We start from the raw sequence: 115,343 nt of genomic DNA, 5'->3' as shown, positions 1-115,343 counted from the left end.
AAATCTGTTGATATATCTGCCATGATTTTATTATGTTAAATGTTGAATTTTAAATGTTAAATGGCTTATTGTAAAGACGTTTGACTTGTTTTTACAATTTTGGTTATAATGTTGATGATGTGCTCAATCTGTATTAAATAAGTTGAATAATCTAAGGAAACCAGTTTACTTTTATCTAATAGCCGCAACCAGTATTTTGTTTCCCTGGCCTCTTTTGAAGCTATTGACATTTTTGCGATAAAATCTTTCTTAGTTTGAGCAGCATTGGCTTCTTCTACATTCGCTCCGATACTAGTGGCACTTCGAAGTAATTGTTTAGAAATCACAAACTCTTTTTGGTCTAATAAAGTTTTATACAGCCCGATAATGGCAATAGAAAAATCAAAAGTTAAGGTTACTATTTTGTTCTCTGTTTTCATTCAACATTTAACATTTAGCATTCAACATAAATTTAGTTATTAAAGGTTGGTTTTAATTCGGATTCGATAATATAATCCGGACTGATGATGCATTTCAAAATCGCTGCAGCGCCGTCTTTTCCGGCCTGAACTGCATCGACTACTTCTCGTCCGCCGTTGACACAATCGCCACCGGCAAAAACGCCGGCTGATTTTGTAGCAGATTTTCCGCTTACCGTAATTTTACCATTATTGTTTTCGATGTTATTATCATTAACCAACGATTGGAAAGGCATTTGCCCGGCCGCTTTGATGACCATATCAACCTCCAACGTAAATGTTTCTCCCGAAACAACCGGACTTCTTCTGCCACTAGCATCGGGTTCTCCCAGTTTCATTACATCACAAACCAATTGGGACACTTTCCCGTTATCGCCTTTGATTTCTTTAGGCGATGCTAACCAGATTACTTTACAGCCGTCGAGTTTGGCGATATCCAGTTCTTTTTCAGTACAAGGCATTTCAGCTTGTGTTCTTCGGTATACCAAAGTCACATCAGAAGCGCCCAATCTTTTGGCTTGCGTTGCGGCATCAATAGCAGTCATTCCCATTCCGATTACGGCTACTTTATCGCCTACAGCTATTTTGGAATAGTCATTATCTCTTAATTCGTAAATGAATTTTATCGCATCTTCCACGCCTTCTAGATGTTCGCCTTCAATATCTAATTGGCGCGCCAATCCAACTCCGAAAGCCATATAAACGGCATCGTAGTTTTGTTGTAGTTGTTCCAAAGTAACGTCTTTGCCAAATTCTTGATTGTATTTGATGTCGATTCCACCAATTGAAGTAATATAATTTACCTCATCTTCACAGAATTCCGGCGTTACTTTATAAGCGGCAATGCCATAAGTCATTAAACCACCGCCTTTGCTTTCCTTTTCATAAATGGTCACGTCAATTCCTTCACGGCTCAAGGTATGTGCACAACTCAATCCCGCAGGACCGGCGCCTACTATCGCTACTTTTTTGCCTTTGGAAGGTTTTCTTTCGAAAAGTTGCCAATTGTTTTCCATCGCTTTTTCGGTTGAATAGCGTTGGAGTTTGGCAATATTGATAGGCGTTTCGTGCATCAAATTATAGACACAAGCACCTTCACATAATTTTTCTACCGGACAGACTTTGCTGCAACCGGCGCCCATGATATTGGAAGAAAAAATGGTGTGTGCCGAACCTTTAATATTATCTGTTGTGATTTGTCTGATGAATTTGGGCACGTTGATGGACGTTGGACACGACTTCATACAAGGCGGATCGTAACAAAACAAACAACGGTTGGCTTCCACCACCGCTGCATCTCTGGTTTCAAATGGCGGATGAATATCAGAGAAATTCTCTTGATATTCGGCTGGGGTTAATCGGTTATTTTTTATGCTCATATTTTTTTCTATGTTAAATTTTGAATTTTGAATGTTAAATGCCTTTCATTCAAAATTTAGCATTTAACATTCAACATAATTACTTTCTAAGGTGCTGTGATTTCTCCATAGGTTTCGGGTCTTCGGTCTCGGTAGAATTGCCATTTACTTCTGATTTGTTCTATTAAATCCAAATCAAATTCGGCCACCAAAAGCTCATCTTTGTCTTCGGAAGCGCAGGCAAAAATTTCACCCAATGGATTTACGAAATAAGACGTTCCGTAAAAGCGTCCGAGATTCCAAGGTTTTTCTATTCCGACACGATTGATACAGCCCATAAAATAGCCATTGGCCACCGCATGCGCTGGCTGTTCGAGTTTCCATAAGTTTTGAGATTGCCCAACGGTTGTGGCGGATGGATTGTATACGATTTCGGCACCGTTTAATCCAAGGCATCTTGCGCCATCGGGAAAATGTCTATCATAGCAAATGTAAACGCCGACTTTAGCATACTTCGTTTGGAAAACAGGATAGCCTAAATTACCCGGTTTGAAGAAGAATTTCTCCCAAAAACCACCCGTTTGCGGAATGTGATTTTTGCGGTATTTACCCAAATAAGTGCCATCAGCATCAATGACTGCAGCGGTGTTGTACAAAACGCCTGCTTGGTCTTTTTCATAGACCGGAACAATGATAACCATGTCGTATTTTTTGGCGTAAACCTGCATTCTTTCAGTCGTCGGACCGGGAACACTTTCTGCCGAAGCGTACCAAGCGCTGTCTTGTCCGGGACAGAAATAAGGCGTGTTAAAAATCTCCTGAAAACACAAAATCTGAACACCTTGTCTTCCGGCTTCTTCTATATAAGGAATGTGCTTTTGCAGCATCGCTTCCATGATTTCGGGAATCGTGCCTTCGCCTTCGGTTTTGGCTAAACTCAATTGGATTAAGCCTGATTTAATAATTCGCGCCATACTTTTTATGTTAAATGCTGAATGTTGAATGTTGAATGACTTCATTTAGCATTCAACATTTAAAATTCAACATAATTTATATCTTCCCGTCTACTTTATTTCTTTTCACAAATTGGCCATAGCCTTTTTTCACTTTACATTCGTTATTGTCAATTACCACTTTACCACGAAGCAAAACCGTTTTTACTTTTCCTGTCAATTCCCAACCTTCATAACCGCTGTAATCTACATTCATGTGATGGGTTTTGGCGGAAAGCGTGTGTTTTTCATTGGCATCAAATAGTACAATATCGGCATCGCTTCCAATGGCAATCGTTCCTTTTTTGGGAAACATACCAAAGATTTTTGCCGCGTTTGTTGAAGCAACTTCGACATATTTATTTAAAGTGATTCTGCCTTTGTTTACACCTTCGCTGAAAAGCAATTCCATACGGTTTTCAATCGCCGGATGGCCATTTGGAATTTTGGAGAAATCATCCTTTCCCATTAGTTTTTGTTCCCACATAAACGGACAATGGTCGGTGGCTACTACATTGACCAATCCTTGATTCAAACCTGCCCATAAAGTTTCTTGGTCTTTCTTTTCGCGCAATGGCGGTGACATCACCCATTTGGCTCCTTCAAAATTTTGTTCGTACAAACTCGCATCTAAAATCAAGTATTGAATACAAGTTTCTACGAATACGTGTTGGTTTCTACGAGTGGCGAATCGAACGGCGTTCAACGCGCCTTCACAAGTTAAGTGAACAATATAACCGGGACAACCGGTATAATCCGCCATATCGGCAAAGCGACTGCTGGCTTCGGCTTCGGTGACTTCGGGTTGGGATAAATAATGGTATAGTGGTGCTAATTTGCCTTCCGATTTGTATTTGGCAATCAAAAAATCAATCATATCGCCATTGGTGGCGTGAACGTTTATTAAGCCGCCGTGTTTTTTCACTTCTTGCATTAAGCCAACCATTTGGCGGTCATCTATCATCAAGGCGCCTTTGTAGGCCATAAAAGTTTTGAAAGACGTAATGCCTTCGACTTCTATAAAATGCTGAATTTCTTTTTTGGTTTCATCATTGAAATCGGTCACCGCCATGTGGAAACTGTAATCGCCCACGGCATTGTTGTCGCTTCTGCCTTTCCATTCTTGTAAGGCTGATTGTAAACTTTTGCCTTGCGTTTGCAGAATGAAATCAATCACAGTAGTCGTTCCGCCATACAAAGCAGCGCGTGTTCCGGTTTCATAATTGTCACTGGAATACGTTCCCATAAACGGCATATCCAAATGCACATGAGGATCGATTCCGCCCGGCATTACTAGCTTTCCTGAGGCATCGATTACTTCGTCGGCAGTCACATTTAAGTTTTTGCCGATAGCCGAAATCGTTTCGCCTTCTATAAAAATATCCGCTAGGTAATCATCGGTAGCGGTTATGATTCTTCCGTTTTTGATTAAAACACTCATAATCTTATTATGTTAAATGTTAAATGTTAAATGTTGAATTAGACTCATTTAAAATTCAACATTTAACATTCAACATAATTTTATTTTTTCTTCATTAAAATATAATATACTAGTCCACTGATTCCAAAGCCTACAAACCATGCGTAATGGTACAAACTTGAAATCCATTCCGGAAAAACGGTGTTGTCTACTACTTTGATGGTTAAGAAAAAGCCCGGAACATTAGGGAGAATTCCGAGGAGTAACGCCCAAATTGCTTTGGTGTTGAACCCATTGGAAAAGCTGTAAATACCCTTTTTATTGTATAAATCATCCACGACTAAAGTCTGTTTTCGGATGAAATAATAATCGACTATCATGATGCCGCCGACCGGTCCGAGTAAACTGGAATAGCCGACTAACCACGTAAAAATATAACCCGTTGGGTCGGCAATTAATTTCCATGGAAAAATCATTATGCCTATAATTCCTGTGATATAACCGCCTTTTCTGAAGTCGATTTTACTGGGAGATAAATTGGCAAAATCGTTGGCCGGACTTACAATATTCGCCGCAATATTCGTCGCCAATGTGGAAATCGCAACCGCAATCATCGCAATGCTTACTAAAAGTTTACTATCAAATTTTCCAGCCAAGATTACCGGATCCCAAATCGTAGTACCGAAAACAATCGTCGTTGCTGAAGTCACTACAACTCCAACGAAGGCAAATAGCGTCATTGAAGTTGGTAAACCGTAAATTTGTCCTTTGATTTGGGCTTTTTGTGAAGTGGCGTAACGTGTAAAATCAGGGATATTTAAGGATAACGTTGCCCAAAAACCTACCATTCCAGTTAAGGCCGGAAAGAAGAAATGAAAGAAATCGACCGAATTGGTGAATTTGGATTTAGTTTCTAAAATCGGTCCCAAACCATTAGCTGCGCTAATCGCCCAAAACAATAAAGCTAAAGCGGCAACCGGTAAAAAGAGGGCTTTGAATACCAACAATTTTCGGATGCTGTCAACTCCTAAATAGACCACATACATATTGAGTAACCAAAACAGCAAAAAACAAATGGCCGGTCCGGTTTGCAAACCCCATGAATCAGGGAAAACTTGCGGTAAAGTTTCTATGCCAGGTAGCCACAAACGCATCATTTGGTAAATGGCAAATCCGCCAATCCAGGTTTGGATGCCGAACCAACCGCAAGCGACTATCGCTCTGAGTAGCGCCGGAATATTGGCGCCCATCGTTCCGAAACTCGCTCTGGCAAAGACCGGAAATGGGATTCCGTATTTGGCTCCGGCATGTCCGTTTAAAATCATAGGAATTAAGACAATTGTGTTTCCCAGGAAAATCGTCAATATGGCTTGCCACCAATTCATACCGCCTTCAATCAGTGAACTCGAGAGCATATAGGTCGGAATGCAAAGACTCATGCTAATCCATAAGGCAGCATAATTCCAGGTGGTCCAGGTTCGCTTTTCGGCAGCAACCGGCGCCAAGTCTTCACTATACAAAGACGAGTTTGTATGATTTAGGTTTTCGGACATTTAAAAGGTTTTTGAACACAGATTACATAAATTTTCACAGATTTTTTTTAATCCTTGTAATCTATTTAATCAGTGACTATTTAAGAATTTCAGTTCTATTGATTGTTAATTTTTATATTAAAGCAGCGTCAGATATTTTCAAAGCTTCACCGATAATCGCCAATCCTTCATCGATTTGTGCTTCCGTGACGCATAACGGCGGTGCTATAAAAATGTAGCCCCAACGCACAAAGGTGTACAGCCCTAATTCGCGAACTTTGGCCGCAATTTGATTCGTTACTTTTAAATCATCGCCGGCTGCGTTGTATGGTGCAATTAATTCGCCTGTGCTTTTGTTTTTTAAGATATCTAAACAACCTAATAATCCGGTGTTTCGGAACGTTCCCATACTTGGATGTTCCGCTCTCATCGCTTCGATTCTGGATTCTAGATATGCGCCCATTTTTCGGGTGTTTTCGATTAATCGGTCACTTTCGTAGATGTTGATTACGGCTAAAGCCGCCGCCAAGGCAACCGGATGACCATTATAAGTCAAGCCAATCATCATCGGTGTTGTTTCAAATTTGGCAGCAATTTTATCGGAAACCATCAAACAGCCTAATGGCAAATAAGACGCGGTTAAGCCTTTGGCCATACAAACCATATCGGGAATGATATCGTGGTTTTCGAAACCGAACCATTTTCCGGTGCGCCCGAAACCACTCATTACCTCATCAGCTACGAATAGGATGCCGTATTTTTCGCATAGTGCTTTTACGCCTTTTAAATAGCCTTTCGGATAATGCAAACAACCTGAGGAACCGCTTTCGCCTTCAAAAATGAACGCAGCGATATTGGTTTTACCTTCTAAATGAATGACTCTTTCTACGTATTCTAAACTTAGATTCAACTTGGTTGTTTCATCTAAATCTTTCATCCCGAAGAAATAATACGGATCATCTAAATGCACCGCATTGGGCATTTGTTGGGAATCATTCGCTAATTTTCTTGGGTCACCGCCAACGGTCATGCCACCAATAGAACCACCATGAAATGCACGGTATCTTCCGATAATTTTGTGTCTTCCGGTGTACAATCTTGCTAATTTGATAGCGTTGTCAATGGATGACGTTCCGCATAAAGTATAGAACGCTTTGTTTAAATCGCCCGGACAGATTTCGGCCAACTTGCGAGATAACTTCGCTCTTATTTCGGTAGTGCAACTTGGCGTTACAAAACTCACTTTTTGCATTTGTTCTACCACGGCATCCGTAACTCTTTGGTCACCGTGACCGATATTGACCGACATCAAGCCCGAAGAAAAATCGATAATTCTGTTGCCGTCGTAGTCGTATAAATAAACACCTTCGGCTCTTTCTATCGCTATCGGATTGACACTTCCTTGTGCCGACCAAGAGAATAAACTGAACTCTTTGCTGTCGCTTATGATTTGTTCTTTGGTTAAGGTTTGTTCTTTTGTAAACATCTTTATTTTTTATTTTGACCCGAGCGCTAGCGAACAGATCGTTAGATAATGTTAAATGTTGAATGTTGAATGGGTTTCTCTTTTACACAAAAACCCTAGCCCCGATTGCAATGGAAATCCTTTTTGGGATTAATCAATCCTAAAAAGATTGTAATGTAAAGCGGGATTAGCTCCTAAATAATTCAACATTTAACATTCAACATTTAACATAATTTAGTATTAGCTCATCCAGTTCACACCGGCTTCTGCATTCCATTTGATTGTACTTTTTTTCAATTTGGTCCAAAACTCGATGGAGCTTTTTCCGGTGATGTCGCCTACGCCGAATTTACTTTCGTTCCAACCGCCAAAACTGAATGGTTCTCTTGGCACCGGAACGCCAACATTTACGCCAATCATACCGGCGCTGGCTTTGTCGATGATGTAACGCGCCATGCCACCGTTTTGGGTAAATACACTCGCGGCATTTCCGTATGGATTTTTGTTTTCGATGGCTAAAGCTTCGTCAACCGTATTGGTTCGGATGATAGAAATTACCGGTCCGAAAATTTCTTCTGTGGCGACACTCATTTCGGGTGTTACGAAATCGATTACTGTTGGCCCAACATAAGTGCCGTTTTCTTTTCCGGCGACTTTGGTGTTTCGGCCGTCGACTAATATTTTGGCGCCGTCTTTTTCGGCTTGGTTGATATAGCTTTCTATTCGGTCTTGCGATTCTTTATTGATAACCGCTCCAAGGTTTTGACCCGGAATAATTTTGCGCGCTTCGTCACATATTTTAGCTACAATCGCATCTACATTGCCCACGCCTATCATAGCCGAAGCCGCCATACAACGTTGGCCCGCACAGCCCGACATGGAAGCCGCTACGTTTTGCGCCGTCATATCCGGAATGGCATCGGGTAAGACCATTAAGTGGTTTTTGGCACCGCCTAAGGCCAAGCATCTTTTTAAATTATTGGTGGCTCTTTGGTACACAATCTTGGCGACTTTGGTAGAACCTACAAACGAAACCGCTTCAATTTTCGGATGGTCACAAATGGCATTTACAATGTCAACATCGCCATGAACTACGTTGAAAACGCCATCGGGAAGACCGGCTTCTTTTAGCAATTCGGCCAAACGACCACAACTTAACGGCACTTTTTCGGAAGGTTTGATAATCATACAATTGCCTAACGCAATGGCATTCGGAATCGTCCAATTGGGAACCATCGACGGAAAGTTGAACGGAACTATTGAAGCCACAACACCCAGCGGCACGTGCTCTGTTCTACATTCAACGCCTTTGCTGACTTCTAACAATTCGCCTGTGATTAATTGAGGTAAAGACGTGGCGAATTCCGTAAGTTCGATACATTTTTCTATTTCGGCTACAGATTCGCCATAGGTTTTTCCGTTTTCTTCACTACACAATTCAGCCAATTCTTTTAGGTGTTTTTCCAATAAAGTCTTGTACCTGAAAAATACTTGCACGCGTTCCTTAATTGGGGTTTTGCTCCACGCAGGAAATGCGGCTTGAGCGGCTTTCACGGCATCGTCTAAATCTTTTGCACTCGACAAAGGGACTGTAGATAAAAAACTCCCATCTAAGGGAGAAATAACGTTTAAAGTTTGTGTGGTTGTTGAAGGGACGAACCGCCCATTGATGTAATTCTGAATTGCTGAATATTTCATTTAAATTATTATTATTTTACAAATATTTTAATAAAAGTAATAACAATTTCATAATAAACAAATTTTAGCTATGAATTATTATCATTTCGTAATTTTTAAACAAAATCCTTAAGTATTAACAAGGGTAACCGTTATAAAACTATCGAACTGTAACAAATTCAGTAGATTATGTACTATCAAAACGATAAGTTGTTTTTCTTTTTCCTTAAACATCTTGCTTTGGAATCAATCTTTAAAAATTGAACAATTGTTAATGGAGCGTACCAAAAAATAATTTCATTGACTACTAACCAAACACGGTAATGAAGAATGTAAAACTTATAACGCTATGGGCTTATTATAAAAATTCGGTGAGCCTATTGTTCTCAAAAGAAAGGTTGACGACTGTCGATAGTATTAATAAAATACAAAGAATAAAAAATATAACCATAGTCATATAAAATCCTCTTTTTACCTTTGTATCTTTGCACCGTGAAAAACATAGTAATCATAGTCGCACTAGTCATGCTCCTCAAACCAATACTTCCGGTGGCTGACTATATTATTAATTATGATTATATTTCCAAAGTGCTTTGTGAGAACAAAGCCAAACCGGAGTTGAAGTGTAACGGAAAGTGTCAATTAATGAAAGAATTGGCGAAAGCTGCCGAAGAAGAAAAACCAATATCACCTAACAAAAAAATACAAATTCAGGAAACAGAAGTTCTGTTTTTCCAAGAAATTCAAACCCTATTTTACTCACAATCTTATTTTCAGTATAAAAATGCTGTTGACGACCTCTATTCCAATCTTTATTTTCACTTAAAGAGTGGTTCTGTCTTTCATCCACCCACTGTAATTTCATAATTGTTTATTTTTTGGTTCCTTTTTTAGGCAACCTCGAGCCTATGCGCTCAATCATTATCTCTGAAGCAGCAATTGCTTCAGGCTAACTTTATATATCAATTAATTAAAAACAAAAATGAAATTACTAGTAAGAAACTTAGTAGCGGCTTTTGCTATGGTATTAACCTTTACCGCTTGTTCAAACGATGACAATAATGCCCCAACAGGTCAAGGAAGCTTAAAATTAGAATTTGACAACGTATATAAAACCGCTAATCTGGCTTTCAACACCACTTATACCAATACCAATGGTGAGGTTATAAAAGTGTCCAAAGCCAAATATATTGTAAGCAATATTGTCCTAACCAAAGCTGACGGCTCTACTTATACCGTTCCAAAAAGCGAAAGTTACTTTATTATTGACGAAGCCTCAGCTGCATCAACATTGCTTACGCTTCCTAATATTCCTGCGGCTAACTATACTAAAGTTTCCTTCGGAATTGGCGTTGACCAAGAACAGTTTTTATTAGGTGCCGATGGACAAGGTAACTTCTTAGCAACAGCTCAAGCCGCCGGAATGATGTGGTCTTGGAGTGCCGGATATAAATTTGTTGCTTTTGAAGGTTCATTTACCTCTTCTTCCGTAACTACCGAAACAACTTTTATGCTTCACACCGGAAAAACAGGCACTGATTACAACTACGCGACTGTTACGCTTGACTTACCGGAAAATGCTTTGGTAAGAACCAACATCACGCCACAAGTGCACATCATGGCCGACTTGGCACAACTGATTGATGGCACCAACAAAATCAACTTTACCGAAGGTGCTATGGTAATGGGTGGGACAAAATTAGCCTTGGTTACCGCAAATATTGCCAATATGTTTGAAATACACCACGTACACAACGACTAAAAAACAAACAGCAGTCAACTCAATGGTTGACTGCTGTTTTTAAATTCTTAAAAAATGAAAACACATCATTTGTGGCTTTTCCTTGTACTCTTATTTTGGAGTTGTTCAAACGAGGAAAGTGCCGAATACCAAAGCATACCATTAGCGTTTAATGTCCCTTCTAATTTTCCCCCAGTAGCCTATAATTTTGCCAACAATCCTCTTACCGAAAAAGGATTTGAATTAGGCAAAAAGTTATTCTACGACGGACGACTGGCGTCTGACGGAGTCGTTTCTTGCGGATTTTGCCACATTCAAGAAGATGCTTTTACACACCACGGACACACCTTTAGCCATGGCGTAGGCAATGGCATAGGAACACGCAATACGCCGCCAATCCAAAACTTGGCCTATCAAACTACTTTCATGTGGGATGGCGCCACGGATCATCTCGACCTTCAAGCCATTATTCCGCTTACAAGTGAAATTGAAATGAATGGCAATTTAAACAACATCATTACCATGATGAAAGGCGATGCCCAGTACCGAAAATTATTCCGACAAGCATTTGATGATGGCGAAATCAATTCAGAGAATATGCTTAAAGCCTTAGGCCAATTCATGGTCATGGTCACTTCCTCTGATTCCCGTTTTGACAAGTACCGCCGCAATGAACCGGGCGGAACTTTAACCCCCGAAGAATTACAAGGATATTCGCTGTTCAATCAAAAATGCGCTTCTTGTCATGCTACCGATATTTTTACAGACAATACTTTCCGAAACAATGGTTTGCCGGTCAACCCTTCTATCAATGACATTGGTCGCTATCGCGTAACCGAATTACCGCAAGACTTGCACAAATTCAAAGTACCAAGCTTAAGAAATATTGAAAAAACAGCGCCTTACATGCATGATGGTCGCTTTTACACCCTTGATGCAGTATTGAATCACTATGCCGGCGGTGTCATCTACTCGTCAACACTCGATCCTTTGTTGCAAAACAACAACACTTTGGGAATTCCATTGACTGAAAGCGAAAAAACAAAAATCATTGCTTTCCTAAAAACCTTAACTGATACACAGTACTTAACAAATCCAAAATTTGCCGAATTTTAATCCAAATGAAAAAATACTTTTTACTATTATTACTGACCTCCCAATGCCTTTTTGCCGCCCATAAAGACACCCTGCGATTACCTCCCGTTTTTAAAGCCGTACCGCTTTGGGAATCTGTGGCCGATGACTGCGATGCTTGCGGTTGCTCAGCCAGTGGTGGTAGCATGGGATTGGCTTCTATGCTCAACAACAACTTTGTAGGCATTCGTTACTTTTACCAAAGCTACCAAAGCAATGATGGCCTGTACAGTAACTCTCCTTGGTATGACGAAACCTTCAATACCCTTCAAGTTTGGAGCAGAATCCCAATCACCAAAAAAATCCAAATCTCTGCCCTATTACCTTATCACTTTCACCACCGAGAAACAGCTTCGGGCAAACAAAACATTTCCGGCATAGGCGATGTTACTCTCTTAGGGTTATATGAAATCCATCAAACCACTAATGACTCTGCACGATTCCACCATAAAATACAATTGGGTGCCGGACTCAAAATGCCTTTAGGCAAATTTGACGAAGCCAATAACGGTAGTGTCAATCCAAGTTACCAATTGGGAACCGGCAGTTGGGATTATATGCTTACCGCAGACTACGTCATTAAAAAAAATCGTTTCGGGCTCAACACTATGGTCAACTATAACCTAAAAACCGAAAACCGAAAAAACTACCGCTTCGGGAACCAAACCAATTATGCGGCTACTTTTTTCTACTTTCACGAAACTTCAACATTCAGTATTGTCCCTCAACTGGGCATAGCGGGCGAAATTTATGAAAGCAATTACCAGCACAGCCAAAAAGTAAGAAACACCGCCGGTAATATCTTGATGAGTAAAATCGGATTTGAAATCGGAAAAAATAAATTCTCTTTGGGAGCCAATGCTATGCTACCGATTCACCAAAACCTAAATGCCGGAAGAGTTGAAGCCAAATACCGTTGGAGCATTAATTTAAACTATGCCTTGTAATAAAGTGTAACAAAATCTAAATAGTACCAACTAATTTTAGCTAACTTAGCTTAAACAAACTAATTCCATTTTAATGAAAAACACATCACTTCTGCTGTTGACAGCCATTCTTTTGGCTTCCTGCAATCAAAAAGAACTCACTTCGGGAATTACCAAAAAAAATATGGATACGCTGGTCAAACCCGGTGATAACTTTGCCGCTTATGTCAACGGCGCTTGGATGAAAACCGCCAAGATTCCGGCCGACAAAGCCTCTTATGGAGCTTTTGACATGTTGGTTGACCAATCCCAAAAAGACGTCAAAGCCATCATCGAAGAAGCCGCTAAAGGTACTAATGCCGAAGGTTCCGACGAACAAAAAATTGGGGACTACTATGCTTCGTTTATGGACAGAAAAGCCCGTGATGCGAAGGGTGTAGCGCCTATCCAACCCGAATTAAAAGCCATCGACGCCATTGCCTCATACGATGACTTGGCCGCCTATTTCGGAAAAGCCAATCGCATTGGAGTAGCCATTCCGTTCAATGTTTCGGTATATACCGATTTCAAAGATCCTACGAAATACACTTTAATCACTTGGCAAGGCGGTTTAGGATTACCGGAAAGAGAATACTATTTGTCTACCGATGCTAAGATGACCGACGTTCGTCAAAAATATGTAGCCCACATCGAAAAGATGTTCCAATTAACCAATATGCCCAATGCTGCAGAAAGTGCCGCAAAAATCATGGCGTTGGAAACTACTTTGGCCACCCAACACATGAAAAAAGAAGACACCCGCGATATTGTAAAACTGTACAATGCTGTGGCGGTAAAAGACTTAAAAACCTTAATGCCCGATTTCAACTGGACGGCCATGCTCAAAAGCGCCGGTGTTGACCAAGAAAAGAAACTAGTCGTGACGCAATTGGACTATACCAAAAGTCTGAACAACATCATCAAAAACACGCCTCTCGACACTTGGAAAACCTATTTAAAATGGGGCGTAATCAACGGTTCCGCCAGTGATTTAACCACTGCTTTAGACAACCAAAACTTTGAATTTTACAGCAAAACCCTTTATGGCGTAGAAAAACCTCAGGAAGATTGGAAACGCGCTGTCGAAACGGTTAACGGTGGTTTAGGAGAATTGGTAGGGAAAGTCTATGTCAAAAAACACTTCTCTCCCGAAGCCAAAAAACGCATGGTGACTATGGTGGAAAACCTATTAAAAGCCTATGCAGAAAGCATCAAAACCTTAGATTGGATGAGTGAAGCCACCAAGAAAGAAGCCTTGAAAAAGGTAGATAACTTTATGATTAAAATTGGGTATCCTGATACTTGGAGAGATTACTCAGCCTTAAAAATTGACAAAAACGATTTCTACGGCAACGGTTTACGTGCTGCCGAATTTGAATACAACCGCAACTTAGCCAAACTGGGCAAACCGGTAGATCGTGCCGAATGGGGTATGAACCCACAAACAGTAAACGCCTACTACAATCCGTCATTAAACGAAATTGTATTCCCGGCTGCCATTTTAAAACCGCCTTTCTTTGATTTAAATGCCGATGATGCGGTAAACTATGGCGGAATCGGAGCCGTTATCGGTCACGAAATCGGACACGGATTTGACGACCAAGGAAGTGCCTTTGATGGCAAAGGGGTAATGAAAAACTGGTGGACACCGGCAGACTTAGCCGCATTCAAAAAGAAAACCGCTGCTTTGGTTGACCAATACAGCAGCTTCAAAGCCTTCCCTGATTTGAATGTAAACGGTGCTTTTACTTTAGGTGAAAACATAGGCGACTTAGGCGGATTGAGCATTGCCATCAAAGCTTACAAAGCCACCCTAAACGGCAAAGAAGCACCCGTAATGGATGGCTTCACCGGTATGCAACGCGTATTCTTAGGTTGGGGACAAGTATGGTTAGAAAAAACCCGCGATGAAGCCCTACGCAGTCAAATTGCCTCCGACCCACACTCACCGGCACTCTTCAGAGTAAACGGAACCGTGCGCAACATCCCGGAGTTTTACGAAGCGTTTAATATTAAACCAACGGATTCGTTGTATTTAGCGCCTGAAAAGCGTGTGAAGATTTGGTAGAAGAAATCATTTTATAATAGAAACCCTGACGGAGACGTTGGGGTTTTTTAGTGCAAGTTGGTTTGCCTGCATTTTTAAAAACACAATATGTTCAATTAAATTGCTATTTTAGCAAATAGAATTATACTTCGGAACATTGAAAATATAAATAAAATGGATAAAGTCCAGAGAGACCAAATTATAGAAAATGCCAAGAACTTTTTCAGAACTGAAATAGTGCAAAACCATATAGAAGGTGCATGTAAAAGAGCAAGCAAACTATCCGAATACAATGTAAATCCATTTCTTTTTAAGTACCTAGCTAATTTTCTAACTGGAAATGATGATGCTGAGAGTATTGCTCGTGCCTTAGTTTTGCCTCGTATTTTAGGTTCCTCAATAAATACTTCCTTTGGTATGAAAATCCAAAGTTTAGTAAGTTCACTTTTCCAAGGGCTTGGTTCTACTACACCAGGGATAGACATAGAGTTTTTTGATGCTATTGATGGTAGAAAAAAATACTGCCAATTAAAAGCAGGACCAAACACCATCAATTATGACGATGTAAAAACAATTGTAGACCATTTTAAAGGAATAAGAAACCTTGCCAGAACTAACAATCTAAATGTTGGAATCGATGATATGGTTGTCGGAGTAATCTATGGTGAAGAATCGGAATTAAGTTCTCATTACAAGAAAATTGGAGAGCAATATCCTGTAATCATTGGAAAAGATTTTTGGCATCGCTTAACAGGTGACGAAAATTTTTACTTTGAATTGATTGATGCTATGGGTGATGTAGCTTTAGAAGTAGATGCAAGTCACGTTGTCGAAAAAACAATTCAAGCATTAGCTGTAGAAATTCAAGCTAAATACAAATAACCTTACGGCTATTTCTCCTGATAATATTGATTCAAAAACTTCACTACAGAATAGCCAACTTCCTTTCCTAAATTAACCGGAACGGCATTGCCAATTTGCTTGTATTGCTGAGCAACTGACCCCGAAAACTTCCAATCATCTGGAAAAGTTTGAATACGAGCATATTCTCTAACGGTAAAAGGCCTAGTTTCTTCAGGATGGCAACGTTCTGTTTGTTTTTGAGCCGGACTACAAGTTAAAGTCAAACAAGGTTCATCCCAACCGATTCTTCTTGCTATACCTGTTTTTCCACCACCTAAATAAAAACTTCCTCCCATAAAAGATTTTTGAATTTCTAATGGTAAATCCCTCCAATATCCTTTTGGCGGAACCAAGTCCAATACTTCAATTTTACTTTTAGGATATTTCGAACCTTCTGATTTAGGAACATCACATTCAAATAAATCTCCTTTTTTTAGTGCATCACTCAAATTATAAATTTGTTTGTATGGTTTTGGATATTCATAACTTACATCTATATCTTTTCGAATACCAACCAAAATCAATCGCTCTCTTTTTTGAGGAACATTATAATGAATAGCTTTTAATACCTGAACAGGTACTACTCTATAACCTATTTCATCCAAAATAGAAATCATGCCTTCTAGGGTTTTACCATTATCATGACTCAACAAACCTCTTACATTTTCGCCTATACATATCGGTGGATTAACTTCTTTTACGACTCTAGCAAATTCATAAAAGAGAGTTCCTCTTGCGTCAGCTAAACCTAACTTTTTCCCAGCATAACTAAATGCTTGGCATGGAAATCCTCCAGTTACAACATCAATTTTATCTTTGTATTCAGTAAAACTAAATTGCTTTACATCTCCTTCAAGAACTTCCCAATTAGGTCTGTTATTTCTCAAGGTTTGACATGCCCACTTATCAATATCATTCAAAACAACACATTTTAAACCTGCTTTTTCCATTCCAACAGCTAAGCCTCCCGCTCCCGCAAAAAGCTCAATGACTTTGTAATCATTAAAAGGTTCAACAAAATTAGACACGGTCTCTTTTACATTTACATCTAAAAGTCCTCCAAATAAGGTGTCCAAATCGTCCTTTCTATATAAACGATAATTACTCATCGGCTCCCTTACAGCAGGAAGTTTACCATCATTATCCCATCTTCTGAGTGTTTCTTTACTTTTACCTATATACTCTGAAGCCTCTGATAAAGTCATTAATTCATTCATAACCACGTTATATAACATTATACAATGGTTACAAATCTAAATTAAAAAATTGAAAAATAAAAATAAATGTATCTATCCTATCTTATAAAATTCTTTTTAATTACCTCAAAAAAGAAAATCTTTGCTCACAAAAAATACACAAACCCAACCTCATCTTCTCTTCAACCACCCCCGCATCACTCATCCTCACCACATTCGTCACTTCTAAAAGAAATCCTTCAACAAGCTCAGGATGACAATCGTTATATCAATTGAGTTTTGTTGCTCATCGAAATTATCAAATCCGCAATTTAAAATCTGTTACAATTTATCACCCTGAGCCTGTTGAAGGGCTAGTTCTAATTTTACCTCACTCTATAACAAATCATCTGTTATCCAAAAAATAATTTCTTTAACTTTACCCAACTAACCCAACCCACATGAAAACAAAATACACCCTCATAATCCTTACAGCCATAGCCTTACTACCGCTTTGCGCTTTCTCCCAAATCACCATTACCAACACTGCCGAAGTAGCCAAAATCAAACAAGGCACAACCTTCTTCGCCATGAAAGATCCGGCTTCCCCGGCAGCAGCAGCTTATGTGGCGGCCATCAAAAAAGCCTGGACACTATCCAAAGTAGAGTGCATCAAATACACCGACGTAGAGAAAAACATTGCACCCAACAACAGCTTTGTAACTATCGGCGCCAATATGACTACATCTAACAGCACCTTGGCTTCCACCGAAACCCGCATTTACTTAGAACTGTGGACGACCAACGGCAAATACACCTACGACCCCAAGAAAAGAAGACACTTCAACCAAGCCGATAAAATTGTGGTAGCCACCATAGAACTCTTCGCCGACTTCTACGCCCAAAACAACCCAAGCGCCCTATACAAAATGGATTATGATGCCGCTGGTCACTTCAAAAACTGGGGCACAGGTGTTCTAACCAATTACCTCCAACAATTAACTTCGCTACTAAACAACGGAACAGAAACGCTAGCCAAAACCGAAATAGCCAACAAGGAAGAACTCCTCAAAATGAGCACCGCCACACTCTTCATCCCCAACTATGTGATGATCAAGTTCCCTAAAAACTCAGACGACGAAAGCAAAAGATACCCCGATAAAGAAATTTTCGATGGGATTACCCAAGCCTATAAACTATTACCCCTGGCCGAACTCAACGACAAAATCACCAACAGCACCACGCCGTTTTACTATTTGTTGTTCATCAAAACACCTACTGAGAAATTCGTCACGGTAACCAACTCCCTTAGCGGAGAAATCATTTACTCAAGTTACACCGGTTCACCCACCAATTTCAAATCAAGTGATTTAAAAGAGATACAAAAAGCATCTCTGAAAAGGTAAGAACCGTCATAATATACTTTTCACAAAAACAAAGTCTCTATTTTACAATTCCATAAAAACAATTCTATTTCATTAGATTTTATATAAAAATCAATCATAACCCCTATTTTTAATAGTGTTGATTTCGATATATAATGATTGTTTTTTATTTTTACCCTAAATTTTAAAGGGTATAGTAAAGATGAAAATAGAAAAGCGCTGGATTTTTTCCTTTCTGACGGTTACTGCAGTAGCCTTAACCGGTTTATTTTGGCCCGAAAAGCTAGCCGATAACAACAGTGCTTTCAATGCCGTTGACACCATCAACTACGCCGATGTGGCTTGGTTGCTTACCGCTTCTTGTTTGGTTTTATTAATGACCCCAGGCTTGTCGTTCTTCTATGGCGGTATGGTGGGCAAAAAAAATGTCATCTCTACTATGCTCAAAAGCTTCATCTGTTTGGGTGTCGTGAGCTTGCTTTGGGTTACCGTTGGCTTCTCCCTATCCTTTGGCGCTCCGATTGGCCCAACCATCAATGGCGTGCACTATGGCATCATTGGCAACCCGTTTGACTTTGCTTTCTTTAGCTATGTCGAAATGCACCCGCACAAAACCATGGCTTCTTCGATACCTTTCATTTTATTTGCTTTGTTCCAAATGAAATTCGCTGTCATAACACCGGCCATCATTACCGGTGCCCTCGCGGAACGCATCCGTTTCATCTCCTTTTTGCTCTTTATTTGTTTGTTCACTGTTTGTATCTACGCGCCTTTATGCCACATGATTTGGCACCCCAACGGTCTCTTGGGAAGCTATTTCGGGGTAAAGGATTTCGCTGGTGGAACGGTCGTTCACATGAGTGCAGGTTTCGCGGCTTTGGCTGGTGTTTTGGTTTTAGGTAAAAGAAAAAATAGCGAGCACATCCCAACGAATATTCCGTTTGTACTACTAGGCACCGGAATGCTCTGGTTCGGTTGGTTTGGGTTTAATGCCGGTTCGGCTTTGGCCGCCAATGCTACTGCGGCTATGGCTTTTGCTACGACCACCATTTGCTCAGCCTCGGCCATGCTAAGCTGGGTATTCTTTGACCGAATGAACGGCAGAAAAGTATCTGCCCTAGGCGCTTGTATAGGCGCTGTGGTTGGATTGGTAGTAATCACACCTTCAGCCGGTTATGTCACGATTCCACAAAGTATTTTCTTCGGTTTCATAGGCGCCATAGTCTCCAACAAAATGGTCTATTGGAAAAAACTAAAACAAATTGATGATACTTTAGACGTATTCGCCTGTCACGGCGTAGGCGGAATCATGGGGATGATTTTAACAGCCATTTTTGCCAAAGGAGAAAACGCAAGCTTACTATACGGTGGCTGGAGTGTTTTCGGACATCACATGATGGCTTTGGTTTTGGTTTCTATCTTCACTTTTGGCGGTGCCTATGCGTTGTTCAAGCTAACCAATATCATGATCCCAATCCGAGTTTCCGAAGAATCCGAAAACATGGGATTAGATTTGTCACAACACGGGGAGAAGTTTTAAGGGTCATAACCACAGATCAATAAAGGTTGCGAGTTGCAGATTAACATTAAGAAGTTAAGTAAAATTAAGGGCTTCATTAAGACTTAATAATACTTAATGCAAAATCTTAACTCCTTAATGGTAAAAAATGTCGGGTTTGAAGCGATAAAAACTCCCTACTTCCTCATTCCTCCAACAACAAATTCGCCAACGCATTATCGCGATCATAAATATCTTTGTGGAAATTCACTAACCCATCGTCATCCACCCAAGCGGTGAAGTAGCCAATATAAACCGGAATCTTATGCTTTAGGGTATACCATTTTTCTTTACCGCCGTTCATGGCAACCTCTATTTTTTCAGGCGTCCAATTCGGATCGTCTTGCAAAATCAAGTTGGCCAATTCTTTGGGCTTTTGCACTCGAATACAACCATGACTAAAAGCCCTTTTCTCCTGACTGAACAAGTTCTTAGAAGGCGTATCGTGTAAATAAATATTATTAGAATTCGGGAACAAAAACTTCACTAAACCCAATGAATTGTTCGGTCCGGGTTTCTGACGAATCATTTCGCCTTTCCACTCCATATTATGTTTGGCCAAATAGTTAGGATTCTTTTTAATCGCCGGAAGAATTTCCTTGTTCTTAATGCTGGTTGGTACATTCCAATACGGACTAAAAACAATATAACTCATCATGCCACTGAAAATAACGGTTTCATTCAAGGCTGTTCCCACCACTACATTTGAAATCAATGCTGCTTTTCCTTCTTTAAAATACGTCAGGCGATAGGACGGAATGTTAACCACTATGAGTTCTTTAGACTTAGTCAAATCGGTAGAAATCCAACGACAGCGCTCCATATTAACCATGATGGTTTTGATTCGGTCACTTATAGACACATTCATTTCGGCTATGTGTTTGGGTAAAATAATTTTATCTTCCGAAAACCCGTTGCGCTTTTTGTACTTCATAATGGCTTGTTCCAAAGATTCATCGTAAACAGCACTTTTAGAATCGGTTTCAATATCTGAAGTCAAAAATAATCGGCTCCTGATTTGCAACACTAAATCAGAACTGTCACCAGGCTTTAATTGCTTGAAATCTTCGGGAGTTACAATGGCTGTCCAACCGCCATTCTTTTCAATGGTGCGGTATTTTTGTAATACACTTTTCAGCTTATAGTATTGCCCAATCATTTGCTCTTTGTTGTCAATGAGTTTCGGATCAACCAACAAAGAATCTAAATATTGAACATAAGACTGTTTTTTTCGGGGCAAATACCAACCTAACTCTTCTACTTTAGTTTCATCTATTCCTTGAAGCACTTTGTTGGTATAATAGAAATAGTAATTGGTCAGAAATAATTCGACATCCACATTAGGTTTCGCAGCCGTTTTTTGGAACAAACCATCCAGAATATCTTTGTAGGGAACTTTCGCCTGAACACCTTCTTCAAACAAGTTATTCATTTTGTTGTAAATGACTTCGGCGGTTTCTTTGCGCCCTTTTTTGTCATACCAAATAAAGTTGTATTGGTTTTTTTGATAGAGCTCAACGGCTTGCTTTTTATACAAGACCAACTTAGGGTATTTGGCATAAAAAACCGCTACTTGAGTGCTGTCAAAAGTCAAGGAAACATTTTCCGGTTGAAACTTGCTTTCTGTTAGTAATGTTTTCTGCTCTTTCTTGGCGCAATACCATCCGGTTAAAGAAAACCCGAGTACTAAAACAACCAGTACAACGCCAATCCATTGTTGTTCTTTCATAACCAACCGTATATTCATCCTATAAAATTACAAAAAGTAATCGGCTAAATAAACACTAAATCGTATATTTACTTTTGATTACAACTGTCTAAAAAACAAGATAATGAAAAATATACTACTGCTTCTGGTCTTCACTTTCAGTCTTTCTTTGGCAAAAGCGCAAGAGAAAGAGCAAATTAATACCGTTTTAGATGCCTGGCACAAAGCCGCCGCTGAAGCCAATTTCAACAACTATTTTGATGCCATGGCCGAAGAATCTATCTTCATTGGCACAGACGCTACCGAGAATTGGAACAAAACCGATTTTAAAGCGTTTGCCAAACCTTATTTCGACAAAGGAAAAGCCTGGAACTTCACCGCTTTAGAACGCAATATTTACTTTAGTGACGATAAAAAAACTGCTTGGTTTGACGAGTTATTGAATACCCAAATGAAAATCTGTCGTGGCTCAGGCGTAATGGTTTTGATTAACGGCCAGTGGAAAATTAAACATTATGTCCTTTCCATGACCATCCCTAATGACAACATAGAAGAGGTCTTAAAGGTAAAAGCTCCTATTGAAGACAAACTCATTACTACACTAAAAGAAAAAAAATAATTTTTCTAACTTCTTCAAATCCATAGTCTTTCTTTTCTCGTAAATGAGAATAAGAACCCCAAATTATATGACTATGGACATCAACAAAAAAATCAATGCTTTGTTCGGCACTATAGTTTTTATAGTGCTGTTTACACTGATTTTATTGGCTTATTACATAGCCCTGTTTGCTCCCGTATTAAAAAACAGCTTGTAGTATTCAAGCTAAAAAGACAACAACACCCTACACTAAATATCAGGTTAGTTTTGTTTTTGTTTTGAGAAAAGCGCTGCTGGTTTAAGTAGCGCTTTTTTGATTTTTTTTGATTTAGTAAAACCAAAATCTAAATCCCCTCGTACATGAGGGAAACAAAAAACAAATAGAATATGAAAATTAACAAAACCGTAAAGAGAATAGCATTAAGTCTACTCGGAGTAGTAGTGTTGCTTTTCGGCATCTTGGTTTATCATATTGCCAATGCCAGACCAGTAGAAAATGCCACGATTCAAATCAGTCGCATTGATTTTGACCAACCTTTTGATTCCCTGAGTACTGTTGCCATTAAAGAAAAGCTTCACAGTATCAAAGGTGTTAAAAGCGACATTATCGTTAAAAGAAATGTGGTAGTTTATTTTCACGACAACTCCATTGCCGACTCCAAAAAAGTCTATGATGAATTAATGTCTAAAGGCAATTACAAAGCCGAACGTTTTATCCTTCCGCCGAGTTTAGCCGCCAAACAAGTTTGTCCGGTGATGGAAAAGGACAGCTATAAGTACAAGTTCAGTAAGTTTATTCAAGGAATTTTTAATTAATCTTCAAATTATATCATTATGAAAAAGTTTTCAAAATTAGCACTAAGTGCTTTAGTCTTCGGAGCGATAGTATTCACTTCTTGCAGTGACGATGATTCATCTCCACCGGCAACACCTTCCATCTACGAGAGATTAGGAGGAACAACGATGGTTGCCGATCCTGACAATCCGGGACAAATGATTGAACAAGGTCGTTTAAGTTACCGTAAAGTAGTCAACACCACAGTAGGTTTAATTGTTGCCGATGTGCAAGCCGGAGCTTCAGGCAATTTAGGCGCACACTTTGCTCCTGTTTTAACTGAAGTTGGCGCAGGTAACACTACCAACTTAGCCATTTTGGTGGACAACCTTACCGACTTCTTCTCATTCAACACCGGAGGAACCAATGCGGTAAATACCTATTCAGGTTTGGATATGGTAACGGCGCACAACCCGGCTTTGAACCCAAGAATGGGCACCACTTCAACCAATGCTAATTACACAAAATTTGTTGGCTATGTTGGAGCAGCAGCCAATCAAAACGGTGTAGCATCTAATACACAATTGTATACCGACATCGTTGCAGTATTGGAATCTTTAAGAGATCCAATAGTGCAATAATAACTCACTTTATTATTGTATAAAACGCTACCTTTTGGGTAGCGTTTTGCTTTATCGGGAATGCTTACTTAAGATTCTCTAACATCTCGACTGTCATCGAAGCCAAGTCGAATTTATGCTTCCAATGCCAATCTTTTTGCGCTGCAGTATCATCAATAGAAGCCGGCCAACTGTCAGCAATCTTCTGACGGAAATCAGGTTGATACGAAATGGTAAAATCAGGAATATGGTTTTTGATTTCCGCTGCGATTTCTTTTGGCGTAAAACTCACTCCGGCTAAATTATACGAAGAGCGAATCTTAATGCTTTCACTCGGGGCTTGCATAATTTCTACCGTCGCCCGAATCGCGTCATCCATATACATCATAGGCAACGCGGTATCTTCTGAAAGGAAGCATTCATATTTACCTTCTTTCAAAGCTTTGTGGTAAATATCAACGGCATAATCCGTAGTACCGCCACCAGGTTCGGTTGACCAACTGATTAAACCCGGATAACGAATACTTCGCACATCAACACCGTAAATGTTATGGTAATATTCACACCATCTTTCACCGGTTTGTTTGCTGATTCCGTAAACGGTTGTCGGCTCCATAATGGTATATTGTGGCGTGTTTATTCTTGGTGTTGTAGGCCCGAAAACCGCTATACTTGAGGGCCAAAATATCTTTTGGATTTTTTTGGCTTTCGCCAAATTTAAAACGTGGAAGAGCGAATTCATATTCAAATCCCAAGCAAAAGCCGGATTTTTTTCAGCCGTCGCCGAAAGCAAAGCGGCCATCAAATAGACATCGGTGATTTGGTATTGTTCGATTAAATGTTCAATCTGATTGTAATCTAAAGCATTCACAACTTCAAAGATGCCTTCGTTGACAATATCAATATTCAATTTTCGAATGTCGGAAGCGATAACATTGTCAACGCCGTAAATGTTTCTTAGTTTTTTGGTCAGCTCGGTTCCAATTTGTCCGCAAGCACCAATAATTAGGATTTTAGTACTCATTTAGTGTGTTTTATTCCGCTACGCTACATACAGTTCGTCTGCGACTCGGGTGTTTTGTCCGGCAAAGATAACGTTTTCGTAACTTTTAATCGGACAAAATCTTTTCCAAAAAATTACAATGCCTTTAACTACTTCATACTGAACTTTCCTTTTACCTTTGTACCTTTGCCACTTAAAACATTTTTGATGAAAATTTATTTTTCAGGCCTGTTATTGATGTTGCTTTGCTTGGTCTCTTGTCAAGAAGACCCAAAAATCCGCCTATGGGAACAAGAAAAAGAAGCCAAGAAACAAGAAGTCATTTTCAACAACATTAACAAAGGTTGGAATTTCAACACCCAACTTGCTAATGAAACCGCTCGGTCGCTAACCACAAATTGGAACGAATGGCGTGTGTTTTTAAATGAATTGGGACAAAAACCCAAAAGCAGTATTGGCGCTTTTAAAGCTAAAGCCAAAGCACTTTCCAAAAAAGCAGCTGATTTAAATAACAATATTCCGCCAATGTTTTCTGTTCCCGAAATTAAAAGCAGAATTGCCACCATCAATACCAAAATTAACTCTATCAATCTTTTCATCAATCTACAACAGATTCCGGACACTAAAATTGTGAAATTGGTACAAGAAATTAATATCGAAGTCGCTTCATTACAGTTCCAGCTCGATGAAATTACCCGCAAGAGTAACATCAAAATCGAAGATGGTGAAAATGATATGTTGCGCATGTTAGACACGAGCAGAGCGATTCCTTCAACGCCCGATCCAAATTTAAAACCACGTCAATAAGATTTGAGCCAAAACTCTTTATATAAAAGTTATTTTCATTCAGCTAAGGTCAAACAAATAGCGGACTGTTTAGAAACTCCTTTGGCTAAAGTGCAGTTAAAAGGACTTTTGGGCTCGTCGTTGTCGTTTGTATTTCAAGCTGTTTTTAAGAAAAGTGAGAAACCTTTCTTATTAATTCTAAACGAAAAAGAAGAAGCGGCTTATTACTTAAACGATTTGGAACAAATGATTGGTGCCAATGATGTACTGTTTTACCCAAGTTCGTATCGTCGTCCGTACCAAATAGAAGAAACTGATAATGCCAATGTATTATTGCGTTCCGAAGTCTTAAACCGAATCAATTCCCGTAAAAAACCGGCCGTAATTGTCACTTATCCCGAAGCGCTTTTTGAAAAAGTAGTTACCCGAAAAGAACTCGACAAAAACACTTTAAAAGTTGCGGTTGGTGACAATGTTTCCATCGATTTTATCAACGAAGTGTTATTCGAATACGAATTCAAAAGAGTAGATTTTATCACTGAACCGGGCGAGTTTTCTGTTCGTGGCGGAATTCTGGATGTGTTTTCTTTTTCCAATGACAATCCATATCGTATTGAGTTTTTTGGCAATGAAGTTGATAGTATCCGAACCTTTGATGTGGCCACCCAATTGTCGGTAGAAAAGCAAACCAAGATTACCATCATCCCAAATCTTGAAAACAAATTCATCAAGGAAAACCGCGAAAGTTTCCTCGATTACATCAGCGATAAAACCGTGTTATGCATTGAAAACACCGAGTTTCTGACTTCGCAACTCGACAAACTTTTCGGTAAAGCCATCGAAACTTTTGACAAATTGTCTAAAGACGTCAAACACGCTTCGCCCGAACATTTATTCTTAAACCAAGAAGGATTTTTGCGCAAAGCCTTAGATTTTTCCATCATAGAATTATCGAACAAACCGTTGTTCAAAACGGCTAAAACTTTTGAATTTCACATACAACCTCAACCTTCGTTTAACAAGCAATTTGATTTGTTATTGAACAATTTGAGCGATAATCATTTTAACGGTTATACTAATTATTTGTACTGTGCCAATGAAGGTCAGGCGAATCGTTTTCATGATATTTTTGAAAGTTTAGATGAAGAAAATCATGAGAATATCCGCAAGCAATACCATACGATAGTTTCGTCTTTGTACCAAGGTTTCATCGATGAAGAAAACCAAATTGCCTGTTATACCGACCATCAAATTTTTGAGCGCTACCACAAATTCAGTATTAAAAACGGTTATTCTAAAAAGCAAACGCTGACTTTAAAAGAACTGAATTCGCTTTCTGTTGGCGATTATGTAACGCATATTGATCATGGTATTGGGAAATTTGGCGGACTGCAAAAAATACAAGTCGAAGGCAAAACGCAAGAAGCCATCAAACTGGTTTATGCCGATAATGATATTGTTTACGTCAGCATCCATTCGCTGCATAAAATCTCGAAATACAACGGTAAAGACGGAACACCACCGAAGATTTACAAACTCGGTTCCAACGCCTGGAAAGTTTTAAAACAAAAAACCAAAGCCCGTGTCAAACACATTGCCTTTAACTTAATTCAATTATACGCCAAGCGAAGATTGGAAAAAGGCTTCCAATTTGCACCCGATAGTTATTTGCAAAAAGAATTAGAAAGCTCGTTTATTTACGAAGATACGCCCGACCAAATTACGGCCACGCAAGACGTTAAAGCCGATATGGAAAAAGACCGTCCGATGGACCGATTGGTTTGTGGCGATGTAGGTTTTGGGAAAACGGAAGTTGCCATTCGTGCCGCTTTCAAAGCAGTGGACAATAGTAAGCAAGTGGCTGTTTTGGTACCAACAACCATTTTAGCCTACCAACATTACCGTACTTTCTCAGAGCGTTTGAAAGACATGCCGGTGAAAGTCGGTTATTTAAATCGATTCCGAACTGCTAAGCAAAAAGCCCAAACTTTAGAAGAATTGGCTTCCGGCAAATTAGATATCATCATTGGTACACACCAATTGGTCAACAAAAATGTACAGTTTAAAGATTTAGGATTGTTGATTGTAGACGAAGAACAAAAGTTTGGCGTTAACGTAAAAGACAAACTCAAAACTATCGCTGCGAATGTCGATACCTTGACTTTGACAGCAACTCCGATTCCGAGAACGCTACAATTTTCGTTGATGGCCGCTCGAGATTTATCCGTAATTACAACGCCACCGCCGAATCGTTATCCTATCGAATCGCAAGTGGTTGGGTTTAATGAAGAGTTGATACGCGATGCGATTTCGTATGAAATTCAAAGAAATGGTCAAGTGTTTTTTATCAACAACCGAATCGAGAATATCAAAGAAATTGCCGGTATGATTCAGCGACTAGTTCCCGATGCACGCGTTGGCATTGGTCACGGTCAAATGGAAGGCACGAAGTTAGAAGAATTGATGCTTGGCTTTATGAATGGTGATTTTGATGTTTTGGTTGCCACAACTATTATCGAAAGTGGTTTGGATGTCCCGAATGCCAATACGATTTTCATCAATAATGCGAATAATTTCGGCTTGTCTGATTTGCACCAAATGCGTGGTCGCGTAGGACGAAGCAATAAAAAAGCGTTTTGTTATTTTATTTGTCCGCCGTATTCGGCCATGACCGAAGATGCACGAAAAAGGATCCAGGCGTTGGAACAATTCAGCGAATTAGGAAGTGGTTTTAACATTGCGATGAAGGATTTAGAGATTCGCGGTGCCGGAGATTTATTGGGTGGAGAACAAAGTGGTTTTATCAACGAAATTGGTTTTGAAACCTACCAAAAAATCATGAACGAAGCCATTGAAGAGTTAAAAGAAAACGAATTCAAAGAATTATACAGCGAAGAAAACGAAGACGAAAACAAGGAATATGTAAAAGATTTACAAATTGACACCGACTTTGAATTACTCTTCCCTGACGAATACATCAACAACATTTCGGAGCGATTGAATTTGTATAATGAATTGGGCACTATTAAAAATGAAGAAGGATTAATTGCCTACGAAAATAAACTGATTGACCGTTTTGGACCGTTGCCCAAAGAAGCCAAAGCATTGTTAAACAGCATCCGCATCAAATGGATTGCCACGCATGTAGGTATCGAAAGAATCGTCATGAAACAAGGCAAACTGATTGGTTATTTTGTCTCCGACCAACAATCGGCTTATTACAATTCGAAGCAATTCCGACACATGTTACAGTTTGTACAGCAACATGGTAATATTTGTAAAATGAAAGAGAAAGAAACCAAAAACGGTTTGCGATTGTTGCTCACTTTTGAAAACGTAAAATCAATTTCCCGAGCTTTAGAGTTTATGGAATTGATGAAAAAATAATTATTCCGTTTAATTCAAAACACTACAGAAAATAAGAAAATAGGTTTTGAACCATTTAAGCCATAAAAGGAAATAGAAGTAAAAAAGGCGTTCACTAATCTGAACGCCTTCTTCTTATATAAAACTTAGATGACTTTATATGGTTCAATCTAAAACTACATTTTCAAAATTTTGAAATTGGCTTCAACTCCATTGATTTTCAACTTGAAGAAATACGTTCCGTTGGCAAACGATGACATATCTACATTCGTAGTCATTTCATTCATTTTTTGATTGAATAACAATTGGCCTTGGACATTGTAAACCAATACTTCCGAGATTGGATCTTTTGAATTTATAGTTACTTTTCCGTTGGTTGGATTAGGATAATAGCTGTAATCGATAAAATCTGCTTCTACTTCTCCCAGAGTTCCGGTACAAGTAATGGTAGCATTCCAACCCGAAGCTACTACACCTTGGTCAGCATAAAATTTAAAGGTCAATGAACCATCAGCTGCTGTCGAATTAAATGGATTTGGAAGTGCAGTACCCGTTAAACCGCCTAATGTTAAATCGGGATAGGTGTCATCTGGTCCATTGTAGATATACAAAAAGTCCCAGTTATTTTCTACATTAAAACTATTGAAAGTAACCCTTAATTTCAATCCCGAATTAGACGGAACCATGGTTCTGGTCCAAGACTCATTGTTTGTATAATTTGATGAAACGCCTCCTGAATCTGTAAACAAAGTATTATTACAATAATCTGTTGCATGGGTAGCAAATATTTGATCTCTGCTTGCCGGAGTAACATCCGTACACAATGGTCTGACTCTGATTCTGTAATAAGTATTAACATTTAAACCGGAAACACTGTAACTATTGGTTTGTACTGTATTCCAAACCGCTGTTGCTGTTGCAGGGGTAACGGAAATTTGCCATGTTGTATTAGACCCGATATCTGTCCAAGTAATGAAAGCTGAATCAGTCGTAACATTGGTTACTGTTATAGCTGTAACGGTGTTGATACAAGTATTGATACAATCTACACTCAAACACGATTTACTGTCTATATTATTGACTAATAATTCGGCCGGTTGTGGTCCGAATCCGTTGTTAAAACTAATCCCAACTCCTGAAATTAAGTGACAATAACTCATGATAGTTCCTTTTTCTTCAGGTACCGGAATTGGCCCTTGAGGACAAGTTCCTTCTGTATATCCTGCTTGTTGTCCACAACCGTCAATCGCAGTATTGTTGCCATTCCATGAACATCGGTGCGTGTGAGGTGATCCAAGTGAATGTCCAAACTCATGGGTAATTACTTGAACCGTCCAAGAATAAGTAGGAACCGTTGAATAAGCAAAATTCACATCAGAATAAGCATAATTATTTTGTGTACACAAAGTATTCAAATAAGCAACACCTCCTAACGATCCTGCATCAATACCTACTAAATGTCCAACATCTCCATCAAAGATTGTTCTTGTGTCGCGAAATGCAGTTAAATATGTACTCGAGGAATTTCCGATTCCGTTATAAGGATCTAACTGAGTCCAAATAAAAATAGATTTTAGTCCGGTAGAAATTCCATCAAATTCAAATAAGGTTTGAACGTTATTGGAAACAGAAGTCATCCAATTGGTGGTAGTAGTAACATTACTACCGTTACTTAAGTACAAATTATTATCAACTTCATAATAAAAGGCAACACATTTCTCAGTATTAACATCTCTATTGGCCTCATTGTTAGCAATTTCAGTCAATTCTTCCTCTTTAGCACCACAGGCAAATTGATTCAAAACCTTCATTTTAGCATCGGAGTAAACAATATAATCGGTTTGGTTATTGGGTTTGTCTAATTTCCCAACAACTAAATTCCCAAATTCGGAACTCGAGATGATTCCGTTAAACTCTCCGTTAAAAAAATTAAAAGCCGAAACAGAATTCGCATTTCCTTTTATAATTCCGCGGTAATGAACTCCTTTTTCATAGGGAATGTTTTTACCCTTATCAGTGTCTACATGAAACCCTTCAACGAATGGATTGGATTGGTATAACAAAACTGAAATGATTTGGTTTTGATATGGAATTTCTAGTTCGATAGCACCATATCTATTGCTTACCACTTCATTGACTTTGGTCAAATTTAAAGTTACTAACGTAGCATCATCAACCACTTTATTCACTTCCGGATTGATGGTATTTTGAGTTGGCAACAAAACCGAAATTGCTTTAAAATCAGCGTTTGATTTTTGCAAATTGGTTACTTTTTCCGCTACTTTATTTTGTGCCATCGTTGAAATAGAAAGCAAAAAAGCAGCAAAGAGTAAAACATTTTTCATAGCTTATTGGGTATAGTTTTTTGTAAAGTTATTGAAATTCAATTCAAAACTATTTTTTATTATAAATTTTAGTATTTGTTTATTGATATTCACTCATCAAATAAATAACCAAAAATAAATTAATGTAATCTAAAAATGATAAAAAGCATCTTCAATGTGTTCTATTTTGTATTGGCTGTTTTCTTTAAAAATGGCGATAATATCAAACCGAACTTCAACATCCAAATCATTTGACGTCACATATTCATTTACGGCTTTGACTAACAATTGGATTTTCTTGGGTTTAACAAAATCTTGTGGCAACCCAAAGTCGGTTGTGGAACGCGTTTTTACCTCAACAATCGCCAGCGTATTTTCTTTTTGAGCAATAATGTCAATCTCGGCTTTTTGAAAAGTCCAATTGGTTTCCAAAATGGAATAGCCTTTCTGTTGCAGAAAATCTACTGCTAATTCTTCACCAAATTTGCCCAGTTCGTTGTGTTCAGCCATATTGATTCTACCTTCCTGTATTGCGACTAACCATTAAGAAGTTAAGTTTTTACATTAAGAAAAATTAAGTCTTAATGAAACCCTTAATTTTCTTAACTTCTTAATGTTTAAGATCATTCAAAAACTACTTTACTGGTCTCAGCCGTAACTTCCATCGAAATTTGTCTGCCAAAAATCAACGCTCTATTATCTCTGATATGTCCGGCCGGAAAGTTATAAATGATAGGGATATTTAATCCTTTTACCGTGTCTTCAATAATTTCCAAAGCATTTCTTCCCCATGGGATGTCGTTGTCTTTCATGTCGGTCATGCCACCAACAATGATTCCTTTCAAACTACTCAAACAGCCGTTTCGTTTTAAATTCATCATCATGCGGTCGATGTGGTATAGATATTCGTCTAAATCTTCTATAAAAAGAATTTTATCATTACATTCAATCGCAGATTCAGAACCTAACAAACTATATAAAATAGATAGGTTTCCGCCAACCAATTCGCCTTTGGCTTTGCCCAAATGATTCAAAGCATCACAATCTAAAGTGTATTGTAGTTTCTCGCCGAATAATGCGGTGCAAAGTGAATTTTTCGCGTCATCTGTGGCTCTTGCCACACTCACCGGCATAATCGCATGTAAAGATTCGATGCCCATTCGGTTTAAATGACTGTGCAAAACGGTTACATCGCTAAAACCAATAATCCATTTTGGGTTTTGTTTGAACTTCGTAAAATCTAATTGGTCAATGATTTTTACCGTTCCATATCCACCACGAACGCACCAAATCGCTTTGATATTCGGATTATCCATTTGTTCTTGAAAATCAGCGGTTCGTTGTTCGGTTGTTCCGGCCAATTGGTAATAATCTAAACCAATGGTGTTGCCGATTTTAACTTTCAAACCCCAACCTTCAAGTAGGTCAATCGTCGGTTTTAAATTATCATCAATATTTTTTCTAGCGGTGGAAACGATGGCAATCGTGTCGCCTTTTTGAAGATATGGTGGTGTAATCATCTTTTTTTGGGAATAAGAAGAAAATGTAAATAGTGAAACTAAGATTAAAAGGATTCGCATGAATCAAAAATGATTGTAAATTGGCTGTACCAAAAGTAAACAAATCCGAAAATTAATTCGAGATTTCGTAGCTAAAAAGTTATTTTTGCAGTCTATTTCAAAGAATATGTTAGAAAATCCAAAAAGATATACTATTACCGCGGCTTTGCCTTATACTAACGGACCAATTCACATCGGTCATTTGGCCGGAGTTTATGTGCCATCAGACATTTATGCGCGCTATTTAAGATTACAAGGAAAAGACGTGGCTTTCATTTGCGGAAGCGACGAGCACGGTGTGGCCATTTCGATGAAAGCCAAAAAAGAAGGTATTACACCGCAACAGGTAATTGACAAATACGATGGTATCATCAGAAAGTCTTTTATTGATTTCGGAATTTCTTTTGATAATTATTCGAGAACATCGGCTAAAATTCACCATGATACTGCTTCTGAATTTTTTAGAAAATTATACGACAACGGCGACTTCATCGAAGAAGTAACCGAGCAATTATACGATGCCAAAGCAGATCAGTTTTTAGCCGACCGTTTCGTAACCGGAACTTGTCCAAAATGTGAAAACCCTGAAGCTTACGGCGACCAATGCGAGCGTTGTGGCTCGACTTTAAATGCGACTGATTTAATCAATCCAAAGTCAACCATCACCGGAGAAACGCCGATTTTAAAATCAACCAAACACTGGTTTTTGCCTTTAGATCGTTATGATGATTTCTTAAAAGAATGGATATTAGTTGGACATAAAAACGACTGGAAAACCAACGTATTGGGTCAGGTAAAATCATGGTTAGACGACGGTTTAAAACCTCGTGCCGTAACGCGTGATTTGGATTGGGGAATCGATGTTCCGGTTGAAGGCGCGGAAGGCAAAAAATTATACGTTTGGTTTGACGCTCCAATTGGCTATATTTCTGCGACCAAAGAATGGGCGGCTCGCGAAGGCAAAAATTGGGAAGATTATTGGAAAAAAGACGACACTAAACTCGTTCATTTCATCGGGAAAGACAATATCGTTTTCCATTGCATCATTTTCCCGGCGATGTTAAAAGCGGAAGGCAGTTTCATTTTACCGGATAATGTTCCGGCGAATGAATTCCTGAATTTGGAAGGCAATAAATTATCGACTTCAAAAAACTGGGCGGTTTGGTTGCATGAATATTTAATCGATTTCCCGGAAAAGCAAGACGTATTGCGTTACGCTTTAACGGCAAACGCACCTGAAACCAAAGACAACGACTTCACTTGGAAAGATTTTCAAGCAAGAAATAACAATGAATTGGCGGCTATTTTTGGGAATTTTATCAATCGTGTAGTGGTTTTAACCAATAAATATTACAACGGCATAGTTCCATCACCAAATGAATTTAGTGAAGTTGACGAACAAACTTTAGCCGAATTAAAAGCGTATCCTGCGGTAATTTCGAGTTCCATTGAGCGTTACCGTTTCAGAGAAGCGCAAGGCGAATTGATGAATGTTGCGCGATTGGGAAATAAATATTTAGCCGACGAAGAACCTTGGAAAATGGTGAAAACCAATCCGGAACGCGTGCAAACCCAAATGTATGTGGCGTTACAAATTGCAGCTGCTTTACAAGTTTTAGCAGAACCTTTTTTACCATTTACGTCAAGTAAATTATCAAGAATTTTAAAATTGGAAAACTTGAGTTGGAATTCGGTTGCAGAAACTTCAGAATTAATTCAGGCCGGTCACCAAATTGGCGAAGCCGAAATACTTTTTGCCCAAATTGAAGACGCCGAAATCCAAAAACAAATAGACAAACTCGAAGCCACCAAAAAAGCGAATGTTATGGAAAACCAAGTTACCGAACCACAAAAACCAACGTCAACCTTTGAAGATTTTGCCAAATTGGATTTGCGCGTGGGAACGATTTTAGAAGCGGAAAAAATGCCGAAAGCCAATAAACTTTTAGTTTTAAAAGTTGATACCGGAATTGACGTTCGTACCATAGTTTCCGGAATTGCAGAACATTTTTCACCGGAAGAAGTCGTTGGAAAACGTGTAACGGTTTTAGTGAATTTGGCACCAAGAGCTTTGCGCGGTGTGGAAAGCCAGGGCATGATTTTGATGACCAATAACGCTGAAGGCAAACTGGTTTTTGTCAATCCTGATGGTGATGGTGTGGACAATGGCGCTTTGATTAGTTAGAAAAATAAAACCGCTAATTCGCAAATTTCATTTTTGATTGTAAAATTTAATTTGCGAATCTGCGGTAAAATAAAATTATATGAACCTAAAAGTAATTGCCTTCGATGCTGACGACACTTTGTTTGTCAACGAACCGTATTTTCAAGAAACAGAAGAAAAATTCTGTGCTTTGATGAGCGATTATTTGTCGCATCAAGGTTTGTCACAAGAATTGTTTAAAACCGAAATTGCCAATTTGGAATTATACGGTTACGGCATTAAAGGCTATATCCTTTCGATGATTGAAGCCGCGATGAAAATTTCAAACAACACCATTTCCATCGAAACCATTGAAAAGATTACGGAATACGGCAAAGAATTGCTTCAAAAACCTATCGAATTATTGGATGGTGTTGAAGAAACTTTGGCGGCTTTGAACGGTAAATACAAATTAGTTGTCGCAACAAAAGGCGATTTATTAGACCAAAGAAGAAAATTACACAATTCCGGATTAGGACATTATTTTCACCATATCGAAGTGATGTCGGATAAAAAAGAAAAAGATTATGAAGATTTGTTAAAGCGTTTGGAAATCAAAGCTGAGGAGTTTTTTATGATTGGCAATTCTTTGAAATCAGATGTTTTACCGGTATTGAATATCGGCGGTTATGCGGTTCATATTCCGTTTCATACGACTTGGGAACATGAAAAAATCAGCCATAAAGTAGAACATCCTAACTTTTCTACTTTCGAAAAAATTACTGAAGTTTTGCCTATTTTATTGAAATAAAATCACCGCAGATTCGCAGATTATTATATTTAAAACTGTCGATCTTTAGGATTGATAACCTTCAGCCATGAAGCACAAATTAAATCTCGAGACTTGGAACCGAAAGGAACATTTCTTGTTTTTCAAGCAAATGGAAGAACCATTTTTTGGCGTTACAACCAGAATTGATTGTACCAAAGCTTATGCAAAAGCCAAAGAATTAGGCGTCTCTTTTTTTACTTATTATTTGCACAAAACATTAATCGCCGTCAATGCTTTGGAAAATTTTCGTTACCGAATTATTGATAATGAAGTATATATTTTTGACCGAATTGATGCTTCGGCTACGATTTTGAGAGAAGACAAAACTTTTGGTTTTTCCTTAATGGAATATGACGAAAACTTAAATGTATTTGCCGAAATCACCAAAAAAGAAATTGAACGAGTTCAAAACACAACCGGATTAATCACTCGAGACTTCGAAATAAATTTGATTCACTTTTCAGCTTTACCTTGGATTGACTTTACTTCTTATTCACATGCAAGAAGTTTTACTTGGCCCGATAGCTGTCCGAAAATTTCATTTGGCAAAATGGTTTCAGCATACGGTAAAAAAACCATGGCGATTTCTGTTCACGTTCATCATGGTTTGGCAGACGGCTATCATGTTGGTCAATTTTTAACTTTACTGCAAGAGTTGTTAAACGAATAATTTTCTAACTTTACCAAAAAAAGAAATATCATGTTACAAACCAATATCGAAAAGGCACTTAACAATCAGATTCGCATTGAAGCGGAATCATCACAAATTTATTTATCAATGGCTTGTTGGGCTGAAGTTCAAGGACTAGAAGGTGTTGCCCAATTTATGTATGCCCAATCTGATGAAGAACGCCAACACATGTTGAAGTTGGTTAAATATGTAAACGAAAGAGGTTCGCATGCCAACATCACCGAATTAAAAGCACCAAAAACAAAATTTGGAACATTTAAAGAAATGTTTGAAGAATTGTACCAACACGAATTGTTTGTTTCTAACTCTATCAACGAATTGGTTCATATTACTTTGGGTGAAAAAGATTATGCTACCCACAATTTCTTGCAATGGTATGTGGCTGAACAAATAGAAGAAGAAGCACAAGCTAAAACTATTTTAGACAAAATCAACTTGATTGGAGAAGATCGCGGTGGTTTGTATTTATTTGACCGTGACATTCAACAATTGGTGGTAACCAGTTCTGTTTCTTTAGATGCAAAACCTTAAATTGTTTTAAAACGTACTTATGATTAAATGATGTAAGGTGAGCAAGAAAGAGAAAAATAAGTCCAAAGACAAGGAAAAAAAGCATAAAAAACTACTCCTTAAAACACACAAAATTGCTGAAAATTGCAAGTCTGACTGTTGTGAAAAATATAAGAAATCAGAGGATAAAAGATGCAAAAGGTGTCCGATGTTTGATTTACTTAAAAAACTGAATAAAATAAAAAGCCTTCAACATTGAGGGCTTTTTTATTTAGTCAAAGTAAGTCCAATTGGAACCATCGCTGATTACAATTACGCTTCTTTTACTATTTTCATACATATAGATTTGTGTGCTTCCGGTGGTAGATCCTTTTGGAAACAACATACCGGCGGAAGAGGTCAACATTGCAGTCACGGTATTATTAATATTCCTAATAATGTAAACTCTGCCTGGATAAGTAACAGCACTTGGCAATCTGAACTCCTGATCCGTTGCTTGTGGATTAATAGAAATATAAACACCATCACTAATATCCGTTGCCACACCACTTCCCACAAGTGTAATTGTTTTAACCGATAAATTGCCATTAATATCTAAAGTACTTAATGGTGTTGTAGTGTTAATTCCAACTTGTGCCCAACCAAAATTGACTGTAAATACAGCTGTTAGTAAAATCAATATTAACTTTAATTTATTCATTTTGGGTTTGGTTTGACAGATTAACCAAAATAAATGTAATTAAATTATCTATTGATTGTTATAGTCTTATTTTAAAATCATCACCGAAAACGTTTTCGTGTTGACAACTTTCTCTATTTTGAGTTAATTTTTTACGAAATATAAAATAAAAAGACCCAGGTTTTACTTGTCTTTCCAATCATATTAAAGTTACTTTTATAACGCGTTCAATACTGCTAAAATAGCATCTCCGTATTTTTCTGTTCTGGCTTTGCCAAATCCTGAAACCCGTTCTAATTCTTCTAAAGTTCTCGGATTGGATTGAGCAACTGCAATTAAATGCGAGTTATGGCAAATTCGAAAAGAAGACCAATCAAGCTTTTGAGCTAAATCATTTCTCCATACTCTCAAAGCATTGAAAATCTTAGTTTGTTCATGTGACAATTCATCTTCAGTAGTTTTATTTTCCGATTTGCTTTTCCCCAAGACCTTTGGAGAATAGAAAACTACAGCCGACCAATAATCTACTTTTCCGGTCGTTACAAAATTTGTTGAAGTTAACTTTACTTCAACACTATCCAAAAAGGCGTTCATCTTAGTTTGGTCTTCTTGACAAAACTCTTTTGCTAAACGAATATTAAACACTTTAATGTTCATCTTTGTTAATTTTTGTTGAAACTACTACCTAATAAAATTCCCCATTCTGATTTACAAAATGAGGAATTCTTAGGAACGCATTTTATTTACCTAACAACAAAATGTCATTTGCAACCACTTCGGTTATATAACGTTTGGTTCCGTCTTTATCATCATAACTTCTGTGGGTTAGTTTTCCGTCAATGGCAATTTCTTTGCCTTTAGTCACATACTTTTCAATAATCTCAGCCGTTTTACCCCAAGCGGTTACTCGGTGCCATTCGGTGTTTTCTACTTTTTCACCTTTATCATTAGTGTAATAATCATTGGTAGCGATAGTAATGTTGGCTACTTTTTTTCCTCCGTCAAAGGTTTTTACTTCCGGCTCTTGTCCTACGTGACCGATCAACTGAACTCTGTTTCTAATTGCATTCATGGCGTTTAAAAATTTAAATGTTAATGTTAAAATTATTTTTTCCTGTTGACTGTTGTTTCAAATCAACGAGGCAAAGTTGTGACGGTTTAGAAAAAATAGTCGGTTTCTTACCGTTTACTTTCGGTTGTAATTATTTGTAACCGTTTGTAAACGGAAATAATTTTGCCTACCTTTATAAAAATTAGGAATTTATGCAAACGGAAATAAACAAAGTTGAGCTACGGAATTTACGCATCGAAGATTACAAAGAATTAAAAAAATCAATGATGGAAGCCTACAGCGAACTAGAAAACGCTTATTGGAAAGAACATCATATTGAAAAACTTTTGACCATTTTTCCCGAAGGACAGCTAGTGATTTTAGTAGATGGCAAAGTGGTAGGTTCTGCACTTTCACTTATTGTAAATGAAGATACTGCAAACAGAAACCACAACTACTCCGACATTACAGGAAATTATACTTTCTCTACCCATGATCCTTTAGGCGATGTATTATATGGAATCGATGTTTTCATTCATCCTAAATACAGAGGTTTACGCCTAGGACGACGTTTATATGACACCCGAAAAGAATTGTGCGAACAATTGAACCTAAAAGCCATTGTTTTTGCCGGTAGAATTCCGAATTATACTAAATATTCTGAAGAAATTTCCCCAAAAATTTACATCGATAAAGTACGCCAAAAAGAAATTTATGACCCCGTACTTTCCTTTCAGTTGAGTAATGATTTCCACGTAATCAAAATCATGCGAAATTATCTCGCCGGAGACAAAAGCTCCAAAGAATTTGCAGTTTTACTCGAATGGAACAATATCTATTATGACAAAAGCCCAAAACTAATCAACACCCGAAAAAGCGTAATTCGCATCGGTTTAGTACAATGGCAAATGCGCCCTTTAGCTAATTTGGAAGCCCTTTTTGAACAATCGGAGTTTTTTATTGACGTTGTTTCGGGCTACGGAAGTGACTTTGCGCTTTTCCCCGAACTTTTCATCGCGCCTTTGATGGCCGATTTCAATCATTTATCCGAAGCAGATGCTATTAGAGAAATAGCCAATTACAGTGAACCGATTCGCAAAAGATTTCAAGAATTCGCCATTTCCTACAACATCAACATCATCACCGGAAGTATGCCTTATTTGGAAGATGGCGTTCTATACAACGTTGGCTTTTTATGCAAAAGAGACGGAACTTATGAAATGTACACCAAAATTCACATCACGCCAAATGAAGTGCAGTATTGGGGAATGAAAGGCGGCTCAGAAATCAAAACCTTTGACACCGATTGTGGAAAAATTGGCATCATGATTTGTTACGATGTCGAGTTTCCTGAATTATCCCGATTAATGTCAGACCAAGGCATGGAGATTTTATTTGTTCCATTCCTTACCGACACACAAAATGGCTATACCCGCGTAAAACTATGCGCACAAGCCAGAGCCATTGAAAACGAATGTTATGTAGCCATTGCCGGTTGTGTTGGAAATTTACCCAAAGTAAACAACATGGACATCCAATATGCACAAACCGCAGTCTTCACACCTTCTGATTTTGCGTTTCCTAGCAATGGAATAAAAGCGGAAGCAACACCAAATACCGAAATGACCTTAATTGTAGATGTCGATTTAGATTTACTGAAAAAACTACACGAACACGGAAGTGTCAGAATCTTAAAAGACAGAAGACACGATTTGTACCAGATTAAAAAATTGAAATAATGTTTCATTAAAAAGGATTCGTATGCATAAAAACTGTTTAGAATGTGGCGAAAAAATTGTAGGTCGGGAGGACAAAAAGTTCTGTAGCGATGGCTGTCGCAATGCCTACAACAACAAAATCAACAAGGATAGTACTAACTACATGCGAAACATCAACAACAAGTTGCGCAAAAATTACCGCATTCTTTCAGAATTGAATGTGGAAGGTAAATCGAAAACAACGAAAACCAAACTGTTGAGTAAAGGGTTTGATTTTGATTATATGACCAATATATTGAGTACGAAAACCGGAAACACTTATCATTTCGTGTATGACCAAGGGTATATGCTTTTAGACAATGATTTTTATGTGTTGGTTAAAAAAGATATTTAGTAAATTTACCCAGTACAAAATGAGAAATTATAGCTTGAATTGTAATTCTTGTTCTGAACAATCAACTAGCCAAGAATGAAAAACAACCAACCATCACTCTTAAGCTTTCTTTTTTTAGCAGCTGTTATTTCAGGCGTTTTTTACTTTATGATGCCTCAAAGCTACGACCAAACGGAAGCGCCACTTTCCGAATTTTCTACCACAAGAGCTTTGCAAACAGTCAAGGCGATGGCTGCAAAACCACATTATGTTGGCTCCAAAAATCATGAAGTAGTTGCCCAATATCTTCAGAAAGAATTGCAGAATTTAGGGTTAGAAACTTCGTTGCAAGAAGGTTTTACCATGACTGAAAAAGGCACTTTAGTGAAGTCGAAAAATATTTTGGCCAAAATTAAAGGGACTGCCAATACCAAATCATTATTATTACTTTCTCATTACGACAGTGCGCCACATTCGGTTTCCCATGGCGCCAGCGATGATGCTTCCGGAGTAGCAACAATTATCGAAAGTGTTCGTGCTTTTTTACACAATAAAACACCCCACAAAAATGACATCATCATTCTCTTTAGTGATGCTGAAGAATTAGGATTAAATGGCGCTGCGCTTTTTGTGACGCAACACCAATGGGCTTCAGCAGTTGGTTTAGTGTTGAATTTTGAAGCACGTGGTTCGTCAGGACCAAGTTATATGTTGATGGAAACCAATGAAGGCAATGCCAAAATGGTCGAAGCTTTCAGCGAGGGAAAAGTACAATATCCAGTGTCGAATTCTTTGATGTACAGCATATACAAAATGTTGCCAAATGATACTGACCTGACCGTTTTCAGAGATGAAGGAAAAATTCAAGGATTCAACTTTGCTTTTATTGACGGCCATTATGACTATCATACTTCACAAGACAAATTTGAACATTTAGACCCAAAAACCCTGGCCCATCAAGGCACTTATTTGTTTCCACTTTTGAAACATTTTGCCAATGCTGATTTAAAAAACCTAAATTCTACTGATGATAAAGTTTATTTCAATGTTCCATTTGGGTTTTTGAGTTATCCTTTTGGTTGGATTTTACCGATGGTTATTATCGGATTCGGATTGGTTTTATTGTTCCTATTTATCGGAATGGGCAAACATGTTTTACGCATGGATGAAGTTATTAAAGGTTTTATTCCACTTTTGGCTTCCTTAATTACTGCTGGTTTGTTGACTTATATCGGTTGGAAATTATTGCTCAATTTTTATCCCGAATACCAAGACATTCTTCACGGATTTACTTATAATGGTCACGATTATATTTATGCTTTTGTGAGTTTGACGTTGGCGATTTGCTTTTTATACTACCAAAACAACGGCAAACGCCATCCGGAAATGAACCAAATGATAGCGCCATTATTTATTTGGTTGCTCATCAATATCGGCATCGCTTTGCAATTACCCGGAGCCGGATTTTTAATTATACCGGTGCTTTCGAGCGCCTTAATGTTAGGCATTTTTGTGTTGACGCAAAAGTCTAATTGGTTTATCAATTGTTTATTGGCGATTCCGACATTAATCATCATAGTACCATTTATCCAAATGTTTCCAATAGGTTTGGGATTGAAAATCCTTTTTGGTAGCGCGATTTTGACTGTTTTAGCTTTTAGTTTGTTGTTGCCTATTTTTGGTTCGTTTTCCCGAAAGGGCATTTGGTCATTAGTCTTCTTTTTATTGTCGATTGGCTTATTTATCAAAGCACATCAAGGTTCAGGTTATACTTATGGTAAAGCCAAACCAAACAGCTTGGTTTATATTTTAGATGCTGACACCAAGAAAGCACATTGGGCTACTTATGATGTTAATTTAGACGTATGGACAAAAGGCTATTTAGGCGACAATCCAAAAAGTGGCGAGGCTTTAAATACCAATAAATTGTACAGCAAATATGGTTCGCAATATACTTTTATGGCGACTGCGCCAATTAAAAATATAGCCAAGCCAACGATCGAATTCTTGCGCGATACCTTACAAGGCAACCAACGTTTGTACCGAATCAGAATCACGCCAAACCGAAAAGTAAATCGCTATGATGTCTTTAACGCCAACAATATTCAAATTAATAATCTGAAAGCCAACGGTGTAAAATCGATAAATTTCTCTAGTAATATTTCAAGTAAAACCAATGGTAAATTATTGACTTATTATGTAGTGGATAACATTCCGTTAGAATTAGAATTTTCTATAGCGTCCAATCAAAAACTGGATTTGAATTTGGTGGAAAGTTCCTTTGATTTGATGACTAATCCATTGTTTTCCATGGCCAAAAGAAAAGATTGGATGATACCAACGCCTTTTGTTTTAAATGACGCTGTAATTGTTCGTCAAAAAGTAAAACCTTCTCTTGTTTTGGTGGATAATCCGAAACCTTATCCGATTGGAAGAACAGCGCAAAGAGATAGTTTAACGGTTGCTGTTGATAGTTTGAAATAAATTTATGAGGTATAAAATAACATATGGCCATTATAACACTACAATCTAAGATATACGAATTGCGAGGACAAAAAATAATGCTTGATTTTGATCTTGCCGAATTATATGAAATCGAAACTAGAGTGCTAAATCAAGCCGTTAAAAGAAATTACAAAAGATTTCCCATAGATTTTATGTTTCAATTGACAGAAAATGAATGGTTAAATATCTCATCACAAATTGTGACGACATCATCATCTAAACGTCCTAAAAAAGCAATTCCATATGCTTTTACTGAACAAGGTGTAGCAATGTTAAGCGGTATTCTCAACTCAGATGTTGCTATAAATGTAAATATAGCTATAATGCGGACTTTTGTTTTAATTAGAAAACACGCTATTGAACACAAAGACTTTAACGATAAACTAAATATTTTAGAAACAAAATACGATAAGAAATTCGGTGATATTTATGAAGCTTTAAACTATTTGCTTCAAAAAGAAGAAACAGATAAAACGCAAAAAGACAGAAAGCAAATTGGCTTCAAAAAACAATGAAAAACATCAGCATTTTAGGTTGCGGTTGGTTGGGTTTGCCTTTAGCAAAATCTTTATTGGCAAAAGGGTTTTCGGTGAAAGGTTCAACGACTGCTGCCGGAAAAATTTCGATATTGAAAAATGCCGGAATTGACCCTTTTCAAATTGCTTTATCGGAAGACGAAATTAGTGGAGACATTGATTCCTTTCTGTCCAATTCTGAAATCTTAATTATTGATATTCCACCCAAATTAAGAGGAAATTCTACTGAAAATTTTGTAGCCAAAATAAAAACATTGATTCCTTTCATAGAAAAATCATCGGTTGAAAAAGTACTTTTCGTGAGTTCAACATCGGTTTATGCAGATGATAATTCCATCATCACTGAAGAATCGAAACGACAACCTGATACCGAAAGCGGAAAGCAATTATTGGAAGCTGAAAATCTTTTGCAAAACAATTCCAGCTTCAAAACCACCATTATTCGTTTTGGCGGATTGATTGGTGAAGACAGACATCCGATACGCTTTTTAGCCGGAAGACAAAACCTTGAAAATCCTGATGCGCCCATTAATTTAATTCATCAGGTGGATTGTATCGGCATTATCGAAAAAGTGATTGATAAAGATTTTTTTGGTGAAACTTTTAATGCCGTTGCGCCTTTTCATCCAACAAGAAAAGACTATTATACGCAAAAATCAATAGAATTCAACTTGCCTTTACCGGAGTTTGACAACCATAAAATTGCTGTCGGAAAAACAATTTCTTCCCAAAAAATAAAGACCTTTTTAACTTATACTTTTCAAAAACCAGAATTATAAAAATTCATAAAAAAAACCTCAAGCTTAAACTTGAGGTTTTTTAATCTTTTTTTGATTACCAAATTTTTACACGTTTATCCGGCTCAATATACATGCCGTCTCCCGGTTTAATGTTGAAGGCTTGGTAGAAAGTTTCCAAGTTCAACAACGGTACATAAGCACGATACATTCCAGGCGAATGTGGATCTGTTTTTACTTGATTTTTTATCGCCTCGTCACGCATTTTGCTTCTCCAAATGGTTGCCCAAGAAATAAACAAACGTTGTTCCGGAGTATAACCATCTATCAATCCCGGATTGCCGTTTTCTTTTAAATACAATTGTAAACCATCGTAAGCCGCATTGATTCCGCCTAGGTCACCGATGTTTTCCCCTAACGTAAATTTCCCATCCACTTTGATTCCCGGTAGCGGTTCTAAAGCCGAATATTGATCTGCTAAAGCATTTCCTAAGGCTGTAAATTGTTTCAAGTCTTCGTCTGTCCACCAATTGACTAAATTCCCGTCAGCATTATATCTTGAGCCTGAATCGTCAAATCCGTGTGAAATTTCGTGACCGATAACAGCTCCAATTCCACCATAATTTACCGCTTCGTCTGCTTTGTAATCATAGAATGGCGGTTGTAATATAGCGGCAGGAAACACAATTTCATTATTCGAAGGATTAAAATAAGCATTTACCGTTTGTGGCGACATTCCCCATTCGGTTTTGTCTACAGGTTTGCCCAATTTATCGATATTTCTTTTGAAATTCCAGTTGGAAATACTCATGGCATTGTCAAAATAATTGCCGCCTTCTGCTGCACTTTTGATGGTCAATGCCGAATAATCTTTCCATTTGTCGGGATAGCCAATTTTGACCGTCATTTTATTCAACTTTTCGATAGCGCTCAATTTGGTTTGCGGCGACATCCAAGTTAAATTATTAATTCTGATTTCGTAAGCTCTAATAACATTTCGAATCATTTTCTCCGCTTTGATTTTGGCCTCAACCGGAAACATTTTCTCTACATATAATTTACCCAAAGCTTCACCCGTTGCGCCATTAATTACTTGAAGCGCTCTCTCATTCAATGGTCTTTGCTTTACTGCGCCACTTAATGTTTTGCTGTAAAAATCCCAATTGGCTTTTTCAATAGTGGTTGATAACTTACTTGCAGCATCGTTTAACAACGTCCAACGCATGTAAGCTTTCCAATCCTCGACTTTATTTTCGGCAAAAACACCTTGCAACGCTTCCATATATCTGGGTTGCGATACAATTACTGAATCTACTTTTGGCAATCCGATTCCGGTGATATAACCATCCCAATTGATGGCTGGCGTTAATTTTTGCAAATCGGCCACTGTCATTGGATTGTAAGTTTTTCTTCGGTCTCTTCTTTCAACTCGGTCTAATCTTGGTTTAGACATGGTAATTTCTAAGGCTAGTATTTTCTCTGCATTTTTCTTAGCCACTTCCGGTTTGTCACCAATAAATTGTAACATTCTTGTTACGTGAGTTACATATTTTGCTCTTTTCTCTTTTGAATCGGCATCTTCTGAAACATAGTAATCTCTGTCAGGCAATCCCAAAGATCCCGGGCCGACATTCACCACATTTCGGTTACTGTTTTTAGCATCGGTTCCTACGCCAACACCAAAAAATCCAATGCCGCCTTTTGAAGCCATTTCAATCATTAACTTTTGCAAGTCGGCTACATTTTTTACAGCATTGATTTTATCTAAATAAGGTTTCAAAGGTTTTATCCCGGCTTTGTTACGAGCCACAGTATCCATAATGGATCGATAAAGATTGATGGCTTTCCCTTGGTCTGTATCAGATTTATAAGCCGGATTTTTTGAAGCTTCCTCCAAAATGGCCAAAGCATCGATATCGGTTTTTTGACGCAATTCATCAAAACTGCCCCAACGAACTCTGTCTGCCGGAATCTCGGTGTTTTTTACCCAAGTTCCGTTAACAAAGTTGAAGAAATCATCATTGGGTCTGACTGATTTATCCATCAAAGACAAATCAATTCCGGGCTTTTTCTCTTGCGCATTGATTGGCAAAACGCCCGCCAATAAAACCACAGTTAACAGGGTTTTTGTTATGGTATTCTTTTTCATAAAGATTGAAATTTTGTTAGTTTATACAAATTTATCGATTATCATTCTAGAAATACATTTTTAACAAAATTATAAGGGTTGATTAGTCCCAAAAACAAGAATCGTTGGCTTAGCTTTTGTATTTTTGCTAAAAAAAAAGAATGCTTGATTTTATTAAAAAATACCGAATCTTTATTGGCACTTTCGTCATCTTTTCCATCATAACCGTTTCGCTTTTTTACAATGTTTTAAAACCAAGCAAATCGCTCCCGATATACAATCCGGCGGATGTCAATCCGGAATTGGTGGACAGCACGGTTCAGTATGTGGAGAAATACCACAAAATAGCTGACTTTTCTTTTACCAATCAAAACGGCAAAACCATCACCCAAAAAGATTATGAAGGCAAAATATACGTCGCCGATTTTTTCTTTACCACATGCGGTTCGATTTGTCCTGTAATGAGTAAAAACATGGTGGATGTGCAAAAGGCATTTTTGAATAACCCAAAAGTAATGCTGTTGTCACACAGCGTAACGCCAGAAATTGACAGTGTTCCGGTTTTGAAAAAATATGCGGTAAAACATGGTGTTGTTGATGCTAAATGGAACTTAGTTACTGGTGATAAAAAAGATATTTACACCATGGCGCGAAAATCTTATTTAGCAGTGAAATTAGGCAAGCCCGATGAACTTTACGATATGGTTCATACCGAAAATTTTGTCCTTGTAGATACTGAAAGACGTGTTCGCGGTTTTTATGACGGCACTAAAAAAGAAGATATTAAAAAATTAATCGAAGATATAAACTGGTTATTGGAAGACGATAAAAATTAGTTAATACCGATTGTTATTTCATAATAGCCCAATGAAATTGAACTAATGAAATATACATCGGCATTCTGCAAAAAATGATATTGGAATGCATAAACTGACAATTATCACTTAGTATTCTTTTTTTATCGCTACTTTTGTAATCTTAATTCAATCTAAATAAGCATTGAAAACCACCGTTGATTTATTAAAAATTGGAGACAAAGCTGTAATCACTTATGTTGATTTGGATAAAATTCCGCTAAAACTTTTAGAAATGGGATGTTTACCGGATAATGACATCGAGATTATTCAAATAGCACCGTTTGGCGATCCTATTTATATCAATGTAAACAACGGTTCTCATTTGGCCATAAGAAAAGAAACGGCTCATGATATTGAAGTCGAAATCCGTGACAATTAATCAAAAATGAGCATCCAGCACCTCAACGTAGCGCTTATTGGAAACCCAAATACCGGAAAAACTTCGGTGTTCAATCAACTCACCGGATTGAACCAACAGGTGGGGAATTATCCCGGAATTACTGTTGAAAAAAAACTCGGTTTTTGCAAATTACCCAACAACGTCAAAGCCAATATCCTTGATTTACCCGGCACTTATAGTTTGAATGCCAGTTCAATTGATGAAAATGTGGTCATCGAATTATTACTCAACAAAAACGATAAACTTTTCCCTGATGTTGCTGTTGTGGTTACCGATGTTGAAAATCTTAAAAGAAACCTTTTACTTTTCACCCAAATAAAAGACTTAGAAATTCCAACTATTTTGGTCATCAACATGACTGACCGAATGAAGGCAAAAGGGATTACGCTAGACATTCCTTATTTAGAAGAAAAGTTAAAAACTAGAATCGTCTTGGTCAGCACCCGTAAAGGCGTTGGTATTGATGAGCTGAAAAACACTATCGTTGACTATAAAAATATTTCGGCCGAACCTTGTCTGAACGCATCAAGCATTGATGTGGAATATTTCGACAAACTTCGACAAGCGTTTCCTGATCAATTGTTATACAAACTTTGGTTAGTGATTACCCAAGATGTCAATTTCTTGAATTTGGAACGAAAAGAAATCCAAAGTTCCTTTGCCAAATCGCACTCCGAATTAAAGCGTTTACAACAAAAAGAAACCATCAAACGTTACCAATTTATCAATGAAACGTTGAAAATAGGTCAAAAGATTGATCCTGAAAACGCTACTGATTTTCGGTCTAAATTGGATAAAGTTTTAACGCATAAAATCTTTGGTTACGTTATTTTCTTTGGGATTTTATTGCTGATTTTCCAATCGATTTTTGATTGGTCGAGTATTCCGATGGAATTTATTGACAGCACTTTTGCCAATTTGGCGAGTTATGCCAAAAACAATCTTCCTTCGGGCGAATTTACCAATTTAATCAGCGAAGGCATTATTCCCGGAATTGGCGGTATCGTGATTTTTATCCCGCAAATTGCTTTCTTATTTCTATTCATTTCGGTACTCGAAGAAAGTGGTTATATGAGTCGCGTAGTTTTTCTTATGGATAAAATCATGCGCCGCTACGGCTTGTCTGGTAAAAGCGTTGTGCCTTTAATTTCAGGAACCGCTTGTGCCATTCCGGCGATTATGAGTGCTAGAAATATTGAAAATTGGAAAGAACGATTGATTACGATTTTAGTCACACCATTCATCACTTGTTCGGCGCGTTTACCGGTTTATGCGATTTTGATTGCTTTAATTATTCCCGAAAAAAGATTATTCGGTATTTTTAGTTTGCAAGGCGCAACCTTGATGGTATTGTATCTTTTAGGTTTTGGAATGGCGATTTTCTCGGCTTATCTTTTGAACAAGATTTTAAAACTGAAAACCAAATCCTATTTCGTGGTAGAAATGCCAAGTTACAAATTACCGTTGTTTAAAAACGTGGCGATTAACGTAATTGAAAAAACGAAAGCCTTTGTTTTTGGTGCCGGAAAAATCATTTTAGCCTTGTCGATTATCCTCTGGTTTTTGGGTTCTCACGGACCGAAAAAAGGATTTGACAATGCCGAAAGTTTGGTGATTAAAAAAGTTAAACAAAAAAACAGATTGGACGATTTAGACTATCTAAATGACCAAATTAGTTCACATAAACTCGAGAATTCCTATATCGGGATTATGGGAAAATCGATAGAACCGGTTATTAAACCTTTGGGTTATGACTGGAAAATCGGGATTGCCGTGGTGAGTTCGTTTGCCGCGCGTGAAGTTTTCGTTGGAACCTTAGCCACAATTTACAGTGTTGGAAGTCATGGTGATGAAGAATCTACTATCAAAAACCGTATGAATGCTGAAGTCCATCCCGACGGTAGAAAAGTTTTCAATTTTGCTACTGGCGTTTCGCTCTTGCTTTTTTATGCTTTCGCGATGCAATGTATCAGTACGTTGGCCATTGTAAAAAAAGAGACCAACAGTTGGAAATGGCCAATCATTCAACTGGTGTTTATGAGTGGATTTGCTTATCTAACCGCGCTGATTGCGTATCAATTTTTGAAATAAGATGAATATCCAAGAAATATTAGTTTATGTTGCCTTGGGAATTGCCATTGGCTTTTTGGCCCAAAAATTCATTGGTAAAAAAAAGAACAAAAAAGGTTGTAGTAAAGATGATTGTGGTTGCCATTAACCCAAAGCAACATCCAAAGTCATCATGACAATAAATCCGCCAATTAATCCTAAAGTAGCAATATCAGTATTCTTATCTTGTTGCGTTTCCGGAATTACTTCTTCTACTACTACAAATATCATCGCACCAGCTGCAAAAGCTAAAGCATATGGCAATAATGGCGTGAAAAAAGTTACGGCAACTGCGCCTAAAACTCCAGCAATAGGTTCTACAATCGCTGAAGATTGACCGTACATAAAACTCTTCCAACGGCTCATGCCCATACGGCGTAACGGCATGGAAACCGCAATTCCTTCCGGAAAATTTTGAATTCCGATTCCAATGGCTAAAGTTACGGCTCCGGCAATTGAGGCTTCCGGAATTCCGGCAGCGACTCCGCCAAAAAGAACACCAACCGCCAAACCTTCTGGAATATTGTGCATTGTGATGGCTAAAACTAATAAAGTTGTTCGTTGCCAAGGCGATTTTACTCCTTCAGTTTCTTGAAAATTAATATGTAAATGCGGTAGAATTTTATCTAAACCAAAAATGAACAACGCACCCAATAAAAATCCAATTGCAGCCGGCATTACTTTCACAAAACCTTCGCCTTTACTCATTTCTATTGCAGGTGATAACAAGCTCCAAAAACTGGCCGCAATCATCACGCCACCGGTAAAACCGAGCATTCCATCAAGCACTACACGGTTCATATTCTTAAAAAAGAATACAAACGAAGCGCCCAATGCAGTTAAAAACCAAGTAAACATGGTCGCATAAAAAGCCGCCAAAATAGGGTCAATACTTTCAAAATAGTCGATTACTGATTGGTACATAATTATTGAACGTATAAATTATTGGCAATTTTATTAGAAATTATTTTCTCTTGCGCATTGATTTCCACCGTCAAAGTATCATCGAAACTTTCTTTTTCTATCACTTTAAAAACAGAACCCAAAGCTATTTTTTGTTTGTCTAAATATTTTAAAAACTCAGAAGACGAATCTTTAACGCCAATGCAATAATATTCACGGTTCAATTCGGCTTCCGAAAGCAATAGTTTGTTCACTTTTTGAATCACACCTTTCTCATTCGGAATCGGGTCACCATGTGGATCAAAAGCCGGAAAGCCTAAGAAAGCATCTAGTTTATTGATTAGTGCTACTGATTTGATATGTTCTAATTCTTCGGCAATTTCATGCACTTCGTCCCAGTTGAATGCTAATTTTTCGACCAAAAAAACTTCCCACAAACGGTGTTTTCTCACAATCATTTTGGCTGAAAGCAACCCATTTTCGGTCAAATTAACGCCTTGGTATTTTTGATATGATACCAAATCCTTTTCAGAAAGTTTCTTCAACATATCGGTCACCGAAGACGCTTTGGTTTCTAACATTCCGGCGATGGCATTAGTATTTACGCCTTTGGGAGAAACCAACGATAGGTGATAAATAACCTTAATGTAGTTTTCTTCGGATGTGGTCATGCTTGTTTTTTTACAAATATATTTTATTTTTTTAATATAACTAAAAATTAATTTTTAGTTTTGTCTAAATTTTTATTTTGCTTAATGAAAAATGTTTTTTTAATACCGATTTTGTTCATTTTTACTTGTTTGTCAGCTCAAGTAAACGATACGATTCCCATAAACTCAAAATCAGAATCTTTAGATGAAATTGTAATCTCGGGAACTTTAAAACCGGTATCGCGATTAGAAACTCCGGTTCCGGTAGAAATTTATACGAGCGCTTTTTTGAAAAAAAACCCAACTTCCAATATTTTTGAAGCGTTGCAAAATGTCAATGGCGTTCGACCACAATTGAATTGCAACATTTGCAATACCGGAGACATTCACATCAATGGTTTGGAAGGCCCATATACAATGGTAACTATTGACGGAATGCCAATCGTAAGTGCGCTTTCTACCGTTTATGGCTTATCCGGAATTCCGAATTCTTTGATTGACAGAATTGAAATTATCAAAGGTCCGGCTTCGAGTTTGTACGGCAGTGAAGCCGTTGGCGGATTAATCAACATCATCACCAAAAAAACCAAAAATGCACCCTTGTTTTCCGCTGATGTTTTTTCTACTTCTTGGTTGGAGAATAACATCGATTTAGGCTTTAAAGCCAATGTTGGACAAAAGGCAGAATCGTTATTAGGGCTGAATTATTACAATTACAACAGTCCAATAGACAACAATAATGATAATTTTACCGATGTGACGCTTCAGGAAAGAATCTCCATTTTTAACAAATGGAATTTTATCCGAAAAAGTCAAAAAGAATTCAATATCGCCGGAAGATTTTTTTACGAAGACCGTTGGGGCGGCGAAATGCAATGGAACAAAAGTTTTCGAGGTGGAAATCAAGTTTATGGCGAAAGCATTTATACCACAAGATTTGAATTGCTCGGTAAGTATCAATTGCCTACAAAAGAAGACATGTTTTTATCATTTTCGGCTACATCGCATGATCAGAATTCGGTTTACGGAACGACTTTGTATTTAGCACAGCAAAAAATTGCTTTCGGGCAATACCTTTGGGACAAAAAACTGGAAAACCACAATTTGCTCTTCGGCGCTGCTTTTCGTCACCAATATTACAATGACAATACAACGGCAACAATTACTGCTGAAAAAACCAATATTTACAGCACGTTTGTTCAAGATGAAATCAAATTAGCCGAAACACAACATCTACTATTAGGCGTAAGATATGATTACAACAACAATCACGGCCACATTTTCACACCCCGAATTGCCTACAAATGGAATCCGACTAAGAATGATGTTTTCAGAATTAACGCCGGAACAGGATTCAGAATTGTCAATTTATTTACCGAAGAACACGCCGCTTTAACCGGTTCAAGAGATGTAATCATCACAGAAAACTTAGAGTCCGAAAAATCATATAATATTAATTTCAATTACTTGAAGAAAATCAGGTTTGACGATGCTACTTTCTTGGGCTTTGAATTTTCGACTTGGTATACTTATTTTACCAATCAAATCATTCCGGATTATGACACCAATCCGAACCAAATTATTTATCAAAATCTCAATGGTTATTCCGAATCTGTTGGTTTGAGCGGTAATATTGATTTGGTTACACCTTATGGGATTAAAGCAATTGTTGGATTTACTTTTTTAGACCCAAAAAACGTGAAAGACGGCATCAAAACACAGCCGGTTTTAACAGAAAAATTTAGCATGAATTGGGCGATAACCTACGACATTCCGAATTGGTTTTTGTCTATTGACTACACCGGAAACCTTTATGGCACGATGCGATTGCCACTTCTAGGACCGCTTGATCCGAGAGCCGAATACTCAAAACCATGGAGTTTGCAAAACATCCAATTTACTTATAAGAAGTTCCAAAACTTTGAATTTTACGCCGGAATCAAAAACCTTCTGAATTGGACGCCCAACAAAGGAAATCCGTTTTTAATTGCCCGAGCGGAAGATCCTTTTGATGAAAATGTAACTTATGATACCAACGGAAACGTGATGGCAACACCTTCAAATCCCTATGCATTAACCTTTGATCCGAGTTATGTTTATGCGCCCAATCAAGGCATCAGAGGATTTCTTGGACTGAGATATACTTTGTATTAATTAACATTTAATAAACAGTTTTGTCTGCAATCTCCGTTTATTTTTGCGGCATGATACCAATAATCATTCGGGCTAAAATAACAAGAACGCTATGTTTTTTCATGGCTGCTTATATCCTCAACATTAGTGTTGATGCGCCCGATGTTGTATCCTATAAAGCTGAAGATTTGTCTTTTAACGACCAAGAAAGTATCGTGGAGATTGTAATTGAAAAGATTTTGAATTACGACAACTTAATCCAAGAGATGGACGATAATGACAATAATGAACAATCTTCGACTAAAAAAAATTTCCACCTCGATTTCTTTGTTTTAAACAATGTAACTGTGGAAACTTCTAAAGAAAAAACGAGCTTTGCCAAATCGTTTTCCTTTTGGACAACCCAAAAAGCAAAACTACCTTGTTACAAAAAATCCTCACCTCCGCCGGAAGTTTAATTTAACATTCAAGCAACTTACTCTTTTTTAATTAAAATAAAGAGCAAATTCCTATTGTTAATTTTAAATTCCTTCAAATGAAAAACACACTTTTTATGGTAGGCTTATTGACCTGCTTTATTACGCATTCCCAAAATACAGAACAAAAAAACAATCTTTTAGACAGCCTTTACATTCATGAAGTCGAGGAGAGAAAAGAACCGGCAAAAATCCTGCATGCTGAACCATTGTATATCGATTTAATCCGAGATTTAGGGGCTCGAAAAGGAGAAAAAGAATGGAATCTCGGCTTCGGAATTACAGACAACAAAAGCTATGATATATACAACGCCTTAGTTGAATATGAATGGGCGCCCATCGACCGATTGGGTTTTGAAGTAGAACTTCCATTTTCCTTTTATTATCCGATTGAGCAAAACACTTTGGCACCACAAAGTAAACTCAACAGTGTCAAATTGGCTACTCAATATACCTTTTTAGTTTCAGAGAAAGCCAAAACTTCACTCGCTGTAGGTTACATTCACGAATTCGAAATGAATGAATTTAACAACTATAAAAACAGCCCTCTTTTTACAGGAAACGTCTACAATCCATTTTTTGTTGCAGCCAAACGATGGGGACAAAATTTCCACACGTTGTTATACACCGGTCCGCTTTTCGAACATCATTTCAAAGACAATACAACGAATACGCTTTGGCAAATCAATTCAAACTTTCATTATATGATTGATGGAACGCGGAATTTCATAGGAATCGAATTCAACAAACAAATGGATCAAAGCGATTTCGATATGATTATTCGACCACAAATGAGAGTTGGTATCGCCGAGAATTTACTGATTGGTATAGTAACCGGAATCCCAATCAAAAGAGAGAATGAGCGATTCAGTACTTTCTTAAGATTAATTTACGAACCTAAGCACAAATAAAACAAGTATATTTGTGGGTCAAAACTCAGCGATGCAGCATTTTCAATACATCTTTACCGGCGCAGGATTATCCGCTTTAATGACGGTGTATGAAATGGTTCTTTCCGGAAAATTCAAAGACAAATCCATCTTGTTGATTGACGAAAACTCCAAAAAAACGAACGATCGCACTTGGTGTTTTTGGGACGATAAAGGTTTATTCGATGATTTGGCTTCCGCCAAATGGAACTCAGCTTGGTTCAAAAACGAATCCTTTGAAAGACAACTAAACTTAAATCCGTACCAATACAAAATGGTCAACGGCTTGGATTTTTACCAACGCGTTTTCGACTTGATTGCCAAAGCAAAAAACATCACTTTCCTTAACCAGAAAGTACTCGATTTTCAAGAACTGGGAAATCATTGTGTCGTGAAAACAGCCGAAGAAAGTTTTACTTGTAACCAAATTTTCAACTCGATTTTCAACACGGAATTAGTTAAAAATCAAACTAAATATCCTTTTTTACACCAGCATTTTATCGGTTGGTTTATCAAAAGTAAGGAACCAGTTTTTACTGCCGATTGTGCTACTTTCATGGATTTTTCAGTCGAGCAAAAAGGCAATACGCGATTCATGTATGTGTTGCCGACTTCCGAAACCGAAGCTTTATTGGAATATACTTTGTTCTCCAAAAACTTATTGCCAATGGAAGAATACGAATCGGAAATTCAAAACTACATTCAGAAGTTAGGCATCACCGAATACGAATTAATCGAAAAAGAACAAGGCAATATCCCGATGACCTGTTATCCTTTTTGGAAAAATAATTCAAAAAATATTCTAAACATTGGTTCTGCCGGCGGTTGGACGAAAGCCAGTACGGGTTATACTTTTAAAAATACTGTCAAAAAATCGAAAGCTTTAGTGTCATTTTTGTCTAAAGAAAACGACTTAACAAAGTTTCACAAAACCGATAAATTTTGGTTCTACGATTTACTGCTTTTGGATATTTTAGACCAAAAAAACCAGTTGGGCTCAACTATTTTTTCAGCCATGTTTCAAAAGGGAAATCCCGCCGTTATCTTTAAGTTTTTAGACGAAGAAACTTCCTTTGCCGAAGATTTACAAGTCATTTGGCGTTGCCCGAAAATGCTATTCATTAAAGCACTGTTTAGTAGAATCCTACGCTAAGAAATGTTCTGAACAAATGTTAAACTTTATAAAAAATAACATTTCACAAGAAAGTTATGGCTAGTTTTGCTCCATCAAAATAAAAACATGAACACGATTATTGCTCAATTCCATCATCATCATTCTTGCAACCAGGCGAGTTAATGATGTATTGTAGCTAATCCAAAAACATAATTAAAAACCCGTCTGAGTATATCAAGACGGGTTTTTTGTATTTATACACTTCGCGATATACTCAGATTTTATTCTCAATTAAAAATGAGTACTTTAAAAATTGCGATTCAAAAAAGTGGCCGACTAAGCGAAAAGTCACTACAATTGCTCGAAGAATGTGGCATCAAAATTTCCAATGGCGAACGAAAACTCAAAGCCGTTGCCCAAAATTTTCCCGTTGAAATCTTGTTTCTGCGCGATGATGATATTCCGCAATACGTAGAACAAGGTGTTGCTGACATTGGAATCTTAGGCGAAAACGAAGTCTGGGAAAAAGGCAAAGCCGTAAAAGTGATTCAACAATTAGGTTTCGCCGGTTGCCGCATGTCTTTGGCTATTCCGAAAGACGAAAACTATACCGATTTAAGTTATTTCCAAGACAAACGAATCGCCACCAGTTATCCTAAAATCTTAATCGATTTTTTCAATCGAAACAACATCCAAGTCTATATCGAAGAAATCAGCGGAAGCGTCGAAATAGCCACTAGTATAGGTTTAGCCGATGCTGTATTCGACATTGTCAGCACCGGAAGCACGTTGTTGATGAATGGTTTAAAAGAAGTCGAAACCGTGGTTAAAAGCGAAGCCGTACTCATTGCCAATCCAAATCTGACAGAAGAAACCCAAGCCATTCTTAATAAATTATTATTCCGAATCCAATCGGTTCAAGAAGGAAAACAAAACAAATACATCTTATTAAATGCACCGAATTCCGCCATCGACAATATTTGTTCGTTGCTTCCCGGAATGAAATCACCGACCATTTTGCCCTTGGTTAACAAAGACTGGAGCAGTTTGCATTCGGTGATTCGTGAAGACGATTATTGGGAAATCATAGAGCAACTCAAAAATCTCGGTGCCGAAGGCATTCTCATTATTCCGATAGAAAAAATGATTCGCTAATTCAATTAAAAAAATGAAAACATATATAAATCCAACTCCAGAACAATGGCAAGATTTGGCCCAACGCCAAACGGTTTCCTCGGCCGATTTGAACGAAACTGTAAAATCGATTTTTAACGACATTCAAAAAAATGGTGATGTCGCAGTAGCAAAATACACTTCTATTTTCGATGGTGTTTCTATTGAAAATTTTACGGCATCAACAACGGAAATCGAAAAAGCTGTGGCTGAAATTGACATTAATTTAAAAAGTGCGATTCAAATTGCCGCCGAAAACATCAAACGCTTTCACCAATCGCAAAAAGAAATCCCAACCAAAATCGAAACCACTTCGGGCGTATTTTGTTGGAGAGAAAGTCGCGCAATCGATACTATTGGTATTTACATTCCGGGCGGAACGGCACCGCTTTTTTCCACGGTGTTGATGTTGGCCATTCCGGCGAAAATTGCAGGTTGTAAAAATATCATCCTATGTTCGCCACCCGATAAAAACGGCAATATCAATCCGGCCATTTTGTATGCGGCGCAATTAACCGGTGTGACGCAAATTTATAAAGTCGGTGGTATCCAAGCGATTGCTGCCATGACCTTTGGAACCAATGAAATTCCGAAAGTGGATAAGCTTTTCGGACCCGGAAATCAATATGTAACTGCAGCCAAACAATATGCGCAACAATTAGGTTTAGCCATCGATTTGCCGGCCGGACCAAGTGAATTATTAGTCATTGCAGATGACACTTGCGATGCTGAATTCGTTGCTTCCGATTTGCTTTCCCAAGCCGAACACGGTGGCGATAGCCAAGTAATTTTGGTGACGAATTCCGAAGAAATTGTGGCGAAAGTTGCTACAGCTATCGAAAAACAAAAAGCAATTTTGCCACGACAATCCGTAGTCGAAAAAGCGTTGGAAAACAGTCGCGCCATCGTTTTTGACACGATTCAACAAGGCATAGCTTTCAGTAATTTTTACGCCCCCGAACATTTGATTTTAGCCATTGAAGAGGCTGAAAACAGAATCAGTTTCATTGAAAATGCCGGTTCAGTTTTTATTGGAAATTACAGCTGTGAAAGCGCCGGAGATTACGCCAGCGGAACCAATCACACCTTACCAACCAACGGTTATGCCAAGAATTACAGCGGCGTTTCGTTAGACAGTTTTGTCAAGAAAATCACGTTTCAAAAATTGACTTCAAATGGCATACAAAACCTTGGTCCAAACATTGAAATCATGGCTGCCGCTGAACAATTAGACGCCCACAAAAACGCAGTTTCCATTCGATTAAAAAAATTACAAAATGGATAATATCACCAATCTCATTCGAAAAAACATACTTTCACTCAAGCCTTATTCAAGTGCGAGAGACGAATATAAAAGCAACCAAGGCATTTTTTTAGATGCCAACGAAAATCCGTTCGGCAATTTAAACCGCTATCCTGATCCGCACCAATGGCGCTTGAAACAAATCTTAAGCAGTCAGAAGAAAGTTGGGATTGAAAACATCCTAATCGGCAACGGCAGCGACGAAATTATCGATTTAGTCCAACGCGTTTTTTGCGAACCTAATGAAGATAAAATCATCATTTGTCCACCAACTTATGGCATGTATGAAGTGTATGCGAATATCAATAATGTTGACCTCATTTCGATTCCGTTAACCGAAAATTTTCAGTTGAACACCGAAGCGATTTTGGCACAGAAAGCGAAAATCTTATACCTGTGTTCGCCCAACAATCCGACTGGAAATTCATTAGAAAATCTGGAATACATTATTGAAAACTTTAACGGAATTGTTTTTTTGGATGAAGCGTACATCGACTTTAGCGAACAACCTTCTTTGGTTTCCAAAATCAAGCAATATTCTAACTTAATCGTTTCGCAAACCTTCAGTAAAGCAAGAGGTTTGGCAGCGGTTCGCGTTGGCATTGCTTATGCTAATGAAACTATTATTTCGGTAATGAATAAAGTGAAACCGCCTTACAATGTCAGTCAGTTAAACCAAGAAGCTGCTGTAAAATCGCTCGCAGACGAAGCTAATTTTAAAGCGAATGTTGACTTGATAAAAGTCGAACGGGAATTGCTTAAAAAATCACTCTTAGCCTTAGATTTTGTAATCAAAATTTATCCTTCAGAAGCCAATTTTTTATTGGTTGAAATGGAAAATGCCATTGCGGTTTACAATAGTTTAATCGAGCAACAAATCATCACGCGAAATAGAAGTTCAGTAGTTCAAAACACAATCCGAATTACCATTGGAACACCTAGAGAAAATCAACAATTGCTATATGCTTTACAACTAATAACCGTATGAAAAAAGTATTATTTATAGACCGAGACGGCACGTTAATCTTGGAACCGCCGATTGATTTTCAAGTCGATTCTTTGGAAAAACTCGAGTTTTATCCGAAGGTATTTCAATACTTGTCGCGCATCGCCAAAGAACTCGATTATGAATTAGTGATGGTCACCAACCAAGACGGCATGGGAACCGATTCATTTCCGGAAAACACCTTTTGGCCGGCTCACAATAAAATGCTGAAAGCCTTTGAAAACGAAGGCATCCGATTTGCCGATGTGATTATCGATGTTTCGTTTCCGGAGCAAAATTTACCCACCCGAAAACCCGGAACGGCTTTGTTACAACAATACGTCAAAGGCAATTTCGACTTAAAAAACTCTTTTGTCATAGGCGATAGAATCACTGATGTCCAATTGGCCCAAAACTTAGGTAGTCAGGCGATTTTTATTTCGGCTGAAGCCAATGAAGGAGCGGTTTTATCGACTACTTCTTGGGAAACGATTTACCAATTTTTGAAAGCAGAACCTCGAACAGCACAAATTATTCGAACTACAAAAGAAACCGAAATCACCGTTCAAATCAATTTAGATGGTAACGGGAAAAGTAATATCAACACCGGTTTAGGTTTTTTTGACCACATGCTCGACCAAATTGCCAAACACGGCAATATCGACTTAAACATTGCTGTCAAAGGCGATTTGTATGTCGATGAACACCACACGATTGAAGATGTTGGGATTGCTTTGGGTGACGTTTTTTCCCAAGCTTTAGGTTCCAAAAAAGGCATCAATCGTTATGGTTTTTTGTTACCAATGGATGATTGTTTGGCACAAGTGGCTTTAGATTTTGGTGGCCGTTCTTGGTTGGTTTGGGATGCTAAATTTACCCGAGAAAAGATTGGCGAAATGCCTACCGAAATGTTCTCGCACTTTTTCAAATCGTTTTGCGATGGCGCCAAATGCAATCTGAACATCAAAGCCGAGGGCGACAACGAGCACCACAAAATCGAATCCATCTTCAAAGCCTTTGCCAAAGCCATAAAAATGGCGGTTCAAAAAGACGGAACTAATAACATCCCAAGCACCAAAGGAATCTTATGATAGCCATTATAAAATACAATGCGGGCAATATCTCTTCCGTGCAAAATGCCTTGGAAAGATTGGGTTATTCGAGTATAGTAACCGATGAACCAAAGCTAATCCAACAGGCCGAAAAAGTAATTTTTCCCGGTGTTGGTGAAGCGAGTTCAGCCATGAAATACTTAAAAGAAAAAGGATTAGACGAAGTGATAAAAAACCTCAAGCAACCGGTTTTGGGCATTTGCCTTGGACAACAATTATTGTGTCAGTTTTCGGAAGAAGGCGATACAACCTGTTTAGGGATTTTTGAAGCGAACGTTAAGAAATTTGAACCCAAATTAAAAGTGCCACACATGGGTTGGAACAACATTTCAGGATTAAATTCGGAATTGTATAACGGAATTTCAAACGAAGAAGATTTCTATTTTGTGCACAGTTACTATACCGAAATCTGTCAAGAAACCACCGCTGTTTGCAATTATATCTTGCCATTTAGCGCTTCGATGCAAAAAGATAATTTTTATGTCACGCAATTCCATCCTGAAAAATCATCGAATGCTGGCGAACAATTATTATTAAACTTTTTGAAATTATGAGAATCATTCCGGCTATAGACCTTATCAACGGCAAATGCGTCCGTTTGACCAAAGGCGATTACAATACCCAAAAAATCTACAACGAAAATCCGTTGGAAGTTGCTAAATATTTTGAAGACCACGGTATTCAATATTTGCATTTAGTGGATTTAGACGGTGCGAAATCGAACCAAATCATTAACCATAAAGTGCTTTATCAAATAGCTACGAAAACAAATTTGAAAATTGATTTCGGTGGCGGATTAAAATCGCGTAAAGATTTGGAAATCGCTTTTGAAAACGGCGCGAATCAAGTCACCGGCGGCAGTATAGCGGCGAAAAATCCTGTTGAGTTTTTAAGTTGGCTAAACGAATTCGGAAGCGAAAAAATCATTTTAGGTGCCGATTGTTTAAACCGAAAAATCGCAACTCAAGGTTGGTTAGAGACTTCAGAATTGGATGTTATCGAATACATTTCGAACTACATCGCCAAAGGAATTTCGACAGTTATTTGTACCGATATTGCTAAAGACGGCATGTTGCAAGGAACATCAAACGAATTGTACCAAGATATTCTAACAAAGACCAAAGTGAACTTAATTGCCAGCGGCGGCGTTACGACTTTAGGCGATTTAGAAACCCTAAAAACCATCGGTTGCGAAGGCGCCATCATCGGAAAAGCCTTATATGAAGGCACTATTACAATCGAAAATCTACGCGAATTATGTTAAAGAAACGAATCATTCCTTGTTTGGATATCAAAGACGGACGCGTGGTAAAAGGCGTTCAATTTTTGGCACTAAAAGACGCAGGAAATCCGGTGGAATTAGCCTCATTTTATTCGAAAAACGGAGCCGATGAATTGGTGTTTTTAGACATCAGTGCCACTTTAGAAAAACGAAAAACCTTAGCCGAAATGGTTACCCAATTAGCCAAAGAAATCAATATTCCTTTTACGGTTGGTGGCGGCATTCAATCGGTAGAAGATGCTAAATTGTTATTGCAGTCTGGCGCGGATAAAGTCAGTATCAACTCAGCTGCCGTTTTGAATCCGGAATTAATCACTCAAATAGCTAATGAATTTGGAAGCCAAAGTTTAGTGGTCGCTATCGACATCAAAAAAGTTGAAAACGATTGGTGCGTTTTTATCAAAGGCGGAACGGAATCAACAGGAATACTCGCTGTTGATTGGGCCAAAAAAGTAGAGAAACTTGGCGCCGGAGAATTATTAGTAACCTCCATGAACAACGATGGTTCCAAAGATGGATTTGCATTAGACATCACAAATGAAATTAGTAAGGCTGTTTCCATTCCGGTTATTGCTTCCGGTGGTGCAGGAAATGCAGAACATTTTGTCGAATTATTCACCAAAACCGAAGTCAGTGCCGGATTAGCAGCCAGTATTTTCCACTTTAATGAAGTGCCGATTACAGCATTAAAAACCCTTTTAAAAACCCAAAACATTCCCGTACGATGACTATAGATTTTTCTAAAAATAACGGATTAATTCCGGTAATTATTCAAGACAACCAAACACAACAAGTGTTGATGTTGGGTTACATGGATGAAGCAGCACTGCAAAAAACCCAACAAGAAAAGATTGTAACCTTCTTAAGCCGAAGCAAAAATCGATTATGGACTAAAGGCGAAACTTCGGTAAATTACCTGAAAGTTGTTTCCATCAAAGAAGATTGCGACCAAGATACGCTATTAATAAAGGTCATTCCAAACGGGCCAACGTGCCACAGCGGAACAACTTCCTGTTTTGCTACTGAACCACAAATCTCTTTACTAAAAGAATTGGAAAACGTAATTGAAAATCGCTTTTCAAACCCAACTTCTGAATCGTATGTGGCGTCACTTTTGCAAAAAGGCATCAATAAAATAGCCCAAAAAGTAGGTGAAGAAGCCATAGAATTGGTGATTGAAGCCAAAGACAACAACCCGGATTTGTTTCTCAATGAAGCTGCCGATTTGCTCTTTCATTATTTAATATTGCTAAAAGCAAAAGGGTTTGGATTAGAAAAGGTGGAAAATATTTTAAGGTCCAGAATGAAGAATAAATAAAACCGTTTTCAAACTATCAAACAATAACAAATCTTTATCATTTCTTTAAAAAATACCTTTAGATTTCTCATTATCTTTGCAAAAGATTTCTATATCTAAATTTAATATCTAAAATTTAAAATTAAAGAATATGTATCCAGAAGAAATGGTATTGCCAATGCGCGCTGAACTTTCAGAAGCTGGCTTTCAAGAACTATATACAGCAGCCGATGTAAAAAACGCTATTAAAGCAGAAGGAACCACTTTAGTTGTGGTAAATTCAGTTTGTGGTTGTGCGGCCAGAAATGCACGTCCGGGCGCTAAAATGAGTTTAGACGGCGCTAAAAAACCGGATCATTTAATCACTGTTTTTGCCGGTGTTGACAAAGAAGCCGTTGATGCAGCCAGAGAAGAAATGTTTCCTTTTCCGCCATCATCGCCAAGCATGGCTTTGTTCAAAAACGGCGAATTGGTTCACATGTTAGAGCGTCACCACATCGAAGGTCGTCCGGCAGAATTAATCGCTGAAAACCTAAAAGATGCTTACGCAGAATTCTGCTAAAAAAAAATTTTTACACATCACGCAACCTTTTCTGTTGAATTGCGTCTCTTGAATAAGATGCCATGCTAAATGGGAGAAATGCTATGAAAAAGAAACCCAATCGTTTACTCGGTTGGGTTTTTTATTTTAAAAATGTACCTTTGCACCGAATTCTTCCATTTAGAGTTCACAACCTATTTCTCACTTAAACGTTTATAGCATGCAACTGTATAACACCTTAAGCGCAGAAGAAAGAGCCGAGCTTATTGATCAAGCCGGAAAACAAAGACTGACTTTGTCTTTCTATGCGTACGCCAAAATTGAAGATCCCAAAAAATTTCGCGACGATTTATTTATCCAATGGAACAAACTCGATGCACTTGGTCGAACCTATGTAGCCAAAGAAGGCATCAATGCCCAAATGTCGGTTCCGGCTGAAAACATTGAAGCTTTTCGCGACACTTTAGAAGCCTATGATTTCATGAAAAACATCCGCTTGAATGTGGCTGTAGAACACGATGACCATTCGTTTTTAAAGTTAACCGTAAAAGTTCGGGACAAAATCGTAGCCGATGGTTTAAATGATGACACTTTTGATGTAACCAATATTGGCGTGCATTTAAAAGCCAACGAATTCAACCAAATTTTAGAAGATCCAAACACCATTGTAGTTGATTTTAGAAATCACTACGAAAGCGAAATTGGACATTTCAAAGGAGCAATTACTCCCGATGTAGAAACTTTTAGAGAAAGTTTGCCTATCATCAACGAACAATTAAAAGATTTTAAAGAAGATAAAAACTTGGTGATGTATTGCACCGGTGGTATTCGTTGCGAAAAAGCTTCCGCCTATTTTAAACACCAAGGTTTTAAAAATGTGTTCCAATTGGAAGGCGGTATTATCAATTATGCCAAACAAATCAAGGAAGAAAATCTGGAAAGCAAATTCATCGGGAAGAACTTTGTATTTGACCATCGTTTAGGCGAAAGAATTACCGATGATATCGTTTCGCAATGTCACCAATGTGGCAAACCTTGTGACAATCACACCAATTGCTCCAATGACGGCTGTCATTTGTTATTTATCCAATGTGACGATTGTAAAGCGGCGATGGAAAATTGTTGTTCCAATGAATGTCTGGAAATCACGCATTTACCTTTGGCCGAACAAGTAAAATTGAGACGAGGAAAGCAAGTTGGCAATAAAGTATTCCGCAAAGGAAAATCTGAGAACTTGAAATTCAAACATTCCGGCGAACTGTCTGATATCGCATTGGCTACAGCCAAAAAACCAACTGATATTCGTCAAAAAATAAAGGTAAAAAAAGTATTAGTTGCCAAAGCCGAACATTACTACGTAAAAGCCCAAGTAGGCCTTTTCATCATTGAAAATCAAGACCTAAATCTTGGTGATAAAATCCTAATTTCTGGACCAACCACTGGAAACGAAGAATTAATTTTGGATAAAATGTTGGTGAATGGACAAGAAAGTACAATTGCCAAACCCGGCGATAAAGTCACTTTTGAAGTTCCTTTTAGAGTTCGGTTATCGGATAAATTATTTAAGATTATTGTATAACAACAAGCCTTTTTCCCTCATAAAAGTCCAAATTTCAACGGCCAAAATGCTCTTTGAATTTGGACTTTCTCTTTTGTTTTTTAACATTTAAATATACTATCTTTACACTTTTAACGTTTATGATAAGTAGCTTCGTTATTTAAACGATGCGACAAACATACCTATATCCAAATTATGGCTTGTACAAGTTGTTCAACTTCCGATGGCGGTGCGCCAAAAGGATGCAAAAATAATGGGACCTGCGGCACCGATAGCTGCAACAAACTAACCGTTTTCGATTGGCTCTCAAACATGAGTTTACCCAATGGAGAAGCGCCTTTCGACTGTATTGAAGTGCGTTTTAAAAACGGCAGAAAAGAATTTTATCGCAATACCGAAAAGCTCACCTTAAGCATTGGAGATGTTGTGGCTACTGAAGCTTCACCCGGTCACGATGTAGGTATTGTAACGCTTACAGGCGAATTGGTAAAAATTCAAATGAAGAAAAAAGGGGTCAATCACACCAGCCCTGAAATCCCTAAAGTGTATCGAAAAGCATCTCAAAAAGACATCGATATTTGGAGTGATTCTCGTGACAAGGAAGAACCAATGAAGGTAAAAGCCCGTGAATTGGCGATTGCGCACAAATTGGAAATGAAGATTTCTGATATCGAATTCCAAGGCGATGGTTCTAAAGTAACTTTCTATTACACAGCGAATGACCGTGTAGATTTTCGTTTATTAATCAAAGATTACGCTCGTGAATTCAGCACCAGAATCGAAATGAAACAAGTTGGTTTCCGTCAGGAAGCATCCAGACTTGGCGGCATTGGTTCTTGTGGAAGAGAATTATGTTGCTCGACTTGGTTAACCGATTTCAGAAGTGTGAATACCTCAGCGGCACGTTACCAACAATTGTCATTAAATCCTCAAAAATTAGCCGGTCAATGTGGTAAATTGAAATGTTGTCTGAACTATGAATTAGACACTTACATGGATGCCTTAAAAGATTTTCCGGATTTTGAAACCAAATTAAAAACCGAAAAAGGCGATGCTGTTTGTCAAAAACAAGACATTTTTAAAGGTTTGATGTGGTTTGCTTATTTTGACAATTTTGCCAATTGGCATGTGTTGAAAATTGACCAAGTCAAAGAAATTGTAGCCCAAAATAAACAAGGCAAAAAAGTAAGCTCATTGGAAGACTTTGCTATTGAAATTGTAGCGGAGCCTGAAAAAGATTTCAATAACGCGATGGGACAAGAGAGTTTAACTCGTTTTGACCAACCTCGAAATAAGAAAAGAAACAACAACAAGAATAAAAAGCGTAAACCTTTTGGCGCCGATAAAAAACCTTCATCCGACAATAAAAATGAGCCTAAGATTAAGAAATAGTTTCATGCTGCTATTGGTCGCGGTACTTTTATTTTCTTGCGACGAAAAAAGAGTCTTTGACGAATACAAATACGTCGGAAAGGAATGGCACAAAGACAGCATTGTCACCTTTGAATTGCCAACACTAGACGCTAAAAAATTATATAATTTGTATGTTAACGTTAGAAATAACGATGATTATCCGTTTAACAATTTGTTTTTAATTGTTTCTTTAGAACAACCGAATCGACAAGTAAAAGTAGACACCTTAGAATACCAAATGACCAATCCTGATGGCACGCTTCTTGGAAATGGGTTTACCGACGTAAAAGAAAACAAATTGTTTTATAAAGACAAACAACAATTTACACAAAAAGGGATTTATAAAGTTCACATCAAACACGCAGTAAGACAAACAGGGAAAATAGAAGGTGTTCCTTCACTCCCGGGAATTTTCGATGTTGGTTTCAGAATAGAATCTACAGAATAAAAAATATGGCTCAAAAAAATAATACCGCAACAGTTAAAGATATTAAATACTACCAAAAGAAATTTTGGCAGTTGTTTGTTTACGGACTTGGTGTAATGATTTTGTTTTTCTTTTTGGCTTCTTGGGGATTTTTTGGCAGTATGCCGTCCTTTGAAGACTTAGAAAATCCGGAATCTAATTTAGCCACCGAAATCATTTCCTCTGATGGTGTAACTATCGGTAAATTTTACAACGAAAACCGAACACCAATCAAATACGAAGACTTACCGCCGCATTTGGTAAAAGCTTTAGTCGCTACCGAAGACGAGCGTTTTTATGAGCATTCAGGAATTGACGCCAAAAGAACCTTCGGTGCTGCCTTACAATTAGGACGTAGCGGTGGTGCAAGTACCTTAACCCAACAATTAGCCAAATTACTTTTTCATGGTGAAGGCTCAAAATTTTTTATCTATCGTGTCATTCAAAAGGCAAAAGAATGGATTATTGCTGTTAAATTAGAACGCCAATACACCAAAAACGAAATCATCGCCATGTACTTAAACAAAGCTGATTTTGTCAATACAGCGGTTGGAATTCGTTCGGCTTCCAAAGTCTATTTCGGAAAAGAACCACGAGATTTATCCGTTGATGAAGCAGCTATGTTTGTTGGGATGCTAAAAAACCCTTCGCTTTACAATCCATTGCGACGTTTGGAAAAAGTAAAAAACAGAAGAAATACGGTTTTAGACCAAATGGTTAGAAACAAAGTTTTGGATAAAGTGTCAAGAGATACTTTAGCTATAAAACCTATCGTTTTAAACTTCCATCCTGAAAGTCACAAAGAAGGAACGGCAACTTATTTCCGTGAATTTCTTCGTGAATATATGAAAAATTGGGCCAAAGAAAACAAAAGACCCGATGGTAGCGATTGGGACATTTACAGTGATGGCCTGAAAATTTACACTACCATCGATTCTAAAATTCAAGAACATGCGGAAGAAGCGGTCCAAGCACACATGAAAAATCTTCAACAAGAATTCTTTGCAGAGCAAAAAAACAACAAAAATGCTCCTTTCATTAATATTACGCCTGAAGAAACCAAAAAAATCATCCGTCAAGCAATGAAATCCTCTGAACGTTGGCGTGTGATGAAAGACATGGACAAAACAGAAGACGAAATTATTGCTTCATTCGACATCAAAACCAAGATGAAAATATTTTCCTGGAAAGGTGAAATCGATACATTAATGACGCCAATGGATTCGATCCGTTATTACAAACACTTCCTGCAAGCCGGATTAATGTCGATGGAACCACAAACCGGACACATCAAAGCTTGGGTTGGCGGTATCGATTATAAATACTTCCAATACGATCATGTTGGTCAAGGCGCAAGACAAGTCGGTTCAACTTTCAAACCTTTCGTATACGCTACAGCTATCGAACAATTGGGCATGTCACCTTGCGATTCTATTATCGACAGTCCGTTCATGATCCACAAAGGAAGACACAACGTGACTAAAGATTGGGAGCCTAAAAACTCCGATCGTGAATACCGCGGGATGGTAACTTTAAAAAGAGCATTGGCTCTCTCAATCAATACCGTTTCGGCCAAATTAATTGACAAAACCGGACCGGATGCTGTTGTAAATCTGACCAAAAAACTAGGCGTAAAATCCGAGATCCCTTCCCAACCTTCTATTGCATTAGGTGCCGTTGAGATTACCGTGGAAGATATGGTAGCAGCTTACAGCACCTTTGCGAACCAAGGAGTTTACATCAAACCGCAATTTATCAGTAGAATTGAAGACAAAAACGGGGTTATTCTTTACGAACCGGTTCCTGATTCACATGATGTGTTGAACAAAGACATCGCCTATGCCGTAATTAAATTGTTAGAAGGCGTAACTGAAAGTGGTTCGGGTGTGCGTTTAAGAACCCAAGGCGGTGGGAGCGGTGACAAACGTTGGACAGGTTATCCTTATATGTTTACCAATCCTATCGCGGGTAAAACCGGAACATCTCAAAATCAATCCGATGGATGGTTTATTGGTATGGTTCCCAATTTGGTGACCGGTGTTTGGGTGGGTTGTGAAGATCGATCTGCTCGTTTCAAAGGTATTACTTATGGCCAAGGCGCAACAGCCGCTTTACCAATTTGGGGCTATATGATGAAAAAATGTTATGAAGACAAAGATTTACAAATCTCAAAAGACCCGTTCCAAAGGCCCGATAATCTTTCTATCAAAGTAGATTGTTGGTCTCGACCTAAAATCGAAAATGACTCTACAGCAGTTCCTCTGGAAGAAGACCAAAACATTGATGACTTTCAATTGTAAAATTTAGGAGCTATTTCCCGCTGTACACTATATCTTTTGTATCGTTTTGGGAACGATACAAAAGGATGCCGCTCCCATCGGGGCTATTGAGAATCAAAACCTTGGTCGAACTGCATGGAATGACAACAAAATAAATGTACCGTGGATATCCGATAAAATAAATTTAAAATTCCGTCTACCATTGCAGGCGGAATTTTTATTTTAAATGGCCGGAAACAAATCCTTTCTCTATTCTCTTTTAAATTCCTAAATTTACGGCACAAACAAATTACGCTAAACACTAATCAATCATGATTAATAAAAAAGTAAACTCTGTACATGAAGCACTGCAAGGCATCGAAGACAACATGACTATCATGCTCGGTGGTTTTGGTCTTTGCGGAATTCCCGAAAACAGCATCGCCGAATTGGTACAAAAAGGCACTACCAATTTAACCTGTATTTCCAATAATGCCGGTGTTGATGATTTCGGATTGGGATTGTTACTCCAAAAACGACAAATCAAAAAAATGATCTCTTCCTATGTAGGAGAAAATGCCGAATTTGAACGCCAAATGCTTTCCGGCGAACTAGATGTTGAACTAACGCCGCAAGGCACTTTAGCCGAAAAATGTCGCGCTGCACAAGCCGGAATTCCTGCATTTTTCACTCCGGCAGGTTACGGAACTGAAGTCGCCGAAGGTAAAGAAGTACGTGAATTCAATGGCAAAATGCACATCATGGAATTGGCTTACAAAGCTGATTTTGCCATCGTAAAAGCTTGGAAAGGCGACGAAGCCGGAAACTTAATTTTCAAAGGAACCGCACGCAACTTCAACGCACCCATGGCCGGTGCTGCTAAAATCACCATTGCCGAAGTAGAAGAATTAGTGCCGGTTGGTTCACTCGACCCGAATCAAATTCACATTCCCGGCATTATGGTGCAACGCATTTTTAAAGGCGAAAAATTTGAGAAAAGAATTGAGCAAAGAACTGTTAGACAACGTTAAATTTGAAAATGAGTTAATTTGAAAATTTGAAGATGAGAAACGACAAAGACAATTTAATTGTAAAACTAAGTTTTGATTTTGCTTTGAAGATTATTGTCTTTGCTGAAGCAATTAGAGAAACTAATCGTTTCGAAATGGCATCTCAAATTTTCAGAAGTGGTACATCTATTGGAGCCAACATAAGAGAAGCACAAAATGCAGAAAGCAAAGCTGATTTTATTCATAAATTTAAAATTGCAGCAAAAGAAGCTGATGAAATTCAATACTGGTTATCCTTATGTAAAGAGTCTGAATTTTATCCTAGCCCAAGTGAAGAATTATTTAAAGAAATACAATCTATAAATTTGATTTTATCCAAAATTATCTCTACCAGCAAGAAGTCTTAATTTTCAAATCATCAAATTTTCAAATCATCAAATCATGTTAGATAAAAACGATATTGCAAAAAGAATAGCCCAAGAAGTCAAAGACAAATACTTTGTCAACCTTGGCATCGGGATTCCGACTTTGGTCGCTAATTATGTCCGTACCGATATTTCGGTTGAATTTCAATCTGAAAATGGTGTGCTTGGCATGGGACCATTTCCCTTTGAAGGTGAAGAAGATGCCGATGTCATTAATGCCGGAAAACAAACCATCACGACTTTACCCGGAGCGAGTTTTTTCGATTCTGCTTTCAGTTTCGGAATGATTAGAAGTCAGAAAGTAGATTTAACCATTCTTGGCGCTATGGAAGTTGCCGAAAACGGTGATATAGCCAACTGGAAAATTCCCGGAAAAATGGTAAAAGGAATGGGCGGCGCTATGGATTTAGTGGCTTCTGCAGAAAATATTATTGTGGCGATGATGCATGTAAACAAAGCCGGTGAAAGCAAAATTCTGAAAAAATGTACCTTGCCTTTAACTGGGGTTGGTTGTGTGAAAAAAGTAGTAACCGAATTAGCTGTAATGGAAATTACACCCAAAGGATTCAAGCTTTTAGAACGCGCTCCCGGTGTTTCGGTTGAACATATTATTGCCTCAACTGAAGCCGATTTAATTATCGAAGGTGAAATCCCGGAGATGATTATCGATTAAGATATTCCGACAAAACTTCCGAAGGATTCATAAAAGTATTTGGGCTTTCAGTTATGCTGACTGCCCTTTTTTTATTCAATTTATAAGTCAAATCAAATTCTGTAGTAAACAATATCGCCGACAAAAATGGATTGTTGATATAAGTGACCAACCTTTCGCGAGTCGCATCAATACCATAGATTTCAACCATTTCTTCTTGCTGGAATTTGTATTTCAGTTCCATTTTTAAAATCTCGTCTTCAATGATTGGACGAACATAAATGTTCATTAAATCAGTATTACCAATGGTTTTAGCAAGTGTTAATTTCGCAAAAGTTCCATCAGCCAGACTGGCTTTGACTTGATTATAAAATTCGGTAAAAGATTCAGAAAAAGACATTATTCAAATCCAAATATTAATAATAAAACAACTATAATCGCTATAAACCCTATCGTGGAGTTGTCTTTTCGAGCAACTTCATCTATTGATTTCTTACCACAATAATACAACCACATGATCGTATTTCCAACAAAATGATTAATCAATCTTAATAACAACATCGATAATTATGCAAAAAACCAAGTTGCCACAAAAATAGCAGTGATAACACAGATTAAATCAACCAATAGCATCGTAGCCAAAGTATAACGGGTGTTTTTTATGTTGACAGACCCAAAATAAACCGCAATAACATAAAAAGTCGTTTCGGCACTGCATTGGAAAATACAGCTCAGTCTTCCGGTTAAGGAATCTGGACCAAAAGTACGCATCGAATCAATCATAAAACCACGAGAACCACCAGAACTGAAAGGTCTAAGCATCGCTACCGGTAAAGAATCGGTGATTTGTTTGCTTACACCAATGTTAGAAAACACAAAGGAAAGACCGTTACTGATAATATCAAACAAGCCGCTATTTCTGAAAAAAGATATCGCGACTAACATTCCCAATACATAAGGGAAAATCTTTACGCCGGTTTGTATTCCATTATTGGCCCCTACTACGAAAGCATCAAAAACAGTAGTTTCTCTCTCTACAAATTTCTTTTCCTTGATAAAAGCAAAAAGTAAAGTAAACCCAATAATGACTACCAACATTAAACCGGATAAATTAGAGGTAAAAAAGTTTTTACCTACTAAATCCAATCCGTTAATATAAAACAACAAACCAACAATCGCAGCTACAACGGTCATTAAAGCCACTAGTAAAGTAGCGCTTTTGAAGTTGATTTTTTGTTTTATGCCAACAATGATCATGGCCGCAATGGTTCCAATAAAAGAAGTGATAATACACGGCAACATTACATCTGCCGGATTTTCTGCATTTTGCGCAGCACGATAACCGATAATTGAAGTTGGTATCAATGTTAAACCGGCAGCGTGTAAACACATGAACATGATTTGGGCATCACTAGCCTTGTCTTTTTCGGGATTGATTTCTTGTAAACTTTGCATGGCTTTTAATCCGAATGGTGTTGCCGCAGAATCCAAACCAAGGAAATTAGCAGCAAAGTTCAAAGTCATATACGATATGGATTCGTGGTTTTTCGGAACCGAAGGAAAAACTTTGGCAAAAACCGGACTCAACTTCCTAGCTAATATTTCGGAAGCCCCAGAAATGATTAAAAGTTCCATCAATCCGCAAAAGAATGCCAAATAAGCCATCAAAGGAAGGATGATATCAAACAAAGTCATTTTACAAGTTGGCAACAGACCATCTGTCTTTTGTATGCCACTATAAACTTTTACGGTTTTGTTTTTATACACATAAGTTGTATCTGCATTAAGCGTATCGCGGTTAATCACAAAGGTTTTTTCTTCCTTTTTAGTGATGCTGTCCTGGATAAATTTCGGCATCTCATTTAAATATCCTTCTGAAATTAAAACCGGATCATCCTTTTTCCCGTTTAATATATGATCAATGGTATAACTATTACCTGAAAATAAACTGAAAATCACAAAGGTGATGGAGGCGATAAAAATAACAAGCCAAAATCTACTGAGCACCATAATCTGTTTTTTGGTAAATATACTATTTATCAAATTTGGATAACAAAAATTTTTAAACCGAAATTGAAATATATTTTTTATAAAAAACCCAACTTAACTGTAGTACTATTTGTCAGGTCTTGAACATATCTTAAAAAATAATGAATATTTAACAATAAAACAATCATTTCACACTAAGATTTTTATATTTGCAGACTTTAACAACCAACTAATCATTCTCTTAAGAAAATCATGAAAAAGAACTATCCTTTATTACTTCTTATCATTTTTGCTACTTGTTCCGTATTTGGGCAATCTCAAGAAGATATCAAAAAAATTACCGCCGAATATGATATGGCTAAGCTCAAAGAAAAAGAAGCTTCCTACCGAAATAGAGCTGCGGCTGAAAAACAAAAAGCCATAGCAATTGCCAAGCAGAGGAATTGGCCAATTTATGAAGAAACTCCCGAAGGAGCTATTAAGGAATTAATGGCGCTTACTCCTGAAGGATTGCCAATATATTACGCAACAGATAATGTAAATGCTGCGCGAACAACCAGAACCAATCATTTAAATACCGGTGGTTCTTTGGGTCTAAATTTAGATGGTCAAGGAATGACTGTGAGAGTTTGGGATGGCGGTAATGTACGAACAAACCACAATGCTTTTGGCTCCAGAGTGGTTGCAGTTGATGCCACTACTACAAGCGTTATTTTACACGCTACTCACGTTACCGGCACCATGGTGGCGGCCGCAAGCCCTGCCAGTGTGAAAGGAATGGCTTCTCAAGCCAATGCCCGTACCTTTGATTGGGGTTTTGATGATGCTGAAGTTGTTTCTGAAACCATGGGAGGAATGTTGGTTTCTAACCACTCTTATGGCACACCAATTTCAGGCTCCGGAACTCCTTTACCAGCTTGGTATATAGGTTCTTATACTTATTCCGCTTATCTTTGGGATGATATTGCCTATGATGCGCCTTACTATTTAGCGGTTATGTCTGCAGGAAATGAAGGTGGTAATAATGCTAATGAAGAACCACTTGCTTTTGGATTTGATAAATTGGTTGGAAATAAAACTGCAAAAAACAATTTGGTTGTAGCCAATGCTCTAGATGCCACTACAGCTGCAGATGGAACACTAACTTCAGCTGTAACAATCAATACTTCCAGTAGTCAGGGACCAACAGATGATTTAAGAATTAAACCAGACATCACTGGTAACGGAACCAATGTAACTTCTACAGGTAGTTCGGGAACAACTGCCACCGCAGCACTTTCAGGAACCTCAATGGCTTCACCCAATGTAGCTGGAAGTCTTATTTTATTACAACAACATTACAAAAACTTAACCAACAGTTTTATGCGTGCTTCTACATTAAAAGGATTGGCCTGTCATACTGCTGATGATGCAGGTACAATTGGACCTGATCCTGTTTTTGGTTGGGGATTATTAAACTGTAAAAAGGCAGCAGAAGCAATATCTAATAATGGATTATCTTCATGGGTTTCAGAAGAAAATCTAAATAATGGTCAGGTTTATAGTATTACCGTAAACTCAAACGGAACTACACCTTTAATTGCTTCCATTACTTGGACTGATGTCCCAGGAGCTATCAATACCGGTGGTTTTGGCGCCAATGATCCGACTCCTGCTTTGGTTAATGATTTAGATATTCGAGTGGTTAGAAATACAACAACATATTTCCCATGGAAATTGGATTGGGATCCAAATAGTCCAGCAATTAGAACCGAGGATAACAATGTTGACAATGTTGAACAAGTTAAAATTGATAACCCTGCCGCCGGTCAGTATACTATAACGGTAAACCACAAAGGGACTTTGGTTACAGGTGGTCAAAAATTCTCTCTGGTTATTACCGGTTTGACTTCGAACTTTGCTATCAATTCAACATCAGATAACTTAACCGTTTGTTCAACTCAAAATGCGGTATATACTTTTAACTACACCCAATCAGGTGGCGGAACAACAACTTTCTCTGCAGTAGATTTACCAACTGGAGCTTCTGCTACTTTCTCACCTAGTACTTTAAGTGCTAACGGCACCGTAACTATGACTGTTTCCGGTTTGTCCGGAATATCGCCAGGTGAATATTTTGTTGGTATTAAAGGAACAAGTGCAACAGAAACTGAAACACGTTACAAAATATTAAGAGTTTTTAACGGAACTTCTTTCCAACCGGTAGGTTTACAAACACCAGCCAATGCACAAAACGGATTGTCGACTACGGCTTTGTTAAAATGGGATACCCAACCCAATGCCTTGACTTATAACATCCAGGTTTCCGAATTTCCGAATTTTTCACCTTTGCTTATTAATGAAGAAGTTACAAATAACCAATACAATATTTCAGGCTTGTCTGAAGCTACGAGATATTATTGGAGAGTGATTCCACAAAACAATTGTGGTACAGCCGTAACAAGCAATGCCATAGTTTACTATTTTGATACCGGAAATCTTGTTTGTGACATTAATTTTGCGGCTGAAGACTATTCTGATGCTTTTATTGGTAGTGTCCCAAACTCAACGGCTTCTGTCCCTTTAACCATTACAGGTGGTTACACTATAGGTGATTTAAATGTGAATATCAATATTTCGCACACTTGGGTTCAAGATATGACTATTGTTCTTGAAGGACCTGTGGCCATTGGAAGTCCAATCATTACCTTATTAGAAGAAGCTTGTGGTGGTCAGTCTAACATTGATTGCACAATGGATGACGATGGTGGTTTACCGGCTTGTGCAGGAAACCCTGCCATCAGTGGAAGTATTGCACCAGTTAATCCTTTAAGTGCTTTGAATACTTTGCCTGCCGATGGTGTATGGACATTAAGAGTAGTTGATCCTTACAATGAAGATGGTGGAAGTATTAATAATTTTAGTATTGACATTTGTAGCGTTGAAGTAGCTCTCTCGGTAATTTCTAATCCGATTTTGAATAGTAGTATATATCCAAATCCAACCAAAGGAATTGTAAATGTTGCCATTCCGGCTTTGACTGATAAAGCAACGATTACCTTGTACGATTTACAAGGAAGAGCAATTATGACAAAAGACACCAATCAAGTATATACCTCATTTGGGATAGAAAATTTACAAGATGGCGTATACTTAATCAACATTGCCAATGATCAAGGGACTGTTACTAAGAAAATCGTTTTGAGAAGAAATTAATTTCAATAAAGAATAATTAATAAAAAGAGGTCTTAAAGGCCTCTTTTTTTATACATGCAATATTTCATCCTCTATTAATAAATCTTCTCTACGGAGTCGAAGAAAGATTTGTGCTACCGCAATCACATCTTTTTCACAATAGGTAACAATTCTGTCGATGTCCTTTTCTACATAAAAAACATGAGCAACTTGACTGCCATCGATATCGCCTTTTGGGGATGGAATGCCTAAAATTTTGGTCAATAATTTTAAAGAAGTGAAATGTTTATAGTCGCCAAATTTCCAAAGTTCCAAAGTATCTAAATGTGGGATTTCCCAAGGTTTTTTACCAAATAAATTCAGTTTAGCCGGAATGGCAATTTGGTTGATAATCATTCTGCGAGCTATAAACGGTATGTCAAATTCTTTAGCATTGTGACCACATAAAAGATGTTGGGCACCATTGAAATGATTGTCTAACAAAGCCGAAAAATCTTTTAAAATCTTTTTCTCTTCGCCAAAAAAGGAAGTCACTCTAAAGTTCCGAATGTCATTTTTATTGGCAAAATAACCCACGGAAATACAAACGATTTTACCAAACTCAGCCCAAATGCCGGCACGTTCATAAAAGTCTTCGGGTGTGTATTCCTCTTTCCTTTGGTACTGGGTTTTTTGTTCCCAAAGGACTTTCATTTCATTATCTAAAACGCCGAAGTTTTCTTCTTCGGGAACAGTTTCTATGTCAAGAAAGAGTATATTATTGAGTGGGATTTTTTCAATCATAAAAATAAAATTAAGAATTAACCGACTTAAAATTAGTGATTTATTTTAAACATGAAAGAAAAATAGCTAAAAAAGTGTTTGTTGTGCGCTTGGGCTTTCGTGTTCCAATAGCCATTTTTTGCGCCAAAGTCCTCCGGCGTAACCGGTTAGCGAACCATCAGTACCGATAACGCGATGACAAGGAACTACGATCCATAAAGGATTTTTACCATTAGCGGAAGCTACAGCTCGAATGGCTTTAACATCGCCTAACTTTTTAGATAAATCAAGATAAGACATCGTTTTGCCAAACGGTATGTTGAGCAATTCCTGCCACACTTTTTGTTGGAATTCGGTTCCCGATGGGTTGATTTTGAAATTGAAATCGTTTCTATTCCCTTGGAAATAATCTTGTAGTTGTTGCACTGCTTCTTGCAAAACGGGTGGAATTGTAGTGGTAAATTCGCCTTCTTCTAAAATTGAAATCACAGCAATGCCGTTTTCATCGCCAACGATTTTGGCAACTCCTAAAGGTGTTTTAATGAATGCGGTTTCCATAAGATAAAGATAATTATTTTAACCGCAAAGGGCACAAAGAAGGCGCGAAGTTCGCAAAGTTTTACTTCGAGAAAGTATAGATGTAATCTTCCAAAGCTTTTAGTTCTTCATTGCTCATTAGCTTAGTGATGGCGAAATTGGTTTTCATCACTTCATACTGACTTGGATCAACGATGGGTTCGCTTTCTTCTTTGAGAAAACTAATAATACTGCCTTTTTTTTCCTTGTAGATTTTGGCAATCTCGGCGATACTTGGTCCGATAACTTTTTGGTCCGGTAAATGACAGGCGTTGCAAGTTCCTTTGCCTTCAAATAGTTCCTGACCGGAAATGACGATGGCTGTGTTGTCTTGCTTGGGTTGGCCGTAGTTTTCTTCGGTTTCTTTTTTACAAGACACGAATGTTGTGATTAAGGCGATTAGGATGTATTTTTTCATGTTTACAAAAATTCAATTCTATTACTTTTTAGCCCTGATTGAAGTGGAAATCCTTTTTTTAAACTCCGATAGAGTTTGAAACTCTGTCGAAGTTAAAAAAAGATTGGAACGAAAAGCAGGAAAATGGATAGCCGATAAATCCCGAGCCTTTCGCTCCCAAAGTTTTACCGCAAATTCGCAAATCAAAATCTCATAAAATTTAAAATTTGCGAATTTGCGGTCATTTTATTTGTTTAATAATATTGCGGCTTCTTTGGCAAAATAAGTGGAAATCAGACTCGCGCCGGCTCTTTTAATGCACATCAATTGCTCCATCATGATTTTGTCGTGGTCGAGCCAACCTCTTTCGGAAGCCGCTTTAATCATAGCATATTCGCCCGAAACGTGGAAAACCGTCACGGGAACATTCACGGCATTTTTAACTTCGCGAACGATGTCTAAGTAGGCAATTCCGGGTTTTACCATGACCATATCGGCGCCTTCTTCTACGTCCATTAACGCTTCTTTGATGGCTTCGATGCGGTTGGCATAATCCATTTGATAGGTTTTTTTGTCTTTCGGAACCACAACATCTGCTTCTCTCGGCGCACTGTCTAAAGCATCGCGAAACGGTCCGTAGAATGCTGACGCGTATTTGGCCGAATAACTCATGATGCCAACGTTTGAAAAACCTGCGGCGTCTAAACCTTGGCGCAATCTTAAAACTCTTCCGTCCATCATATCGCTTGGTGCTACGAAATCGGCTCCGGCTTGCGCATGAGAAACGGCCATTTTCACTAAGGCTTCGTTAGTCGCATCGTTGGCTATATCGCCATTTTCGATGATACCGTCGTGACCGTAAATGGAATATGGATCAAGTGCTACATCGGGCATGACAATCATTTCAGGGCAAGCGGTTTTGATGGCTTTGATGGCATTTTGCATTAAACCGTTTGGATTCCACGCTTCTTTGCCGGTGTTGTCTTTTATGCTTTCGTCAACTTTTACATAAATGTTTACGGCACGAATGCCTAAAGCGTAAATTTCTTTGACTTCTTCGACAGTTAAATCAATCGAGCGACGGAAAATACCGGGCATGGATGGGATTTCGGATTTATAATTTTCGCCTTCTGCAATGAACATGGGAAACATAAAGTCGGATGGACTTAAAGTTGTTTCGCGGACTAAGGAACGTATGGATTCGTTAACGCGTAGCCTTCTGCCTCTTTGTAATGGGAACATATTTTTTTCTCTTTTCTCGCAAAGGCGCAAAGGCGCAAAGCGAAGTTATTTATAAAATTTTTTTACCATATAAGGAATATAAGTTCATTAAAGCCTTTTATATGACCTTATATTCCTTATATGGTTCAATTATATCCAATCTACTGGATTTTCTAGTACTTGAATTAATTTTTCTTCTTCACTTCCGGATTCCGGATGATGGTCGTAAACCCATTGTACATGCGGTGGTAAACTCATCAATATCGATTCTATTCTGCCGTTGGTTTTTAAACCGAATAGCGTGCCTTTGTCGTGTACCAAATTGAATTCGACATAACGACCGCGTCGGATTTCCTGCCAGGTTTTTTGTTCTAGTGTATAGGATAATGTTTTTCTTTTTTCTACAATTGGAACATAAGCTTCGCAGAAACTATTGCCTACTTCTGTTACAAATTTGTACCAATCATCCATTTTCATGGTTGCTGATTCTTTGCAATAATCGAAGAACAAACCGCCGATTCCGCGGGCTTCGTTTCTATGAGCGTTCCAAAAATAGGCGTCACATTGTTTTTTGTATTTCGGATAAAACTCCGGATTATGCTTGTCGCAAGCAATTTTACAGGTTTGGTGAAAATGTTTCGCATCTTCTTCAAACAAATAATAAGGCGTTAAATCTTGTCCGCCACCGAACCACGAATTGATAACGTCACCATTATCGTCATACATTTCGAAATAGCGCCAATTGGCATGAACCGTGGGCACCATTGGACTTTTGGGATGAATGACTAAACTCAATCCACACGCAAAAAAATCGGCTTCGCCTACGTTGAACATCTTTTGCATCGCTTCGGGTAATTTGCCGTGAACAGCCGAAATGTTGACGCCACCTTTTTCGAAAACCTTTCCATTCTCCATCACGCGTGTTCTTCCGCCGCCGCCTTCCGGTCGTTGCCAAATATCTTCACGAAATTTAGCTACGCCATCAACTGCTTCTAAGGCAGAAGTGATTTGGTCTTGGAGTTGTAGTATGTATTGATAGAACTTGTCTTTCATTGTGAATTAGTTTTCAGTCGCAGTTTTCAGTTCCAGAGAATTGAAACTGAAAACTGTGACTGTGACTGCCTACTGATTATATTCTTTCACCGCTTCAATAAACGCCTTCGCGTGATCAACCGGAATGTTGGGTAAAATACCGTGACCTAAGTTTACGATGTAATTGTCTTTTCCGAATTCGTCTATCATTTCATGTACCATTTTTTTGATGGTTGGAATTGGAGACAATAATCTTGAAGGGTCAAAATTTCCTTGTAAAGTGATTCTTCCGCCTGATAAATAACGAGCGTTTCTAGCAGAACAAGTCCAATCAACTCCAAGTGCAGATGCTTTTGATTTTGCCATATCGTTTAACGCAAACCAACAACCTTTTCCGAACACAATTACTTTAGTGTCTTCGGCTAAAGCTTCTACGATTTGGTTGATGTAAGGCCAAGAGAATTCGTTATAATCAACCGGAGAAAGCATTCCGCCCCAAGAATCAAAAATTTGAATGGCATTACATCCTGCTTTTACTTTTTCTTTTAAATATAAAATGGTCGTGTCAGTGATTTTTTGCAATAAAGTATGTGCCGCTACGGGGTTGGAGAAACAAAATCCTTTAGCTGTATCGAAACTTTTAGAGCCTTTTCCTTCTACGGCATAACAGAAGATTGTCCAAGGTGAACCAGCGAAACCAATCAACGGCACTTCGTCGTTGAGCATTTCTTTGGTTAATTTGATAGCGTCGAAAACGTAGCCTAACGTTTCATGAACATCCGGAACAAAGACTTGATTCACCTGTTCCATCGTGCGGATTGGATTTGGAATAATTGGTCCCAAATTGTCTTTTAACTCAACGTGAATGCCCATTGCTCTTGGTACCACCAAAATATCCGAGAACAAAATGGCCGCATCGGGTTTTACAATTCTGATGGGTTGTACTGTGATTTCAGCGGCTAATTCCGGTGTTTCACAACGGGTGAAAAAATCATATTTGTCGCGTAAGGCTCTGAATTCAGGTAAATATCTTCCTGCTTGACGCATCATCCAAACCGGTGGACGTTCTACGGTTTCATTGTTTAAGGCGCGAAGGAATAAATCGTTTTTAATCATATTTTTGGTTTTGTGCTAGCTTGGGCTAAACTATATTTTATTAAAAAATTCTATACTTTTTATAAGGGTACTTTCTATCGTGGGTTGATTGGCTATTACTACTTTTTTAGTAATGTCTCTCAAGGCTTTTGCGGTAGTATTTCCTATGCAAAAACAAATTTCGTCCCGAATGAGATTGACTTTCAAAAAACTTTTTACACCAGACGGACTGAAAAACATTATGCCATTCAAATTATCGTTAGCCTTATGAGGTGTTAAAACCGTTTCATAAACCTCAACTTCTTCAAAAACAACTCCGGCTAAAGTCATTGAATCCGGTAAAATATCTCTTCGCAGATTTCCGCAGAAAAACGTAAAACTACTTTTGAAATATTGGTTACAAATAATAGAAGCCAATTCTGAAGCGTAATCCGAACTTATGATTACTTCAAAGTCATTTTGTTCCAACATTGCTCTGGTTTTTTCACCTACACAAAAGCATTTTCTGGTTTTTATTTCAGTTATCTTTTCATGCTCTAAAACACTTTCTACTGCATTCTGACTGGTGAAAATCAGAAAATCATTTATCGTTTCAACTTCAAAATATTTGTTTACAACCTTAATAAAATCTTCTTCTTCAATTGCAAAATTCGCACTCAACAGTAATTGCTTTTGGCTTTCTAAAAGCTTTTTAGTTGATAATAGGCGAATTTGGTATTCCATCGTTTATACTTTTGGTTTAAGCTGTTTCTTGATTTCAAACATCAATTCACTTCCGCCATTCTCCAGAATTTCTTGTGCAGAATGAAATCCTAATTTCTTCCATTCTGAGATGTCGACAACTTTCTTGATTTCGAATTTTTGTCTTCCGTCAAGCGAAAGTAAACACCCTTGAAATTCTATGGTATCATCGTTTTGATTGTATTTGGCCAAAGCTCCGATTGGTGCTGTACAACCGCCTTCGAGTGTTCTTAAAAACTGTCTTTCTATGTAAGTACAAATTTCGGTTTCGATATCATTCAATTGAGAAACGGCCTCGATGGTATAATTGTCATTGCCCATGGCTACGACTACCATTGCACCTTGTGCCGGTGCCGGAATCATCCAATCTAAATTGATAAAAGTATCGGGTTTTAAATTGATTCTTTCCAAACCTGCTGCCGCAAAAACGGCTCCGCTCCAATCGTTGTCTTGCAACTTTTGCATGCGCGTGTTTACATTGCCACGTAAATCGGTAACGGTATGATTTGGATATTTATTCAGCCATTGTGCTTGTCGGCGTAAACTTCCGGTGGCTATCGTTCCGTTTGTATTTAAAAAATCGATATTGCCTTTGTGCACTAAAATATCTAACACATTCGCTCTTTCCAAAACGGCTGCTTGAACAATGCCGATTGGCAAAGCCGTTGGTACATCTTTCATAGAATGGACGGCAATATCTACTTCACCATTAATCATGGCAATGTCTAAGGTTTTGGTGAAAATTCCGGTAATTCCGAGTTCGTACAAAGGTTTGTCCAGAATAATATCGCCTTGTGATTTTACCGCCACAATTTCGGTTTTATAGCCTAAATCGTTGAGTTTCTTTTGAACGGTATGGGCTTGCCAAAGTGCTAGTTCGCTATCGCGAGTTCCTATTCGTATGGTTTTTTCAGTGACTTTGTGCATTGGTTTTTATATTTCTCGCTAAGGCGCGGAGACGCAGAGATTTAAAAGAATGATTTTTCTTGATCTAACTGGAAAACCTTTTCAATCCATTCAATGCCTTCATCCATAGAATCGCCGTCTTTTAGGTGATTTACAAAATGATTGGTGATTTTTTGGATGATGCGGTTGCTGATTAACTCGGCTTGCTCTTCGTCAAAATTGGATAATTTTTTGCGTTGCACGTTTAATTCGCCTTCTTTAATAGAATTTAATTTTTCTTTCAGAGCTTGAATGGTTGGCGCGAACTTTCTGTTTTTAGCCCAAGCCATAAACTCTTCTTTGATTTCTTCAATAATGGCTTCGGCAGCTGGAATGTGCAATTTTCTGTTTTCTAAAGTTTCGTCGGTAATTTGAGAAAGATGATCTAAGTGAATTAAAGTCACACCTTCAATTTCCTGAACATTTTCATTTACATTTTTCGGAATAGATAAATCTAAAATCAACAATGGCTTTTTCAGATTTAATATTGCCTTGTCAATAGTTGGGTTTTGAGCACCGGTCGCGACAACGACAACGTCTGCTTTTTGTAATTCCAATTGTAAATCGGCGTAATCTTTAACGACTAGGTTTAATTTTTGTGCTAATCTTTCGGCTTTGTCTTTGGTACGATTGATTAACGTAATGTGTTCGTGTTTGGTGTGTTTCACCAAATTTTCACAAGTATTTCTACCAATTTTTCCCGCTCCGAAAAGCAAGATATTTTTGTTGGCAATGTCTTCTACATTTCTAATAATGTATTGTACTGAAGCGAAAGAAACCGAAGTTGCACCGGTAGAAATGTCAGTATCGGTTTTGATTTTTTTACTAGCTTGGATAACAGAATTCACTAATCTTTCTAAGAAAGAATTCACCAAACCGTTTGATTTGCTTTCTACAAAAGCAATTTTCATTTGGCTGATGATTTCAAAATCACCTAAAATTTGGCTGTCTAAACCGGTTCCAACACGAAACATGTGATTGATTGCTTCCTGATTTTTATAGATGTAAGCCACTTCCTGAAACTCTTGTACAGAACCTTGGCTGTTTTCGCAAAGTAATTTGATTAACTCGTATGGGTGATTGGCAAAACCATAAATTTCAGTTCGGTTACAGGTTGATGTAACGATTAAGGCTTCGATTCCTTCTGCTTCAGCTTGCATCAATAAAGTTGATTTTGCTTTGGCATCCAAACTGAACTTTCCTCTGATTGCAGCATCTGCTTTTTTGTAACTTAATCCAACGGCGTAAAAAGAGGTGTGTTTCGACATATTAAAATTTTCCATAAACTACTTTCCTTAAAAAGTTCAACAAAAATATTACTAACCATTTTATAAAAATAACGCTGTAGGGACTTTTTGTGTCGCTGTGAGATATTTTGATTACCAAATATCTTTTTAGCGTTATTTATTATAAATTTGCAATGAAATCAAGTCTTGACAACTTCTTTATATAGATTCATTCTAAATAAGAATTTCACTTGGTTTCGAAATCATATACGAAAAAATGTCGCTATGGGTTCTCAAGAAGTTATAACAATTGAAAATGATTTCACTTTAATTCGTTTTCAAAACGATGGAAATGACAATTTTCATGTGAAAAGGCACATCAGTCAAGGGTTGATTCAATTTCACTTTGGAATTAAAGGCAAAGCAAAATTTGTTTTCAATCAGGGAAATTATGCTTTGGATTTGAAAGAAGAAAAGTCGTTGTTGTTCTACAATCCACAAAAAGAATTGCCATTAGATTTAGAATTGGCTCCGAATTCTTGGGTAATTTCGGTGATTATTTCTATCCAAAAATTCCATTCTTTGTTTACCAATCAGTCGGACCATATTCCGTTCTTGAGCCCTGAAAACAATGACAAAAAATATTATAAAGAAGAAAATATTAGCCCATCGATGGCGATTGTTTTGAGTCAGATGTTTCACTATTCGCTTAATCCATCTATCAAAAACCTTTATTATAAAGGAAAAGGTTACGAATTATTGAGTTTGTATTTCAACCGAAACGAAGACCCGAATGCTGAGCAATGTCCGTTTCTAATTGACGAAGACAATGTGATGAAAATCAAAAAAGCCAAAGAAATCATGATTGCCAATATGGCGGAACCGCCGGGTTTAGAAGAGCTTTCGGAACAAGTTGGTTTGAGTTTGAAAAAATTAAAAATGGGTTTCAAACAAATTTACGGCGACACCGTTTATGGTTTTTTATTCGATTATAAAATGGATTACGCCCGACAATTATTGGATTCAGGTTCTTATAATGTGAATGAAGTTGGGCTCAAAATAGGCTACAGCACCGGAAGTCATTTTATTGCAGCGTTCAAAAAGAAATTTGCCACAACACCCAAAAAATATTTAATGAGTTTGAATGCCAATACCTAATCGCATTGATTTCGTATATCAAACCATTAGTAAAAAATTAGTTTAACCTAAAGCCCAAAAAGAAGTTTCATTACTTTTAACAAAATTAAAATTGCCAAAATGAAAGGAGTATTATTAGTCAATCTCGGTTCGCCCGAAAGCCCAACTGCCAAAGACGTTAAACCTTATTTAGATGAATTTTTAATGGATAAATACGTGATTGACGTACCATTTTTATTAAGAGCGCTTTTAGTTCGCGGTATTATTTTACAAACCCGACCTAAAAAATCGGCTGAAGCTTACAGTCAAATCTGGACCGATGAAGGTTCGCCACTAATTGTTTTTTCCAAAAAAATGCACCAAAAAGTGGAGAAACTGGTTGATGTTCCAGTGGCTTTAGCGATGCGTTACGGAACGATGACGATGCAAAAAGGCTTACAGGAATTAAAAGATAAAGGCGTAACTGAAGTGATGTTATTGGCTTTGTATCCGCAATATGCGATGGCTTCAACGACTACGATTTGGGCTTTAGCCGATGAATTGCAACAAAAACATTTCCCTGAAATGACCATCACGAAAGTACCGGCATTTTATAACAAACCCGATTTTATCAAAACCTTAGCCCATTCGATTAAAAAACACTTAGAAGGATTTGAATATGATCACTTGCTGTTTTCTTATCACGGCATTCCTAAACGCCATATTCGCAAAACTGATGTAACCAAATCACATTGTACTATTGATAATAAATGTTGTGTAACCGCTTCACCAGCCCATGAATTTTGCTACCGCCATCAATGTTACGAAACTACTAGACAAGTAGTTGAATTGCTCGGAATTCCGGAAGGCAAATACAGTCAAACGTTCCAATCTCGCTTGGCCGGAGACAAATGGTTGACGCCTTACACCGATGTTGAAATTAACAAAATGCCGGCAAAAGGAATCAAAAAATTAGCGGTTGTAACTCCGGCGTTTGTTTCAGATTGCTTAGAAACTTTGGAAGAAATTGCGATGCGTGCCAATGAAGAGTTTAAAGAAAACGGTGGCGAGGAATTTTTTGCGGTTCCTTGTTTGAATGATGAAGACGAATGGTGTCAAGTGGTAGCCAATTGGGTAAAAGATTGGAGTAAATAAATTGAAAACCTACCGCAAATTCGCAGATTAAAATATAATTGGCAAATCTGCGGTTTATAAATTAAACAAATGGAACTCTACAACTACATAAAATCTTTGCACCTCATCTTTGTCATCACTTGGTTTGCGGGTTTGTTTTATATTGTTCGCTTGTTTGTGTACCAAATTGAGGCCAACAACAAGCCTTCGCCTGAGAAAGAAATTTTGCAAAAGCAATACAAAATCATGACGTATCGCTTGTGGTATATTATCACTTGGCCGAGTGCAGTTTTGGCAACGGTATTCGCGTTATGGTTGTTACATTTGATGCCCGCATGGATTCATATGCCTTGGATGCAAGTGAAATTGGGTTTTGTAGTTTTATTGTTTGCCTATCATTTCAAATGCCATCAAATTTACAATCAGTTGCAAAATGACGAGTTCAAGTACAGCTCCAATTTTATGCGATTGTGGAATGAAGGTGCCACGATTATCCTGTTTTCTGTCGTTTTTTTAGTAATTTTAAAAAATGCTTTCAATTGGATTTACGGCGTAGTCGGAATTATTTTGTTTTCGATTTTGATTATGCTTGGGTTTAAATTTTACAAACGAATACGGGAAAAGAAATAGTTGACAGTTTAAGTCTCAGTTAACAGAAAAACTGCGACTGAAAACTGCGACTGAAAACTTAATAAATGCTAAACGGCTTCAAAATGTCAATGCTTTCGCTTCGCATCAGGATTTTCTTGTCGATGATTATATTGATATTGATTGCCTCTATTTTGATGGCTTCTATTTCGATTATACAATTTAAAAATGAAGCCAAAGATTACCACCAAGAACGATTAGACCGAAAAGAATTTGCTATCAAAGAGCACATCAACTACGTGCTTTCTACCACAACTTATCCGCTAACACCTGAAAATCTTCGATTAATTTTCAAAGATAAAATTCACGAACTGTCTGACATTCATAACTTGGAAATCAATATTTACTCTTTGGAAGGAAAACTGTTGAAGTCTTCTAAGTCGACGTTTTCCGTGGATAAAGTCGCGCCGCCAATTCCGAACTATATCCTGAAACTCGTGCAATCTTCTGTGGATAAAAGATATGTTGACATTAAGAACATCGACGGAGTTAAGAACCGTTCCTCTTACAGCCAAATCAAAGACGACAAATTTAAACCTTTGGGCATTCTGAATCTTCCATACGTAGAAGACGATGGTTTTTACGAAACGGAATTGCGTGAATTTTTGTTGCGTTTGAGTCAGGTGTATTCGTTTATGTTGGTTATCGCTTTTGCTCTAGCCTACTTCCTTTCGAGTTACATTACCAAATCGCTTAAAACCATTTCCGATAAAATCAACGAAACGAGTCTGAACCAAAAAAACGAAAAGATTGTCATTGAGGCCAATAGTAAAGAAATCAATTCCTTGATTAATGCTTACAACCAAATGGTGGACAAGTTAGAAGAAAGCGCCAGTAAGTTAGCCCAAAGCGAACGCGAACAAGCTTGGCGTGAAATGGCAAAGCAAGTCGCTCACGAGATTAAAAATCCATTGACTCCAATGCGTTTGACCGTTCAAAGTTTCCAACGAAAATTTGATCCGAATGATCCCGATTTGAAACAAAAACTGAATGATTATTCTAAAACCATGATTCAGCAAATTGACACGATGAGTTCGGTCGCATCAGCGTTTTCTAACTTTGCTTCGATGCCGGCGCAGCAGAATGAGAACTTGAATGTGGTGGATGTAGTTGAATTGGCTTTGGATATTTTTAATGAAGATTACATTGTTTTTGAAAGCAATAAAGAAGAAATCATCTCGAAATTAGACCGAACGCAACTGATTAGAATCATTACCAATTTGGTTAAAAACGCTACACAATCCATTCCGGAAGACCAAGAAGAAAAACAGGTTTTAGTTTCGGTAAATGAAGTAGAAGACAATGTAATTATTTCGGTAAAAGACAACGGAATCGGCATCAATCCTGAAAACATCGATTATATTTTTGAGCCTAAATTCACTACCAAAACCAGTGGTATGGGATTGGGATTGGGAATTATCAAAAACATCATCGAAAATTACAAAGGAACTATTACTTTTGAAACCGAACCGGGAAAAGGCTCAACTTTTATAGTGTCGCTTCCTATTGTTAAATAAAAATTTAACCGCAGATTCGCAAATTTTAAATAGATATGTCAAATAAATAATTTGCGAATTTGCGGTAAAAATTATACAAATAATAAAACTACAAACTATGAACTTCGAAAACATACTCGTTGCTATTGACAACGGCATCGGACAAATTACTATCAATCGTCCGGCAAAATTAAATGCTTTGAACAAAGCAACCATTCAAGAATTACACGATGCTTTTGAGAATTTAGAAAATAATTCTGAAGTAAGAGTAATTATAATTACCGGCGAAGGTGAAAAGGCTTTCGTAGCCGGTGCTGACATTTCTGAATTTGCTAATTTCTCTATTGAAGAAGGAGCTCAATTGGCGGCTCAAGGACAGGAATTGTTGTTTGATTTTGTAGAGAAATTGAAAACACCTGTCATTGCTGCGGTAAATGGTTTTGCGCTTGGCGGTGGCTTAGAATTGGCGATGGCTTGTCATTTCAGAATTGCTTCCGACAATGCTAAAATGGGTTTGCCTGAAACGTCACTTGGCGTTATTCCGGGTTATGGCGGAACCCAACGTTTGCCGCAATTGATTGGAAAAGGACGTGCCATGGAACTGATTATGACCGCCGGAATGATAGATGCGGAAACGGCAAAATCTTACGGATTAGTCAATCATGTAGTTGCTCAAGCAGAACTTTTAGAATTCACGAAAAGCATCGCCTCGAAAATCATGCGCAATTCTCCAAATGCTATCGGAAAAGCTATAAAAGCTATCAATGCCAATTACAAACACGATGTTGACGGTTATGATGTAGAAATCAGAAACTTTGGCAAATGTTTCGGCACCGAAGATTTTAAAGAAGGAACAACAGCATTCTTGGAAAAAAGAAAGGCCAGTTTCACAGGGAAATAAAAAACAAATCTCGCTAATCAGCGGGATTTTTTTATATATTCGGAGCTTAAAAAAACCAAACCAATGAAAAAAATCCTTTTAAGCATTGTAATGTCTTTGCTTTCGATAGCGGGTTTTGCCCAAGAAATCCCTTTTAAAATAAGCAAAAGTGAATTGTTTAAAGACGAATTCAAGCATTCTAATATTGCCTTAGCCGAAGATGACGGCAATGGCGGTATCCTGTTGGTTCGAACTTATTCTGGCGGTATGTTTTCCGGCAGTTATGGTTATTACTTTGAGCATTATGATTCCAACATGAAACTCATTAAAGAATATGAATACAATCCCAAAGAATCCAAAGACGTAAAGCAAAGTGGAATTTTAGGACTTATTAGCAACGGAGACGAAATCAATATTATTAATTTCTTATACAATAAAACAGAAAAAGCTTTTATCTGCGTGTCTATGACAGCTAATATTGCCGATTTCAATTTTAAATCAAAAGAATTATTCCGAATCAATAGCGAGGAAGTTAAGCGATTCGGGATGTTTTCCAGAGTTTCTGATTTCGACGGCGATTCGGGTGCGAGCATGATTGTAAACGAAGACCGAACCGCTTTTGCCATTACCGTTGACATCAAAGACAAAGAGAGTGAAACCCATAAAATCTATTTGTTTGACAATCAATTGAACAAAAAAATTGAACACATTTTCAAACGCGATATCAAAGATCGAAAATTCAGATATGAAAATATTGATGTATCTAAAGATGCTTCAACACTGTATCTTTTAGGGAAAGTATATTCTGATGACGCCAAAAAGAAAAAAGAAGGCGGGCGTTATCAGTATGAATTGACAAGAATTACCAATGACAATCAAAAAACACAGGTTTTTGATACCGATGAGCACTTTTCAGCATCTTTGAAAGCTATTGTTTTTTCGGACCGAGTAACTTGTATCGGATTCTATTCTGACCGTAATGACAACCGTTACAAAGGCATCAGCTATTTTGAATTAGACCCAATTACATTAGACATCAAAAAATCTAAATTCAATCCGTTTACAGAACAGTTCATGGTAGATAAATATGGGAAAGACAAAGACAAAGAATTGAGGAATCTTTCCTTTAGAAGAATATTGATTACGACCAACAATGATATTATTTTCAATGCAGAAGAGTTTTATATTACTACTCACACTTATTCAACGCCAAACGGTGGCATGGTTACCCGAACACTTTTCCATTATGATGATATTGTAAGTGCTAAAATAAACCCTTCAGGTGATATCGTTTGGGCAAGAAACATTAACAAACGCCAAGTATCATCAGGAGACAATCCTTATCTTTCCTATACCTCAACTGCCAGAGGCAATGATGCCTATTTTTTTATTAATGCCGGTGAAAAAGTAAAAAAATTAAGAAACGACCGCATACAGTTTGGACAAACTTCAAACAAACGCTCGAATCTAAATGTGATTAGAGTCAACCAAAACGGAGATTTTGATTTTCAGGAAATATTAGATGATAAAGACAACGAAGTGCCATTTATGGTTTCGGATGGAATACTGTCGGGTGATTCCGTTTATTTTCTGGGACAAAAGGGCAAGAAAAAACAACTACTGAAAGTAACTTTATAAAACAAAAAGAGAATCAAATTGATTCTCTTTTTTATTTCTCGCCTTCCCATTCTGCATAAAACTGCGAGAGGAAATTTTCCATGTATTGGTGGCGTTGCAAAGCAATTTTTTTTCCGCTTTCCGTGTTCATTTTGTCTTTGAGCAACAATAGTTTTTCGTAGAAATGATTTAGTGTTGGCGAATCATTATTCTTATATTCTTCTTTAGTCATGTTTAATTTGGGAGCAATAGCCGGATTGTAAAGCGCTCTGTTTTTGAAGCCACCATAGTTAAAACATCTGGCAATTCCTATGGCGCCAATTGCATCTAATCTGTCCGCATCCTGAACAATTTCAAGTTCTTTAGAATGGAACTTCTTTTCAAAATTGCCGCCTTTAAACGAAATGTTTTCGATGATATTAATCACATGTACAATTGTTGCTTCGGTTACTTTTTCGGATTCTAAAAAAGCACGAGCTGTTCTTGGCCCGACGGTTTCATCGCCTTCGTGAAATTTACTATCGGCAATATCATGAAGCAAAGCGCCGAGTTTTACGACCGTCAAATCACAAGCTTCTTCCTGAGCAATCAAAATGGCATTTTTATACACGCGCTCAATGTGAAACCAATCGTGTCCGCCTTCGGCATTTTCGAGTTGTTTCTTTACAAAAAGGATAGTTTTATCAATTATTGACATCAATTTGGGTTTAAAAAAATCCTTTCTTTTAGGAAAGGATTTAGTTTATACTCTATTCTCTTTTTTCTATTATCTAGACAAAGCGGGTTCAACCCATTTGAAAATTTTAGTTTCTTCTGGCAAGACTAATCTTTCTGAAATTTTTGCCATTCTTTCCGGTAATTTCATCAAATAATCTCTGGCTTTTTCAGCTTCTGCAGTTAAGTTGGTTATCTTATCGATTTCCCATCTTTCAGTCAATTTCTTCAAGATGTCTACATAATCTGCAGCAGTGTAGACTCCGATTTTTTGAGCCGAATTAGAAAATTCTTCAAACGCTGAACTCATTTTTTCTCCTGATTCTCTCAAGAAAACTGCAGGCATCACGATTTTATTTTTCATCATGTGTTGAAACGACAACATCATTTCGCTTGGATCTACTTTGAAAATTTGGTTTACAAATTCGCTGTAAGCATGATGGTGGCGCATTTCGTCACCGGCAATCATTTTACACAATTTTGACAATTTCTTGTCGCCATATTGTTTGGCAATTTGCGAAACTCTGTTGTGTGAAATATAAGTGGCTAATTCTTGAAAACTCGTGTATACAAAGTTTTTATATGGATCGCGTCCGGTTCCTATATCAAATCCGTCATTGATTAAATGTTGCGTAGTCATTTCAACTTCGCGCATGTTTACACGTCCGGATAAGTATAAATATTTGTTCAATAAATCACCGTGCCGGTTTTCTTCTCCGGTCCATTGGCGAACCCATCTTGACCAACCGTTTCGTTCCACATTATCAATTCCTTCTACGTCCATTAACCAAGATTCGTAGGTTGGCAAAGCTTCTTCAGTAATAGTGTCACCTACTAAAACTACCCAAAAATCATAGGGTAAATCTTTGGCAATTTCTCTCAACTCTTTTACTTCATCAAAGAAACTTTCACTTTCTGAATTAGGTAGTAAGTCTGACGGTTGCCATATTTTTTCAACCGGAATCAAAAACTCGTCTACAAATTTGTCTACGTCTTTTTCCAGAAACTGCATGACTTCTAGTCTAACATTCTTTTGAGGCATTTTTTAATTTTTTATAGATTGTATTATCGCTTGTTCCGTTTTCTCCATCAACTCTTCAAACGAAAAATCTTTTACGGCTAAAGGGTCATGAATCGTAAATTGCAAACGATTGCCTAAGCCCATGGGGAAAGCACCAAATTTAACCATTTTCCACGAATTATTAATGGTAATTGGCACAACATAAGCAGAAGGCGCATATTTACATAAGATTTTTAGACCACTTTGGGCAAATTCTTTTGGTTTTCCGTTTTTACTTCTTGTTCCTTCCGGAAAAATTACTGCGGAACGGTTGTGCTTTTCGATGTATTCTGATAAGCCTTTTATTAATGGAATAGCTTGTTTGGGATCTTTTCTGTCAATTAAAATCGAGCCACCATGTCTTAAATTATACGAAACACTCGGGATGCCTTTGCCCAACTCTTTTTTGCTGACAAACTTGGCGTGAAAACGGCGCAAATACCAAATGATTCCAATAATATCATATAAACTTTGGTGATTGGCCACAAAAATTATCGGGGCATTTTTTGGGATAACTTCTTTGTTTTTAAAAGTGTAAGTCGTTCCTAAAATATTAGTGCATTTGGTCAAAAAGAAATTCAAATAATCGACACTTTTTTTGTGTGCCTGGTAACCAAAAACATTGAAGCAAATCCATTGAATCGGGTGGAAAATGACCAATGTCAATCCGAAACACAAATAATAAATTACTGAAATTGGGTAGGATATAAGTTTTTCCATAATGTAAAAATAGTAGGCAAAAATAAGTAAAAATCAAGGGATGATACAGAAAGCAGGCATAAAAAACACCTTAAACATTTAACAAAATATACACTTTTTGTGTAACACAATAAAATCAAACATAACTACCTTTAAAAACATAATGATTGGCATGATAAAGGTTAAGACAATTTGTTCAAAACTACTCTGATTTGTGTCCCATAACATCAAAAAAAGCATTATTTTTATGCCACTAAATTTTTAAAAAATGAGTTCAGAAAAAGAAGCCAAATTAAAAGCCTTACAACTAACACTAGATAAATTAGACAAAGCCTACGGCAAAGGAACCGTGATGAAGATGGGCGATAAAGCCGTTGAAGAAGTAGAAGTTATTCCTTCGGGTTCGCTTGGTTTGGATTTAGCTTTGGGCGTAAACGGTTATCCGAAAGGAAGGGTTATTGAAATATATGGCCCGGAATCTTCGGGTAAAACTACTTTAACTTTACACGCGATTGCAGAAGCGCAAAAAGCCGGCGGAATTGCTGCCTTTATTGATGCAGAGCACGCTTTCGATAGAAATTATGCCGAGAAATTAGGCGTAGATATTGAAAACTTAATCATTTCGCAACCGGATAACGGAGAGCAAGCATTGGAAATTGCCGAAAACTTAATCCGTTCAGGAGCGATTGATATTGTTGTAATTGATTCGGTGGCTGCATTGACCCCAAAAAGCGAAATCGAAGGCGAAATGGGGGATTCTAAAATGGGATTACATGCCCGTTTGATGTCACAAGCTTTGAGAAAATTAACCGGAACCATCAGTAAAACCAATTGTACTGTTTTTTTCATCAACCAATTGAGAGAGAAAATCGGCGTAATGTTCGGAAATCCAGAAACTACAACGGGTGGAAATGCTTTGAAATTCTACGCTTCGGTTCGTTTAGACATTCGTCGTTCGTCACAAATTAAAGATGGTGAAAATGTAATTGGTAACAGAACCAAAGTAAAAGTGGTTAAAAATAAAGTCGCGCCGCCATTCAAAACGGCAGAATTTGACATTATGTATGGAGAAGGCGTTTCTAAAACCGGTGAAATTTTGGATTTAGCTGTTGAATTTGAAGTGATTAAAAAAGCGGGTTCATGGTTTAGTTATGGAGATACTAAACTTGGTCAAGGGCGAGATGCTGTAAAGGTTTTGATTAAAGACAATCCGGAGTTAGCCGATGAATTGGAACAAAAAATAAAAGACCTCATCAAAGAAAATAATGCTTAAAAATTTAAAAGTGTCTCGTTGAAAAACGGGACGTTTTTTTTTAGTAATTTAACGCAACCATTTGTAAACATTCCCATCTAACTCAAAAATCATTTACCATTATGAAAAAAATAGTTTCTCTTATAGCTTTAGTTTTTTTATTCAATTCTTGTACTCCGGACAACGGTACAAATTATTTATTTGAATTATTGCCAGTTGAGAGTGTTGATATTCCTACTGAATTTACCATGGGTGAAATTTATGAAATGAAAATGTATTACAGAAGACCAACATCCTGTCACACCTTCAATACTATTTATTATGACAAGGATTTAAATGTGAGAACTATCGCAATAGAAAGCGCAGTAAGACAAGAGGATGATTGCCAAGAGCTTACCGAAGACAATCTTGTAGAATGTTCCTTTAACTTCGAAGTGACCAGTAATGGCTCATATCTTTTTAAATTTTGGCAAGGACGAGATGATCAAGGAAATAATATTTTTTTAGAATATGAAATCCCGGTGGTAAACTAAACAAGCAAACAATCAATTTTTGAAAATTGGAATTAAAACAACTCATAAATGATTGCAAAAACAACAATAGGAAAGCACAAGAACAGTTATACCGAATCTATTCACCAAAACTGTTTGCTGTATGCTTAAAGTATTCGCGCAATTATGCTGAGGCACAAGACAATTTACAAGATGGGTTTATACTTATCTTTAAAAAAATTGAGCAATTTTCATTTAAAGGTTCTTTTGATGGTTGGTTAAAAAGAGTGATGATTAATCATGTTTTACAACAATATCGGAATCAAACTTTTTTAAGCTTAGTCAATGAAGATATCGCTGATGAACAAGAAATTGAAATAGAAGACGACAATATTTCGATGGATTATTTGCTGAAAATCATTCAGGAATTGCCCGATAGGTACCGATTGGTTTTCAACCTTTATGTAATTGATGGCTTTTCGCATGCTGAAATTGGAGAAATGTTGACCATTACAGTTGGCACCTCAAAGTCGAATTTAGCCAGAGCCAGAATGATTTTAAAAGAAAAAATAGAACAATACAAAAACGAAGAAACTAAAAAGTTTCCTTCTGCAAAATGAGTGATAAAAAGAACATAGATAGGCTTTTTCAAGAAAAGTTCAGAGATTTTGAAGCCAATCCGGCTGATAATATTTGGAACCATATTGAATCAAAACTCAATGAAAAAAAGCGCAAAAGAGTAATTCCGTTTTGGTGGAAACTCTCGGGCGTTGCAGCTGTATTCCTAATTGGAGTTTTGATTGGCGACAAAGTTTTAAACGATGGTATTAAAACGACAAACCCAATTGTAATTGAAGATAATTCCAACCAAAACCAAGGAAAAACGACTGATGGTATTTTAGAGAAAGATAAGGAAAACCAGACCAATACAAACACAAATACGAATGTCGTTGAAGTTGAAGCCGTTTCAGAAAATGACGGAACCATAAATAATATGGCTCCAAAATCAAATAGCTCTATTAATGCAGTAGTTAATAAATCTACAATAAACCCAAAAAATTCAATTGGAAAAATAAAATCCCCTACTAACTCAGGTGAAACAAAATCAACTATTGCTCAAAGCAACTCAAACAAAAAACGATCTACGAAAGACAAATCGAAATCAGATAAAAATAAATCTTCACTAAACGAAACATTGGCTGAAAAACAAGAAGCTCAAATAATTGCCAATAAAGAAAAAAGCAACCTTTTTACTGCTGAAAATCCGCTTACTCAAAACGACAATGACAACAAGAATAAAGGGAATGTCAATTCGTTACAAATCAATAAAGATCTTAATCTTGAGGGTTTAAAGGGAAGCAATAATTCGATAATAGCAACCAAAGAAATCGAAAACAAAATTAACGATACTGCCATTGTCAAAAGTATTGCAAAAAATGAATTGGAAGAATTGCTAAATAAAAAAGAAGACAAATTAAAACAAGAATCCAAGCTAAATAGGTGGCAACTCACCTCAAATGTCGCCCCTATTTTCTTAGGTTCAGCAACTAACGGTTCACCGCTTGATTCAACGCTTGTAAACAATTCAAAATCCTATAATACGGGCGTTGGTTTTGGTATTGGTGTTAGCTATGCCGTTACCAAAAAACTTACCGTTAGAACCGGATTAAACAAATTCAACATGAGTTATAATACCAATGACATTGTTTATTTTGCCGGAATTGAATCGAGATCCTTGAAAAACATCAATCCTGCTGCTTCAGGTTCAATGATTCAAGTACAAGATAACATAACAAATACTGCAAATTCTGTGACTTCGGAAACAGCTTTTTTGCCTTTTGAAGACTCATTTGTACACAAAAACAAAGGCTATATTAACCAAGAAATGGGTTATTTAGAAATGCCGGTAGAAATGACTTATGCTTTGTTAGACAAAAAATTCGGCATCAGAATTATTGGTGGTTTTAGTACACTCTTCCTTCAAGACAATACGGTTAGCGTAATCTCTGATAACAGAAGTACCTTTTTAGGAGAAGCTAACAATTTAAATAATATTCACTTTAGTACCAATTTCGGTATCGGACTGAAATATGGTTTTATGAAGTCTTTTGAGTTCAATGTGGAGCCAACTTTTAAATACCAATTAAACACATTCAGTTCAGACGCCGGAAACTTCAAACCTTATTTGTTTGGAATCTACAGTGGCATCAGCTATAAATTCTAGTTTGTGATTGTTTAAAATTAGTTAAGTGGTGTTATTGCTTTCGAGTAATAACTGAAAAGAGTTCCTTAGTTAGGAACTCTTTTTATTTAAATCGTCTTGCAAATCTTTTAAAATCAATGCTCTAACATTATTTTTTAAAGTCTTTTTAAGGTCCTGACCTTTGGTCTTAGTTTCAAAAAAGCGATGCACCTTGGCTCTCATTAATCCTGGGCTTCCGCTAAAAAAAGTATAGGAGAAAAGTCTTTTGTTGTCATAAAAAGTCATAGGAACTATAGGAATTTCGTGTTCAATGGCTAAGCGAAATGCGCCATCTTTGAACTCGTCTAAAACCACGCTTTCGTCTGGAACTCCACCTTCGGGGAAGATACAAATGCTAATCCCCTGACTTAATCTTTTTTGAGCACGTTCAAAAACTGCCATTCTGCTTTTAGAACTACTTCTATCTACTAAAATACAAGTGCGCTTGTAGAAAAATCCAAATAAAGGAATCTTTGACAACTCTTTTTTGCCTACAAAAACAAAAGGATTTTTTACAATCGAAAGCATCAACATAATATCCGTCATCGAAGTGTGATTGGCCACAAACATATAGCTTTTGCCTACTTCGGGTTCTTGTTCAAACTCAACCCTGACGCGATAACCCATTCCGAAAAGAATGAATTTAGCCCAAATTCTAGCCATGACAAAAAAATACGGATACCATTTCTCTGAAAGTATCGAAATAAAAAGAAATGGAAACATAATGATGATAGGAATCGCCATCAAAATGTAGAACCAAATGCGATATAGCGTCCAAAAAACAATTTTCAATGCTCTCATGTGGTCAAATGTAATGAAAGGTATGCAATTTTTGATACAAACGTTTAACTTTGCGATTAGAAAAAATTTGAAGATGTCAAAAATATTAACCGGAATTCAAAGTACAGGAACACCACATTTAGGAAACTTATTGGGCGCGATTTTACCTGCCATCGAACTGTCAAGAAATCCAAGCAACGAGTCGTTTCTTTTTATAGCTGATTTACATTCAGTTACCCAAATTAAAAACGGTGATGAACTTCGCCAAAATACATACAGCACGGCATCCGTTTGGTTGGCTTGTGGTTTGGATGTCAACAAAGTGATTTTTTACCGTCAAAGTGATGTGCCTCAAACGGCGGAATTGTCTTGGTATTTGAGTTGCTTTTTTCCATTTCAAAGGTTAACTTTAGCACATTCTTTCAAGGATAAAGCCGACAGATTAGAAGATGTCAATGCAGGATTATTTTCGTATCCAATGTTAATGGCGGCAGATATTTTATTGTATGAGGCCAATTTTGTCCCGGTGGGAAAAGACCAAATGCAGCACATCGAAATCACGCGTGATGTGGCTTCCCGTTTCAATCACCAAATGGGCGAAACTTTCGTCATACCCGAAGGAAAAGTACAAGAAGAAACCATGTATGTTCCCGGAACCGATGGTCATAAAATGAGTAAATCTCGTGGCAATCTCATCAATATTTTCTTAGATGATAAAGCGTTGCGCAAGCAAATCATGAGCATTGAAACCGACAGCACACCATTAGAAGAACCAAAAAATCCGGATACTTGTAAAATATTCGGGATTTATAAATTGGTGGCCAATGCAGAACAGATTGCCGAAATGAAAATAAAATACACCAATACCAACCGAGATTTTGGTTATGGCCATGCCAAACAAGCTTTGTTTGAACTGATTTGCGAACGTTTCAAAACTGAAAGAGAAAAGTACAATTACTATATGAGCAACCAAGCCGAAGTTGACGCTTTGCTTAAATTAGGCGCAACCAAAGCGGGAGCGATTGCTGATGTTGTTTTGCAAAAAGTAAGAGTAAAACTTGGCTTCGAATAGAAATTAATTCACAATTAAGCCTCTTGAATCAACTCTTAAATGGCCGTTGACGAAATTAATATCAGCATCATTTTTGAAGGTGTAATCGGTCTCAAGCACTTCTTTCACATTTGGGATAAGTTCACTAAAACGGTATTCTACAATTGAACCACTTCTAATAAACAAATGGTTACTTTCTGTTTGGAAAGTGGCCAATTTTTTGCCCATATACACATTGAAAATGGTTTTAGCCGCGGCATTATTAAAATTAACCTCAATCGATTCTCCTGCTTTAATAAAATGAGCCGTTCTGGGAATTTTTATACTGTCATATAAAACGGCATTTTCTAAAAGTACCATATCATACTTAGACGTATTTCTAAACTTTAAGTAATTACTGCTTTCTGCTGTCGGTTGATTTTGATAAAACGTTTGAAATGGATTTTGACCGGTTTTAATATTACTTAGTCTGGTCAATCTTCTGATTTGATTTTGATTATAATCGGCTAAGAACACTCGGAAACTATCGATTTTAAATCGCATGTCTGTATAATAACGATCTAATTTTCTCGGTTCAGATTGCACTTCATAATCTTCATAATTTTGATAGCTGTCAAGCTCAGAATTCATCTTTGAAAGGTCATTTATAAAAAAGGAAACTCTGGTTAATACAAGCAAACCGACAACGGCATAAATCCAATAATATTTCTTTTTGTTTACAGCAAAAGGTTTGTAATTGATTTCCGCTCTTTCCTTTAACCTTTCGATGCTTATCGAAAAATTTTCATCAACTGCGTGATAATTTTTCATCGCTGTAAAGGTTCGCTTGGCCAATTCTGAACTTTTATCTGCCATGAATAGATTCATAAGAGTCGTTAATAATGATTTGACCTTTTCTTCTATCTCTTCATTTTTTAATCCATTTAAAAAAGTGAAGAAATTGGCATCTTTGATGTACAAAATTTTAGAGAAATCACCAAAAGGTGGTTTCAATGTCTTATCGGCTAACTCTAATTTTTCAATCGCATAAAACCGCATTTTTTCTATAACTCTATCCGGTAAAAACTGTCGTCCTTCAGCCAATAAAGCAATTTCTTCAAAGTCATTGGCTGCTATTTTATGATAAACAAAAGGATTAATATCGGCCATTAAGTACATTTGGATAAAGCCTTTGATTTGTACTTCATCCTGAAAATCAACTACTACTTGAAATTGTTTTTTGGAAAGATTTTTTTGGGTAAAAAAGTTAAACAAAGCTCTATTGTTCATTACTGCTTGAAACAACATAGCATTATTACTTAAAGCCTGAAAGAAAAGTGCTATGGATTCATCGGTTAAATTGGGATGATTGGCCTTTTCAGCTTCTAATTTGCTTTTCATTTCGGCAAAATCAGCTTCTGTCAGCAAACCTATTTTAGAAGTTTCAAGCGACAATAAAGTTGCTATTTTAATTATATTCATTTGATTCATTTTAAACCGCTTCAAAAAATTTTCCCGGCAAAGGTCTGATAATTCCTTTTAATTCCATCGTCAAAAGAATAGAAGAAATTTTAAATATTGGGAAATCACACTCCAATGCAACAACATCCAACGATTGTTTGCCATTTTTTTGCAAGTAATCATAAATTTTTTGTTCTTCAAAATCCAAAGTCACAAAAAGTTGTTTTTGAACAACCTTATTGTCGTTCTGAACATGTGAATGAATCTCCCAATTCAAACAATAAACTAAATCTGCTGCCGAAGTAATCAAATTAGCACGTTGCGATTTAATTAAATCATTACAGCCTTGACTGTATTTATCAGTAGTTCTTCCGGGAACGGCGAAGACATCTCTATTGTAATCGTTGGCCATATTGGCCGTAATTAACGAACCGCCTTTGTCGGCACTTTCAATTACAATTGTAGCTTCACTCATACCGGCAACGATTCGATTTCGCTTTACAAAGTTTTCTTTTTCGGGATTGGAATTGCTCCAGAACTCCGTTAAGAAACCACCATTCTGTTCTATTTTGGCGACATATTTTTTATGCGATTTAGGATAAATTTGATTTAAACCATGCGCCAAAACGCCAATAGTTTGCAAATTATTTTCCATAGCCGATTGATGCGCCACAATGTCAACACCGTAAGCAAATCCGCTGACAATGATTGGATTAAAAATGGCTAAATCTTCGATGAGTTTTTTGCAAAAATCGGTCCCATAAGAAGTAATTTGTCTTGTTCCGACTATGCTAATCATTTTGCGCTTTTTAAAGTCGAAATTACCTGAAGCAAAGAGCAAAACCGGACCATCAATACAATGTTTTAACCTGTCGGGATAATCGTCATTTTGAAAGTGCAACACTTGGACATTTTCATTTTGAATGTATTGCATTTCCAACTCAGCTTTTGCGAAAATACTTTTGTCTTTGAGGTTTTTAATCAGCATTTCACCAACGCCGTCAATGGCTTTTAATTCTTTTACCTTTGCTTTAAAAACATTTGCTGCTGAACCACAATGATTTATGAGTTTTTTAGCCACAATATCGCCCACGCCATCAACTTGGGAAAGGGCTAAAAGATGGAAAAGTTCAGTATTATTCATATCAATAAATTACTACAAAAATAAATATTTTTCTTTTGGATTGTTAATAAAATTTGTGAATAATTTTTTGATACTACTATTGTTTCTCTAAATTTGTTGACATGAAGATTGAACCATACATTTCCCAATTATTATATCGTTATCAATGCGTTACCGTTCCGGGTTTCGGTGCTTTTTTGACCGAATTCCAATCGGCGCAATTGGATGAAAACGCCCATTCGTTTTATCCGCCGAAGAAATTGGTTTCGTTCAATCCTTTTATTAAAAATAATGACGGTTTGTTGGCCAATCATTTGGCACAAACTGAAAAAATTGCCTATGAAGTTGCCGTAAATGCCATTCAGAATGAAGTTGCCGATTGGAAAAATAAGATTCAAGAGTTTGGTCGTTTTTCGATTAAGAATATTGGTGAGTTTACTTTAAACTCTGAAAAAAACTTGGTATTCGTTCCGGTTGATCAAATCAATTACTTGAAAGAATCTTTTGGTTTGAGTTCGTTTGTTTCTCCTGCGGTAAAACGCGAAACATACAAACAAGTGGTTGAAACTCTCGAAGAAAAAGCACCAATCACTTTTACACCTGAAAAAAGAAGCGGTTATAAAGCATTGAAATATGCTGCTATTATTACACTTTCTTTAGGCTTAACTGGTGTTTTAGGGTATAAATTGTATGACAATTATTTAATGCAAATTGAGCAAGAAACTTTATTGGTTCAATCTAACGTTCAGAAAAAAATCAACCAAAAAATACAAGAAGCAACTTTCTTTATTGAGAACCCGTTGCCAAGTGTAACTTTAACTGTTCCGAATGAAAAACAGCCTTATCATGTTGTAGCCGGCGTTTTCAGAATAGAGAGCAATGCGGAAAATGCTTATCAATCTTTGTTGAAACTAGGTTTTAAAGCCAAAAGATTGCCTGCTAACAAACACGGATTATTTCCGGTACTTTACGGAAGTTTCTCCTCTTTTACAGAAGCGCAAGGCACGATGAAAGACATACAGAAACTCGACAATAAAGATGCTTGGTTGCTGATAGAAGAATTATAAAAAAGTCCCGAGAAATCGGGATTTTTTGTTTACTGTAATTACCTTTGCCAAAAAAAAATTGACATGACACCAAAACATCCTTCAGAATCTTTGACGGTTTTAACCGATTTGGTTTTACCAAGTGAAACTAATCCCTTGAACAATCTTTTTGGTGGTGAATTACTCGCCAGAATGGACAGAGCCGCCAGTATTGCCGCCCGAAGACATTCCCGTAGAATTGTAGTAACCGCTTCGGTAAATCACGTAGCTTTCAATAAAGCTATTCCATTGGGAAGCGTTGTAACTGTAGAAGCCAAAGTTTCGAGAGCTTTTACTTCTTCGATGGAAATTTTTATTGATGTTTGGATTGAAGACAGAGAATCGGGAAGCAGAGCCAAAGCAAACGAAGCGATTTACACTTTTGTTGCAGTAAACGAAACGGGGAATCCTGTGCCTGTGCCTGCAATTGAACCGGAAACAGAATTGGAAAAAGCAAGATATGATGCCGCACTTCGCAGAAAACAATTGAGTTTGGTTTTGGCAGGTAAAATGAATCCGCACGACGCCACCGAATTAAAAGCATTATTTGTATAACTAAAAAGTCCCTGATTACTCAGGGACTTTTTTCTTTTTATCTTCCGGACAACCATGTGGTTGGATTGAAAAGCGTTGAGTTTTGCGATACTAAGAATTTGAGAACTGTTCTGCCATCTGCATCAGTTCTAATTTTACCTAGAGTTTCTTTAGCCGAAACCTTATCGCCTACTTGTACATTAACGGAACTTAAATTTTGGTAAATGGTAAAGAAATCTCCGTGTTTAACCGATACCGCTTTTTTAAGTGGAGATATTTGTTGAACTTGGGTAACTTCTCCCGCAAATACAGCTCTTGCAGAAGCGCCACTTTCTGTTGAAATTTCGATTCCGCTATTGTGTACTTCTAAAGTTTTAAAAACCGGATGTGGCTGATTTCCATATCCTAAACTAATTGCACCTTTTTCCACCGGCCAAGGTAATCTTCCTTTGTTGGCTTTGAAATTATCGGAAATGATTTTTCCTTCTGGGGTTAAAACTATATTGGTTGATGTTTCAATCGCTTTTTTCTCAGCGGCTGTAATTTTTGGGTTCGCTTTAAGATTTGCAGCCGCCGTTTTTCTATTCGCTTCTGCAATCGATTCGCGAATCATTTTCTTGATTTGAGCGTCAATCTTTTTAGTTTCTGCTTGCTTTTTCTTGATTTCGGCTGTAATTTTTACCTTCTCTTTCTTAATTTGATTAGCTATTTTTTCTTGTTCTTGCTTTTCTTTTTCCAATTCTTGCTTTTCTTTTTCATTTTCAGCAATTAGCTTTTCTTTCTCTGATTTTTGAGCACCAATTTTTTCATTATAAGCAACCAATTGATTTGTTTTCCCTTTGATTTCTTCGCCTTGCATTTTTCGGTAACTTGCATATTGTTTCATATACTGAGCTCTTTTGTAGGCTTGAAGGAAATTTTGGGAAGACAATAAGAACATAGCGCGACTTTGCTCCGATCGACTTTTATAAGACTTTAAAATCATTTCTGCATAGTCTTTTCTCAGTTGGTCTAGGTCGCGGTTGAGTTGATTGATTTTTAGCTGATTGATATAAATATCGTTACTCAATAACTTGGTTTGCTTTTCGGTGGTCTTGATTAGTTTTTCTTTGAGTCCGATTTTTTCTTTTTGAATCATCAACTGACTAACAACTGATTTTTCTTGGCTCTTCACAGATTGCAACAATTTTTCTTTCTCTTGAATTTCGAGTTGAATTTTGATTTTTCGCTGTTCGAGTTCTTCTTGTGTAGGCTGTTGGCTCCACATTGGCGTAGCTAAACAAAAGAATAGTAGGCAGAAAAAGAATTTTGGCATAGTTAAAAATATTTTGGCAAGTCTAATTTATAAAAATTCGGTCATATCCGTCGGGAACACTGTAAGGAAAGGAAAGGTCTTCGTTAAAGGTAACCGAGTTATAATCAATTGAAATTTCTGTCTTTCCTTTCTTCTGCATAGCATTTATCTGCAAGTTTGCCGGTAAAATTGCTAAAGCAAAATCCTGAAAATTGGGATAATTCACGGTGAACGTTCTGTCTTTTTCAGGTTGGGATATCTCTTGCTTTTTTAGCAAGTAATTTTTCGCTTCAAAGGAAAAAATCTTCTCGGTTTTATCCTTAACAGCACTCAATTTATAAAACTTATCCGTTAATTCATAAACGTAATCTTGTTGGGTCAAATCATCAATCGGTTTGCCGACAAGCATGTTTTGGATTTTATTAAAATCCAAATCGGTTCCTAACCATTCGCTTAAAGAAGCATAATCGCCTTCGAAATAAGTACCGTTTAACTTTTCGTAATACTTCACTTCTTTAGGGGTAATAAGGGCTTTTGCCATAGTGATTCCTAAGAAACGAATGCTTACTAAAATCTTCTCTCCTTTTTTAATTTTGATTTCGGCCGAAACATTTTGAGATTGTTTTTCATCTCTGTATTTGGCGCTTGACCTAATGTATAACGTAGAAAAATCACTTTTATTGTTGTAATGATTCGTGATGATTTTCTGAGAATTAATAGCGCCGGAATCAATCGCAACATTGGGTTTCGAATTAGAATCGACCAAATTAGCTTTTGATTTACAAGAGGTCAAAAAAACCAAGGATAATATAATATACCAATATTTCATTATTTCTTTTGTTTGTTAATGAGTTCATTGGCCTTGTTAAAATACTTTTCTTTCTTCTTCATATCGCCCAAACCATTGTAAGCTTCGCCTAATTGGATGTTGAAATTGATTTCTAAAGCCGTGTCATTGATAACAAAATCCAAGCCAGTTTCTAGTATTGAAGCTGCTTTCTTGAAATTTTGCGTTTGATTATAAGCCAAACCGGCATAATAATAAAACTGCGGTTGCGTTGGAAAAAGTTCAGTTAAGTCATCTGCTTTTTTACTTAAACCAACAAAATCTTGTTTTTCAGTATGCGCTTGAAGCACCAATAATTGTGTTTCTACATCATCTTGAACATTTTTAAGATGTTTATCAAAGTACTTGATGGCTTTGTCCCAATTGGCTTTTACATAATAGAATTTGCCTATTTCTTTAGCAACTTTGACTTCTTTATCATTGTCAAAATAAGAAATTGCTTTGTCTAAATCGGTTTCGTATTTTGGATTGTTTTTGGCAAAAATCAGAAACTCATTCAGGATTCTGTGTTTGATTTTGGAGTCGATTTTTTGACTTGGTAAAACCAAATTCATCGCTTTCACGGCATTGTCTCCGTCATTATTATTCAAATGAAATTTGAACAAACTCACTTGCGCCCAATCGGAGGTTGGGATTTCTTTTTCCAATTTCTTGGCTATTTCCAACGCTTTTTCTTCTTGATTACTTTGTGAATACATATAGATCAGAGAAATATAGTTGGATTCTTCCTTCGGGAATTTTTTGATTTGGTCTAATAAATGGTTCTTTTCTGCCGATTGGTATTTGGCATCTCTCAGAATATCCGATTTATACAATTCGCGTTTGTCTGACTTGCCTACTTTTTCATTCAACTCGTTGATCAGTTCTAAAGCTTTGTCAAATTGTTGGGTATTCATGTAAAGCGAAGTCAAATCTTCTTTGTATTCAGCCTTAAATTCAACTAATTTTTCGACGATAACTATTGCTTTGTTATAATCTTGAGTGTCGTAGCAAACATCGTACATGCCAACCCAGGCCCAACGGTTTTTAGGATCTATTTGGGTAACTTTTTCAAAATTAGCGTAAGCTTCAGTATATTTTTTTTGGGCCAAATAATTTTTCCCTAATTCGAAATATGTTACCGGATTTTCGGGCTGAATTTCCTTGCATCTTTCCAATGACAGAATAGCCTTGTCGTAGTTTTCGATGCTTTTTTGTTTTAACGCTTCGTAGAAATGATCTTGAAATCCATCGTCTATCACGGCGATATTGTTTGGTTCCTCTTGGGCCAAAGCAACATTGGGAACGAAAAACATTCCGAGTAACAAACTATAAATAACAAATCTTTTCATTTTCTATTTTTATTCTAAAACCGAATAATCTCCGATGCTGATGCTCTTAAATTCGCCGTCAAAGGTAGCGTGATTTCCAATCATTGCGTTGTCTAATTTTGCATTTTTAATGTGTGCATGTGTTTGCACCAAACTATTTTGGATTTTGGTATTGGTTACGTGTGTTCCTTTGCCTAAGGATACATTTGGTCCAACGATGGAGTTGATAATGGCAACGTCTTCTCCAATGTAACATGGCGGAATAATAGTGGCATTCTCTAATCGTACCGTTTCGGCGATTAAATTTTCTCCGTCATTATGCAAAAAACCTAACATTCTGGAATTGGTTTCTACCGTAACATCTTTGTTTCCGCAATCCATCCATTCATCTACTTTTCCCGGCACAAATTTCATGCCTTTTGCCATCATTTGTTTAATTCCGTCATTAATTTGGTATTCGCCGCCATGAATAATATTATTGTCTAAAACTGATTGCAGTTCGCTTTTCAACACCGCAACGTCTTTAAAATAATAGATTCCGATAACAGCCAAGTCAGATACAAACTCCTTTGGTTTTTCTACTAACTCGATAATTTCGTTGTTATTGTTTAAATTAATTACCCCAAAAGCACTTGGGTCTTCTACTTGTTTTACCCAAATGACGCTATCGGCAGTTTTGTCTAAATCGAAATCAGCTCGGATTAAAGTATCGGCATAAGCAATCACCGCGGGTCCACTTAAAGAATCTTTGGCACACATGATGGCGTGACCGGTTCCTAAGGCTTCATTTTGGTAATAAATCGTTCCTTTAGCGCCTAACTTTTGGGCGATGGCAATTAGTTCTTCTTCAACTTTTTGTCCAAAACTTTCATGGATGATAAAAGCTACTTCTTCAATTTCTTGATTTAGAACTCCGGCGATGTCTTCTACCAAGCGATGAACAATTGGTTTTCCGGCAACGGGAATTAAAGGTTTTGGAATGGTTAAGGTATGTGGACGAAGGCGCGAACCGCGACCGGCCATGGGAACTATGATTTTCATTTTAATTTATTTTAACCGCAAAGTTCGCAATCCCGATAGCAATCGGGACGCAAAGTTCGCTAGGTGTTTTTACTTTATTTTCTAATTACTACCAACTATTTTACGCCTGTGCTTCCGAATCCGCCTTCGCCACGGGAAGTTTCGGATAATTCCTGAACTTCAATCCACTCGGCGCGTTCATGTTTGGCGATGATTAATTGGGCGATTCTTTCTCCGTTTTCGATTACGAAATCTTCATTGGATAAATTTACTAAAATCACCCCAATTTCTCCTCGATAATCGGCATCAACTGTTCCGGGTGAATTTAAGACTGTGATTCCTTTTTTAGCTGCCAAACCGCTTCTAGGGCGAACTTGGGCTTCGTAGCCAATGGGTAATTCAATAAAAAGGCCTGTCTTTACTATGGTTCTTTCTAAAGATTTTAACACAATTGATTCAGTCAAATTAGCTCTTAAATCCATTCCGGCTGAGGCGATGGTTTCGTAATTTGGCAACTCGTGTTGTGATTTATTGATGATTTTGATGGTCATTTTATTTTGCTTTTCTTTTAATGATTCTGAGTAAAGTTTCCTTTTCGTTGCGGTAAATGAAATATAAAAATAGTGATAGTAACACTATCTTGACAAAATAATTCTCTCTTAACATCGGAACGTAAAAAGAGATTCCCGAAAACAAGATGGAAAGTCCTAAATATTTTAAAATCGTATTAATGTCGTATGGAATAGGGTATTGCTTTTGTCCCAATTTATAAGAGATTATCATCATAGTTCCATAAGCCGCGATGGTTGCAATGGCTGAACCATAATAACTAAATCCTTGTTTGATAAGGATATAATTGAGCAGAAGTGTCACCAAAGCGCCGACAATAGAAATATAAGCGCCTATTCTGGTTTTGTCGATTAATTTATACCAAACGGATAAGTTGGTGTAAATGCCCAAAAAGAAATTGGCCAAGACAATCAGTGGCACGACTTTGATTGCCACCCAATAAGTAGCTTCCGGAACCAAAGGCAATTTTAATAAATCGATAAACGCAATTACAAAAAGACTGATGAAAGAACCAAAAATCACGAAGTACTTTGTAATGGTCGCATAGGTTTGTTGCGCATTTTCATTGGCAGCATGACTAAAAAAGAACGGTTCTATTCCCAAAGTGTAAGCCGTTCTGAACAATACCATAAACATTCCGATTTTGTAACACGCTGAATACGCTCCGATATCGGCTTTAGGAACATTCATCCAATCCAAGAGAATTTTGTCGAAATGCTCGTTGATGGCAAACGCTACGCCGGCAATTAAAATGGGTAAACCGTACTTCATCATTCGCTTCCAAAGTTGGAAATCGAAACTCCAATTGATTTTCAAATAATCCGGAGAAAGTACTACAAAGGTTAATAAACTGGCCATTAAATTGGCTACAAAAATGTAACCTACTTGGAAATTTTCATAATAAATAGTGCTGAAAAACCCATCGGGATTGGCTTGGGCTAATTGTGGTAAAAGCAACAGAAAAAACAGGTTTAAAACCATATTGACCATGACATTTCCAATCTTAACAATGGCATACATCATAGGTCTTTTGGTTGCGCGCATTCGTGAAAACGGAATAATCGCCAAAGCATCTAATACTAAAATCCAAATGGTATAAGTAACATATTCGACTTTGATGCCGGACCAATGTGACAACGTGTTTCTAAAAAGCAAGGCCAAGCCTAAAAAAGCGATTGATGTCCAAAAAATTGAAACTGTCGAAGTAGAAATGACTCTTTTCTTATTGTCTTCGGTATTGTAGAATCGGAAGAACGCGGTTTCCATTCCGTAGGACAGAATTACATTGAAAAAGACTAACCAAGCAAATACGATAGAAACATCCGCAAACTCTTGTTTAGGCAATTGATCAACGTATAACGGATTCAGCAAAAAGCTTATCATTCTCGGCAAAACCGTGGCTAAACCATAGATTAGTGTTTGCTTAAAAAGACTTTTATATAAACTCAAAGTGATGCTTGTTAGTGAAACAAAAATAGGGTTTTATTGGATTAGGAAAATCCATTTTCGTCAATAGTTTTGATAAAATGAAAACCTCTGGGTACATAGCCCAAATTATAGTAGAATTTGTGCGCGGGAAAGTTTCCGGTAAAGGCATCTAAGACGATGCATGTACAGTTTAATTCTTTGGCCTTCTCATCGATATAATTAGAAATAATACCACCAATTCCTTTTTGTCGATGGTCGGGATGAACGATAAAATTATCGATTTCTATGTATTTTCCGGTCCATAATTTGGTGCCAAACCAAAATCCGGTCAATCCTATGCAAACATTGTCTTCAAAAACGGCCACTTGTTTGTAGCTTTTGGGAATCATGTCTTTTAAGAAAGATTCATAGCGTTCGATGGTCATATTCGGATACAGAAATTGCATAGTGCTGAATTGCTCCAACATTTCGGAAAGGGTTTTAAGTTCTCTGACTTGCATCGGTTAAATTTTAATTTAAAAGTAATAAAAAAAGAGCCAACTCTCGTTGACTCTTTTTACTAAAAATATTGTTTTGAAATTAGCCTTTCAAAGCTTCAGCACCACCAACAATCTCTAAGATTTCGTTAGTAATAGCAGCTTGACGTGCTTTGTTGTAGGTTAATTTCAATTGGTTTCTCAATTCGGTTGCGTTGTCTGTTGCTTTGTGCATCGCCGTCATACGCGCGCCATGTTCAGCTGCAAAAGAATCTCTGATGGATTTGTACAATTGTGTTTTTAATGATTTTGGAATCAAGGTCAACACGATTTCTTCTTTTGAAGGTTCAAAAATGTAATCTCCGGTTGATACAGGCTTGTCAGAAGCGATTGGAGCTAAAGGTAAAAACTGCTCTACTTGAACGATTTGCGTTGCTGCATTTTTGAATTGGTTGTAAACGATTTCGATTTTGTCATATTCACCGGAAACGAATTTCTCAGTCAATGCGTCAGCGATTTCGGCTACATTGTCAAAAGTTAGGTTGTCAAATACTTCACTTTTGTTTTCGATTACAGTATTTACTTTTCTGAAAAAGTCGTTTCCTTTTTTACCTATAGCAAAAAAATCCACTTGTTTTCCTGCGTAGCTATCAGCAACTTCTTTGGCCTGCTTGATAACGTTAGTATTGAATGCACCGGCCAAACCTCTATTAGAAGTTATAACAACCACCAATACTTTGTTTACTTCGCGTTGCGTAGTGTATTGTCCACCGGCATCTCCGTCTAAAGTAGCACTAACGCTTTGTAATAATTCCGTTAATTTTTCGGCATAAGGTCGCATTGCTGTAATGGCATCTTGTGCTTTTTTCAACTTTGCGGCAGAAACCATTTTCATCGCCGATGTAATCTGCATCGTCGACTGAACGGAAGTAATTCTATTACGGATTTCCTTTAAGTTTGCCATATTTAATTTGAAAATTAGATAATTTGAAAATTTGAAAATGGGTTACATCTTCAAATTCTCAAATTTTCAAATTGTTATTAGTTATATTTCGCTGAAATTTCTTTAGCAGTTTTTTCTAAAACGTCAGTAATGTTATCGTCTAACTTACCAGCTTTTAAAGCATTTAAAACATCTCTGTGTTTGTTGTTCAAGTACTCGATGAAATCTCTTTCGAATTCTTTTACTTTGTTTACAGGAACGTTTCTCAACAAGTTTTTAGAACCTGCATAGATAATCGCTACTTGGTCTTCTACAGTATAAGGATCGTTTACGGCTTGTTTTAAAATTTCAACGTTTCTTCTACCTTTTTCAATTACGTTTAAAGTAACCGCATCCAAATCGGAACCGAATTTAGCAAACGCTTCCAATTCACGGAATTGCGCTTGGTCTAATTTCAAAGTACCCGCTACTTTTTTCATCGATTTAATTTGAGCATTACCTCCAACACGAGATACCGAAATACCTACGTTAATGGCCGGACGAACTCCGGAGTTGAATAAATCCCCATCCAAGAAAATCTGACCGTCAGTAATCGAAATTACGTTGGTTGGAATATAGGCAGAAACGTCACCCGCTTGTGTTTCAATGATTGGTAAAGCTGTTAAGGAACCGCCACCTTTTACGATTGGTTTCAACGTATCAGGTAAATCGTTCATGTTTTTAGCGATATCATCATCCGCAATTACTTTACAAGCTCTTTCTAATAAACGGCTGTGTAAGTAGAATACGTCTCCAGGATAAGCCTCACGTCCCGGTGGTCTTCTTAACAACAAAGACACCTCACGGTAAGCTACCGCTTGTTTTGATAAATCATCATAGATAATCAAAGCAGGACGACCTGAATCTCTGAAATATTCTCCGATAGCAGCACCTGCCATTGGAGCATATACCTGCATTGGCGCAGGATCTGAAGCGTTAGCAGCAACGATTGTTGTATATGCCATAGCGCCTTTTTCTTCTAATGTTTTTGCAATACCTGCTACTGTTGAAGCCTTTTGTCCAATAGCAACATAGATACAGTATACCGGTTGACCGGCATCGTAGAATTCTTTTTGGTTCAAGATAGTATCGATACAAACCGTTGTTTTACCGGTTTGACGGTCACCAATAACCAACTCACGTTGACCTCTACCTACAGGAATCATAGCGTCGATTGACTTGATACCGGTTTGTAACGGCTCAGTTACCGGTTGACGGAAGATAACTCCAGGAGCTTTTCTTTCCAATGGCATTTCGTATAAGTCACCTCCGATTGGTCCTTTACCGTCGATTGGGTTACCTAAAGTATCCACAACACGACCTACGATTTGCTCACCTACTTTCAAAGAAGCGATACGTTGAGTTCTTTTTACGATAGAACCTTCTTTAATTCCGGTTGATGGTCCTAAAAGTACAACTCCGACGTTGTCTTCTTCTAAGTTCAAAACGATAGCTTCTAATCCGTTATCGAATTGTACCAACTCACCATATTGTGCGTTTGATAAACCATACACACGAGCGATACCATCACCTACTTGAAGTACTGAACCTACTTCTTCTAAAGTAGCACCAGATTGAAATCCTTCTAACTGTTTTTTTAATATTGCTGAAATTTCAGCAGCTTTAATTTCCGCCATTTTGATATATCTTTAATGGTATTAATTACTAAATTCTCTTCTTAATTCTTGCAATCTGTTTGCCACAGAAGCGTTGTATTGTTTGTCTCCTATTCTCAAAATAAATCCGCCGATGATTGATGGATCTACGATGTTTTCGATAGTTATCTTTTTGTCTGAAATGGAAGCAATCTTAGCCAATACTTGATTTTGTAAATCAGCAGTAATTGGAAAAGCTGTAGTTACTTTGGCCAATTCAACACCATTCATTTCGTCGAATTGGGTATTGTATTGTTTAGCAACATCGGCTAAAATTTCAAACCTTTTGTTTTCCTGAAGCAATCTGAATAAAGCATTGGTTTCTGACTGAACAGCAGCAAAAACTTCTTTCAAGGCACTCATTTTCACTTCTGAAGCAATGATTGGGCTTGATAGAAATTCGCTTAGTTCACCGCTTCCGGCAACCGAAGCAACGATTGACAACATGTCATCATTTACTTTAGCAGCGTTTCCGCTTGAAACCGCAGTTTCTAAAATTGCTTTCGCATATCTAATCGCAGCTCTTGACATAACGATTAATTTAATTTTACATCACCTAACATTTTCTCTACCAATTTGGTTTGAGCTTCTTTGTTAGATAATTCGTCTTTTAATAATTTTTCAGCGATGTCTAATGACAAAGTCGAAACCTGAGCTTTCAATTCAGCCAAAGCTGCATTTTTTTCACTTTCGATAGAAGCTTTAGCTTGCTCAATCATTTTTTGACCGGCTACTTGTGCTTCTGTTTTAGCATCGTTGATCATTTTTTCTTTGATTTCACGAGCTTCTTTCATCATGGTATCACGCTCTAATCTTGCTTCAGCTAATAATTTCTCATTATCTGATTTCAAGTTTTGCATTTCTTTCTTAGCATTTTCAGCAGAAAGTAAAGCGTTTCTGATTCCTTCTTCTCTTTCGTTTACGGCATCAAGAATTGGTTTCCAAGCAAATTTTTTCAATAAGAAAATCAATCCTACGAAAATCAAAAACTGCCAGAAGAACAATCCTAATGAAAAATCATTTATTAACTTTTCCATATTATAAAGTAATTATATAGTCTTTTAATTTAATTTTTAAACAAAAGCTACAACCAACCGTTGCAGCTTTTTGTTTTGTTTGAATTATACTGCGAATAAAGCAGCAAATCCGATACCTTCAATAAGCGCAGCAGCAATAAGCATAGCTGTTTGGATTTTACCAGTAGCTTCCGGTTGACGTGCAATAGCGTCCATTGCAGAACCACCAATTCTTCCGATACCGATACCAGCTCCGATTACTACTAATCCAGCTCCAATGATTTTAGGAATTTCCATAAAAATATGTATTAAAAATTAAACATTAATATTAATGGTGAGCTTCTTCGTGATGATGCTCTTCTACGGCCGAACCAAAATAAAGGGCCGACAACATAGTAAATATATAAGCTTGCAATAAAGCAACTAATATTTCAATTAATGAAATCGCAAACGAAAGGAAGAAAGACAAGCTACTTCCAATCCAGTTTTTGAAAACAAACATCAACCCAATCAAACTCATCAATACGATGTGACCCGCAACGATATTCGCATAAAGACGAATCATTAATGAGAATGGTTTGATGATAGTACCCAATAATTCGATTGGTGCTAAGATAAATTTCATTGGCACAGGTACACCCGGCATCCAGAAAATGTGACCCCAATAATCTTTTTTAGCGGTAAAGGTTGTGATTAAGTAAGTGATTAAAGCCAAACAAGCAGTTAC

At 37.4% G+C, this 115,343-nt stretch carries 110 protein-coding genes (2 of these 110 only partly in view); 60 read left to right on the top strand and 50 right to left on the bottom strand.

The genetic code is table 11. The annotated features are described in order from the left end of the window. The 8 genes from preA to ACK4R1_RS02595 all read right to left on the bottom strand — a co-directional run. On the bottom strand, positions 1-23 hold the start of the coding sequence (gene preA, locus ACK4R1_RS02630) for an NAD-dependent dihydropyrimidine dehydrogenase subunit PreA (RefSeq protein WP_409683261.1). 1,246 nt of this gene lie to the left of the window's left edge; 23 of the gene's 1,269 nt are visible here — the first part of the coding sequence; its start codon is at positions 21-23; its stop codon lies beyond the left edge, outside the window. Positions 24-65: 42 nt separating this feature from the next. After that, on the bottom strand, positions 66-419 hold the full coding sequence (locus ACK4R1_RS02625) for a four helix bundle protein (protein WP_409683258.1): 354 nt from the start codon (positions 417-419) through the stop codon (positions 66-68). 32 nt (positions 420-451) lie between these two features. Continuing rightward, positions 452-1,837, bottom strand: coding sequence for an NAD(P)-dependent oxidoreductase (locus ACK4R1_RS02620; RefSeq protein WP_409683255.1), 1,386 nt, complete (start codon positions 1,835-1,837; stop codon positions 452-454). A gap of 86 nt (positions 1,838-1,923) precedes the next feature. Next, on the bottom strand, positions 1,924-2,790 hold the full coding sequence (locus tag ACK4R1_RS02615) for a nitrilase-related carbon-nitrogen hydrolase (RefSeq protein WP_409683253.1): 867 nt from the start codon (positions 2,788-2,790) through the stop codon (positions 1,924-1,926). A gap of 76 nt (positions 2,791-2,866) precedes the next feature. Further along, complete coding sequence (gene hydA / locus ACK4R1_RS02610; protein ID WP_409683250.1) at positions 2,867-4,249, bottom strand: dihydropyrimidinase; 1,383 nt, start codon at positions 4,247-4,249, stop codon at positions 2,867-2,869. A gap of 80 nt (positions 4,250-4,329) precedes the next feature. Next, positions 4,330-5,781, bottom strand: a complete 1,452-nt coding sequence (locus ACK4R1_RS02605) for an NCS1 family nucleobase:cation symporter-1 (protein WP_409683248.1) — start codon at positions 5,779-5,781, stop codon at positions 4,330-4,332. A 112-nt stretch (positions 5,782-5,893) separates the two neighbouring features. Beyond that, positions 5,894-7,246: an aminotransferase class III-fold pyridoxal phosphate-dependent enzyme gene (locus ACK4R1_RS02600; RefSeq protein ID WP_409683246.1), complete on the bottom strand. Its 1,353-nt coding sequence runs from the start codon at positions 7,244-7,246 to the stop codon at positions 5,894-5,896. Positions 7,247-7,465: 219 nt separating this feature from the next. Further along, positions 7,466-8,923: a CoA-acylating methylmalonate-semialdehyde dehydrogenase gene (locus ACK4R1_RS02595; RefSeq protein WP_409683243.1), complete on the bottom strand. Its 1,458-nt coding sequence runs from the start codon at positions 8,921-8,923 to the stop codon at positions 7,466-7,468. A 504-nt stretch (positions 8,924-9,427) separates the two neighbouring features. Here ACK4R1_RS02595 and ACK4R1_RS02590 point away from each other — a divergent pair. The 6 genes from ACK4R1_RS02590 to ACK4R1_RS02565 all read left to right on the top strand — a co-directional run bounded on the left by ACK4R1_RS02590 (position 9,428) and on the right by ACK4R1_RS02565 (position 15,671). Beyond that, positions 9,428-9,769 (top strand): hypothetical protein, encoded by a 342-nt coding sequence (locus tag ACK4R1_RS02590; RefSeq protein WP_409683239.1) that lies wholly within the window; start codon positions 9,428-9,430, stop codon positions 9,767-9,769. Positions 9,770-9,884: 115 nt separating this feature from the next. Then, a complete protein-coding gene (locus ACK4R1_RS02585) occupies positions 9,885-10,664 on the top strand; it encodes an MbnP family protein (RefSeq protein ID WP_409683236.1) in 780 nt (259 codons plus the stop codon). Between the two features lie 54 nt (positions 10,665-10,718). Then, positions 10,719-11,759, top strand: coding sequence for a cytochrome-c peroxidase (locus ACK4R1_RS02580; protein WP_409683233.1), 1,041 nt, complete (start codon positions 10,719-10,721; stop codon positions 11,757-11,759). Positions 11,760-11,764: 5 nt separating this feature from the next. Then, positions 11,765-12,724, top strand: a complete 960-nt coding sequence (locus ACK4R1_RS02575) for a transporter (RefSeq protein ID WP_409683230.1) — start codon at positions 11,765-11,767, stop codon at positions 12,722-12,724. Between the two features lie 73 nt (positions 12,725-12,797). Continuing rightward, the gene (locus ACK4R1_RS02570) at positions 12,798-14,810 is read left to right on the top strand and encodes a M13 family metallopeptidase (RefSeq protein ID WP_409683227.1); all 2,013 of its coding nucleotides are present in this window, start codon (positions 12,798-12,800) and stop codon (positions 14,808-14,810) included. Between the two features lie 153 nt (positions 14,811-14,963). Then, entirely contained in the window at positions 14,964-15,671 is a 708-nt protein-coding gene (locus tag ACK4R1_RS02565) for a PmeII family type II restriction endonuclease (protein WP_409683225.1), read from the top strand. 8 nt (positions 15,672-15,679) lie between these two features. Here the strand turns inward: ACK4R1_RS02565 and dcm are convergent, their stop codons facing one another. Further along, positions 15,680-16,909: a DNA (cytosine-5-)-methyltransferase gene (gene dcm / locus ACK4R1_RS02560; RefSeq protein WP_409683222.1), complete on the bottom strand. Its 1,230-nt coding sequence runs from the start codon at positions 16,907-16,909 to the stop codon at positions 15,680-15,682. Between the two features lie 419 nt (positions 16,910-17,328). Between dcm and ACK4R1_RS02555 the strand changes: the two genes are divergently transcribed. Beyond that, positions 17,329-18,273, top strand: coding sequence for a hypothetical protein (locus ACK4R1_RS02555; RefSeq protein WP_409683219.1), 945 nt, complete (start codon positions 17,329-17,331; stop codon positions 18,271-18,273). 181 nt (positions 18,274-18,454) lie between these two features. After that, positions 18,455-19,792, top strand: coding sequence for an ammonium transporter (locus ACK4R1_RS02550; RefSeq protein ID WP_409683216.1), 1,338 nt, complete (start codon positions 18,455-18,457; stop codon positions 19,790-19,792). A gap of 163 nt (positions 19,793-19,955) precedes the next feature. Here the strand turns inward: ACK4R1_RS02550 and ACK4R1_RS02545 are convergent, their stop codons facing one another. Continuing rightward, positions 19,956-21,539 (bottom strand): murein L,D-transpeptidase, encoded by a 1,584-nt coding sequence (locus tag ACK4R1_RS02545; protein WP_409683213.1) that lies wholly within the window; start codon positions 21,537-21,539, stop codon positions 19,956-19,958. A gap of 103 nt (positions 21,540-21,642) precedes the next feature. Here ACK4R1_RS02545 and ACK4R1_RS02540 point away from each other — a divergent pair, with 103 nt between their 5' ends. From ACK4R1_RS02540 to ACK4R1_RS02530, 3 genes are all read left to right on the top strand, one after another. Next, on the top strand, positions 21,643-22,137 hold the full coding sequence (locus ACK4R1_RS02540) for a nuclear transport factor 2 family protein (protein WP_409683211.1): 495 nt from the start codon (positions 21,643-21,645) through the stop codon (positions 22,135-22,137). A 366-nt stretch (positions 22,138-22,503) separates the two neighbouring features. Next, the gene (locus tag ACK4R1_RS02535) at positions 22,504-22,932 is read left to right on the top strand and encodes a hypothetical protein (RefSeq protein WP_409683208.1); all 429 of its coding nucleotides are present in this window, start codon (positions 22,504-22,506) and stop codon (positions 22,930-22,932) included. 18 nt (positions 22,933-22,950) lie between these two features. Further along, positions 22,951-23,532 carry a hypothetical protein gene (locus ACK4R1_RS02530; protein WP_409683206.1) on the top strand — a complete coding sequence of 194 codons (582 nt, stop codon included), beginning with the start codon at positions 22,951-22,953 and terminating at the stop codon, positions 23,530-23,532. 64 nt (positions 23,533-23,596) lie between these two features. Here ACK4R1_RS02530 and ACK4R1_RS02525 read toward each other — a convergent pair whose 3' ends face one another. Further along, positions 23,597-24,535 carry an L-threonine 3-dehydrogenase gene (locus ACK4R1_RS02525; RefSeq protein ID WP_409683202.1) on the bottom strand — a complete coding sequence of 313 codons (939 nt, stop codon included), beginning with the start codon at positions 24,533-24,535 and terminating at the stop codon, positions 23,597-23,599. 186 nt (positions 24,536-24,721) lie between these two features. On the opposite strand from ACK4R1_RS02525, the gene ACK4R1_RS02520 reads away from it, so the two are divergent. Next, positions 24,722-25,321 carry a hypothetical protein gene (locus ACK4R1_RS02520; RefSeq protein WP_409683199.1) on the top strand — a complete coding sequence of 200 codons (600 nt, stop codon included), beginning with the start codon at positions 24,722-24,724 and terminating at the stop codon, positions 25,319-25,321. A 3-nt stretch (positions 25,322-25,324) separates the two neighbouring features. Then, on the top strand, positions 25,325-28,687 hold the full coding sequence (gene mfd, locus ACK4R1_RS02515; RefSeq protein WP_409683196.1) for a transcription-repair coupling factor: 3,363 nt from the start codon (positions 25,325-25,327) through the stop codon (positions 28,685-28,687). Between the two features lie 155 nt (positions 28,688-28,842). Here the strand turns inward: mfd and ACK4R1_RS02510 are convergent, their stop codons facing one another. The 3 genes from ACK4R1_RS02510 to ACK4R1_RS02500 all read right to left on the bottom strand — a co-directional run bounded on the left by ACK4R1_RS02510 (position 28,843) and on the right by ACK4R1_RS02500 (position 32,510). Next, positions 28,843-31,011, bottom strand: coding sequence for a M12 family metallo-peptidase (locus ACK4R1_RS02510; RefSeq protein WP_409683193.1), 2,169 nt, complete (start codon positions 31,009-31,011; stop codon positions 28,843-28,845). A 129-nt stretch (positions 31,012-31,140) separates the two neighbouring features. Next, a complete protein-coding gene (locus ACK4R1_RS02505; RefSeq protein WP_409683191.1) occupies positions 31,141-31,500 on the bottom strand; it encodes a YraN family protein in 360 nt (119 codons plus the stop codon). Between the two features lie 113 nt (positions 31,501-31,613). Continuing rightward, positions 31,614-32,510, bottom strand: coding sequence for an LD-carboxypeptidase (locus ACK4R1_RS02500; protein WP_409683188.1), 897 nt, complete (start codon positions 32,508-32,510; stop codon positions 31,614-31,616). A gap of 154 nt (positions 32,511-32,664) precedes the next feature. Here ACK4R1_RS02500 and metG point away from each other — a divergent pair, with 154 nt between their 5' ends. The 4 genes from metG (at position 32,665) to ACK4R1_RS02480 (ending at position 36,746) form a co-directional block, all read left to right on the top strand. Next, a complete protein-coding gene (gene metG, locus ACK4R1_RS02495) occupies positions 32,665-34,734 on the top strand; it encodes a methionine--tRNA ligase (protein ID WP_409684051.1) in 2,070 nt (689 codons plus the stop codon). Positions 34,735-34,813: 79 nt separating this feature from the next. Next, the gene (locus tag ACK4R1_RS02490; RefSeq protein WP_409683185.1) at positions 34,814-35,503 is read left to right on the top strand and encodes an HAD family hydrolase; all 690 of its coding nucleotides are present in this window, start codon (positions 34,814-34,816) and stop codon (positions 35,501-35,503) included. A gap of 67 nt (positions 35,504-35,570) precedes the next feature. Continuing rightward, entirely contained in the window at positions 35,571-36,194 is a 624-nt protein-coding gene (locus tag ACK4R1_RS02485) for a CatA-like O-acetyltransferase (protein WP_409683182.1), read from the top strand. Between the two features lie 30 nt (positions 36,195-36,224). After that, positions 36,225-36,746: a ferritin gene (locus tag ACK4R1_RS02480; protein WP_409683179.1), complete on the top strand. Its 522-nt coding sequence runs from the start codon at positions 36,225-36,227 to the stop codon at positions 36,744-36,746. Between the two features lie 250 nt (positions 36,747-36,996). Here the strand turns inward: ACK4R1_RS02480 and ACK4R1_RS02475 are convergent, their stop codons facing one another. The 3 genes from ACK4R1_RS02475 to ACK4R1_RS02465 all read right to left on the bottom strand — a co-directional run bounded on the left by ACK4R1_RS02475 (position 36,997) and on the right by ACK4R1_RS02465 (position 38,476). Beyond that, positions 36,997-37,425 carry a hypothetical protein gene (locus ACK4R1_RS02475; RefSeq protein ID WP_409683177.1) on the bottom strand — a complete coding sequence of 143 codons (429 nt, stop codon included), beginning with the start codon at positions 37,423-37,425 and terminating at the stop codon, positions 36,997-36,999. A 195-nt stretch (positions 37,426-37,620) separates the two neighbouring features. Then, positions 37,621-38,061, bottom strand: coding sequence for an HRDC domain-containing protein (locus ACK4R1_RS02470; protein ID WP_409683174.1), 441 nt, complete (start codon positions 38,059-38,061; stop codon positions 37,621-37,623). 82 nt (positions 38,062-38,143) lie between these two features. Beyond that, entirely contained in the window at positions 38,144-38,476 is a 333-nt protein-coding gene (locus ACK4R1_RS02465; RefSeq protein WP_409683172.1) for a single-stranded DNA-binding protein, read from the bottom strand. Between the two features lie 191 nt (positions 38,477-38,667). On the opposite strand from ACK4R1_RS02465, the gene ACK4R1_RS02460 reads away from it, so the two are divergent. The 5 genes from ACK4R1_RS02460 (at position 38,668) to ACK4R1_RS02440 (ending at position 44,366) form a co-directional block, all read left to right on the top strand. Continuing rightward, positions 38,668-40,194: a GNAT family N-acetyltransferase gene (locus tag ACK4R1_RS02460; protein WP_409683169.1), complete on the top strand. Its 1,527-nt coding sequence runs from the start codon at positions 38,668-38,670 to the stop codon at positions 40,192-40,194. Between the two features lie 22 nt (positions 40,195-40,216). Beyond that, positions 40,217-40,567 carry a DUF2116 family Zn-ribbon domain-containing protein gene (locus ACK4R1_RS02455; RefSeq protein ID WP_409683166.1) on the top strand — a complete coding sequence of 117 codons (351 nt, stop codon included), beginning with the start codon at positions 40,217-40,219 and terminating at the stop codon, positions 40,565-40,567. Positions 40,568-40,642: 75 nt separating this feature from the next. Beyond that, positions 40,643-43,030 carry a M28 family peptidase gene (locus ACK4R1_RS02450; protein ID WP_409683164.1) on the top strand — a complete coding sequence of 796 codons (2,388 nt, stop codon included), beginning with the start codon at positions 40,643-40,645 and terminating at the stop codon, positions 43,028-43,030. A gap of 23 nt (positions 43,031-43,053) precedes the next feature. Next, entirely contained in the window at positions 43,054-43,566 is a 513-nt protein-coding gene (locus tag ACK4R1_RS02445; RefSeq protein WP_409683161.1) for an ORF6N domain-containing protein, read from the top strand. Continuing rightward, complete coding sequence (locus ACK4R1_RS02440) at positions 43,563-44,366, top strand: SDR family oxidoreductase (RefSeq protein WP_409683158.1); 804 nt, start codon at positions 43,563-43,565, stop codon at positions 44,364-44,366. The genes ACK4R1_RS02445 and ACK4R1_RS02440 overlap by 4 nt, the downstream gene beginning before the upstream one ends. A 55-nt stretch (positions 44,367-44,421) precedes the next feature. Here the strand turns inward: ACK4R1_RS02440 and ACK4R1_RS02435 are convergent, their stop codons facing one another. Beyond that, positions 44,422-46,473 carry a M13 family metallopeptidase gene (locus ACK4R1_RS02435; RefSeq protein WP_409683156.1) on the bottom strand — a complete coding sequence of 684 codons (2,052 nt, stop codon included), beginning with the start codon at positions 46,471-46,473 and terminating at the stop codon, positions 44,422-44,424. A gap of 140 nt (positions 46,474-46,613) precedes the next feature. Here ACK4R1_RS02435 and ACK4R1_RS02430 point away from each other — a divergent pair, with 140 nt between their 5' ends. From ACK4R1_RS02430 to ACK4R1_RS02415, 4 genes are all read left to right on the top strand, one after another. Then, positions 46,614-47,288: an SCO family protein gene (locus tag ACK4R1_RS02430; protein WP_409683153.1), complete on the top strand. Its 675-nt coding sequence runs from the start codon at positions 46,614-46,616 to the stop codon at positions 47,286-47,288. A 163-nt stretch (positions 47,289-47,451) separates the two neighbouring features. After that, the gene (locus ACK4R1_RS02425) at positions 47,452-47,688 is read left to right on the top strand and encodes a ferrous iron transport protein A (RefSeq protein WP_409683150.1); all 237 of its coding nucleotides are present in this window, start codon (positions 47,452-47,454) and stop codon (positions 47,686-47,688) included. A 6-nt stretch (positions 47,689-47,694) separates the two neighbouring features. Next, positions 47,695-49,800 carry a ferrous iron transport protein B gene (gene feoB / locus ACK4R1_RS02420; RefSeq protein WP_409683147.1) on the top strand — a complete coding sequence of 702 codons (2,106 nt, stop codon included), beginning with the start codon at positions 47,695-47,697 and terminating at the stop codon, positions 49,798-49,800. Between the two features lies 1 nt (position 49,801). Further along, complete coding sequence (locus tag ACK4R1_RS02415) at positions 49,802-49,927, top strand: FeoB-associated Cys-rich membrane protein (RefSeq protein ID WP_409683144.1); 126 nt, start codon at positions 49,802-49,804, stop codon at positions 49,925-49,927. Here ACK4R1_RS02415 and ACK4R1_RS02410 read toward each other — a convergent pair. Then, the gene (locus ACK4R1_RS02410) at positions 49,924-50,742 is read right to left on the bottom strand and encodes a ZIP family metal transporter (RefSeq protein ID WP_409683142.1); all 819 of its coding nucleotides are present in this window, start codon (positions 50,740-50,742) and stop codon (positions 49,924-49,926) included. The genes ACK4R1_RS02415 and ACK4R1_RS02410 overlap by 4 nt on opposite strands. Before the next feature lie 2 nt (positions 50,743-50,744). Next, complete coding sequence (locus ACK4R1_RS02405; RefSeq protein ID WP_409683139.1) at positions 50,745-51,392, bottom strand: metal-dependent transcriptional regulator; 648 nt, start codon at positions 51,390-51,392, stop codon at positions 50,745-50,747. A gap of 84 nt (positions 51,393-51,476) precedes the next feature. Here ACK4R1_RS02405 and ACK4R1_RS02400 point away from each other — a divergent pair, with 84 nt between their 5' ends. The 20 genes from ACK4R1_RS02400 to ACK4R1_RS02305 all read left to right on the top strand — a co-directional run bounded on the left by ACK4R1_RS02400 (position 51,477) and on the right by ACK4R1_RS02305 (position 71,519). Beyond that, positions 51,477-53,525 carry a TonB-dependent receptor plug domain-containing protein gene (locus ACK4R1_RS02400; RefSeq protein WP_409683136.1) on the top strand — a complete coding sequence of 683 codons (2,049 nt, stop codon included), beginning with the start codon at positions 51,477-51,479 and terminating at the stop codon, positions 53,523-53,525. Positions 53,526-53,626: 101 nt separating this feature from the next. After that, complete coding sequence (locus tag ACK4R1_RS02395) at positions 53,627-53,962, top strand: hypothetical protein (protein ID WP_409683133.1); 336 nt, start codon at positions 53,627-53,629, stop codon at positions 53,960-53,962. Positions 53,963-54,039: 77 nt separating this feature from the next. After that, positions 54,040-54,891, top strand: coding sequence for an HAEPLYID family protein (locus tag ACK4R1_RS02390; protein ID WP_409683130.1), 852 nt, complete (start codon positions 54,040-54,042; stop codon positions 54,889-54,891). A gap of 31 nt (positions 54,892-54,922) precedes the next feature. Beyond that, the gene (locus ACK4R1_RS02385) at positions 54,923-56,062 is read left to right on the top strand and encodes a lycopene cyclase family protein (RefSeq protein ID WP_409683127.1); all 1,140 of its coding nucleotides are present in this window, start codon (positions 54,923-54,925) and stop codon (positions 56,060-56,062) included. Positions 56,063-56,320: 258 nt separating this feature from the next. After that, on the top strand, positions 56,321-57,178 hold the full coding sequence (hisG, locus tag ACK4R1_RS02380; RefSeq protein WP_409683125.1) for an ATP phosphoribosyltransferase: 858 nt from the start codon (positions 56,321-56,323) through the stop codon (positions 57,176-57,178). Between the two features lie 13 nt (positions 57,179-57,191). Beyond that, positions 57,192-58,481 (top strand): histidinol dehydrogenase, encoded by a 1,290-nt coding sequence (gene hisD, locus ACK4R1_RS02375; protein ID WP_409683122.1) that lies wholly within the window; start codon positions 57,192-57,194, stop codon positions 58,479-58,481. Next, positions 58,474-59,487, top strand: a complete 1,014-nt coding sequence (gene hisC, locus ACK4R1_RS02370; RefSeq protein WP_409683119.1) for a histidinol-phosphate transaminase — start codon at positions 58,474-58,476, stop codon at positions 59,485-59,487. Before hisD ends, hisC begins: the two co-directional genes overlap by 8 nt. Continuing rightward, on the top strand, positions 59,484-60,575 hold the full coding sequence (gene hisB, locus ACK4R1_RS02365) for a bifunctional histidinol-phosphatase/imidazoleglycerol-phosphate dehydratase HisB (RefSeq protein WP_409683116.1): 1,092 nt from the start codon (positions 59,484-59,486) through the stop codon (positions 60,573-60,575). The genes hisC and hisB overlap by 4 nt, the downstream gene beginning before the upstream one ends. Continuing rightward, a complete protein-coding gene (gene hisH, locus ACK4R1_RS02360; RefSeq protein WP_409683114.1) occupies positions 60,572-61,150 on the top strand; it encodes an imidazole glycerol phosphate synthase subunit HisH in 579 nt (192 codons plus the stop codon). The genes hisB and hisH overlap by 4 nt, the downstream gene beginning before the upstream one ends. Continuing rightward, on the top strand, positions 61,147-61,860 hold the full coding sequence (hisA, locus tag ACK4R1_RS02355) for a 1-(5-phosphoribosyl)-5-[(5-phosphoribosylamino)methylideneamino]imidazole-4-carboxamide isomerase (protein ID WP_409683111.1): 714 nt from the start codon (positions 61,147-61,149) through the stop codon (positions 61,858-61,860). Before hisH ends, hisA begins: the two co-directional genes overlap by 4 nt. Further along, the gene (hisF, locus tag ACK4R1_RS02350) at positions 61,854-62,606 is read left to right on the top strand and encodes an imidazole glycerol phosphate synthase subunit HisF (RefSeq protein WP_409683108.1); all 753 of its coding nucleotides are present in this window, start codon (positions 61,854-61,856) and stop codon (positions 62,604-62,606) included. Before hisA ends, hisF begins: the two co-directional genes overlap by 7 nt. Further along, positions 62,603-63,196, top strand: coding sequence for a bifunctional phosphoribosyl-AMP cyclohydrolase/phosphoribosyl-ATP diphosphatase HisIE (gene hisIE / locus ACK4R1_RS02345; protein ID WP_409683105.1), 594 nt, complete (start codon positions 62,603-62,605; stop codon positions 63,194-63,196). The genes hisF and hisIE overlap by 4 nt, the downstream gene beginning before the upstream one ends. Positions 63,197-63,326: 130 nt before the next feature. After that, the gene (locus tag ACK4R1_RS02340) at positions 63,327-63,737 is read left to right on the top strand and encodes a BrxA/BrxB family bacilliredoxin (protein WP_171221165.1); all 411 of its coding nucleotides are present in this window, start codon (positions 63,327-63,329) and stop codon (positions 63,735-63,737) included. Between the two features lie 199 nt (positions 63,738-63,936). After that, on the top strand, positions 63,937-65,295 hold the full coding sequence (locus ACK4R1_RS02335; protein WP_409683102.1) for a rhodanese-related sulfurtransferase: 1,359 nt from the start codon (positions 63,937-63,939) through the stop codon (positions 65,293-65,295). A 174-nt stretch (positions 65,296-65,469) separates the two neighbouring features. Beyond that, a complete protein-coding gene (locus ACK4R1_RS02330) occupies positions 65,470-66,666 on the top strand; it encodes a stage 0 sporulation family protein (RefSeq protein WP_409683099.1) in 1,197 nt (398 codons plus the stop codon). After that, positions 66,644-67,135 (top strand): gliding motility lipoprotein GldH, encoded by a 492-nt coding sequence (locus tag ACK4R1_RS02325; protein WP_409683097.1) that lies wholly within the window; start codon positions 66,644-66,646, stop codon positions 67,133-67,135. Before ACK4R1_RS02330 ends, ACK4R1_RS02325 begins: the two co-directional genes overlap by 23 nt. Before the next feature lie 5 nt (positions 67,136-67,140). Beyond that, positions 67,141-69,453: a penicillin-binding protein 1A gene (locus tag ACK4R1_RS02320; RefSeq protein ID WP_409683094.1), complete on the top strand. Its 2,313-nt coding sequence runs from the start codon at positions 67,141-67,143 to the stop codon at positions 69,451-69,453. Positions 69,454-69,743: 290 nt separating this feature from the next. After that, on the top strand, positions 69,744-70,442 hold the full coding sequence (locus ACK4R1_RS02315; RefSeq protein ID WP_409683091.1) for a CoA transferase subunit A: 699 nt from the start codon (positions 69,744-69,746) through the stop codon (positions 70,440-70,442). Between the two features lie 32 nt (positions 70,443-70,474). Further along, complete coding sequence (locus ACK4R1_RS02310) at positions 70,475-70,828, top strand: four helix bundle protein (protein WP_409683088.1); 354 nt, start codon at positions 70,475-70,477, stop codon at positions 70,826-70,828. Positions 70,829-70,862: 34 nt separating this feature from the next. Next, positions 70,863-71,519 (top strand): 3-oxoacid CoA-transferase subunit B, encoded by a 657-nt coding sequence (locus ACK4R1_RS02305; protein ID WP_409683085.1) that lies wholly within the window; start codon positions 70,863-70,865, stop codon positions 71,517-71,519. Here the strand turns inward: ACK4R1_RS02305 and ACK4R1_RS02300 are convergent. Both ACK4R1_RS02300 and ACK4R1_RS02295 read right to left on the bottom strand, forming a co-directional pair. Beyond that, positions 71,509-71,898, bottom strand: a complete 390-nt coding sequence (locus ACK4R1_RS02300) for a hypothetical protein (RefSeq protein WP_409683082.1) — start codon at positions 71,896-71,898, stop codon at positions 71,509-71,511. The genes ACK4R1_RS02305 and ACK4R1_RS02300 overlap by 11 nt on opposite strands. Before the next feature lie 167 nt (positions 71,899-72,065). Further along, positions 72,066-73,508, bottom strand: a complete 1,443-nt coding sequence (locus ACK4R1_RS02295) for a nucleoside recognition domain-containing protein (RefSeq protein ID WP_409683079.1) — start codon at positions 73,506-73,508, stop codon at positions 72,066-72,068. A gap of 231 nt (positions 73,509-73,739) precedes the next feature. Between ACK4R1_RS02295 and ACK4R1_RS02290 the strand changes: the two genes are divergently transcribed. Beyond that, on the top strand, positions 73,740-76,682 hold the full coding sequence (locus ACK4R1_RS02290) for a S8 family serine peptidase (RefSeq protein WP_409683076.1): 2,943 nt from the start codon (positions 73,740-73,742) through the stop codon (positions 76,680-76,682). A gap of 48 nt (positions 76,683-76,730) precedes the next feature. On the opposite strand, the gene ACK4R1_RS02285 is transcribed toward ACK4R1_RS02290, so the two are convergent. From ACK4R1_RS02285 to hemA, 9 genes are all read right to left on the bottom strand, one after another. Next, the gene (locus ACK4R1_RS02285) at positions 76,731-77,444 is read right to left on the bottom strand and encodes a 3'-5' exonuclease (protein WP_409683073.1); all 714 of its coding nucleotides are present in this window, start codon (positions 77,442-77,444) and stop codon (positions 76,731-76,733) included. Positions 77,445-77,510: 66 nt separating this feature from the next. Further along, a complete protein-coding gene (locus tag ACK4R1_RS02280) occupies positions 77,511-77,981 on the bottom strand; it encodes a methylated-DNA--[protein]-cysteine S-methyltransferase (protein WP_409683070.1) in 471 nt (156 codons plus the stop codon). 61 nt (positions 77,982-78,042) lie between these two features. Then, positions 78,043-78,417 (bottom strand): c-type cytochrome, encoded by a 375-nt coding sequence (locus ACK4R1_RS02275; RefSeq protein ID WP_409683067.1) that lies wholly within the window; start codon positions 78,415-78,417, stop codon positions 78,043-78,045. A gap of 225 nt (positions 78,418-78,642) precedes the next feature. Continuing rightward, on the bottom strand, positions 78,643-79,638 hold the full coding sequence (gene hemB, locus ACK4R1_RS02270) for a porphobilinogen synthase (protein WP_409683064.1): 996 nt from the start codon (positions 79,636-79,638) through the stop codon (positions 78,643-78,645). A gap of 129 nt (positions 79,639-79,767) precedes the next feature. Continuing rightward, positions 79,768-80,670, bottom strand: coding sequence for an oxygen-dependent coproporphyrinogen oxidase (gene hemF, locus ACK4R1_RS02265; RefSeq protein ID WP_409683061.1), 903 nt, complete (start codon positions 80,668-80,670; stop codon positions 79,768-79,770). A gap of 69 nt (positions 80,671-80,739) precedes the next feature. Then, positions 80,740-81,765, bottom strand: a complete 1,026-nt coding sequence (gene hemE / locus ACK4R1_RS02260; RefSeq protein ID WP_409683058.1) for a uroporphyrinogen decarboxylase — start codon at positions 81,763-81,765, stop codon at positions 80,740-80,742. Between the two features lie 30 nt (positions 81,766-81,795). Further along, a complete protein-coding gene (locus ACK4R1_RS02255) occupies positions 81,796-82,467 on the bottom strand; it encodes a uroporphyrinogen-III synthase (protein ID WP_409683056.1) in 672 nt (223 codons plus the stop codon). 3 nt (positions 82,468-82,470) lie between these two features. Next, positions 82,471-83,412 carry a hydroxymethylbilane synthase gene (gene hemC, locus ACK4R1_RS02250; protein WP_409683053.1) on the bottom strand — a complete coding sequence of 314 codons (942 nt, stop codon included), beginning with the start codon at positions 83,410-83,412 and terminating at the stop codon, positions 82,471-82,473. A 41-nt stretch (positions 83,413-83,453) separates the two neighbouring features. Beyond that, entirely contained in the window at positions 83,454-84,713 is a 1,260-nt protein-coding gene (gene hemA, locus ACK4R1_RS02245; protein WP_409683050.1) for a glutamyl-tRNA reductase, read from the bottom strand. Positions 84,714-84,941: 228 nt separating this feature from the next. Here hemA and ACK4R1_RS02240 point away from each other — a divergent pair, with 228 nt between their 5' ends. From ACK4R1_RS02240 to ACK4R1_RS02215, 6 genes are all read left to right on the top strand, one after another. Then, positions 84,942-85,814, top strand: coding sequence for a helix-turn-helix domain-containing protein (locus tag ACK4R1_RS02240; RefSeq protein WP_409683047.1), 873 nt, complete (start codon positions 84,942-84,944; stop codon positions 85,812-85,814). Positions 85,815-85,913: 99 nt separating this feature from the next. After that, on the top strand, positions 85,914-86,927 hold the full coding sequence (gene hemH / locus ACK4R1_RS02235; RefSeq protein WP_409683044.1) for a ferrochelatase: 1,014 nt from the start codon (positions 85,914-85,916) through the stop codon (positions 86,925-86,927). Between the two features lie 69 nt (positions 86,928-86,996). After that, a complete protein-coding gene (locus ACK4R1_RS02230; RefSeq protein ID WP_409683041.1) occupies positions 86,997-87,536 on the top strand; it encodes a CopD family protein in 540 nt (179 codons plus the stop codon). Positions 87,537-87,658: 122 nt separating this feature from the next. Continuing rightward, the gene (locus tag ACK4R1_RS02225) at positions 87,659-89,071 is read left to right on the top strand and encodes a sensor histidine kinase (protein WP_409684049.1); all 1,413 of its coding nucleotides are present in this window, start codon (positions 87,659-87,661) and stop codon (positions 89,069-89,071) included. A 97-nt stretch (positions 89,072-89,168) separates the two neighbouring features. Next, positions 89,169-89,951 (top strand): enoyl-CoA hydratase/isomerase family protein, encoded by a 783-nt coding sequence (locus ACK4R1_RS02220; RefSeq protein WP_409683039.1) that lies wholly within the window; start codon positions 89,169-89,171, stop codon positions 89,949-89,951. A gap of 63 nt (positions 89,952-90,014) precedes the next feature. After that, entirely contained in the window at positions 90,015-91,568 is a 1,554-nt protein-coding gene (locus ACK4R1_RS02215; protein ID WP_409683036.1) for a hypothetical protein, read from the top strand. Between the two features lie 31 nt (positions 91,569-91,599). Here ACK4R1_RS02215 and ACK4R1_RS02210 read toward each other — a convergent pair whose 3' ends face one another. The 3 genes from ACK4R1_RS02210 to ACK4R1_RS02200 form a co-directional block, all read right to left on the bottom strand. After that, a complete protein-coding gene (locus ACK4R1_RS02210; protein ID WP_409683033.1) occupies positions 91,600-92,244 on the bottom strand; it encodes an HD domain-containing protein in 645 nt (214 codons plus the stop codon). A 69-nt stretch (positions 92,245-92,313) separates the two neighbouring features. Beyond that, positions 92,314-93,303, bottom strand: a complete 990-nt coding sequence (locus ACK4R1_RS02205; RefSeq protein ID WP_409683031.1) for an acyl-ACP desaturase — start codon at positions 93,301-93,303, stop codon at positions 92,314-92,316. A 3-nt stretch (positions 93,304-93,306) separates the two neighbouring features. Continuing rightward, the gene (locus ACK4R1_RS02200) at positions 93,307-94,041 is read right to left on the bottom strand and encodes a lysophospholipid acyltransferase family protein (RefSeq protein WP_409683028.1); all 735 of its coding nucleotides are present in this window, start codon (positions 94,039-94,041) and stop codon (positions 93,307-93,309) included. 247 nt (positions 94,042-94,288) lie between these two features. Between ACK4R1_RS02200 and recA the strand changes: the two genes are divergently transcribed. The 4 genes from recA to ACK4R1_RS02180 all read left to right on the top strand — a co-directional run bounded on the left by recA (position 94,289) and on the right by ACK4R1_RS02180 (position 97,987). Continuing rightward, positions 94,289-95,293 (top strand): recombinase RecA, encoded by a 1,005-nt coding sequence (recA, locus tag ACK4R1_RS02195; protein ID WP_409683026.1) that lies wholly within the window; start codon positions 94,289-94,291, stop codon positions 95,291-95,293. Positions 95,294-95,394: 101 nt separating this feature from the next. Beyond that, positions 95,395-95,805, top strand: coding sequence for a hypothetical protein (locus ACK4R1_RS02190; RefSeq protein WP_409683024.1), 411 nt, complete (start codon positions 95,395-95,397; stop codon positions 95,803-95,805). Positions 95,806-95,831: 26 nt separating this feature from the next. Continuing rightward, positions 95,832-96,383, top strand: coding sequence for an RNA polymerase sigma factor (locus tag ACK4R1_RS02185; protein ID WP_409683021.1), 552 nt, complete (start codon positions 95,832-95,834; stop codon positions 96,381-96,383). After that, positions 96,380-97,987 carry a hypothetical protein gene (locus ACK4R1_RS02180; protein WP_409683019.1) on the top strand — a complete coding sequence of 536 codons (1,608 nt, stop codon included), beginning with the start codon at positions 96,380-96,382 and terminating at the stop codon, positions 97,985-97,987. Before ACK4R1_RS02185 ends, ACK4R1_RS02180 begins: the two co-directional genes overlap by 4 nt. Positions 97,988-98,056: 69 nt before the next feature. Here the strand turns inward: ACK4R1_RS02180 and ACK4R1_RS02175 are convergent, their stop codons facing one another. After that, positions 98,057-98,806, bottom strand: a complete 750-nt coding sequence (locus ACK4R1_RS02175; RefSeq protein ID WP_409683016.1) for a lysophospholipid acyltransferase family protein — start codon at positions 98,804-98,806, stop codon at positions 98,057-98,059. Between the two features lie 73 nt (positions 98,807-98,879). Here ACK4R1_RS02175 and trpS point away from each other — a divergent pair, with 73 nt between their 5' ends. Beyond that, a complete protein-coding gene (gene trpS, locus ACK4R1_RS02170) occupies positions 98,880-99,857 on the top strand; it encodes a tryptophan--tRNA ligase (protein WP_409683013.1) in 978 nt (325 codons plus the stop codon). Positions 99,858-99,860: 3 nt separating this feature from the next. On the opposite strand, the gene ACK4R1_RS02165 is transcribed toward trpS, so the two are convergent. Both ACK4R1_RS02165 and dprA read right to left on the bottom strand, forming a co-directional pair. Next, positions 99,861-101,297, bottom strand: a complete 1,437-nt coding sequence (locus tag ACK4R1_RS02165) for a hypothetical protein (protein WP_409683011.1) — start codon at positions 101,295-101,297, stop codon at positions 99,861-99,863. Positions 101,298-101,307: 10 nt separating this feature from the next. Continuing rightward, on the bottom strand, positions 101,308-102,420 hold the full coding sequence (dprA, locus tag ACK4R1_RS02160; protein WP_409683008.1) for a DNA-processing protein DprA: 1,113 nt from the start codon (positions 102,418-102,420) through the stop codon (positions 101,308-101,310). A gap of 101 nt (positions 102,421-102,521) precedes the next feature. On the opposite strand from dprA, the gene ACK4R1_RS02155 reads away from it, so the two are divergent. Further along, complete coding sequence (locus ACK4R1_RS02155) at positions 102,522-103,466, top strand: SPOR domain-containing protein (RefSeq protein WP_409683005.1); 945 nt, start codon at positions 102,522-102,524, stop codon at positions 103,464-103,466. 63 nt (positions 103,467-103,529) lie between these two features. Then, positions 103,530-104,039, top strand: coding sequence for an acyl-CoA thioesterase (locus tag ACK4R1_RS02150; RefSeq protein ID WP_409683002.1), 510 nt, complete (start codon positions 103,530-103,532; stop codon positions 104,037-104,039). A 37-nt stretch (positions 104,040-104,076) separates the two neighbouring features. Here the strand turns inward: ACK4R1_RS02150 and ACK4R1_RS02145 are convergent, their stop codons facing one another. The 13 genes from ACK4R1_RS02145 to atpB form a co-directional block, all read right to left on the bottom strand. Continuing rightward, positions 104,077-105,333, bottom strand: coding sequence for a murein hydrolase activator EnvC family protein (locus tag ACK4R1_RS02145; protein WP_409683000.1), 1,257 nt, complete (start codon positions 105,331-105,333; stop codon positions 104,077-104,079). Positions 105,334-105,355: 22 nt separating this feature from the next. Further along, positions 105,356-106,141, bottom strand: a complete 786-nt coding sequence (locus ACK4R1_RS02140) for a DUF4292 domain-containing protein (protein WP_409682997.1) — start codon at positions 106,139-106,141, stop codon at positions 105,356-105,358. Then, positions 106,141-107,490 (bottom strand): tetratricopeptide repeat protein, encoded by a 1,350-nt coding sequence (locus tag ACK4R1_RS02135; protein ID WP_409682994.1) that lies wholly within the window; start codon positions 107,488-107,490, stop codon positions 106,141-106,143. The genes ACK4R1_RS02140 and ACK4R1_RS02135 overlap by 1 nt, the downstream gene beginning before the upstream one ends. A 9-nt stretch (positions 107,491-107,499) precedes the next feature. Further along, positions 107,500-108,510 carry a sugar phosphate nucleotidyltransferase gene (locus ACK4R1_RS02130; RefSeq protein WP_409682991.1) on the bottom strand — a complete coding sequence of 337 codons (1,011 nt, stop codon included), beginning with the start codon at positions 108,508-108,510 and terminating at the stop codon, positions 107,500-107,502. 95 nt (positions 108,511-108,605) lie between these two features. Beyond that, positions 108,606-109,040 carry a dUTP diphosphatase gene (gene dut, locus ACK4R1_RS02125; RefSeq protein ID WP_187659198.1) on the bottom strand — a complete coding sequence of 145 codons (435 nt, stop codon included), beginning with the start codon at positions 109,038-109,040 and terminating at the stop codon, positions 108,606-108,608. 1 nt (position 109,041) lies between these two features. Further along, positions 109,042-110,508 (bottom strand): lipopolysaccharide biosynthesis protein, encoded by a 1,467-nt coding sequence (locus ACK4R1_RS02120; protein ID WP_409682987.1) that lies wholly within the window; start codon positions 110,506-110,508, stop codon positions 109,042-109,044. 41 nt (positions 110,509-110,549) lie between these two features. Next, on the bottom strand, positions 110,550-110,987 hold the full coding sequence (locus tag ACK4R1_RS02115) for a GNAT family N-acetyltransferase (protein ID WP_409682984.1): 438 nt from the start codon (positions 110,985-110,987) through the stop codon (positions 110,550-110,552). Between the two features lie 79 nt (positions 110,988-111,066). Then, the gene (atpG, locus tag ACK4R1_RS02110) at positions 111,067-111,927 is read right to left on the bottom strand and encodes an ATP synthase F1 subunit gamma (RefSeq protein ID WP_409682982.1); all 861 of its coding nucleotides are present in this window, start codon (positions 111,925-111,927) and stop codon (positions 111,067-111,069) included. Positions 111,928-112,004: 77 nt separating this feature from the next. Further along, positions 112,005-113,582: a F0F1 ATP synthase subunit alpha gene (gene atpA, locus ACK4R1_RS02105; RefSeq protein WP_409682979.1), complete on the bottom strand. Its 1,578-nt coding sequence runs from the start codon at positions 113,580-113,582 to the stop codon at positions 112,005-112,007. Between the two features lie 21 nt (positions 113,583-113,603). Continuing rightward, positions 113,604-114,137 (bottom strand): ATP synthase F1 subunit delta, encoded by a 534-nt coding sequence (gene atpH, locus ACK4R1_RS02100; RefSeq protein WP_409684047.1) that lies wholly within the window; start codon positions 114,135-114,137, stop codon positions 113,604-113,606. Next, the gene (locus ACK4R1_RS02095; RefSeq protein WP_409682976.1) at positions 114,137-114,637 is read right to left on the bottom strand and encodes a F0F1 ATP synthase subunit B; all 501 of its coding nucleotides are present in this window, start codon (positions 114,635-114,637) and stop codon (positions 114,137-114,139) included. The genes atpH and ACK4R1_RS02095 overlap by 1 nt, the downstream gene beginning before the upstream one ends. An 84-nt stretch (positions 114,638-114,721) precedes the next feature. Beyond that, positions 114,722-114,913 carry an ATP synthase F0 subunit C gene (gene atpE, locus ACK4R1_RS02090; protein ID WP_171221220.1) on the bottom strand — a complete coding sequence of 64 codons (192 nt, stop codon included), beginning with the start codon at positions 114,911-114,913 and terminating at the stop codon, positions 114,722-114,724. Positions 114,914-114,944: 31 nt separating this feature from the next. Continuing rightward, positions 114,945-115,343, bottom strand: the final stretch of a protein-coding gene (gene atpB / locus ACK4R1_RS02085; protein WP_409682974.1) for a F0F1 ATP synthase subunit A. 756 nt of this gene lie beyond the right edge of the window; 399 of the gene's 1,155 nt are visible here — the last part of the coding sequence; its start codon lies off the right edge, out of view; the stop codon is at positions 114,945-114,947.

Source organism: Flavobacterium sp. (assembly GCF_046293665.1).
In the GTDB taxonomy this organism is placed as follows: Bacteria; Bacteroidota; Bacteroidia; order Flavobacteriales; family Flavobacteriaceae; genus Flavobacterium.
Note: the sequence above shows the minus strand (reverse complement) of the source record. Positions and strands in the feature narration are given on the sequence as shown.

Bases quoted from the DNA above. Each gene is read 5' to 3' on its own strand.
- ACK4R1_RS02625 (WP_409683258.1), bottom strand. From the start codon at position 419: ATGAAAACAGAGAACAAAATAGTAACCTTAACTTTTGATTTTTCTATT.
- ACK4R1_RS02620 (WP_409683255.1), bottom strand. From the start codon at position 1,837: ATGAGCATAAAAAATAACCGATTAACCCCAGCCGAATATCAAGAGAAT.
- ACK4R1_RS02615 (WP_409683253.1), bottom strand. From the start codon at position 2,790: ATGGCGCGAATTATTAAATCAGGCTTAATCCAATTGAGTTTAGCCAAA.
- hydA (WP_409683250.1), bottom strand. From the start codon at position 4,249: ATGAGTGTTTTAATCAAAAACGGAAGAATCATAACCGCTACCGATGAT.
- ACK4R1_RS02605 (WP_409683248.1), bottom strand. From the start codon at position 5,781: ATGTCCGAAAACCTAAATCATACAAACTCGTCTTTGTATAGTGAAGAC.
- ACK4R1_RS02600 (WP_409683246.1), bottom strand. From the start codon at position 7,246: ATGTTTACAAAAGAACAAACCTTAACCAAAGAACAAATCATAAGCGAC.
- ACK4R1_RS02595 (WP_409683243.1), bottom strand. From the start codon at position 8,923: ATGAAATATTCAGCAATTCAGAATTACATCAATGGGCGGTTCGTCCCT.
- ACK4R1_RS02590 (WP_409683239.1), top strand. From the start codon at position 9,428: ATGCTCCTCAAACCAATACTTCCGGTGGCTGACTATATTATTAATTAT.
- ACK4R1_RS02585 (WP_409683236.1), top strand. From the start codon at position 9,885: ATGAAATTACTAGTAAGAAACTTAGTAGCGGCTTTTGCTATGGTATTA.
- ACK4R1_RS02580 (WP_409683233.1), top strand. From the start codon at position 10,719: ATGAAAACACATCATTTGTGGCTTTTCCTTGTACTCTTATTTTGGAGT.
- ACK4R1_RS02575 (WP_409683230.1), top strand. From the start codon at position 11,765: ATGAAAAAATACTTTTTACTATTATTACTGACCTCCCAATGCCTTTTT.
- ACK4R1_RS02570 (WP_409683227.1), top strand. From the start codon at position 12,798: ATGAAAAACACATCACTTCTGCTGTTGACAGCCATTCTTTTGGCTTCC.
- ACK4R1_RS02565 (WP_409683225.1), top strand. From the start codon at position 14,964: ATGGATAAAGTCCAGAGAGACCAAATTATAGAAAATGCCAAGAACTTT.
- dcm (WP_409683222.1), bottom strand. From the start codon at position 16,909: ATGAATGAATTAATGACTTTATCAGAGGCTTCAGAGTATATAGGTAAA.
- ACK4R1_RS02555 (WP_409683219.1), top strand. From the start codon at position 17,329: ATGAAAACAAAATACACCCTCATAATCCTTACAGCCATAGCCTTACTA.
- ACK4R1_RS02550 (WP_409683216.1), top strand. From the start codon at position 18,455: ATGAAAATAGAAAAGCGCTGGATTTTTTCCTTTCTGACGGTTACTGCA.
- ACK4R1_RS02545 (WP_409683213.1), bottom strand. From the start codon at position 21,539: ATGAAAGAACAACAATGGATTGGCGTTGTACTGGTTGTTTTAGTACTC.
- ACK4R1_RS02540 (WP_409683211.1), top strand. From the start codon at position 21,643: ATGAAAAATATACTACTGCTTCTGGTCTTCACTTTCAGTCTTTCTTTG.
- ACK4R1_RS02535 (WP_409683208.1), top strand. From the start codon at position 22,504: ATGAAAATTAACAAAACCGTAAAGAGAATAGCATTAAGTCTACTCGGA.
- ACK4R1_RS02530 (WP_409683206.1), top strand. From the start codon at position 22,951: ATGAAAAAGTTTTCAAAATTAGCACTAAGTGCTTTAGTCTTCGGAGCG.
- ACK4R1_RS02525 (WP_409683202.1), bottom strand. From the start codon at position 24,535: ATGAGTACTAAAATCCTAATTATTGGTGCTTGCGGACAAATTGGAACC.
- ACK4R1_RS02520 (WP_409683199.1), top strand. From the start codon at position 24,722: ATGAAAATTTATTTTTCAGGCCTGTTATTGATGTTGCTTTGCTTGGTC.
- ACK4R1_RS02510 (WP_409683193.1), bottom strand. From the start codon at position 31,011: ATGAAAAATGTTTTACTCTTTGCTGCTTTTTTGCTTTCTATTTCAACG.
- ACK4R1_RS02505 (WP_409683191.1), bottom strand. From the start codon at position 31,500: ATGGCTGAACACAACGAACTGGGCAAATTTGGTGAAGAATTAGCAGTA.
- ACK4R1_RS02500 (WP_409683188.1), bottom strand. From the start codon at position 32,510: ATGATTACACCACCATATCTTCAAAAAGGCGACACGATTGCCATCGTT.
- ACK4R1_RS02490 (WP_409683185.1), top strand. From the start codon at position 34,814: ATGAACCTAAAAGTAATTGCCTTCGATGCTGACGACACTTTGTTTGTC.
- ACK4R1_RS02485 (WP_409683182.1), top strand. From the start codon at position 35,571: ATGAAGCACAAATTAAATCTCGAGACTTGGAACCGAAAGGAACATTTC.
- ACK4R1_RS02480 (WP_409683179.1), top strand. From the start codon at position 36,225: ATGTTACAAACCAATATCGAAAAGGCACTTAACAATCAGATTCGCATT.
- ACK4R1_RS02475 (WP_409683177.1), bottom strand. From the start codon at position 37,425: ATGAATAAATTAAAGTTAATATTGATTTTACTAACAGCTGTATTTACA.
- ACK4R1_RS02470 (WP_409683174.1), bottom strand. From the start codon at position 38,061: ATGAACATTAAAGTGTTTAATATTCGTTTAGCAAAAGAGTTTTGTCAA.
- ACK4R1_RS02465 (WP_409683172.1), bottom strand. From the start codon at position 38,476: ATGAATGCAATTAGAAACAGAGTTCAGTTGATCGGTCACGTAGGACAA.
- ACK4R1_RS02460 (WP_409683169.1), top strand. From the start codon at position 38,668: ATGCAAACGGAAATAAACAAAGTTGAGCTACGGAATTTACGCATCGAA.
- ACK4R1_RS02455 (WP_409683166.1), top strand. From the start codon at position 40,217: ATGCATAAAAACTGTTTAGAATGTGGCGAAAAAATTGTAGGTCGGGAG.
- ACK4R1_RS02450 (WP_409683164.1), top strand. From the start codon at position 40,643: ATGAAAAACAACCAACCATCACTCTTAAGCTTTCTTTTTTTAGCAGCT.
- ACK4R1_RS02445 (WP_409683161.1), top strand. From the start codon at position 43,054: ATGGCCATTATAACACTACAATCTAAGATATACGAATTGCGAGGACAA.
- ACK4R1_RS02440 (WP_409683158.1), top strand. From the start codon at position 43,563: ATGAAAAACATCAGCATTTTAGGTTGCGGTTGGTTGGGTTTGCCTTTA.
- ACK4R1_RS02435 (WP_409683156.1), bottom strand. From the start codon at position 46,473: ATGAAAAAGAATACCATAACAAAAACCCTGTTAACTGTGGTTTTATTG.
- ACK4R1_RS02430 (WP_409683153.1), top strand. From the start codon at position 46,614: ATGCTTGATTTTATTAAAAAATACCGAATCTTTATTGGCACTTTCGTC.
- feoB (WP_409683147.1), top strand. From the start codon at position 47,695: ATGAGCATCCAGCACCTCAACGTAGCGCTTATTGGAAACCCAAATACC.
- ACK4R1_RS02415 (WP_409683144.1), top strand. From the start codon at position 49,802: ATGAATATCCAAGAAATATTAGTTTATGTTGCCTTGGGAATTGCCATT.
- ACK4R1_RS02410 (WP_409683142.1), bottom strand. From the start codon at position 50,742: ATGTACCAATCAGTAATCGACTATTTTGAAAGTATTGACCCTATTTTG.
- ACK4R1_RS02405 (WP_409683139.1), bottom strand. From the start codon at position 51,392: ATGACCACATCCGAAGAAAACTACATTAAGGTTATTTATCACCTATCG.
- ACK4R1_RS02400 (WP_409683136.1), top strand. From the start codon at position 51,477: ATGAAAAATGTTTTTTTAATACCGATTTTGTTCATTTTTACTTGTTTG.
- ACK4R1_RS02395 (WP_409683133.1), top strand. From the start codon at position 53,627: ATGGCTGCTTATATCCTCAACATTAGTGTTGATGCGCCCGATGTTGTA.
- ACK4R1_RS02390 (WP_409683130.1), top strand. From the start codon at position 54,040: ATGAAAAACACACTTTTTATGGTAGGCTTATTGACCTGCTTTATTACG.
- ACK4R1_RS02385 (WP_409683127.1), top strand. From the start codon at position 54,923: ATGCAGCATTTTCAATACATCTTTACCGGCGCAGGATTATCCGCTTTA.
- hisG (WP_409683125.1), top strand. From the start codon at position 56,321: ATGAGTACTTTAAAAATTGCGATTCAAAAAAGTGGCCGACTAAGCGAA.
- hisD (WP_409683122.1), top strand. From the start codon at position 57,192: ATGAAAACATATATAAATCCAACTCCAGAACAATGGCAAGATTTGGCC.
- hisC (WP_409683119.1), top strand. From the start codon at position 58,474: ATGGATAATATCACCAATCTCATTCGAAAAAACATACTTTCACTCAAG.
- hisB (WP_409683116.1), top strand. From the start codon at position 59,484: ATGAAAAAAGTATTATTTATAGACCGAGACGGCACGTTAATCTTGGAA.
- hisH (WP_409683114.1), top strand. From the start codon at position 60,572: ATGATAGCCATTATAAAATACAATGCGGGCAATATCTCTTCCGTGCAA.
- hisA (WP_409683111.1), top strand. From the start codon at position 61,147: ATGAGAATCATTCCGGCTATAGACCTTATCAACGGCAAATGCGTCCGT.
- hisF (WP_409683108.1), top strand. From the start codon at position 61,854: ATGTTAAAGAAACGAATCATTCCTTGTTTGGATATCAAAGACGGACGC.
- hisIE (WP_409683105.1), top strand. From the start codon at position 62,603: ATGACTATAGATTTTTCTAAAAATAACGGATTAATTCCGGTAATTATT.
- ACK4R1_RS02340 (WP_171221165.1), top strand. From the start codon at position 63,327: ATGTATCCAGAAGAAATGGTATTGCCAATGCGCGCTGAACTTTCAGAA.
- ACK4R1_RS02335 (WP_409683102.1), top strand. From the start codon at position 63,937: ATGCAACTGTATAACACCTTAAGCGCAGAAGAAAGAGCCGAGCTTATT.
- ACK4R1_RS02330 (WP_409683099.1), top strand. From the start codon at position 65,470: ATGGCTTGTACAAGTTGTTCAACTTCCGATGGCGGTGCGCCAAAAGGA.
- ACK4R1_RS02325 (WP_409683097.1), top strand. From the start codon at position 66,644: ATGAGCCTAAGATTAAGAAATAGTTTCATGCTGCTATTGGTCGCGGTA.
- ACK4R1_RS02320 (WP_409683094.1), top strand. From the start codon at position 67,141: ATGGCTCAAAAAAATAATACCGCAACAGTTAAAGATATTAAATACTAC.
- ACK4R1_RS02315 (WP_409683091.1), top strand. From the start codon at position 69,744: ATGATTAATAAAAAAGTAAACTCTGTACATGAAGCACTGCAAGGCATC.
- ACK4R1_RS02310 (WP_409683088.1), top strand. From the start codon at position 70,475: ATGAGAAACGACAAAGACAATTTAATTGTAAAACTAAGTTTTGATTTT.
- ACK4R1_RS02305 (WP_409683085.1), top strand. From the start codon at position 70,863: ATGTTAGATAAAAACGATATTGCAAAAAGAATAGCCCAAGAAGTCAAA.
- ACK4R1_RS02300 (WP_409683082.1), bottom strand. From the start codon at position 71,898: ATGTCTTTTTCTGAATCTTTTACCGAATTTTATAATCAAGTCAAAGCC.
- ACK4R1_RS02295 (WP_409683079.1), bottom strand. From the start codon at position 73,508: ATGGTGCTCAGTAGATTTTGGCTTGTTATTTTTATCGCCTCCATCACC.
- ACK4R1_RS02290 (WP_409683076.1), top strand. From the start codon at position 73,740: ATGAAAAAGAACTATCCTTTATTACTTCTTATCATTTTTGCTACTTGT.
- ACK4R1_RS02285 (WP_409683073.1), bottom strand. From the start codon at position 77,444: ATGATTGAAAAAATCCCACTCAATAATATACTCTTTCTTGACATAGAA.
- ACK4R1_RS02280 (WP_409683070.1), bottom strand. From the start codon at position 77,981: ATGGAAACCGCATTCATTAAAACACCTTTAGGAGTTGCCAAAATCGTT.
- ACK4R1_RS02275 (WP_409683067.1), bottom strand. From the start codon at position 78,417: ATGAAAAAATACATCCTAATCGCCTTAATCACAACATTCGTGTCTTGT.
- hemB (WP_409683064.1), bottom strand. From the start codon at position 79,638: ATGTTCCCATTACAAAGAGGCAGAAGGCTACGCGTTAACGAATCCATA.
- hemF (WP_409683061.1), bottom strand. From the start codon at position 80,670: ATGAAAGACAAGTTCTATCAATACATACTACAACTCCAAGACCAAATC.
- hemE (WP_409683058.1), bottom strand. From the start codon at position 81,765: ATGATTAAAAACGATTTATTCCTTCGCGCCTTAAACAATGAAACCGTA.
- ACK4R1_RS02255 (WP_409683056.1), bottom strand. From the start codon at position 82,467: ATGGAATACCAAATTCGCCTATTATCAACTAAAAAGCTTTTAGAAAGC.
- hemC (WP_409683053.1), bottom strand. From the start codon at position 83,412: ATGCACAAAGTCACTGAAAAAACCATACGAATAGGAACTCGCGATAGC.
- hemA (WP_409683050.1), bottom strand. From the start codon at position 84,713: ATGGAAAATTTTAATATGTCGAAACACACCTCTTTTTACGCCGTTGGA.
- ACK4R1_RS02240 (WP_409683047.1), top strand. From the start codon at position 84,942: ATGGGTTCTCAAGAAGTTATAACAATTGAAAATGATTTCACTTTAATT.
- hemH (WP_409683044.1), top strand. From the start codon at position 85,914: ATGAAAGGAGTATTATTAGTCAATCTCGGTTCGCCCGAAAGCCCAACT.
- ACK4R1_RS02230 (WP_409683041.1), top strand. From the start codon at position 86,997: ATGGAACTCTACAACTACATAAAATCTTTGCACCTCATCTTTGTCATC.
- ACK4R1_RS02225 (WP_409684049.1), top strand. From the start codon at position 87,659: ATGATTATATTGATATTGATTGCCTCTATTTTGATGGCTTCTATTTCG.
- ACK4R1_RS02220 (WP_409683039.1), top strand. From the start codon at position 89,169: ATGAACTTCGAAAACATACTCGTTGCTATTGACAACGGCATCGGACAA.
- ACK4R1_RS02215 (WP_409683036.1), top strand. From the start codon at position 90,015: ATGAAAAAAATCCTTTTAAGCATTGTAATGTCTTTGCTTTCGATAGCG.
- ACK4R1_RS02210 (WP_409683033.1), bottom strand. From the start codon at position 92,244: ATGTCAATAATTGATAAAACTATCCTTTTTGTAAAGAAACAACTCGAA.
- ACK4R1_RS02205 (WP_409683031.1), bottom strand. From the start codon at position 93,303: ATGCCTCAAAAGAATGTTAGACTAGAAGTCATGCAGTTTCTGGAAAAA.
- ACK4R1_RS02200 (WP_409683028.1), bottom strand. From the start codon at position 94,041: ATGGAAAAACTTATATCCTACCCAATTTCAGTAATTTATTATTTGTGT.
- recA (WP_409683026.1), top strand. From the start codon at position 94,289: ATGAGTTCAGAAAAAGAAGCCAAATTAAAAGCCTTACAACTAACACTA.
- ACK4R1_RS02190 (WP_409683024.1), top strand. From the start codon at position 95,395: ATGAAAAAAATAGTTTCTCTTATAGCTTTAGTTTTTTTATTCAATTCT.
- ACK4R1_RS02180 (WP_409683019.1), top strand. From the start codon at position 96,380: ATGAGTGATAAAAAGAACATAGATAGGCTTTTTCAAGAAAAGTTCAGA.
- ACK4R1_RS02175 (WP_409683016.1), bottom strand. From the start codon at position 98,806: ATGAGAGCATTGAAAATTGTTTTTTGGACGCTATATCGCATTTGGTTC.
- trpS (WP_409683013.1), top strand. From the start codon at position 98,880: ATGTCAAAAATATTAACCGGAATTCAAAGTACAGGAACACCACATTTA.
- ACK4R1_RS02165 (WP_409683011.1), bottom strand. From the start codon at position 101,297: ATGAATATAATTAAAATAGCAACTTTATTGTCGCTTGAAACTTCTAAA.
- dprA (WP_409683008.1), bottom strand. From the start codon at position 102,420: ATGAATAATACTGAACTTTTCCATCTTTTAGCCCTTTCCCAAGTTGAT.
- ACK4R1_RS02155 (WP_409683005.1), top strand. From the start codon at position 102,522: ATGAAGATTGAACCATACATTTCCCAATTATTATATCGTTATCAATGC.
- ACK4R1_RS02150 (WP_409683002.1), top strand. From the start codon at position 103,530: ATGACACCAAAACATCCTTCAGAATCTTTGACGGTTTTAACCGATTTG.
- ACK4R1_RS02145 (WP_409683000.1), bottom strand. From the start codon at position 105,333: ATGCCAAAATTCTTTTTCTGCCTACTATTCTTTTGTTTAGCTACGCCA.
- ACK4R1_RS02140 (WP_409682997.1), bottom strand. From the start codon at position 106,141: ATGAAATATTGGTATATTATATTATCCTTGGTTTTTTTGACCTCTTGT.
- ACK4R1_RS02135 (WP_409682994.1), bottom strand. From the start codon at position 107,490: ATGAAAAGATTTGTTATTTATAGTTTGTTACTCGGAATGTTTTTCGTT.
- ACK4R1_RS02130 (WP_409682991.1), bottom strand. From the start codon at position 108,510: ATGAAAATCATAGTTCCCATGGCCGGTCGCGGTTCGCGCCTTCGTCCA.
- dut (WP_187659198.1), bottom strand. From the start codon at position 109,040: ATGACCATCAAAATCATCAATAAATCACAACACGAGTTGCCAAATTAC.
- ACK4R1_RS02115 (WP_409682984.1), bottom strand. From the start codon at position 110,987: ATGCAAGTCAGAGAACTTAAAACCCTTTCCGAAATGTTGGAGCAATTC.
- atpG (WP_409682982.1), bottom strand. From the start codon at position 111,927: ATGGCAAACTTAAAGGAAATCCGTAATAGAATTACTTCCGTTCAGTCG.
- atpA (WP_409682979.1), bottom strand. From the start codon at position 113,582: ATGGCGGAAATTAAAGCTGCTGAAATTTCAGCAATATTAAAAAAACAG.
- ACK4R1_RS02095 (WP_409682976.1), bottom strand. From the start codon at position 114,637: ATGGAAAAGTTAATAAATGATTTTTCATTAGGATTGTTCTTCTGGCAG.
- atpE (WP_171221220.1), bottom strand. From the start codon at position 114,913: ATGGAAATTCCTAAAATCATTGGAGCTGGATTAGTAGTAATCGGAGCT.